General features: G+C 70.6%; 86 protein-coding genes and 1 riboswitch (1 of these 87 cut by a window edge). Of the genes, 40 read left to right on the top strand and 46 right to left on the bottom strand.

Annotated elements, in window-relative coordinates; all coding sequences use genetic code 11:
- The first annotated feature begins 39 nt into the window (after window positions 1-39).
- Window positions 40-279: a DoxX family protein gene (locus tag OG589_RS17640; RefSeq protein WP_405150382.1), complete on the top strand. Its 240-nt coding sequence runs from the start codon at window positions 40-42 to the stop codon at window positions 277-279.
- A gap of 114 nt (window positions 280-393) precedes the next feature.
- On the opposite strand, the gene OG589_RS17635 is transcribed toward OG589_RS17640, so the two are convergent.
- The 3 genes from OG589_RS17635 to OG589_RS17625 all read right to left on the bottom strand — a co-directional run bounded on the left by OG589_RS17635 (window position 394) and on the right by OG589_RS17625 (window position 6853).
- A complete protein-coding gene (locus OG589_RS17635; RefSeq protein WP_405150380.1) occupies window positions 394-3318 on the bottom strand; it encodes an ATP-binding protein in 2925 nt (974 codons plus the stop codon).
- Window positions 3319-3499: 181 nt separating this feature from the next.
- Window positions 3500-3757, bottom strand: a complete 258-nt coding sequence (locus OG589_RS17630; RefSeq protein ID WP_405150378.1) for a hypothetical protein — start codon at window positions 3755-3757, stop codon at window positions 3500-3502.
- Between the two features lie 90 nt (window positions 3758-3847).
- Window positions 3848-6853 (bottom strand): type 2 lanthipeptide synthetase LanM family protein, encoded by a 3006-nt coding sequence (locus tag OG589_RS17625; protein WP_405150376.1) that lies wholly within the window; start codon window positions 6851-6853, stop codon window positions 3848-3850.
- 285 nt (window positions 6854-7138) lie between these two features.
- Between OG589_RS17625 and OG589_RS17620 the strand changes: the two genes are divergently transcribed.
- Complete coding sequence (locus tag OG589_RS17620; protein ID WP_405150374.1) at window positions 7139-7765, top strand: response regulator transcription factor; 627 nt, start codon at window positions 7139-7141, stop codon at window positions 7763-7765.
- Window positions 7762-8388, top strand: a complete 627-nt coding sequence (locus tag OG589_RS17615) for a response regulator transcription factor (RefSeq protein ID WP_405150372.1) — start codon at window positions 7762-7764, stop codon at window positions 8386-8388. Before OG589_RS17620 ends, OG589_RS17615 begins: the two co-directional genes overlap by 4 nt.
- Here the strand turns inward: OG589_RS17615 and sbnB are convergent.
- On the bottom strand, window positions 8385-9398 hold the full coding sequence (gene sbnB / locus OG589_RS17610) for a 2,3-diaminopropionate biosynthesis protein SbnB (RefSeq protein ID WP_405150370.1): 1014 nt from the start codon (window positions 9396-9398) through the stop codon (window positions 8385-8387). The two genes, OG589_RS17615 and sbnB, sit on opposite strands and share 4 nt — an antisense overlap.
- Window positions 9392-9616, bottom strand: a complete 225-nt coding sequence (locus OG589_RS17605; RefSeq protein WP_405150368.1) for an MbtH family protein — start codon at window positions 9614-9616, stop codon at window positions 9392-9394. Before OG589_RS17605 ends, sbnB begins: the two co-directional genes overlap by 7 nt.
- 194 nt (window positions 9617-9810) lie before the next feature.
- On the opposite strand from OG589_RS17605, the gene OG589_RS17600 reads away from it, so the two are divergent.
- Both OG589_RS17600 and OG589_RS17595 read left to right on the top strand, forming a co-directional pair.
- A complete protein-coding gene (locus OG589_RS17600; protein WP_405150365.1) occupies window positions 9811-11148 on the top strand; it encodes an MFS transporter in 1338 nt (445 codons plus the stop codon).
- Between the two features lie 121 nt (window positions 11149-11269).
- Window positions 11270-12193: a LuxR C-terminal-related transcriptional regulator gene (locus tag OG589_RS17595; protein ID WP_405150363.1), complete on the top strand. Its 924-nt coding sequence runs from the start codon at window positions 11270-11272 to the stop codon at window positions 12191-12193.
- 125 nt (window positions 12194-12318) lie between these two features.
- Here the strand turns inward: OG589_RS17595 and sbnA are convergent, their stop codons facing one another.
- The 8 genes from sbnA to OG589_RS17555 form a co-directional block, all read right to left on the bottom strand.
- Window positions 12319-13278, bottom strand: a complete 960-nt coding sequence (gene sbnA / locus OG589_RS17590; RefSeq protein ID WP_405150361.1) for a 2,3-diaminopropionate biosynthesis protein SbnA — start codon at window positions 13276-13278, stop codon at window positions 12319-12321.
- A gap of 26 nt (window positions 13279-13304) precedes the next feature.
- On the bottom strand, window positions 13305-14603 hold the full coding sequence (locus OG589_RS17585; protein WP_405150359.1) for a glutamate synthase-related protein: 1299 nt from the start codon (window positions 14601-14603) through the stop codon (window positions 13305-13307).
- On the bottom strand, window positions 14600-15631 hold the full coding sequence (locus OG589_RS17580; protein WP_405150357.1) for an asparagine synthetase A: 1032 nt from the start codon (window positions 15629-15631) through the stop codon (window positions 14600-14602). The genes OG589_RS17585 and OG589_RS17580 overlap by 4 nt, the downstream gene beginning before the upstream one ends.
- Window positions 15632-15644: 13 nt before the next feature.
- Window positions 15645-16916: a methylaspartate mutase gene (locus OG589_RS17575; protein WP_405150355.1), complete on the bottom strand. Its 1272-nt coding sequence runs from the start codon at window positions 16914-16916 to the stop codon at window positions 15645-15647.
- The gene (locus OG589_RS17570; protein ID WP_405150353.1) at window positions 16913-17380 is read right to left on the bottom strand and encodes a cobalamin B12-binding domain-containing protein; all 468 of its coding nucleotides are present in this window, start codon (window positions 17378-17380) and stop codon (window positions 16913-16915) included. Before OG589_RS17570 ends, OG589_RS17575 begins: the two co-directional genes overlap by 4 nt.
- Before the next feature lie 100 nt (window positions 17381-17480).
- Window positions 17481-21473, bottom strand: coding sequence for an amino acid adenylation domain-containing protein (locus tag OG589_RS17565; RefSeq protein ID WP_405150351.1), 3993 nt, complete (start codon window positions 21471-21473; stop codon window positions 17481-17483).
- Entirely contained in the window at window positions 21470-28228 is a 6759-nt protein-coding gene (locus OG589_RS17560) for an amino acid adenylation domain-containing protein (RefSeq protein WP_405150349.1), read from the bottom strand. The genes OG589_RS17565 and OG589_RS17560 overlap by 4 nt, the downstream gene beginning before the upstream one ends.
- A gap of 2 nt (window positions 28229-28230) precedes the next feature.
- Window positions 28231-31713, bottom strand: a complete 3483-nt coding sequence (locus OG589_RS17555; RefSeq protein ID WP_405150347.1) for an amino acid adenylation domain-containing protein — start codon at window positions 31711-31713, stop codon at window positions 28231-28233.
- 242 nt (window positions 31714-31955) lie between these two features.
- Here OG589_RS17555 and OG589_RS17550 point away from each other — a divergent pair, with 242 nt between their 5' ends.
- The 3 genes from OG589_RS17550 to OG589_RS17540 all read left to right on the top strand — a co-directional run bounded on the left by OG589_RS17550 (window position 31956) and on the right by OG589_RS17540 (window position 36283).
- Window positions 31956-33506, top strand: coding sequence for an amino acid adenylation domain-containing protein (locus tag OG589_RS17550; protein WP_405150345.1), 1551 nt, complete (start codon window positions 31956-31958; stop codon window positions 33504-33506).
- Between the two features lie 86 nt (window positions 33507-33592).
- Window positions 33593-33880, top strand: a complete 288-nt coding sequence (locus OG589_RS17545; protein ID WP_405150343.1) for an acyl carrier protein — start codon at window positions 33593-33595, stop codon at window positions 33878-33880.
- A 15-nt stretch (window positions 33881-33895) separates the two neighbouring features.
- Window positions 33896-36283: a lantibiotic dehydratase gene (locus tag OG589_RS17540; RefSeq protein ID WP_405150341.1), complete on the top strand. Its 2388-nt coding sequence runs from the start codon at window positions 33896-33898 to the stop codon at window positions 36281-36283.
- Window positions 36284-36480: 197 nt separating this feature from the next.
- Here OG589_RS17540 and OG589_RS17535 read toward each other — a convergent pair whose 3' ends face one another.
- Both OG589_RS17535 and OG589_RS17530 read right to left on the bottom strand, forming a co-directional pair.
- Window positions 36481-37797, bottom strand: a complete 1317-nt coding sequence (locus OG589_RS17535; protein WP_405150339.1) for a dihydrolipoamide acetyltransferase family protein — start codon at window positions 37795-37797, stop codon at window positions 36481-36483.
- A gap of 23 nt (window positions 37798-37820) precedes the next feature.
- Window positions 37821-40043 (bottom strand): thiamine pyrophosphate-dependent enzyme, encoded by a 2223-nt coding sequence (locus OG589_RS17530; protein ID WP_405150337.1) that lies wholly within the window; start codon window positions 40041-40043, stop codon window positions 37821-37823.
- Window positions 40044-40379: 336 nt separating this feature from the next.
- Here OG589_RS17530 and OG589_RS17525 point away from each other — a divergent pair, with 336 nt between their 5' ends.
- From OG589_RS17525 to OG589_RS17455, 15 genes are all read left to right on the top strand, one after another.
- Entirely contained in the window at window positions 40380-40904 is a 525-nt protein-coding gene (locus OG589_RS17525; protein WP_405150335.1) for a VOC family protein, read from the top strand.
- Window positions 40904-41680 (top strand): GntR family transcriptional regulator, encoded by a 777-nt coding sequence (locus OG589_RS17520; protein WP_405150333.1) that lies wholly within the window; start codon window positions 40904-40906, stop codon window positions 41678-41680. Before OG589_RS17525 ends, OG589_RS17520 begins: the two co-directional genes overlap by 1 nt.
- 99 nt (window positions 41681-41779) lie before the next feature.
- Window positions 41780-42820: a sugar ABC transporter substrate-binding protein gene (locus OG589_RS17515; protein ID WP_405150331.1), complete on the top strand. Its 1041-nt coding sequence runs from the start codon at window positions 41780-41782 to the stop codon at window positions 42818-42820.
- A gap of 98 nt (window positions 42821-42918) precedes the next feature.
- Window positions 42919-44463, top strand: coding sequence for a sugar ABC transporter ATP-binding protein (locus OG589_RS17510; RefSeq protein WP_405150329.1), 1545 nt, complete (start codon window positions 42919-42921; stop codon window positions 44461-44463).
- A complete protein-coding gene (locus OG589_RS17505) occupies window positions 44460-45524 on the top strand; it encodes an ABC transporter permease (RefSeq protein WP_405150327.1) in 1065 nt (354 codons plus the stop codon). Before OG589_RS17510 ends, OG589_RS17505 begins: the two co-directional genes overlap by 4 nt.
- Window positions 45521-46618: a zinc-binding dehydrogenase gene (locus OG589_RS17500; protein WP_405150326.1), complete on the top strand. Its 1098-nt coding sequence runs from the start codon at window positions 45521-45523 to the stop codon at window positions 46616-46618. Before OG589_RS17505 ends, OG589_RS17500 begins: the two co-directional genes overlap by 4 nt.
- A complete protein-coding gene (locus OG589_RS17495; RefSeq protein WP_405150324.1) occupies window positions 46615-47535 on the top strand; it encodes an NAD(P)-dependent oxidoreductase in 921 nt (306 codons plus the stop codon). The genes OG589_RS17500 and OG589_RS17495 overlap by 4 nt, the downstream gene beginning before the upstream one ends.
- On the top strand, window positions 47532-48800 hold the full coding sequence (locus tag OG589_RS17490) for a M24 family metallopeptidase (RefSeq protein WP_405150322.1): 1269 nt from the start codon (window positions 47532-47534) through the stop codon (window positions 48798-48800). The genes OG589_RS17495 and OG589_RS17490 overlap by 4 nt, the downstream gene beginning before the upstream one ends.
- 38 nt (window positions 48801-48838) lie before the next feature.
- Window positions 48839-49723: a sugar phosphate isomerase/epimerase family protein gene (locus tag OG589_RS17485; RefSeq protein WP_405150320.1), complete on the top strand. Its 885-nt coding sequence runs from the start codon at window positions 48839-48841 to the stop codon at window positions 49721-49723.
- Between the two features lie 3 nt (window positions 49724-49726).
- A complete protein-coding gene (locus OG589_RS17480; protein WP_405150318.1) occupies window positions 49727-50446 on the top strand; it encodes an SDR family NAD(P)-dependent oxidoreductase in 720 nt (239 codons plus the stop codon).
- A 9-nt stretch (window positions 50447-50455) separates the two neighbouring features.
- Window positions 50456-50635 (top strand): hypothetical protein, encoded by a 180-nt coding sequence (locus OG589_RS17475; protein ID WP_405152269.1) that lies wholly within the window; start codon window positions 50456-50458, stop codon window positions 50633-50635.
- Window positions 50557-51495, top strand: a complete 939-nt coding sequence (locus OG589_RS17470) for a zinc-binding dehydrogenase (protein ID WP_405150316.1) — start codon at window positions 50557-50559, stop codon at window positions 51493-51495. Before OG589_RS17475 ends, OG589_RS17470 begins: the two co-directional genes overlap by 79 nt.
- On the top strand, window positions 51492-52598 hold the full coding sequence (locus OG589_RS17465; RefSeq protein ID WP_405150314.1) for an NADH:flavin oxidoreductase/NADH oxidase: 1107 nt from the start codon (window positions 51492-51494) through the stop codon (window positions 52596-52598). The genes OG589_RS17470 and OG589_RS17465 overlap by 4 nt, the downstream gene beginning before the upstream one ends.
- Entirely contained in the window at window positions 52595-54022 is a 1428-nt protein-coding gene (locus OG589_RS17460) for an NAD-dependent succinate-semialdehyde dehydrogenase (RefSeq protein ID WP_405150313.1), read from the top strand. Before OG589_RS17465 ends, OG589_RS17460 begins: the two co-directional genes overlap by 4 nt.
- A 33-nt stretch (window positions 54023-54055) precedes the next feature.
- The gene (locus OG589_RS17455; RefSeq protein WP_405150311.1) at window positions 54056-54859 is read left to right on the top strand and encodes an SDR family NAD(P)-dependent oxidoreductase; all 804 of its coding nucleotides are present in this window, start codon (window positions 54056-54058) and stop codon (window positions 54857-54859) included.
- A gap of 179 nt (window positions 54860-55038) precedes the next feature.
- On the opposite strand, the gene OG589_RS17450 is transcribed toward OG589_RS17455, so the two are convergent.
- Both OG589_RS17450 and OG589_RS17445 read right to left on the bottom strand, forming a co-directional pair.
- Window positions 55039-55335, bottom strand: a complete 297-nt coding sequence (locus OG589_RS17450) for an STAS domain-containing protein (RefSeq protein ID WP_405150309.1) — start codon at window positions 55333-55335, stop codon at window positions 55039-55041.
- Window positions 55332-59447 (bottom strand): SpoIIE family protein phosphatase, encoded by a 4116-nt coding sequence (locus OG589_RS17445; protein ID WP_405150307.1) that lies wholly within the window; start codon window positions 59445-59447, stop codon window positions 55332-55334. Before OG589_RS17445 ends, OG589_RS17450 begins: the two co-directional genes overlap by 4 nt.
- Window positions 59448-59882: 435 nt before the next feature.
- On the opposite strand from OG589_RS17445, the gene OG589_RS17440 reads away from it, so the two are divergent.
- Complete coding sequence (locus OG589_RS17440; RefSeq protein WP_405150305.1) at window positions 59883-60224, top strand: STAS domain-containing protein; 342 nt, start codon at window positions 59883-59885, stop codon at window positions 60222-60224.
- Window positions 60225-60380: 156 nt separating this feature from the next.
- On the opposite strand, the gene OG589_RS17435 is transcribed toward OG589_RS17440, so the two are convergent.
- The 4 genes from OG589_RS17435 to OG589_RS17420 all read right to left on the bottom strand — a co-directional run bounded on the left by OG589_RS17435 (window position 60381) and on the right by OG589_RS17420 (window position 66223).
- Window positions 60381-60929 (bottom strand): hypothetical protein, encoded by a 549-nt coding sequence (locus OG589_RS17435; protein ID WP_405150303.1) that lies wholly within the window; start codon window positions 60927-60929, stop codon window positions 60381-60383.
- Window positions 60930-61049: 120 nt separating this feature from the next.
- Complete coding sequence (locus OG589_RS17430; protein ID WP_405150301.1) at window positions 61050-62132, bottom strand: aldo/keto reductase; 1083 nt, start codon at window positions 62130-62132, stop codon at window positions 61050-61052.
- 235 nt (window positions 62133-62367) lie between these two features.
- Window positions 62368-63348, bottom strand: coding sequence for a class A beta-lactamase (bla, locus tag OG589_RS17425; protein ID WP_405150299.1), 981 nt, complete (start codon window positions 63346-63348; stop codon window positions 62368-62370).
- 307 nt (window positions 63349-63655) lie between these two features.
- Window positions 63656-66223: a LuxR C-terminal-related transcriptional regulator gene (locus tag OG589_RS17420; protein ID WP_405150297.1), complete on the bottom strand. Its 2568-nt coding sequence runs from the start codon at window positions 66221-66223 to the stop codon at window positions 63656-63658.
- Window positions 66224-66290: 67 nt separating this feature from the next.
- On the opposite strand from OG589_RS17420, the gene OG589_RS17415 reads away from it, so the two are divergent.
- Window positions 66291-67388, top strand: a complete 1098-nt coding sequence (locus OG589_RS17415; protein WP_405150296.1) for a phosphotransferase — start codon at window positions 66291-66293, stop codon at window positions 67386-67388.
- On the opposite strand, the gene tatA is transcribed toward OG589_RS17415, so the two are convergent.
- The 3 genes from tatA to OG589_RS17400 form a co-directional block, all read right to left on the bottom strand.
- Window positions 67385-67693: a Sec-independent protein translocase subunit TatA gene (gene tatA, locus OG589_RS17410; protein WP_405150294.1), complete on the bottom strand. Its 309-nt coding sequence runs from the start codon at window positions 67691-67693 to the stop codon at window positions 67385-67387. The two genes, OG589_RS17415 and tatA, sit on opposite strands and share 4 nt — an antisense overlap.
- Before the next feature lie 167 nt (window positions 67694-67860).
- Window positions 67861-67983 carry a hypothetical protein gene (locus OG589_RS17405; RefSeq protein ID WP_405150292.1) on the bottom strand — a complete coding sequence of 41 codons (123 nt, stop codon included), beginning with the start codon at window positions 67981-67983 and terminating at the stop codon, window positions 67861-67863.
- Window positions 67959-69308: an ATP-binding protein gene (locus OG589_RS17400; protein WP_405150290.1), complete on the bottom strand. Its 1350-nt coding sequence runs from the start codon at window positions 69306-69308 to the stop codon at window positions 67959-67961. Before OG589_RS17400 ends, OG589_RS17405 begins: the two co-directional genes overlap by 25 nt.
- 134 nt (window positions 69309-69442) lie before the next feature.
- Here OG589_RS17400 and OG589_RS17395 point away from each other — a divergent pair, with 134 nt between their 5' ends.
- Window positions 69443-70657 (top strand): cytochrome P450, encoded by a 1215-nt coding sequence (locus OG589_RS17395; RefSeq protein ID WP_405150288.1) that lies wholly within the window; start codon window positions 69443-69445, stop codon window positions 70655-70657.
- Between the two features lie 146 nt (window positions 70658-70803).
- On the opposite strand, the gene OG589_RS17390 is transcribed toward OG589_RS17395, so the two are convergent.
- The 6 genes from OG589_RS17390 to OG589_RS17365 all read right to left on the bottom strand — a co-directional run bounded on the left by OG589_RS17390 (window position 70804) and on the right by OG589_RS17365 (window position 78147).
- The gene (locus tag OG589_RS17390) at window positions 70804-73353 is read right to left on the bottom strand and encodes a discoidin domain-containing protein (RefSeq protein ID WP_405150286.1); all 2550 of its coding nucleotides are present in this window, start codon (window positions 73351-73353) and stop codon (window positions 70804-70806) included.
- 133 nt (window positions 73354-73486) lie between these two features.
- Window positions 73487-73798, bottom strand: a complete 312-nt coding sequence (locus OG589_RS17385; RefSeq protein ID WP_405150284.1) for a hypothetical protein — start codon at window positions 73796-73798, stop codon at window positions 73487-73489.
- 427 nt (window positions 73799-74225) lie between these two features.
- On the bottom strand, window positions 74226-75173 hold the full coding sequence (locus tag OG589_RS17380) for an alpha/beta fold hydrolase (RefSeq protein ID WP_405150283.1): 948 nt from the start codon (window positions 75171-75173) through the stop codon (window positions 74226-74228).
- Between the two features lie 223 nt (window positions 75174-75396).
- Complete coding sequence (locus tag OG589_RS17375; protein ID WP_405150281.1) at window positions 75397-76089, bottom strand: 3-oxoacid CoA-transferase subunit B; 693 nt, start codon at window positions 76087-76089, stop codon at window positions 75397-75399.
- Window positions 76086-76763, bottom strand: a complete 678-nt coding sequence (locus OG589_RS17370) for a 3-oxoacid CoA-transferase subunit A (protein ID WP_405150279.1) — start codon at window positions 76761-76763, stop codon at window positions 76086-76088. Before OG589_RS17370 ends, OG589_RS17375 begins: the two co-directional genes overlap by 4 nt.
- 250 nt (window positions 76764-77013) lie before the next feature.
- The gene (locus tag OG589_RS17365; RefSeq protein ID WP_405150278.1) at window positions 77014-78147 is read right to left on the bottom strand and encodes a winged helix DNA-binding domain-containing protein; all 1134 of its coding nucleotides are present in this window, start codon (window positions 78145-78147) and stop codon (window positions 77014-77016) included.
- A gap of 370 nt (window positions 78148-78517) precedes the next feature.
- On the opposite strand from OG589_RS17365, the gene OG589_RS17360 reads away from it, so the two are divergent.
- Window positions 78518-80350: a Xaa-Pro dipeptidyl-peptidase gene (locus OG589_RS17360; RefSeq protein ID WP_405150276.1), complete on the top strand. Its 1833-nt coding sequence runs from the start codon at window positions 78518-78520 to the stop codon at window positions 80348-80350.
- A gap of 157 nt (window positions 80351-80507) precedes the next feature.
- Window positions 80508-80679, top strand: a riboswitch (M-box (ykoK) riboswitch).
- A 261-nt stretch (window positions 80680-80940) separates the two neighbouring features.
- Window positions 80941-81126, top strand: a complete 186-nt coding sequence (locus OG589_RS17355) for a hypothetical protein (protein WP_405150274.1) — start codon at window positions 80941-80943, stop codon at window positions 81124-81126.
- A gap of 62 nt (window positions 81127-81188) precedes the next feature.
- Here the strand turns inward: OG589_RS17355 and OG589_RS17350 are convergent, their stop codons facing one another.
- The 3 genes from OG589_RS17350 to OG589_RS17340 are packed head-to-tail and all read right to left on the bottom strand — an operon-like array spanning window position 81189 to window position 84366.
- Window positions 81189-82085, bottom strand: coding sequence for a carbohydrate ABC transporter permease (locus OG589_RS17350; RefSeq protein WP_405150273.1), 897 nt, complete (start codon window positions 82083-82085; stop codon window positions 81189-81191).
- Between the two features lie 2 nt (window positions 82086-82087).
- The gene (locus OG589_RS17345) at window positions 82088-83008 is read right to left on the bottom strand and encodes a carbohydrate ABC transporter permease (protein ID WP_405152060.1); all 921 of its coding nucleotides are present in this window, start codon (window positions 83006-83008) and stop codon (window positions 82088-82090) included.
- Window positions 83009-83010: 2 nt separating this feature from the next.
- On the bottom strand, window positions 83011-84366 hold the full coding sequence (locus OG589_RS17340; RefSeq protein ID WP_405150272.1) for an extracellular solute-binding protein: 1356 nt from the start codon (window positions 84364-84366) through the stop codon (window positions 83011-83013).
- A gap of 356 nt (window positions 84367-84722) precedes the next feature.
- Between OG589_RS17340 and OG589_RS17335 the strand changes: the two genes are divergently transcribed.
- Window positions 84723-87179: a glycoside hydrolase family 3 N-terminal domain-containing protein gene (locus tag OG589_RS17335; protein WP_405150270.1), complete on the top strand. Its 2457-nt coding sequence runs from the start codon at window positions 84723-84725 to the stop codon at window positions 87177-87179.
- Window positions 87163-88200: a LacI family DNA-binding transcriptional regulator gene (locus tag OG589_RS17330; protein ID WP_405150268.1), complete on the top strand. Its 1038-nt coding sequence runs from the start codon at window positions 87163-87165 to the stop codon at window positions 88198-88200. The genes OG589_RS17335 and OG589_RS17330 overlap by 17 nt, the downstream gene beginning before the upstream one ends.
- A gap of 42 nt (window positions 88201-88242) precedes the next feature.
- Here the strand turns inward: OG589_RS17330 and OG589_RS17325 are convergent, their stop codons facing one another.
- Window positions 88243-91632, bottom strand: coding sequence for an LGFP repeat-containing protein (locus OG589_RS17325; RefSeq protein ID WP_405150266.1), 3390 nt, complete (start codon window positions 91630-91632; stop codon window positions 88243-88245).
- Between the two features lie 207 nt (window positions 91633-91839).
- On the opposite strand from OG589_RS17325, the gene OG589_RS17320 reads away from it, so the two are divergent.
- The 4 genes from OG589_RS17320 (at window position 91840) to OG589_RS17305 (ending at window position 95449) form a co-directional block, all read left to right on the top strand.
- The gene (locus OG589_RS17320) at window positions 91840-92367 is read left to right on the top strand and encodes a hypothetical protein (protein ID WP_405150264.1); all 528 of its coding nucleotides are present in this window, start codon (window positions 91840-91842) and stop codon (window positions 92365-92367) included.
- A gap of 166 nt (window positions 92368-92533) precedes the next feature.
- A complete protein-coding gene (locus OG589_RS17315) occupies window positions 92534-93091 on the top strand; it encodes a hypothetical protein (RefSeq protein WP_405150263.1) in 558 nt (185 codons plus the stop codon).
- Complete coding sequence (locus tag OG589_RS17310) at window positions 93088-94017, top strand: hypothetical protein (RefSeq protein WP_405150262.1); 930 nt, start codon at window positions 93088-93090, stop codon at window positions 94015-94017. Before OG589_RS17315 ends, OG589_RS17310 begins: the two co-directional genes overlap by 4 nt.
- Window positions 94018-94042: 25 nt before the next feature.
- Window positions 94043-95449: a hypothetical protein gene (locus OG589_RS17305; protein ID WP_405150261.1), complete on the top strand. Its 1407-nt coding sequence runs from the start codon at window positions 94043-94045 to the stop codon at window positions 95447-95449.
- Between the two features lie 145 nt (window positions 95450-95594).
- Here OG589_RS17305 and OG589_RS17300 read toward each other — a convergent pair whose 3' ends face one another.
- On the bottom strand, window positions 95595-97364 hold the full coding sequence (locus tag OG589_RS17300) for an ABC transporter ATP-binding protein (RefSeq protein ID WP_405150260.1): 1770 nt from the start codon (window positions 97362-97364) through the stop codon (window positions 95595-95597).
- Complete coding sequence (locus OG589_RS17295; protein ID WP_405150258.1) at window positions 97361-99061, bottom strand: ABC transporter ATP-binding protein; 1701 nt, start codon at window positions 99059-99061, stop codon at window positions 97361-97363. The genes OG589_RS17300 and OG589_RS17295 overlap by 4 nt, the downstream gene beginning before the upstream one ends.
- Window positions 99062-99278: 217 nt before the next feature.
- Here OG589_RS17295 and OG589_RS17290 point away from each other — a divergent pair, with 217 nt between their 5' ends.
- Window positions 99279-100142 (top strand): hypothetical protein, encoded by an 864-nt coding sequence (locus OG589_RS17290; protein ID WP_405150256.1) that lies wholly within the window; start codon window positions 99279-99281, stop codon window positions 100140-100142.
- A 54-nt stretch (window positions 100143-100196) separates the two neighbouring features.
- On the opposite strand, the gene OG589_RS17285 is transcribed toward OG589_RS17290, so the two are convergent.
- Window positions 100197-103457, bottom strand: a complete 3261-nt coding sequence (locus OG589_RS17285; RefSeq protein WP_405150254.1) for an amidase family protein — start codon at window positions 103455-103457, stop codon at window positions 100197-100199.
- A 205-nt stretch (window positions 103458-103662) separates the two neighbouring features.
- Window positions 103663-104703, bottom strand: coding sequence for a S66 peptidase family protein (locus tag OG589_RS17280; RefSeq protein ID WP_405150252.1), 1041 nt, complete (start codon window positions 104701-104703; stop codon window positions 103663-103665).
- A gap of 122 nt (window positions 104704-104825) precedes the next feature.
- On the opposite strand from OG589_RS17280, the gene OG589_RS17275 reads away from it, so the two are divergent.
- Window positions 104826-105515 (top strand): class I SAM-dependent methyltransferase, encoded by a 690-nt coding sequence (locus tag OG589_RS17275; protein WP_405150250.1) that lies wholly within the window; start codon window positions 104826-104828, stop codon window positions 105513-105515.
- Window positions 105516-105882: 367 nt separating this feature from the next.
- On the opposite strand, the gene OG589_RS17270 is transcribed toward OG589_RS17275, so the two are convergent.
- Both OG589_RS17270 and OG589_RS17265 read right to left on the bottom strand, forming a co-directional pair.
- The gene (locus OG589_RS17270) at window positions 105883-106050 is read right to left on the bottom strand and encodes a hypothetical protein (RefSeq protein WP_405150248.1); all 168 of its coding nucleotides are present in this window, start codon (window positions 106048-106050) and stop codon (window positions 105883-105885) included.
- A gap of 88 nt (window positions 106051-106138) precedes the next feature.
- A complete protein-coding gene (locus OG589_RS17265; protein ID WP_405150247.1) occupies window positions 106139-106663 on the bottom strand; it encodes an NUDIX domain-containing protein in 525 nt (174 codons plus the stop codon).
- A 325-nt stretch (window positions 106664-106988) separates the two neighbouring features.
- On the opposite strand from OG589_RS17265, the gene OG589_RS17260 reads away from it, so the two are divergent.
- Both OG589_RS17260 and OG589_RS17255 read left to right on the top strand, forming a co-directional pair.
- Window positions 106989-107378, top strand: coding sequence for a hypothetical protein (locus OG589_RS17260; protein ID WP_405150246.1), 390 nt, complete (start codon window positions 106989-106991; stop codon window positions 107376-107378).
- Between the two features lie 31 nt (window positions 107379-107409).
- On the top strand, window positions 107410-107865 hold the full coding sequence (locus tag OG589_RS17255) for a hypothetical protein (protein ID WP_405150244.1): 456 nt from the start codon (window positions 107410-107412) through the stop codon (window positions 107863-107865).
- Here OG589_RS17255 and OG589_RS17250 read toward each other — a convergent pair.
- Window positions 107832-108008 carry a hypothetical protein gene (locus tag OG589_RS17250; protein ID WP_405150242.1) on the bottom strand — a complete coding sequence of 59 codons (177 nt, stop codon included), beginning with the start codon at window positions 108006-108008 and terminating at the stop codon, window positions 107832-107834. The two genes, OG589_RS17255 and OG589_RS17250, sit on opposite strands and share 34 nt — an antisense overlap.
- A gap of 367 nt (window positions 108009-108375) precedes the next feature.
- Window positions 108376-108615 carry a hypothetical protein gene (locus OG589_RS17245; RefSeq protein ID WP_405150240.1) on the bottom strand — a complete coding sequence of 80 codons (240 nt, stop codon included), beginning with the start codon at window positions 108613-108615 and terminating at the stop codon, window positions 108376-108378.
- A gap of 1351 nt (window positions 108616-109966) precedes the next feature.
- Here OG589_RS17245 and OG589_RS17240 point away from each other — a divergent pair.
- Both OG589_RS17240 and OG589_RS17235 read left to right on the top strand, forming a co-directional pair.
- The gene (locus tag OG589_RS17240; protein ID WP_405150238.1) at window positions 109967-110368 is read left to right on the top strand and encodes a hypothetical protein; all 402 of its coding nucleotides are present in this window, start codon (window positions 109967-109969) and stop codon (window positions 110366-110368) included.
- 9 nt (window positions 110369-110377) lie between these two features.
- Entirely contained in the window at window positions 110378-111079 is a 702-nt protein-coding gene (locus OG589_RS17235) for a YoaK family protein (protein WP_405150236.1), read from the top strand.
- Window positions 111080-111100: 21 nt separating this feature from the next.
- Here OG589_RS17235 and OG589_RS17230 read toward each other — a convergent pair whose 3' ends face one another.
- The 4 genes in view from OG589_RS17230 to OG589_RS17215 are tightly spaced (at most 59 nt apart) and all read right to left on the bottom strand, a layout consistent with a single transcriptional unit that may run on beyond the window.
- Window positions 111101-112747 carry a PucR family transcriptional regulator gene (locus OG589_RS17230; RefSeq protein WP_405150235.1) on the bottom strand — a complete coding sequence of 549 codons (1647 nt, stop codon included), beginning with the start codon at window positions 112745-112747 and terminating at the stop codon, window positions 111101-111103.
- Between the two features lie 54 nt (window positions 112748-112801).
- Complete coding sequence (locus tag OG589_RS17225) at window positions 112802-113962, bottom strand: M20 family metallopeptidase (RefSeq protein ID WP_405150234.1); 1161 nt, start codon at window positions 113960-113962, stop codon at window positions 112802-112804.
- 59 nt (window positions 113963-114021) lie between these two features.
- Window positions 114022-114774: an SDR family NAD(P)-dependent oxidoreductase gene (locus tag OG589_RS17220; RefSeq protein WP_405150232.1), complete on the bottom strand. Its 753-nt coding sequence runs from the start codon at window positions 114772-114774 to the stop codon at window positions 114022-114024.
- Window positions 114771-115343, bottom strand: the 3' portion of a protein-coding gene (locus OG589_RS17215) for an alpha-ketoacid dehydrogenase subunit beta (RefSeq protein ID WP_405150231.1). The gene runs 444 nt beyond the window's last position; the window shows 573 of its 1017 coding nt (coding positions 445-1017); its start codon lies beyond the right edge, outside the window; it ends in the stop codon at window positions 114771-114773. The genes OG589_RS17220 and OG589_RS17215 overlap by 4 nt, the downstream gene beginning before the upstream one ends.

Below are 115343 nucleotides of genomic sequence, written 5' to 3'. Positions count from 1 at the left end.
GGGCTCAGGTGTCCAGGTCCGCGGGAGTGGGCTCGTCCGGTGCGTGACCACACGATCCTGGGAACCGCGAAGATCCTCGCCGCGGTGGTGCTGTCGGTACCCGGACTGCCACGGCTGAAGGAATGGGCCTACGCCGGCGTCGTGATCAACATGACCGGCGCGGCCGCCTCACAGGCCGCCATGAACCACCGATCCATCGGCGACCTCATCGCACCGGCCGCGTTCGCGGGGCTGGCGATCCTCTCCTGGGCGTTGCGTCCCCCCACCCGCCGGCTCTAGTACTGACGCAGGGGATGACATGTTCACCGCTCATCCGCTGCCAGGAGGTCGATGAGGTCGGCGGCCGCATGATCCGTGGCGACGGGCTTCCGGTCAGACGTCCCGCGGACCTCGTCAAGGTGCCGGCGTCGTCTCCGCCAGTTCGCTCAGGGCCGTCCGGTTGGGGAGGCCGGTCTTGGTGAGGAGGGACGCGACGTGTTTCTCGACGGTGCGCGGCGACAGGTGCAGGCGCGTCGCGATCTCCCGGTTTCCGAGGCGCCGGGCGAGCAACCGCAGGACCTCGTACTCGCGCACGGTGACGCCGGCGGCGCGCAGCGGAGAGGGGATGTTGTCGACGCCGGGGCGACGCTGGGTGACGCGCACTCCGGCCCGGCGCATCAGCGTCCGGCAGGCGCCGGCGACCGCGGTCACCCCGCCGGAGTGGAAGTACTCCTCGGAGCGGCGCAGCCACTCGACCGGGGTGCCCCAGCCGTCGGTGATCGCGGCCTCGGCCACCAGGCGTAGCCCGATATTGCGGCCGGTGCCGAACAACTCGCCGGCCCGTACCGCCTGGTCGACGGCGTCGGCGGCGTCGCGGCCGCGTCCCGCCCGGCCGTGCAGCACGGCGCTAGCGAACAGCGCGAACTGCCGGTCCCAGCGCAGCCGGCTGGCCGGCGCCGCGACCACCGCCTGGTATTCCGGCCAGTCCAGCTCACCGGCCAGCGACCGCAGGAGGAGATCCAGGCCGTAGCGGCCGGTCAGCGGGTAGACCGTCGGGTTCTGGTCCTCGGCGGCCAGCGCGCGGGACTGCTCCGCCATGGCCAGCGCCCGGTCCTCCTCAAGGAGCGCGCACCATGCCCGCGCCAGCCCATGCGCCCGCGGCGTGAGCTGCGCGTGCTCGGGCACCTGGTGGCGCAGTTCGGCGAACGCGGTCTCCATTTCCTGCCGCCGGCCCTGGTGGGCGGCGAGGATGGCCCGCTGCAGCAGCGCGTACCGGGCGGCCTCCAGGAGCCGCAGCCGCGAGGCCGACTCCAGCACCTGGTCGAGGATCTCCCCGGCGACGCCGAAATCGGCGCGTAAGATCGATTGGAAGGAGATGCAGGTCTCGGCCTGAAAGCGGGCCGTGACCGCGCCGACCCGCGACGCCTCCTGCCGGACATGCTCCAGCCGGCTGATGCCGCCGTCGCGCAGCGCCTCGTCGTTGCCGAGCCGGATCAGCGTGTGGATCTCCTCAATCGGCAGGTTGTACCGCACGGCGAGGCTGCGCGCGTGTTCAAGGCACGCCGTCGCCTCCTGCGGGTCGCGTGGGCGGTTCAGCGCCCCCAGTAACTGCCACGCCTGGCAGGCGACCATGGGAAGCCGGGCTCTCTCCGCCACTTCGGCGGCGCGCCGCGCGAGCTGTTCTGCCAGTCGTACCTGGTCCGGGCCCGGCAGGTCGAGCACGAGATGCGCGGCGACGACGTCGATCGGCGCGGTATCCCGGTCGGCGGCGTCCGGGCCCAGCAGCCGGCGCGCGATCTCCACCTGGGCGAGGCCGTCGGCGGACCGGCCGCCTACCGCGGCGGCCCAGGCCAGGCGGGTGTGCAATTTGGCGCGGGACCCGCGGCTGATCAGGCCGGTGAACTCGTCGAGCCGGCCGGCCGCGGTGACCGCTCGCTCCACCAGGCCGGCCTCGGCGAGCGCGAGTAGCAGCGCGGCGAGCGCGTCGGCCCGCGCCTGCACGTCGGTGCCGTGCCCGAGCAGGTCGAGGGCCTTCTCCAGCAGCCTGACCGCCGTGTTCGCCGCGCCTTGGGCCAGCGCCCTGCGGCCCGCCTCCGCGAGCAGCCGGCCGGCGACGGCGGGTTCGCCTGCCTGCAGCCGCAGGGTGGCCGACGTCTGGCACCATTCGTCGGGCAGTTCGGGGAACACGGCCTGTACCGCGTCGGCGGCGCGCCGCGCGAGCACACCGCGCTCGTCCGGGGTCAGCAGGGTGAGCAGCGCCTCTACGACGAGCGGGTGCTGGAAGGCGTACCAGTCGGGAGTCTCCTCGTCCGGGGCGACGAATTCGGCGGTCAGCTCGGCGTGCAACTGCCTGAGCAACTCGCGGTATCCGAGGCCGGTGGCCGCCTGCAGGACCGACACCGGGAAGCGCGGGCCGAGCACCGCCGCCACCGAGAGCAGATCCCTTCCCTGCGGGCCGAGCTTGTCGAGCCGCGTGGCCATGGTGCGGGTGAGCGAGCCGGTCACCCTGGTGTGCAGCCTGCCGGTGACCCGCCAGCGCCCGCCGTCGCGTTCACGTGCCACGAGCCCGCTGCGCAGCATCTCGCCGAGCATCTCCTCGACCATCAGCGGGACGCCGCCGCTGTCGGCCCACAACTGCTCGGCCAGCTCGTCGGGGACGTCGGGCGCGTCGCATTCCAGGTAGCCCCCGGCCAGCCGGCGCACCTCGTCGCCGTCGAGCCGCCGCAGTTCGAGCAGGCCGGCGGAGCCGCGCTGCGCCGCTGAGCGGGCCAGATCGAGGGCGGGGCACGGCTCGCTGGAGGCCGCGCCGAGCAGCATGGCGGGTTGCCCGGCGAGGTTCTCGACGAGGTAGTCGACCACGGCCAGGCTCTCGGCGTCGGAGTTCTGCAAGTCGTCGAGGATCATCAGGCAGCCGCGCTCCCGCCCGGCGAGCGCGGTCAGCCGCAGCACCGCCTCGGCGAGGATCACCAGCGATCCGCCCTCGTGCGCGGGCGCCGGGGTGCCCCAGTCGGGCACCAGCCTGGCGAGGACCGGCTGGTACGGGCCCAGTCGCGCGACATCGATGGGGGTGCCGGACCGCTGCAAGGACATCAGCGCCTCGGTCAGCAGCCGGAACGGGGCCATCGGGCCGATCGGGCTGGCCCTGCCGCGGAGCGTGCACATGTCGGCCGCCAGGCCGAGGTCGGCTGCCGCCGTGGACAGGCGTGACTTGCCGATCCCGCCTTCGCCGATCACGAACAGCGCGCCGCCCCGTCCGGACCGGGCGCTGGCCAACGCACGGTCGATCGTGCGGAGCTCTTCATCGCGGCATACCACGGCCGATACGGGGAACAGGGTCATTCGAGGTTAATAGCCAAATTGGGCGGGTTTACGCGGCCTGTCAGGTGGCAAAGCGGCACCCGGTGGAAAACCGTGCCCGGATGGGGTCACGGAGAAACCGGATGCCGCGCTGTGACGCTCACCGCAGGCGGTCAGACGGCCGGCGGAGATTGCCAGGCAGTGCCGCTTCGCCGGCGGGATATCACACGATTCTGCTGATGGATGTCTCGCCGCCGCAGCAGGTGGTGTCCGCCTGGCCGGCCAAGCTGTTGATCGGGCTGCCGAGCCCCGTCGTGGTACCGCCCGTCGTGGCGATGACGCCGGCGAGCACGGCGACCCGCAGGCCGAACTGCACTCCCGGCCGGCCCAGTCTGCTGACGCTTGTCGCGGGTGTGGATTCCCGTGCCTCGTCGCGGGAGTCGGTGCGTTGGGTGCGCGTGCTCGTCAACTCGAACCTCATTTTCCTCAGCCTTCCTCTCGAGTTCGTCGTGCGCGTGGGTCGTCTGTCGGTCGGGTGCCGCGGAGCCTCGGGCCGGGGTCGCGGCACTGGTCAGGGGGTGGGCTCAAGGAGTAGTACCGAAGGGACCGTCCGCGGGAAGCCGAGCCGTAGCAGCCCGTATCCGATGCCCGCGAGCCCGTGCAGCAGCCCGGGCGTGGCGATCCCGCCGGGCGTGGCGCAGGTCGGTCCGTGCCGGTGGACCGCGTCGAGGACGAGGTCGGCGCGGTGGTGCAGGGCCGGCGCGGCACCCTGGTCCGGTCTGATGGCGGTCAGCACGAGGAGCGCGTCGGCGATGCCGAGTTCGCCGTGGCACAGGCTCAGGTCGCCGAGCACGGGGCGCTCGGCCAGCGAGAGCAGAGCCGCCTCGGTTTCGGCCGTCGCGGCGTCCCCCGCCAGACACGCGCGTGCCATGAGCAGGCCGGCGGTCCCGCGGCACCAGCCGTGCCCCTCAGGCCCACCCGGGACGACCTGCTCGCCTGCCCGCCGCAGCGCGCGCCGGCCCGCGAGGGAATGGCGCGAATCCGGTGCGTGGACGGCGAACCGGGTGAGTGCCCAGCCGATCCCGGCGGCGCCGGCGGCGAAGCCCGGCGGCATGCCGTCCCCGTCCGGAACGCACCGCCCTGTGGTCCGCTCCACGAGGTCGGCGAGCCGGTCGGCGCACGTGACGGCCAGCCTCGCGGCCGCCCCGGAACCGATCTCACGGTGCACCGCGCTCATCGCGGCCAGGCATCCGGCGGTGCCGTCCGTCCACCCGGGTGGCTCAGGCGGCCCGCCCAGGCCGGCCGCGCGGTCCGCCAGCGCCACGCTCGTCTCGGCCCAGTCGCGCAGTTCGGGGTCGTCGAGCAGGGTGGCCAGCCGGGCCAGCGCGTAGCTCATGCCGCCGAGTCCCGCGCTGCTGCCGCAGGCGACCGCGCCGAGCAGGTCGGCCCGATCGGCGAGGGTGGCCAGCAGTTGGGGGATCGGGCCCACCGCCCGGCGCGCCGCCTGACCGTAGCGGGCGATGCCGGTCAACCGGGCGAGCTGGGCCAGGAACAGCGCCACCCCGAGGTAGCCGTCCGCCAGGCCGGCGCCCATCGGGAGCACCATCCAGCGCGTGTCGTCGACCAGTTGCAGTCCGAGCCAGTTGATCCGGCCCCGATCGTCCTCGTCACGCATGATCTTGCTGCGCGCGAGGATCTCGTCGGCCAGCCCGGCCGCGGCGGCGAGCAGCCTGCCGGGTTTGGCGCCCGCGGGTCTGCGCGCCATGGCCGGGAGGGTGCTGCGGTGGCCTTCGGCCGGCCGGCGGGCGGCCAGGCTGGCCCGGATCACCCACTCCTGCTCGCCCCGGTCGATCTCGCCCATCGCCGCGATCTTCTCCAGGGCGCATTCCAGGCCTGAGCGCTCCAGCAGGCCGGGCAGGTGCGCTCCGGCGCAGGTCCACAGGTCCCTGGCCGCGGGCCGGCTGGTGATCAGCGGGATGTCGCCGGCCCATAGCGCGGCGCGTTCGTACGGAGCCAGCCGCTGCCACAGGTGATGGCGAGCAGAGGCCTCGTCGAGCAGATCCAGGATCCTGTCCCGGTCGAGCGCGTCCCGCAGCAGGTCAGGGTGTGTGGACTCGTCCAGCAGGTGCGCGTAGCCGCGGCTCGGCCGGACGACGACGCGGGTCTGGACCTCGGAGAAGGATTCGACGAGCCGGGTGAACTCCGCTCGGCAGCGCACGACCTCGTCGTAGCCGAGCCGGAAACCGTCCAGTACGTCGGCCTGGTGGTCGGCCGGCTCGATCGTCCGCCCGCCGAAGCGGGGGCGGTTGCCGGCGCCGGCGTAGGGGACCGGCCGCCGGACGAGGCGCGATCCGGCGCCGGCCGGCGGATCCCAGTCCAGGACGCCTTCGGGACAGGTCGCACCCGGATCGCCGCCCATGCCGGACTGGTCGAGCAGGCCGTTCTCGCCGACGGTGACGTACGGCAGGAGCCCGGTGCGCTGCACCGAGCCGGCCAGCGCGTGGGCGGCGGGGTCGGCGATGGTGATGGTGTCCGGCATGGGCAGGTCAGGGTGGAAGATGGTCTCCACGTCGATCAGAACCGGCTGGTCACCGCACGCGATGACGTTCTCGCAGTGCATGTCGGTCGCGTGCACCGCGTGCAGGGCGGCGAGCAGCACTCCCGCGCGCCGGTAGAACCGCCGCGCGTCTTCGGGTCGCTTCAGCGGCCGGGCCTGGACGAATTCCATCCAGCCGTACCCCGGCCGGGCGACCGCCCGGGCGGTGCGCAGACCGCAGCCAGGTAGCCGCCGGTCGAGCCAGGCGACGACCTCGTTGAACCGCAGGTGCGCGGCGAGGCAGCGCGGCTTGTAGACGACGGTGCGGCCGTCGGCGAAGCGGACGAGGCTCACCGAGCGGCCCTGCTCGTGCGGGTCGCCGAGCCCGGGCTCGACCGCCGTGACCGGCCCCGGGTCCACACCGCCGAGGAGGGGCCCGACCAGGGCCGCGCGGTCGGCGCCGAGGCGGGCCAGCAGTTCGGCGCCCGCGTCGGCGGCCGACATGGCGGTCGTGCCCAGTTGCCGGGCCAGCACCGGGTACCGCGCGAAGAGCGCGGCGAGCCCGGCGGACGTGCACTGGCGGTGCAGGAAGTCCGCGAATCGTTCCCGGTCGTCCGCGCCGGTCAGCAGGCCACCGGCGTGCGCCGTGCCCAGCTCCGCCATCAGGGTGTACAGGGCGATGCGCGCCAGCCTCCTGGCCAGGACGTCGGTGAACGTCCGCGCGACGGAGCGGGCGTCGGACTCGCCGGGCGCGAGATGCCGCCCGGCCGCCTCGGTCAGCCGGTCGCGCACGAGGGCCAGGAATGGCCGGAACGGGACGGCGAACGCCTCGTGCCACTCGTCCGTGTCCGGCGGTTCGCCGGGAGGCAGGGCCGTGGCGACGGCCTGCTCCACGAAGTCGCACCAGGCCGGGCGGACGGCGGCGCCGTCGCCGGGCACGGCGGTCTCCGGCCGCTCATGCCGCGCCAGCGCCCGGGCCCACCAGTCGGTGCCAGGCAGCACGGCAGCGGTGCTCTCGCCTAGTGTCGCCGGTTGCGTCATAGCTTCGAAGCTGTCACAGCCCCGTCTCCCGGTGATGGGTAGAAGACCCCCATGTTTCTCCCGCGGCCACCCGCTCCGGGGGCGCCGGGTACGTAGACGGTCCGTAGCCCGGCGGCACGGCGCCACGGTGGTGCGGCGGCGCGGCGACGCACGCTGGGCATGAACGGTGACGCGGCGGACAGGGGGTCGCGTGGAGAATCTGGGGGTCGCGACCCCATGCGAGTGGGGCCGGTCCTGGCGGATGTTGGGGGCGAGAGATTCCTCATGTCTGGCCGAGGAGGTCCGATGGGTGACCCGGTCCGGGCCAACGTCGTCGCGTTGGACCCGATGCTGGAAGCGGGCGCCACGAGCGCTTTGCTCGGCTGTCCCGATGTCGCCGTGGTGCGGCCGCAGGAAGCGGCGGAGGTCACGGTGGTGGTCGTCGACCGAATACAGGACCAGGTGTTCGACCTGCTGCGCGCGCGGCGAGATCTGGCCGACCGGCCCGGGGTGGTGCTCGTCGCCGGCGACTTCGCGCCCTCTCAGGCGTTGCACGCGATCGCGGCGGGTGCGCGTGGCCTGGTGCGCCGCTGCGAGGCCGACGCGGGCCGCCTGGCGCGCGCGGTGCTCGCCGCGGCCTGTGGCGACTGCACCGTCCCGCCGGACATGCTCACGTGCCTGCTCGATCACGAGGCGGGCGCCGCCCCCGCGGGCGGGACACCTCGCGGGCCCTGGCGAGGCGCGGGCCTGAGCGAGCGGGAGCTGGCCGTGCTCACGCTCATCGCCGATGGCCGCGAGACCGATGAGATCGCGCGGGAACTGTGTTACTCGTCTCGCACCGTCGTCGGGGTGGTGCATGACATCACCCACCGCTTCCGGCTGCGCAACCGCGCTCATGCGGTGGCGTACGCGCTCCGGACGGGGCTGTTGTGACCGGGGCGGCCGCGGGCACGCTGGAGCGTCCCCGCGTGCATGTCAACGCCGCCGACGCGGCGGCGCGCAGCAAGGTGCTCTCGCTGCTCGGGCCGTGCGGGTTCCCGCTGGCCGCGGAACCCGACGGGTCCGCGGACACGGTGGTGATAGCCGTGGCGGCCACGGTGGACGAGGCGTTGGAAGCGTGGCCCGGAGCGAACCTGCCCGGCGAGCACGCGCTCCTGCTCGTCGCCGACACCTTCTCCCCGCCCGGCGTGCTGCGGGCCGTGCGGGCGGGGGTGCGCACCATGCTGCGGTCCGCCGACGCGACCTCGGTACGGCTGGGCGCGGCGGTGCGCTCGGCGCACCGCGGCGACGGCCGCCTGCCGCATGAGGTGCTGGTGCGGCTGCTCGGCGGCCCGGCCCCCGCGCCGCCGCCGTCGCGCCCGGTGCCGTCGCTGACGGCCCGGCAGAAGGCGGTGCTCGCGCTGATGGCGGACGGGCTGGGGAACGCCGCCATCGCCCAGGTGCTGTGCTGCTCGGAGCATACGGTCAAGAACGTCATCTACGACCTGACGGCCCGGTTGCAGGTGCGCAACCGGGCGCATGCGGTGGCGTGTGCGGTGCGGAGGGGGTTGGTCTAGCCGGTGTGGCCGGCCGGCGCGCGTCCGGGAAGGAAGTCCGGCAGGTCGACGCCGAGCCCGTCCCGCCGGGCGGCGCGCAGCACCATGTCCGCGACCGCGAGGTCGAGCACCCCCAGCCCGAACGGGGAGAACAGCGTCACCCGCCGCGGATCGCGACCGTGGTCGCCACCGCTGAGCAGGAGTTCCCCGATGGTGGCCTGGATGAACCCGCGGTGACCGACATGCTGCTCGGCCAGGTGCATGGAGGTCGCGGCGCGCAGGACGTGGTCACGGTCGTCGACGATGTTCACCGCGTCCAGCACCCCGCCGATGGTCACGTCCCGCAACGAGATGTGCAGGACGAGCGAGCCGGGACGGCAGGCGTGAAGATCGAGATGGGGGACGGTGGCCGTGGTCGCGAGACTGACCAGCGGGTGCGCGGCGAGTGCCTCGTCCGGGTGGCCGGCCACGGACGCCCTCACGTCCAGCTCCGCCGAGCAGCGCCGCGCGAACGCCTCGGCCCGGCCGGGGTCGAGGTCGAACACGGTGACCTCGCGCAGCTCCGGATGGACCACCGTGAGGAACCGCAGGATCTCGGCGTTGATGACGCCGCACCCGATCACCGAGACCCCGTCGGCGGGCTCCGCGCCCTGCAAGGTCGCCGACGCGAGGGCGGCGCTCGCGGCGGTGCGCCGCGCGGAGATCACCGAGCCCTCCATCACGCACAGCGGGTGGCCGGTGCTCGTCGAGTTCAGGATGATCGCGGCCGAGGCGCGGTCCATCCCGGCCGCCACGTTCCCCGGGAACGACGCTATCCACTTCACTCCGGCGACCGGCTCGTCGCCGCCCAGGTATGCAGGCAGCGCGATGATGCGGTCGCGGGCGCTGTGGGGGAAGCGCAGGAACACCGATTCGGGCACGGCCGTCTCGCCGCGGGCGTGTTCCACATACGCGTGCCGCACCGCGGTGAGCACCTCGACATCCTTGCCGTCCAGTACGTGCCGGACGTCCGCGGTGCCGAGGATCAGCATCGCTTGTCGCAGATGGTGCGGTCCATGTACCGGCGCAGGCTGGCCGGCCGCATGTCGGTCCAGATCACCCCGATGTAGTCGAGGCATTCGGGCTGGGTGCCCTGGGTGCCCTCGGCGTGCCAGCCGGGCGGTGGTTCCTGGTCGGCCGGCCAGACCGAGTACTGCTCCTCGTCGTTGCGCACGACGCGGTAGACGCCCTCATCCACGGAGTCGTTCATCGACGGTTCCCTTCTGTGCCGGCCGCCCCGGTGTGCGGCGGTCAGGCAACTGTGCCCGCCGCACGCGGTCCGGCGGCAGAGACGAACGCGCGACAGGAGCGGCGGTCGAGCGGTGCTGTTCCTTCCCTGGCGGGCGGCCGCCGCGGCGGGCGATGGTCGGATCGCCATACCCCGACGATCTGAGGAGACATCCCATGGACGATGGCGACGGCAGGGAGACCGGTGTGGCCCGAACGCGCTCGTTGCGCGGCCTCATCGGTGTGCTCGGCGCGGATTTCGCCGCCCTTTCGGCGAACCGCCTGCTGTCCATCGCGGTGCCGTGGCTCGTGCTCACCACGACCGGGAGCCCCGCCAAGACCGGTCTGGTCGCCTTCTGCCAGATCACCCCGTTCGTCATAGCGCAGGCGCTCGCCGGCCCGCTCATCGATCGCATCGGGCCCCGGCGTGTCGCCATCACCGGCGACCTGGTGTCGATGGCCGCCATGATCGTCGCTCCCCTGCTGTTCGCGGCCGGAGGGCTGAACCTGTGGGCGCTGATGGCGCTCATGGCCGTGGTGGGCGCCGCGGACGGCCCCGCCATCGCCGCCAAATCCGTCTTCGTCCCATCGGTCACCCGGGCGGCCCGCGCGCCCATCGAACGCGGCACCGGGCTCATCGCCGCTGTGGAACGCACCGCCACGGTGGCGGGGCCCGCCCTCGCCGGCGTCCTGGTGGCGACGTTCGGCGGTGCCCAGTCGCTCTGGCTCTCGGCGGCCCTGTTCGGCCTGGCGGCCGTGGTCACCACCGCCACGCTCGCCGATCCGGCGCCCGATCCCGCCGCGCCCACGACGGCCGAGGCGGGCGGATACGTCGCCCAGCTGCGGCAGGGTGCCGCGTTCCTCCGCCAGGACGGCCTGCTGCGCGCCATCGTCGGGATGCTGGTCGCGACCAACCTGCTCGACCAGGCCTTCATGGCGGTCCTGCTCCCGGTGTGGGCGCTGGAGTCGGGGTACGGAGCCGAGACGGTGGGCCTGGTGGTCAGCGTCTTCGCGGGCACGTCCATCCTGGCCGCGCTTCTCGCCGCCACGCTCGCCGCCCGGCTGCCCCGCCACGTCGTCTACATGGTCGGCTTCGTGATCGGCGGAGTTCCCCGCTTCCTGGCCATGGCCCTGAGCATCCCGCTGTGGGGCGTGCTCGCGGTCTTCGCCGTCGGCGGCCTCGGCTCCGGATTCGTCAACCCGATCATCGGCGCCGTGAGCTACGAGCGGATTCCGGCGCGGCTGCTCGGGCGGGTCCGGACGCTCACCAGCGCGCTTGCGTGGGCCGGCATCCCCTTCGGCGGCCCGTTCGCGGCGGCCGTTCTCGCGGTGTCGGGGCTGAACGGCGCTTTGCTGATCGTCGGCGGCTGCTACCTGGTCGCCATCGTCGTGCCCGGGCTGCGGCCCGAGTGGTCACAGATGCGCCGGGTCGCGCCGGCGATCGATATCTCCGCTGAGAGTGCTCTTACGGACGCAGAGCCAGAGAAAGGCGCCAAGAATGGTCGCGCTGCCTGAACTGTCGGTACGCCGGACGAGACCCGAGCCGTTCAACAGAGTGTCACCCGATTGGCGACAGGGGTTCGAGCTCGACACGACCGCGGAATCGGTCTACCAGAATGTCGTGGAGAATCCCAACGTGAGCACGGAGAAGCTCGCCGAGCTCATGGCGCTCAGTGAGGTGACCGTCCAGTTCGCCCTTGAGCATCTGGCCCGGTTGGAGCTGATCACGCGCGTGGCGGGATGCGACGGCTGGACGGCGATCGAGCCGGAGGTCGGCCTGGCCGCCCTGCTGGCCCGGCAGCAGGCCGAGCTGGCACGACATCAGCAGCAGGTGGAGGACAGCCGGCTGACGGTCGCCCGCCTGCTGGCGTCGTGCGGCCAGCGGAGCGCCCAGGACGCCGCCGGTGTCGAGTGGGTCATCGGCGGCTCCGCGGTACGGGCCCGCACGGCCCGGCTGGCCGCCGACTGCCGGGAGGAATACCTGTCGTTCCGGCTCGCCGGCCAGCCGTCGACCAGGGCTCTCGACAGCGCCCGCACGATCGATGAGGACATCCTGGCCCGTGGCGTCCCGTCGCGCTCGATCGTCCTGGACAGCGTGCGCAACGACAAGCCCACCATGGCCTACCTGCGATGGGAGATCGGGGCGGGCGCGGACGTGCGCACCCTGCCGACGTTGCCCGCCAGGGTGCGGATATTCGACCGGCGCCACGCGGTGGTCTCGGTCAGCAACCTCACCGGAATGGCCGGGGCGCTCACCGTCGGGTGCGACGCGGTCGTCGACTCGTTCGTCACGCTGTTCTCGAAGCTGTGGGCGGAGGCCGAGCCGCTGGGAGACTGCCGGCCGCGCCGCGGCGACAATTTGTCGTCGCAGGAGGTGCACATCCTGAAGTTGTGGGCGCAGGGGCACACCGATGCCTCGGCCGCCCGCCGGATGGAGGTGTCCTTGCGCACCGTGCGCCGGCTGTCGGACCGGCTGGCCGAACGCCTCGGGACGCGCAGCCGCTTTCAGCTCGGCGCGGTGGCCATCGCGAAGAGGCTCATCGACCCGGCAGAGCTCTGAACCGGCGTCATCCCGGATCCGTGGCCCCTCCGTCCGGCGGTGACCCGGAACCGATCACCTCGAACCCGGTGGTGATCGTTTCCGGTCGACCCCTGGCAGGGGTTCACGGCTCCGCGCGGTCCGCCTCACCCTGCCTCCGGAGCACCCACGAGGCCGAGCGTCCCGGCGGTGCGGACGCCGCCGAACCGGTCGTTCACCCAGTCGTCGTCGTACACGGTCTTCAGGTAACGGTCACCGAGGTCGGGCGAGATGGCCGCGACGCGCGGCCGGTCGCGGAATCCTTCTTCGCGCCCCGCGATCGCCGCGAGCACCGATCCGGTCGAGCCCCCGACCAGCAGCCCGGTGTTGCGCGCGACCCGGCGGCACTCCCGGATCGCGTCCTCCTCCGGCACGTGGACGACCTCGTCGGCCAGTTCCGGCCGGCACAGCTCGGGACGTCGGCTTGCACCGAGCCCGGGGATCCAGCGGCGGCCCGGCTCGGCGCCGAACGTCACCGATCCCAGCGAGTCCACGGCGATGATCCGGGTGTGCGGCGAGTGCTCGCGCAGGTAGCACGCGCAGCCGACGAAGGTTCCCGTCGAGCCGGTTCCCACGAACAGGTAGTCGATGTGCCGCAGCCCGGCGAGCAGGTTCCTGGCCGTCCGCTCGTAGTGCGCCCTCGGGTTGGCGGGATTGGCGTACTGGTTGAGCCACACCATCTCGGGCTGCCGCCGGAGCCGCTCGCGGACGTAGGTGATGCGCGAGTGCAGGTAACCGCCGTTGGCGTCGGTCTCCCGCACGGTCACGACCTCGGCGCCCAGCGCCCGCATGTGCGCGATGGCCGACTCCGAGGTGTTCGGATCCACCACGCAGGTGAACGGGTATCCCTTGGCCGCGCAGATGGAGCTCAGCGCGATGCCGAGATTTCCCGACGACGACTCGATCACCGGGACGCCCACGGACACGCTGCCGCTGCGTTCCGCGTCCTCGATCAGCCCGATGGCGGTCTTCAGCTTGATCGAGCCGGCCGGGTTGAACCCCTCGATCTTCAGGTAGACGTCGGCGCGCCGCGACAGGTAGGGCAGGGCGACGAACACGTCATCCATGACGGCGTCATAAGCGTTGGCGTATATCACGCGAAGACCTCTCGCTTGTCATGGCGGATCGGTGACTCGCCGGCCCCCCTGGGCGCGTCATGGCTCGCCGCGCCGCGGGACTCCGGCGGGCCCCACAGGTCCTCCGGGCCCGGCTCGCCGGCGGCGTACTTGCCAAGGGCGCTGATCAGCAGCCTCATCTCCAGGGCGAGGGACTCCATGAACCGGATCAGCCCGTGCTCAGGGTCCTCGTCGACGGCGACCAGCGCCGCCCGGCCGAAACCGACCGCCCGGGCGCCCAGTGCCAGGACCTTGACCGCCCGCGCGCCGTCGTACACGCGGCCGCTGGCGAGCAGCGTGCCCGCGGGCGCGCCCAGCCGCCGCAGGCATTCGTGCAGCGGCAGGCCGACGTGATCCAGGAAGGCGCCCGGCGCCCACCCTGTGCCCCCTTCGGCGCCGTCGACCGTGACCGCGTCCGCGCCCGCCCGCCACGCCACGGCCGCGGCTTCGGCCACGTCGCGCGCCGGTGGCAGCTTGACCCAGCACCGCGCCCGCGGATAGTTGTTGCGCATCAGATGGATCTGCTGGCGCAGGATCTCGTCGGTGAACGTGCCCGGGCTGCTGCAGCGCAGCACCGGCCCGCCGGCCAGGAGCCGCTCCATGGCGTACTGGCCGCTGAGACGCCGCGAGGTCTCCTCGTCCACCATGGTCAGGCCGCCCAGCCCCGGCTTGGCGCCCTGGCCGACCTTCAGCTCGAAGGCCAGCCGTCCCGAGTCCATCAACTCCCGCACCGAGGGGTCGGTGTAGACGTGGTTCCAGACCTCGGCGTTGGCGTCCTCGGTGCTCTGCTGGACGACCACTCCTCCGATGGCCTCGGGCACCGCCTCGGTGTAGGCGCTGATCCGTTCCAGCAGGGCGCGGTGCTTCCCGCCGGAACGGAATCCGCTCACCGGGGCCACGTTCTCGCCGATCACCATCGGCAGGCCGAGCCTGCCGGCCTGCCGGGCCAGGGCGCACCCGGCGGCCGCCACCCGCGTCGACCCCAAGGCGGTGAGGAAGAGCGGGAGCGGCGCGTCGAACCCGCCGAACGACGACTCCAGCGACACGTCCGCGTACAAGGGCTCCCTGCCCAGCTCGATCAGCTTCTCCAGCCGCCGTGGCATGAACACCGGCGGTACCAGGCGGTATGCGTCGATCTCGTCCTGCGGCACGGTGGCGCCCGCGCCGAAGACCGTCACGCCGTACTGCTCCATGGCCGGGAACACCGCCGCGCCGCCCTCGCGCGCCCGCCGCCGTACGTCCTGCTCCGGGAATCCCGGCGCTCGCAGTGCGCTCACGGGGACACCACCCCAGGAAGCTTCGGGTAGGCGCTCGCCTGCCAGACCGAGTCCAGCCCGGCCACCCAGCGGGTCAGCCGCTCCAGGCCGATGCCGAAGCCGGCGCTGCCCGGGATGCCCTGCCGCACGACGTCCAGGTACCAGCCGTACTTCGCGGGGTTCTCGCCGGTCTCCCGCATGCGGGTGACGATCTTGGCGTACTCGGACTCGCGTTCGCCGCCGCTGCAGATCTCCCCGCAGTACTCGGGCGCGATCAGGTCGAAACTCATCAGCGTGGACGGCCGCGCCGGATCCTCCTTGTCGTAGAACCCGCGCGAGCCCTTCGGGTAGTCGACGATGAAGAACGGCGCCTCGGCGTGGCCGGAGATGAGTTCCTCGGCCTCCCAGCCGATCTCCGTGCCCGGATCGTGCGGGTGGCCGAGCCGGTCGAGGACCTCGGCGTGGGTCAGCACCTCGAACGGCTGCTCGACGAGCGCCGACAGCTTCGCCGTGTCGCGGCCGACCAGCCGCAGCGCGTCCTCCTGGGTGGCCAGGGCCTTACGCACCGCCTGGCGCACCACCCTCTCGGCCAGGGCGATCGCGTCGTCGCGTGACGCGCCGGCGAACTCGACGTCGATCTGGTGGAACTCCGCCAGGTGCCGGTGGGTGGAGCTGGTCTCCAGCGGCTCCAGGCGTACGTTCGGCGCGATGAAGAACACCTTGTCGAACGCGACCAGGGAGGTCTGTTTGTAGAGGATGGCGCTGGCCATCAGCTTGTACTGGTGGCCGTAGTAGTCCACGTCCACCTGCTTCGCGCCGCGTGCCCCCGGATCGGTCACCGGGCCGATGAGCGGCTGGAACAGCTCGGCGGCGCCCTCCGATGACAGTAACTCGCGCGCACCTGCCACCAGTGCCTGCTGGATCTTGAGCACCGCCTGGGTCTTCGGCGATGTCAGATGTTCCCGGGGACCGGGCACGTCATCCGCAGTCAGCCCCGTGGCGCGCGCCGCGGGCGTGGGCATGGTGCGAAAGTCCTGCTGTGTGGTCATCGTTGAACCTCCCTTAGTGGTGGGCGAAAGCGCCGGTGTCGTAGCGATCCCTGACGTAGGACAGGGCGTGCAGCAGTTCCGCGGATGTCAGCCCGCCCACCTTCGGCCGGCCGCTCGCGTTCGTGATCGGCAGCGCACCGGTCGCCGCCCACTGCAGGCGGCCGTCGTCGGTGATGTAACTGCGGGTACGTCCGGCGTTGTCCGGGTGCAGGCAGTACGGGACGTCCAGGTATCCCAGGGCGAAGGCGGACGTGAGCGCTCTGCCGAGATCGGCGTGCAGGTCGAGCACCCGCTCGATGATCGAACGTGCCTCCGCCTCGATGCCGGTCGTCGCAGGGATGAGAAGGCTTCGCTCGGCCGCCCGCCCGGCCCGCGCGGCGACCCGCAAGGCCGTCACGTTGTCGGAGATGGACGGTATCCGGCTGGCCTCCGAGGCGGTCTTCACGATCAGGCGGGCCGCCCCGCTGCGCTTCGCCAGCCGTGCGGCGGCCGCCAGCAGACTCAGCGCTCCGTCGTGCGTGGCCGGGTACCGGCCCATGTAGGCGTAGATCACTACGTGCCAGGCGACCGAGGGCAGCAGGTCGGCCGCGATGTCGTGCAGCGCCCGGACGGCCTCCTCGTCCTGGCCGGGGTGCGTCTGCTGGGCGTAGCTCAACGAGACGCTCGGGATGCCCTGCTGGACGAAGAACATGCCTTCCAGGACGCTGATCGCGATCAGCAGCGAGGGCGGGCACAACTGCCCGAGCATGCATCCGCCGAAGCTCTCCAGGTGCGGCACGGCGCCTGTCTCCGCCAGGGCGGCGAACCGCCTGGCGGCCTCCCGCCAGGCCTGGACCGACCGGTTTATGGGCGTCCTGCTGTAGGGCAGGCAGTACGAGATCGGTCCCCCCTCGGTGGCGTCCAGCCCGGCCGCCATGAGCGCGCTGAAGATCGGGCCGGGCGACGCGGAGCCGTGGCGTACCTGTACCGGGAAACCGCTGTCGCGGACGCCGTCGAGCATGCCACTGGTGGCCTGCGGGCCCAGCGTCACGATCGGATAGCCGTTGAGCTCGTCAGCCGCGCGCAGCGCGCGCTCGGCCGCTGCGAAGTCGCCGACGCGGGTGTAGCTGTCGAGCGTCACGGTCCCCACGGTGGCGGCGTCCGCGTTCTTCGTGGCGATCAGCCCGGCGCGCATCCGCTCGACGGTGCCGAATCCCATGCGTGGCTGGACCACCAGCGTCCCCGTCCGCCGGGCGCGCTCCATGAACTCGTGGAACGTCCCGGCGGGCGCCGTCGCCCGCGTCATGCCCGCCGCCTCGCGTGCTGTCCCGGCGTGGCCGCCGCCTTGGCCAGCAGGGACCGGAACGCCGGCACGGCGGCGTCGCCGACCAGCACCGCGTCGTAGCCGGCGGCGGCCAGCTCGTCCACGACGGCGCGTTCCCGGTCCTCGCTGACGCAGAGCTTGCCGCCGAGGGCGACCGGCACCCGGGACAGGGAGGGCTCGGCGCGCAACGCCGCGATCACCTGCCGGGCCTCCTGGGCGCCGTGACCGTTCACCGTGCTGATCACGATCAGGTCGGGTACGCGGCGCAGCGATTCGTCCAGGAGCATCGCGACGGGCACACAGGCACCGAGGTTCGCGACCGACCAGCCGATTTCTTCCATCAACAGCTGGACGAACAGCAGATTCCAGGTGTGTGAATCCGATGGAGTGCTGCTGAGCACCGCATACGGCTTCGGTCGCTTCTCGGCGATACAGCTTGGGGACATTCCAGCCACTGGCCTTTCTTGAGAATTGCTATTGCCGTCCGGACCGGGGGTACCGATGCATTGATTATTTCTCGATCCGGATCCGGCCATTACTGGATAGTTATGTCCCCGAATTCGCGGGCATTTCCGGCCGCCGGCCGGTGCTGAGCGCCGAGGCTATTTCCAACACCGATTCCCTGGCGCTGATCATGTCGTGATGGCCGCCGGCGAGATCAATGATCCGCAGCCCGCGGGGGTAGAGCCGCTTCCAGTGGGCCACGTACCGCGCGCGGTCCCCGGTCTGCATCAGTTCCTGTCCCGCCCGGTGGATCTCGTCGCTCACGACGAGAGTGGCCCTGGCCCGCGAGGTGGCGGCGCGATGATCGGCCAGCGCGCGCGATTCCGCGCGAAGGACGTTGTACGGCAGCCATTCGTCGAGATCGACCGCGTCCTCGTCGATGTTCATCGGACCGGCCAGGAGCTTCAGCGCCTGTCGCGTCCGCTCCCGCGCCTGGCCGGTCTCGGCCTGCCCGCGGCGCCACAGCGACTCGGCGCGCCCGAAGATCTCCGCCAGCCCGTCGAACCGTTCCCTTCGATTCGGCCCGGTGACGGCGGGCTCCAGCAGGAAAGCCGAGCCGACCTCATCGGGGCGCATGGCGGCCATCTCATGCAGGATCACCGCACCGGCCGACCAGCCGAGGAGCCGGTAGGGGCCCTCGGGCTGCAGGTTCGCGATCTCCTTCCAGTAGCGCTCGGCCATGGCACGGATGTCATCGAGCGGCGCCTCGCCGTCGGCGAGGCCGGCGGCCTGCACGCCGAGGACACGGAACTCCCCGCGCAGCTCGTCGGCCAGTGCCTGGTAGGAGTGGATCTGGCCGCCCCCGGGATGGATGCAGAAGAGATTGGGCCGCTCTGTGGCCGCCGGCCGTCCCGGCCGCACCTCGGCGATCAGCCCGCTCTGCACAGGCACGGCCTCGCTGAGCGCCTGCGCCAGTTCGTGGATGGTGGGATGCGCCATGACCTGCTGCAATGTCGCCGGACAGCCGGCGCGGCGTAGGCGGGTGATGACCTTGAAGGCGAGGAGCGAGTGGCCGCCGAGGTCGAAGAAGCTGTCGTGGATACCGGGGTCGGGGGTGCCGAGGACGTCCTGCCAGATGGTGGCGATGAGGTGCTGGGTGGGGGTCGTGGGTGGAGTGCGGGTGGTGTGGTGGGTGGTGGCCGGGGCGGGGAGGGCTTTGCGGTCGATCTTGCCGTTGGGGGTGAGGGGGAGCGCGGGCAGGGCGATGTAGGTGGCGGGGATCATGTAGGGGGGGAGCGTGCGGGCGGTGTGGGTTTTGAGCTCGTGGGGTGTGGGCGGGGTGGCGTTGGGAGCGGTGACCAGGTAGGCGGTGAGTCGCTGGACGCCGGGGGTGTCCTCGCGGAGGGTGACCGCGGCGGAGGTGATGGCGGGGTGGTCGGTGAGAGTGGTTTCGATTTCGCCGAGTTCGATGCGATATCCGCGGAGTTTGACCTGGGTGTCGATGCGGCCGATGAATTCGAGCTGTCCGTCGGGGAGCCAGCGGCACAGGTCGCCGGTGTGGTAAAGGCGCTGGGAGTGTCCGGTGAGGTGGTGATGGGTGAATTTCTTGTCGGTGAGCTCGGGCTGGTTGAGATATCCACGGGCGACGCAGATGCCGCCGAGGAGGCATTCTCCGGGGACGCCGATCGGTACGGGCCGGCCGTCGGGGTCGACGACGTAGGCCTGGGTGTTGGTGATGGGGGTGCCGACGGAGACCGGTCCGGTGGCGTCGTCGCCGACGTGGTGGGTGGCGGACATGACGTTGGCGACGGAGCATTCTGTGGCGCCGTATTCGTTGTAGATGACGGTGCCGGGTTGGCAGACGGCGAGTATCCGGCGGGCGAGGTCGGTGGTGAGTTCCTCGCCGCCGAGCACCATGGTGCGCACGGCGAGTTCGGCGCCGGCCGCTTCGGCTGTGGAGACCAGGAGTTCGGCGTGCGAGGGGGTCATCTTGAGAAAGCTGACCGGTGTGCCGGACAGGAGTTGTTCGGTTGCGGCGGCGAACGCTGATTCTCCTGGCTGGGGTACCGGTATGGCGATCGGCAGCCCTTGCATGAGGGGGAGGAACAGGGCGGTCACGGTGAGGTCGAAGGCGACGGGTGAGTAGAGCAGTGTGCCCAGCTCACCGGTGGGCGGGTAGGCCTGGGCGCACCAGTGGAGGTAGTTGACCACGCCCTGGTGCTCGATCATCACGCCTTTGGGTTTTCCGGTGGAGCCGGAGGTGTAGATGACGTAGGCGAGGTTGTGTGGTCCGGCAAGTGGTTCGGGGTCGGTGGTGGGGTGGGTTTCCACTTGGGGCCAGTGGGTGTCGATGAGCAGGTGGGTGGCGTGGCCGGGGAGTCGCTGGGCGAGGCTGTGTTGGGTGATGACCAGGGGTGCGGCGGTGTCGTGGAGCATGTAGGTGAGGCGTTCGGTGGGGTATTCGGGGTCGAGGGGGACGTAGGCGGCGCCGGCTTTGAGGATGGCCAGGAGGGTGATGATGAGGTCGGGGGTGCGGTCGAGGTATACGGCGATGAGGTCTTCGGGGCCGATTCCGTGTGAGCGCAGGTGGTGGGCGAGTTGGTTGGCGCGGGCGTTGAGTTGCCTGTGGGTGAGTACCTGGTGCCCGTGGATGACGGCGGGGTCGTCGGGGCGGGTGGCGGCTTGTTCGGCCACCAGTTCGTGGATGGTCCGCTCGGCGGGGAACGGTCCTGCGGTGTCGTTCCACTCGACCAGCATCTGCCGCCGCTCGGCGTCGGTGAGCATGCTGATCTGGGACAGCGGGGACTGCGGGGCCGAGACGAATCCGGTCACCAGGGCCTGGAAGTGGCCCGCGAGGCGTTCGATCGTCTCCGTGTCGAACAGGGCACGGTCGTAGGCGAACTTGACGTCCACGACCTCGTCGGCCGAGACGACCACGGTGAGCGGATAGCCGGTGCGCTCCACGCAGTGCACGGGCCGGTAATCGACCCCGTCCGGCAGGCTGTCGGAGCCGCGCAGATCCGGATAGTTCTCGAACACGAGGATGGACTGGAACAGCGGCTTGCCCCGCGGGACATCGCTGCACTCCTGCACGTCCACGAGGTGGCAGTGCTCCCACTGCCGGAGCTCGATCTGCTGCTCCTGCAGTTCCCGCAGCCATGCGGCGACCGTGGCCTGGCGGTCGACCCGGGCGCGCACCGGCAGGGTGTTGATGAACAGTCCCACCATCGACTCGATGCCGGCCAGCGATACGGACCGGCCGGAGGTCGTGGCGCCGAACAGCACGTCGTCGTGACCGCTGTAGCGGGAAAGCAGGGCCGACCACACGCCCTGGATCACGGTGTTGACCGTGATCCGCTGCTCCCTGGCGAACCGGCGTACCGCGCCCGACAGCTCCGCGCTGAGGGAGATCTCGAATTCGGCCACCCCGGACCCCGCGCCGGGGCGGCTCGCGACCAGCTCGGTGGGCGCGCTCATGCCCTGTAGGTAGCCGCGCCAGAACTCCCGCGCGCGGGACGAGGGCTGTTCGTGCAGCCACTTCGCGTACCGGACATAGGGGATGGCCGGCGGCAGGCCGGGCTCGCTGCCTTCGACTGCGGCCCGGTAGATCGCGAACAGCTCCTTCTTGAGGAGCTGGATGCTCCACCCGTCCAGCAGGATGTGGTGGAACGACCACATGACCAGGCGGCATTCGTCGGCGGTCCTGATGACCCGCACCCGCAGCAGCGGCGGCCGGGACAGGTCGAAGCCCTGGTTCCAGTCGTCGGCCGCCAGCCGCTTCAGGCGCGCGTCCTGCTCGGCCGGATCGCAGTCACGCCAGTCGAGCGTCTCGCGCGGCAGTTCGGCCGTACGCTGCACGACCTGCACGGGCGTCGACACGTCCTGCCAGACGAACGCGCTGCGCAGGATGGAGTGCCGGTCGACGACGTGCTGCCAGGCGTCCAGGAAGCGCTCGTCGTCGAGCGGCCCGACGATCTTCTCGATCATCTGCACCTGGTACGGGTTGATGCCGTGGCTGTCCTGCACCGAATGGAACAGCATGCCGAACTGCATGGGCGACAGGCCGTAGATGTCTTCCACGTTGGGGGTGCTCATGCGCCGAACTTCCTCATGATCGCGGCCATCTCATCCTCGTTGAGTTCCGCCAGTGGGAGATGCGCCGGGGCGGCGCCGATTCCTTCGCTCTGCTCGGCGGCGATGCCGAGCAACGCGCGAAGGTTGTGGACGATGTTCTCGGCGAAGCGCTCGACCGTGGTCACGTCGTGGATCGCCGTGGAGTAGGAGATCTCGATGCTCAGCCGGCCGTTCTCCACGGCCGCCAGGATGTCCAGGAGATGACGGCGCATCCCGGCCGCGCCGATGGAACGGCCCCTCGGCTCGCGGGGGTCGGCGTACCGGCCGAGGCCCGTGACGCCGGCGGCGAACTGCCCCAGATAGTTGAAGTTGATCTCCGGAGAGGGGTGCGCCAGGGACCGCCGCGCGTGCTCGTCGCCCAGGTACCGCAGGATGCCGTAGCCGACGCCCCGGCGGGGTATCTCCCCGAGCTGCTCGCTGACGTGCTTGAGGAGGATGGCCGGGTCGGTCTCCGACATGCCGTGCAGGTTGATGGGGAAGACGCTGGTGAACCATCCCACCGTCCGCGACGTGTCCACGTCGGGGAACAGGTCCTCCCGTCCGTGGCCCTCCAGGCTGACGCAGGCGGCATCGTCCCCGGTCCAGGCGTGCACCGCGGCGCCCACCGCGCTCAGCAGCGCGTCGTTGATCTGGGTGTGGAAGGCCCGCGGCACGTCCTGCAGCAGGGAGGCCGTCTCGCTCTCGCTCAGCGCGACCGTGACGGCGGCCGAGGAACGCGTGGTGTTGGGCCCGTCATGGTCACGAGGGAGCGTCCGCCGCGTGCCCTGCGACGTCCAGTAGCCGAGTTCGGCGAGCGCGCCGGCCGACCTCGCGTACGTCCCGAGCTTCTCCGCCCAGGTCCGCACGGACGTCGTCTTGGCCGGCAGCAGTGGGTCCCGCCCTTCGGCCGCCTGCCGGTAGGCGGTGCCGAGATCCTCCAGCAGGATCCGCCAGGAGACGCCGTCGACCGCCAGGTGGTGGATCGCGATGAGCAGCCGCTGGCCCCGGCCGGGGCCCAGCTCCATCAGGGCGGCACGGATCACCGGCCCGCCGTCCAGGTCCATCCCGCGCTGCGCCTCGTCGGCGATTCGCGCGATCCGCGGCCACAGCCCGTCGTCGTCCAGCGCCGACAGGTCGTGGCAGGCGAGGATGCCGGGGCCGGCGTCGTCGTCGATGTACTGGCGCCACCGGTCGCCGTCCTTCCTCATCCGCAGGCGCAGCGCGTCGTGGTGGTCGACGAGGGTCAGCAGCGCACGCCGCAGGACCGCGCCGTCCAGGCCGTTGGTCTCCAGCAGCTCGGCCTGGTTGAAGTGGGCCGGGTCGGGCAGCTTCAGCCCGAAGAACCAGTGCTGGATCGGCGTGAGCGGCACCTCTCCCACGAGCTTGGCCTGGTCGGCCAGGATGGGGCTGGTGGACCGGGCGTTCGCGGCGATGGCCGCGACCGTCTGATGCTGGAAGAACATCCTCGGCGTGAGCTGGATGCCGAACTTCTTCGCCCGCGCGATCACCTGCAGGCTGATGATCGAGTCTCCGCCGAGCGCGAAGAAGTTGTCGGTCACGCCGACGTGGGAGACGCCCAGGACCTCCCGCCAGATACCGGCGATGACCTTCTCGGCCGCGCTGTGCGGTGCCGGCGCCGGTCGCGCGTCGGGCGCCGGCAGGGCCTGGCGGTCGACGGTGCCCGCCGCCGTGCGCGGCAGCCGGGGCAGTACGACATAGGCCGACGGCACCTTGAAGGCCGGCAGTCGCTCGCTGAGGAACTGCCGCAGCTCCCGCGCCTCCGGCGGCGCCGGGCCGGCCGGCACCACATAGCCGACCAGTTCCCCGTCGCGCACGGCGGCCGCGGCGTCCGCCACGGCGTCGTGGGCGGCCAGCGCCGTCCCGATCTCGCCCAGCGCGACGCGGTCCCCGCGCACGGTCACCTGGTCTTCGCCGCGGCCCAGGAACCGCAGCTCGCCCGACGGCGACCAGCTCACCAGGTCACCGGTGCGGTACGGGTTCTCGCCGCCGAGCAGCAGCTCTCCGGGTACGCCGACCGGCACCGGCCGCTCGTGCCGGTCGACGACACGGACGACGGCGGGCGGGTCCGGGACGCCGCGGACCTCCGGGGGGATCGTGGCCGTGGCCCCCCAGGCCGCGAGGGCGTCGTGCTCGGCGTCGGTGAGCATGCTGATCTGGGAGAGGGGGGTTGTGGGGTGGTCGGTGAGTCGTTGTAGCAGGGTCGTGTAGTGGCCGGCCATCCGCTCGATGGTGGTTCTGTCGTACAGGTCGGTGGGGTAGTCGATGTGTGCGGTGAGGCCGTCGTCGACCTCATACAGGGTGAGGTTGAGGTCGAATTTGGCGAGGCCGCCGGTGATGGGGGCGGGGTGGACTTCTATGCCGGGGAGGTTCCAGGTTTGGGTTTCTGTGGTGGTTTGCAGGACGAGCATGGTCTGGAAGAGGGGGTTGCGGGTGAGGTCGCGTTGGGGTGCGAGTTCTTCGACGATGCGTTCGAAGGGGAGGTCTTGGTGGTCGTAGGCGGTGAGGGCGGTGTTTTTGACCTGGTGGAGGAGTTCGGTGAAGGTGGGGTCGCCGGTGAGGTCGGTGCGTAGGACGAGGCTGTTGACGAACAGGCCGATGAGGTTTTCGGTTTCGGTGTGGGTGCGGCCGGCGGCGGGGGTGCCGACGGCGATGTCGTTCTGGCCGGTGTAGCGGGAGAGCATGGTCTGGAATCCGGCCAGTAGAGCCATGAAGAGGCTGGCCTGTGCTTGGGCGGCGATGTGGCGCAGGGCGGTGGTCGTGGTGGTGGGGATGGTGAAAGTGACCGCGTCGCCGTGTCCGCTGCGGGTTGGGCGGCGGGGCCGGTCGGTGGGGAGGTTGAGGGGTTGGAGGTCGGCGAGTTGGGTGCGCCAGTAGTCGAGTTGGGTGTGCTGGCGGTCGGTGGTGAGTTGGTGGTGTTGCCAGGTGGCGTAGTCGGCGTACTGGATGGGCGTTGCGGGCAGGCTGGCGGGGGTGTGGGTGGTGGCGGCGGTGTAGAGCTCGCGTAGTTCGCGGGCGAGGATGGCTTCGGACCAGCCGTCGAAGATGATGTGGTGCAGGCAGATCACCAGAACGGCCTCGTCTAGTGCGGTGCGGAGCAGTGTGGTGCGCAGCAGCGGGCCGGTGGCCAGGTCGAACGGGGTGGCGGCGACGGCGTTGACCTGGGTGGTGACGCTGGTCTGGTCGTGGCCGGTCAGGTTGGTGACCGTCACCACGACCGGTGCCGGGGGGTCGATGACCTGGTAGGGCTGGCCGGTGTCGTCGGCGGCGAACCGGGTGCGGAGCGCTTCGTGCCGGGCGACGAGTTGTGTGAGTGCTTCTTGCAGTGCCGCCATGTCGATCGTCCCGGTCAGGTGCAGGGCGATCGGGACCACGTAGTCGGCTCGGCCGGGTTCCAGTTGGTCCAGGAACCACAGTCCCCGCTGGGCGGAGGACAACGGGACCGGCTTCGAACGATCCCGCGGCACCGGCCGCGACTCCTCCTGGCCGGCGGCGCGCATGCCCGGCAGCAGGGCACTCAGCCCGGCGATGGTGGGGGCTTGGAACAGCGCCCGTAGGGGGACTTCCACGTCCAGTTCGCGGCGCAGGCGGGCGATGACCTTGAAGGCGAGCAGCGAGTGGCCGCCGAGGTCGAAGAAGTTGTCGTGGACGCCCGGGTCGGTAGTGCCGAGGACATCGCGCCAGATGCCGGCGATGAGCTGCTCGGTGGCTGTGCGGGGTTGGGCGCGGGTGGTGTCGTGCATGGTGGCCGGGGCGGGCAGGGCTTTGTGGTCGGTTTTGCCGTTGGGGGTCAGCGGCAGTGCGGAAAGGGTCATGAACCCGGTGGGGATCATGTACGGGGGCAGGGTGCGGGCGGTGTGGGCCTTGAGGTCGTGAGGGCTGGGCGGAGTGGCGCCGGGAGCCGGCACAAGGTAGGCGATCAGCCGCTGGACGCCGGGGGAGTCTTCGCGGACGGTGACCGCGGCGGCGGTGACGGCGGGGTGGCTGATCAGGGTGGCTTCGATCTCGCCGAGCTCGATCCGGTATCCGCGGAGTTTGACCTGGGTGTCGATGCGGCCGATGAATTCGAGCTGTCCGTCGGGGAGCCAGCGGCACAGGTCGCCGGTGCGGTACAGGCGTCGCTGATGTCCGCCGAGATGGTGCTCGACGAACCTCTCCTCGGTCAGCTGGGGCCGGTTGAGGTAGCCTCGCGCCACGCATATGCCGCCCAGCAGGCATTCTCCGGCCACTCCGACCGGTACCGGCCGGCCGTCGGGGTCCACCACGTAGGCCTGGGTGTTGGTGATGGGTGCGCCGACCGGGATCGCGCCGGCGGTGTCGTCGTCATCGACCTGGCGGGTCAGTGACATCACGTTGGCCACAGAGCATTCGGTGGCGCCGTACTCGTTGTAGATGACGGTGCCGGGCTCGCACACCGCCAGGATTCGCCGGGCCAGGTCGGTGGTGAGTTCCTCACCGCCCAGGACCATCGTGCGTACGGCGAGTTTCGCTTCGGCCGCCTGGGCCGAGGTGACCAGCAACTCGGCATGGGAGGGGGTCATCTTCAGGAAGCTGACCGACGCTCCCGACAGCAGCTGCTCCACCGCGGCGGCGAACGCTGATTCTCCTGGCTGGGGTACCGGTATGGCGATCGGCAGCCCTTGCATGAGGGGGAGGAACAGGGCGGTCACGGTGAGGTCGAAGGCGACGGGTGAGTAGAGCAGTGTGCCCAGCTCACCGGTGGGCGGGTAGGCCTGGGCGCACCAGTGGAGGTAGTTGACCACGCCCTCGTGCTCGATCATCACGCCTTTGGGCTTGCCGGTGGAGCCGGAGGTGTAGATGACGTAGGCCAGGTTCCGCGGCCCTGCCAGCGGCGGGGGGTCGGTGGCCGGGCAGGCTTCCACTTGGGGCCACTGGGTGTCGATGAGCAGGCGGGCGGCGTGGCCGGGGAGCTGCACGGCGAGGCTGTCCTGGGTGATGACCAGCGGCGCGGCGGCGTCGTCCAGCATGAAGGTCAGCCGCTCGGTGGGGTATTCGGGGTCCAGGGGGAGGTAGGCGCCACCGGCCTTCAAAATCGCCAGCAGTGCGACGATCAGGTCCGGGCCACGCTCCAGGAACACCCCCACCAGGACCTCCGGGCCGACTCCGTGTGAGCGCAGGTGGTGCGCCAGTTGGTTGGCGCGGGCGTTGAGTTGCCCGTGGGTGAGTACCTGGTCCCCGTGGATGACGGCGGGTTCGTCGGGGCGGGCCGTGGCCTGTGCGGCGACCAGTTGGTGGATGGTCTGGTCGGCGGGGAACGGGCCTGCGGTGTCGTTCCACTCGACCAGCATCCGCCGCTGCTCGGCCTCGGTGAGCATGCTGATCTGGGACAGCGGGGTCGTCGGGTGGTCGGCGAGTCCCTGGAGCAAGGTCTGGTAGTGGCCGGCCATCCGCTCGATGGTGGACTTGTCGTACAGGTCGGTCGGGTAGTCGAAGTGCCCGGACAGGCCGTCGTCGACCTCATACAGGGTGAGGTTGAGGTCGAATTTGGCGAGGCCGCCGGTGATGGGGGCGGGGTGGACTTCTATGCCGGGGAGGTTCCAGGTCTGGGTTTCTGTGGTGGTCTGCAGGACGAGCATGGTCTGGAAGAGTGGGTTGCGGGTGAGGTCGCGTTGGGGGGCGAGTTCTTCGACGATGCGTTCGAAGGGGAGGTCTTGGTGGTCGTAGGCGGCGAGGGCGGTGTTTTTGACCTGGTGGAGGAGGTCGGTGAAGGTGGGGTCGCCGGTGAGGTCGGTGCGTAGGACGAGGCTGTTGACGAACAGGCCGATGAGGTTCTCGGTTTCGGTGTGGGTGCGTCCTGCGGTGGGGGTGCCGACGGCGATGTCGTTCTGGCCGGTGTAGCGGGAGAGCATGATCTGGAATCCGGCCAGTAGAGCCATGAAGAGGCTGGCCTGTGCTTGGGCGGCGAGGCCGCGCAGGGCGGTGACCGTTCGGGTGGGGATGGTGAATTTGACCGCGTCGCCATGACCGCTGCGGGTGGGGCGGCGGGGTCGGTCGGTGGGGAGGTGGAGGGGTTGGAGGCCGGCCAGGTGGGTGCGCCAGTAGTTGAGTTGGGTGCCAAGCCGGTCGGTGGTGAGTTGCTGGTGTTGCCAAGCCGCGTAGTCGGCGTACTGGATGGGCGTTGCGGGCAGGCTGGCGGGGGTGTGGGTGGTGGCGGCGGTGTAGAGGTGGCGTAGTTCGCGGGCGAGGATGGCTTCGGACCAGCCGTCGAAGATGATGTGGTGCAGGCAGATCACCAGAACGGCCTCGTCTAGTGCGGTGCGCAGCAGTGTGGTGCGCAGCAGCGGGCCGGTGGCCAGGTCGAACGGGGTGGCGGCGGCGGCGTTCACGTGGGCGGTGATGGTGCTCTGGTCGTGGCCGGTCAGGTCGGTGACGGTCACCGCGACCGGTGCGGGGGGGTCGATGATCTGGTAGGGCTGGCCGGTGTCGTCGGCGGCGAACCGGGTGCGCAGCGCTTCGTGCCGGGCCACCAGTTGTGTCAGTGCCTGTTCGAGCGCCGTCACGTCGACGGGTCCGGTGAGGTGCAGGGCGATCGGGACGACGTAGTCGGATCGGCCGGGTTCCAGTTGGTCCAGGAACCACAGTCCCCGCTGCGCGGACGACAACGGCACCGGCTTCGAACGATCCCGCACAGGCAGGTGACGGGCCTGCTGGTGCCGGATACGGGAGAGCAGACGCGCCTGCGTCGAGCTGTTTTCCATGACTATTCCTCACCTTGGGCGTCGATCAGCTCAAGCAACTGGGACTTGATGCCGGCGATCGACGGCGAAAGAAACAGGCCCCTGAGGCTGATGCGGATGCCGGTCAGCCGCTCCACCTGGTTGACCAGCTGGACCGCCCGGAGCGAGTGGCCGCCGACCTCGAAGAAGCTGTCGTGGACGCCGACGCGGTCCACGCCCAGCAGATCGGCCCACACCTCGGCGAGCGCCTGCTCGATCTCGTCTCGTGGGGCCACGTGGGCCGCGCTGGGCGCGAGGTCCGCGGCGTCGGGCGCGGGCAGCCTCTTGCGGTCCACCTTGCTGTTGGCGGACAGGGGTAGTGCCGGCAGCATCATGAACACGGCCGGGACCATGGCCGGCGGCAGCGCCTCCCGGCACAGAGCGCGGAGTCCGGCGACGTCCGGCTCACCGGCGGCCGGAACGCAGTACGCGACCAGGTGCTTGTCGCCGGTGCCGTCCTCCCACGCCACGACGGCACAGGCCGCGACATCGCGGTGCGACAGCAGAACCGCCTCGATCTCACCCGGCTCGATGCGCACGCCGCGCAGCTTGACCTGGCTGTCGATGCGACCCAGGAGGTCGAGTTCACCGTCGGCGGTGAACCGGCCGAGGTCCCCGGTCTTGTACATGCGGGCGCCGGGATCGCCGGTGAAGGGGTCGGCGGGAAAGCGTTCGGCGGTCAGCCCGGGCCGGCGCAGGTAGCCGCGCCCGACGGACCGCCCGCCGAGATAGACCTCCCCCACCGCGCCGACGGGCACCGGCCGCAGCGAACCGTCCAGCACGTACACCGTCTGGTTCATCATCGGGCGTCCGGCGAGGACGGGGGAGTCCGGCGAGGCGCGCCAGTAGGTCGTGTCCACCGACACCTCGGTGGCGCCGTAGAGGTTGATCAGATCGCCGTCGAACCGGTCGGCGAACCGCCGCACCAGCACCTCCGGCAGTGCTTCGCCGCTGCAGAACGCGTACCGCAGTCCGGTGCAGTCCGCCGGGTCGGCCTGAGCGACGAACATGTCCATCAGGCTGGGGACGAAATGCAGTCCGACGATGCGGTGACGGCGCATGAGCGATCCCACGTGCGCCATGTCCAGGCGAGAGGCCCCCGGCACCAGGACGACCGTGCCCCCCTGCCAGAGCGGCCAAAGGATCTCGTACGCCGAGACGTCGAAGGTCACCGGCGTGGCCTGCAGGAAGCTCTCGCCCGGGTGAATCGGGAACGCGTCCTGCATGCCCGCCATGTAGCTCACGACGCCCTGGTGTTCGATCATCACGCCTTTGGGCTTTCCGGTGGAGCCGGAGGTGTAGATGACGTAGGCGAGGTTGTGTGGTCCGGCCAGTGGTTCGGGGTCGGTGGTGGGGTGGGTTTCCACTTGGGGCCAGTGGGTGTCGATGAGCAGGTGGGTGGCGTGGCCGGGGAGTCGCTGGGCGAGGCTGTGTTGGGTGATGACCAGGGGTGCGGCGGTGTCGTGGAGCATGTAGGTGAGGCGTTCGGTGGGGTATTCGGGGTCGAGGGGGACGTAGGCGGCGCCGGCTTTGAGGATGGCCAGGAGGGTGATGATGAGGTCGGGGGTGCGGTCGAGGTATACGGCGATGAGGTCTTCGGGGCCGATTCCGTGTGAGCGCAGGTGGTGGGCGAGTTGGTTGGCGCGGGCGTTGAGTTGCCCGTGGGTGAGTACCTGGTCCCCGTGGATGACGGCGGGGTCGTCGGGGCGGGTGGCGGCTTGTTCGGCCACCAGTTCGTGGATGGTCCGCTCGGCGGGTAACGGTCCTGCGGTGTCGTTCCACTCCACCAGCATCTGCCGCCGCTCGGCCTCGGTGAGCATGCTGATCTGGGACAACCGGGTCGTCGGGTGGTCGGCGAGTCGTTGTAGCAGGGTCGTGTAGTGGCCGGCCATCCGCTCGATGGTGGTCCTGTCGAACAGATCGCTGCTGAAGTAGATGAAGCCTTTGGCGCTGTGGTCGTCCTGCAGGGTGAGGTCGAAGGTGAGGTCCAGCTGGGAGTCGGTGGCCTGGAGCGGGACGTGGCGAACCTCGATGCCGGGCAGCGTCCAGATCTTGCGGCCTGAGGTGGTTTGCAGGACGAGCATGGTCTGGAAGAGGGGGTTGCGGGTGAGGTCGCGTTGGGGGGCGAGTTCTTCGACGATGCGTTCGAAGGGGAGGTGTTGGTGGTCGTAGGCGGTGAGGGCGGTGTTTTTGACGCGGTGGAGGAGTTCGGTGAAGGTGGGGTCGCCGGTGAGGTCGGTGCGTAGGACGAGGCTGTTGACGAACAGGCCGATGAGGTTTTCGGTTTCGGTGTGGGTGCGTCCTGCGGTGGGGGTGCCGACGGCGATGTCGTTTTGGCCGGTGTAGCGGGAGAGCATGGTCTGGAATCCGGCGAGCAGGGTCATGAAGAGGCTGGCGTGCGCCTGGGCGGCGTTGCGGCGCAGGGCGGTGAGGGTGGCGGCGGGGATGGTGAAGGTGACCGCGTCGCCGTGGCGGTTTGTGGTGGGGCGGCGGGGCCGGTCGGTGGGCAGGTTGAGGGGCTGCAAATCGGCGAGTTGGGTGCGCCAGTAGTCGAGTTGGGTGTGCTGGCGGTCGGTGGTGAGTTGCTGGTGCTGCCAGGTGGCGTAGTCGGCGTACTGGACGGGCAGTGCGGGCAGCGCGGTGGAGGTGCGACCGGTGGCGGCGGCGTAGAGCTCGCGTAGTTCGCGGGCGAGGATGGCTTCTGACCAGCCGTCGAAGATGATGTGGTGCAGGCAGATGACCAGGATGGCTTGGTCGGGTGCGGTGTGCAGCAGTGTGGTGCGCAGGAGGGGGCCGTCGGCGAGGTCGAAGGGGGTCGCGGCGGCGGTGTTGACGTGGGTGGTGACGCTGGCCTGGTCGTGGCCGGTGAGGTCGGTGACCGTCACCACGACCGGTGCCGGGGGGTCGATGACCTGGTAGGGCCGGCCGGTGTCGTCGGCCGCGAACCGGGTGCGGAGCACCTCGTGCCGGGCGACCAGTTGTGTCAGTGCTTCTTGCAGTGCCGGCACGTCGACCGTTCCGGTCAGGTGCAGGGCGACCCGGATCAGATACTCGTTGCCGCCGGGCTCCAGCTGGTCCAGGAACCACAGGCGCCGCTGGGCGGACGACAACGGGACCCGGCCGTCCCGCGGCAGCGGCCGAGGCCCCTGCCCGCCGGCGGTGCGGTTCACCTGCCGGAGCGGCCCCCGGGCGCCGCCGGCCGCCGGAGGCGACGTCCGCCGGGCGCGTGCCACGGCCAGCTCACCCACATGGGCGCTCAGCAGCCGCGCCGTGGGGTTCTCATAAATGGCCTCCGGCGAAATGGCGACGCCGAACTCCTCGGCGATCGCCTTTGTAATCCGCGAGGCGGTCTCGTCGCCGCCGCCCAGCGTGCCGAATTCGCTGTCTCCCTCGATCAGATCCATGGCGAAGACGTCTCGCCAGATGCGAAGGATTCGCGCTTCATCCGCGTACTTGACATTCGTCATCGGGCCCTACCCATCATCTCCACAGGGTGCGGCTTTCATATCGACCATTCGCCAGCCTGTCAGCCCGTACGCCCCCTGCCACCTGGGCGGTTCCAACCGCCCGGCCCAGGGGCACTTCTGTCCAGTGAATGCGCCGGACCGTGGATGACCTCGATGAACACGCCGCACAGGAATGCGGCGGCCGTCATTTCCCGCCATCGGGCGATTGCGTTAATCGCCATTGCCGACTTACGTTCGGCGGCATGAAAAGGCTCCTTTCGGCGCACCAGGCCACTCAGGGAACCATCGTCGATGACATCCGCGGTCACGCCGCCCGTGAACCGCACGCACCCGCGATCGTGACGCCGCAGGCCGTCATCGGCTACCGGGACCTCGCCGACCGGATCGAGCACCTGGCCCGGGCGCTGGCCGCCGCCGGAGTCGGCGCCGAGAGCCGCTGCGCCGTCGTCGCCGAGGACGGTGTCCACACCGTGATCGCGATGGCCGCCGTGATGCGCGCCGGCGGAGCGTTCCTCACCCTCGACCCCGGGCAGCCGGTCCAGCGCCTGCACGCGATGGTCCGCAGCGTGGACGCCCGTTTCCAGATCACCACCGCCGCGCTCGCCGGACGGTTCGCTCTGCCCGTCGGCGGCCCCACCATCATGATCGACCGCCTGAACGACGTGGCGGGGGACGCGCTCCCGGCTCACGTCGCGCCGCGTTCCCTCGCCTACATCAGCCACACCTCGGGGTCGACGGGCACCCCCAACCCCGTCATGATCGAGTACGGCGGGCTGGGCGCCTACCTACGCTTCATCGTCACCGCCGGCGGGCTGGGCCCGCACACCGTGGCGCTGCAGCTCGCGCCGTTCGGCTATGACGCCTCGATCCGGGGCGTCTTCGCGCCGCTGGCCGCGGGGGGCCGCCTGGTCCTGCTGCCCCGATCCACCCTGCTGCGTCCCGCCGCCCTGGCCGACGCGGTGCGGGACTTCGGCGCCAACGCCATCTTGAGCAGCACCCCGACATTGCTGACCGCCCTGGCCCAGGACGAAGATGTCGCCGCACGGCTGCGCGGCCTCGACCTGATCCTCTGCAGTGGCGAGTCGCTGCGCCCCTTCCTGACGGCCGGGGGCAGGCGGCTGGCCGCGGGCCGGCTGGTCAACCACTACGGGCCGACCGAATGCACGATCACCTCGACCTGCTACGAGGTTCCCGATCAACCGGACACCGAGGCCGACCTGATCGGCACGCCGATCGACGGTGTGACGGTCCGCCTGCTCGACCAGAGCATGCGCGCCGTGCCCGACGGCGCGGTCGGCGAGATCTACATCGGTGGCGCGGGCGTGGCACGCGGCTACGGCGGCCGACCGGCCCTGACCGCCCACCGGTTCGTCCCGGATCCCTGCGGTCCACCCGGCGCACGCTTGTACCGGACCGGTGACCTGGCTCGGCGCGGACCCACCGGCATCCTGGAATTCCTCGGCCGCAACGACAGGCAGGTCAAGATCCGGGGCTACCGCGTGGAGCCGGCCGAGGTCGAAGGCGCCCTGCTCAGCCATCCTGCCGTGATCGGGGCGGTGGTCACCTCCGCCGCCGACGAGCGCGGCCGGGTTCACCTCGTCGCCCACGTCACAGGCGCGCCGGCCGAGATCACGGACGCCGCGCTGCGCGCGTACCTGGCGGAGACCCTGCCGCCCCACCTGATGCCGCGGCGGTTCCACCGCGTCGAAAGCATCCCCACCACGCACAGCGGCAAGACCGACCGGGCCGCCCTCGTGGCGCACGCCCCGGCCCACGGCGGCCCGGGCGCCTGACCCGCGGCCGTCCTCCCGAACAGGACGTCCAGCTCCACCAGCTCACCTCCCCGTCTCAGCTCGCCGGCCTTGGAAGGGCGAAACCCATGACGACAACGAACGACGACCGGACGTACACCGCCGACCTGACCGAGCTGGTCGTGGCCGTGTACCGGGAAACGCTGCGCCACGACGGCCTCGGACCTGACAGCGACTTCTACGAGGAGGGCGGGGACTCCATGACCGCCTTCCAGATCATCGCGCGGCTGCGTGCCGCACTCGACGTCGAGATCCCCGTCGCGCTGGTGTTCGCCTGTCCCACGCCCATCGACCTCGCCGCCGCCGTCGCCGACCTCGCCGACGGCCAGGCGGGCGACGCCGCCGGCCTCAACTGAACGGAGAGTCCCGACATGAAGGACGCATCGGCGCCGCACGTCGGCCAGTGGCGGTTGTGGACCCAGCTCTCAGTGCGGGGACCGGGCTTCCCGGCATCGGGGGTGCTGCGCCTGGCACCGGAAGGCCTGGCGGCCGCCGCGGACAAGTTCGGCGCGGGGGAGGAACTGGCGGGGGCCCAGTGGGACGATTTCGAAAAGCGGTTCGGGGCCACGGCGCTGTCGGTGTCGGGGGCGCTGCAGGAGATCGCCGGGCTGCCGTTGTTCCAGTCGGCGGTGGCGTGGCAGAACCGTACGGTCCTGGCATCGGGGATCGGCCCGTTCCTGCGGTGGACGCCGGAGGCGGGCAAGCGGCCGAGCATGGCGCGGCAGCGCGAGGAACTGGTGGCGCACTACTGGCAGCGGTTCTGCGTGAAGAACGACACGATCGGGTTCTTCGGCCCGGTGGGCTGGGGCACGTGGGACCGGTCGGTGCGGGGTGTGGCGGTCGAGCCGGGGGTGGGGCTGGTCGCCGAGTCGGGCGTGTACTTCTCAAGCTGGGCGGTCGACGCGCTGGCACGCTGTGTCAGCGAGGACGCGGCCGTCCGGGAATGGCTGGCGCCACGGCGGATGCCGTTCGTGCGGATGGCCGGCACCGAGGTGAGCGTTCCGGGCCTGCCCCCGGTGCGGGTCGGCCCGGTCGAGCGGGAGGTGCTCCGGCTCTGCGACGGCACCCGGCCGGCCCGCGCCATCCAGCGGGAACTCGGCGCCCACGTCGACGTGCGCGGCGTGCTCGAGACGCTGGTCAGACGCCGCTGGATCGTGTGGCGGCTCGACGTGCCCGCGGACACCTATCCGGAACGCCGGCTGCGTGAGCTCCTCGGCCAGATCGGCGACCCCGGCGTCCGGGATCGGGCCCTGGCCAAGCTGCGGGTCCTCGAACGCGGCCGGGACCGGGTCCGTGACGCGGCCGGCGATCCCGAGGCGCTCGTGGCCGCCCTCGAGGCGCTCGAAACCGAGTTCACCGATCTGACCCAGGTCGCCGCGCAGCGCCAGAAGGGCGGGGGCGCCGCTCCGTGCCGGGCGCTGATCTACTCCGACAGCATGCGCGCCGCCCGGGTCCGGGTCGGCACCGAGCTGCTCGACGCCCTGGCCCCGCTGGACCTGCTGCTGTCCGGGGGAGCCTGGCTGACCTCCACCCTGGCGCAGCGGGTCATGACCCGCGCCCGCCAGGTTCACGCCGAGCAGACCAAAGGCCGCGGCGAGGCCCCACTCGACCTGGCCACCTTCTGGTTCGCGTGCATCCCCCTTCTGCACAGCGGCGCCGTCGCCGACGCGGCGGACCTCAAGCGGGAGTTCGCGAAGTGCTGGGAGGACATCCTGCGTCTGCCGCCCGGCGCGCGACACGTGCGGCTGACCCGCGCCGACATCGCCGACCGGGTCCGCGAGGCCTTCGGCGAGCCCGCCGAGGGGTGGGCCACAGCCCGGTACGCCTGCCCGGATGTGCTGGTCGTGGCGGACGACGCGGACGCGGTGAACCGCGGGGAGTTCGAACTCGCTCTCGGGGAGCTGCACCTGGCCATCAACACGCTGGGCGCGTCGCTCTTCGTCAACCAGCATCCCGACCGCGAGGAGCTGATCGAGCTCACCGACCTCGATCATCCTGGGCCACGCCTGATGCCGCTGCAGCCCAAGGAGCACCGCGCGCGGCTGTCCGCCCGCACCAGATACTCGCTCATCCGGGACCAGGACTACTGCGTCGCGCTGGCGGACTCCAGCGCCGATCCGCGCCGCCCGCGCACGATTCCGAGCGCCGACGTCCTCGTGCGGGACCACGACGGCCGGCTCGTCGCCGTGCTGCCCGACGGGGGCGAGTTCGACCTCGTGGACATCTTCTCGCAGGCCCTGACCATGCTGGTGCTCGACATGTTCCGGATCGTGCCGGAGGACGCCGACCACTTCCCGCGGGTGACGATCGACCGGATGATGGTGGCGCGGGAGACCTGGCGGTTCGATCCGGCGACGATGGAGTTCGCGAACGAGAAGAACGAGGCGAAGCGGTTCGTGCGGGCCGGCCAGTGGCGCGCGGCGCGGGAACTCCCGCGCTTCGTGTTCGTGGTGTCGCCCACCGAGCCGCGGCCGTTCTACGTGGACTTCCACAGCCCTGTGTACGTGAACATCTTCGCCAAGGCGGTGCGCCGGCTGCTGCGCGATGACCCGCAGGGCCGGATCACCATCAGCGAGATGCAGCCCACTCCCGAACAGACCTGGCTGACCGATGACCGGGGCAACCGCTACACGTCGGAGCTGCGCTTCGTGGCCGTCGACGACACCCGGGCCAGGGCCGGCGGCTCGCGTGAGCACCGCTCCAGGCCGCTGCCGCAGCACACGGTCGCCGATCAGGATGCGCTGGTGCGGATTCCCTGAACCGCGGGCCCGCCTCAAGACCGAGTTCGGTAAGGAACGCTACTTATCGGACTCCCCGCCCGGCTTTCAGTATCCAGAACTTTCCACTGAAAGCCGGGGGGATGTCTCTTGACGGCGGGTCTGTCCGTCGAGCTCCTGGGCCTGACCTGGGGGAGCGGCGGGCCCGAGGTCGGCCTCCGCCTCCGCCTGGCCGCGATCTAGGCGAAGATGCGCACCGGGTTCTCGATCAGTGCCACGAACTCGGACATCCATCGCGCGGCCACCGTCCCGTCGATCGGCCGGTGGTCGACCGACAGCACGAAGCGGACGGTCGTGCCCGCGACCACGGCGCCGTCGGTGACCACGGGTTCCGCCCTGGCGGTACCGACCGCGAGGATCGACGACTGGGGCGGGTTGATGATGGCCGCGAACTCCTCGACGCCGAACATGCCGAGGTTGGTGACGGTGATGGTGCCGCCCTCCAGCTCGTTCTGGCGCAGCCTGCCCTCGCGCGCCGCCGCCGCGTACCGCCGCGTCGTCTCGGCGACGGCCGCGATCGGCATGGTGTCGACCTCGCGCAGCACCGGTGTGAGCAGGCCGGTGCCGGTCGCGATGGCGACCGAGACGTCCACGTGCGCGTGGCGGCGGACGGCGTCCGGCGTCCACACCACGTTCATTTCGGGCACGAGCAGGTGCGCGCGGGCGACGGCCTTGACCACCATGTCGTTCACGGACACCTTGGGCGCCCCGTCCCGGTTGAGCTGCGCCCGCGCGGCCAGCAGCGCCTCCACGCGGGCGGTTCCCCGGACGTAGAAGTGGGGGGCGGTCTGCTTGCTCTCCACCAGCCGGGCGGCGATCGCCCTGCGGATACGGCTGTGCGGGATCTCGTCGTGGGTGGCGGAGGGGGACGGCGCGGGCGCCGTGTACGGGGGTGGCGCGGCGACGACCGGCGCGGCCGGGGGACCTGCCGGCGAGGGCGGGGTGGCGGATGTGGACGTGGATGACCGCCGGGCCAGGGCCGCCTCGGCCGCCGCCTCGACATCGCGCCTGACGATCCTGCCTCCAGGCCCTGTCCCCGGGATCTGGTCGATCGTCAGGCCCGCCTCGCGGGCGAGCCGGCGGGCGAGCGGGCTGGCGAAGACGCGTCCCCGGGCCGGGTCCCCGTTCGGCGGTGGGTCCGCCTCGACGGCGCCGGGCGGAGCGCCGGTGTCCTGGGACGGGGCGCCCGCGTCCTGAGGTGGGGTGCTCTGGGGTGGGCCGGAGGGGGCGGCGCCGAGCTCGGCGAGCAGCGAGTCGATGTCCCCGGCCTGTTCGCCGGGCGACCCGAGCAGCGCGATCGGGGCGCCGACGTCCACCTCGGTGCCGGCGGGGACGAGCGCCCTGAGGATGATCCCCTCGGACTCCGCCTCGATCTCGATGATCGCCTTGTCGGTCTCGATGACGGCGATGGCGGCGTTGACGGGGAAGGGGGTGTGCTCGGCGATCGGCCATTCGGACACGGTGGCACTGGTGGCGCCGGCCGCCGGCTCTGGCATGCGAAGGAGTGTGGCCATGTTCGTCAGTCCTGGTCCAGGGATCGGCGCTCGGACGCGAGCGGGCCGTCGGCGGTCATGTCCAGAAGCTTGGTGACTACTTCCTCGGTGCGGGCGATGGCGGCGCGTTCGAGGACCTTGCTGATGCTCGGCGACGCCTCGCCGCCGGTCACGCGCTGGACGGGCTGGTCGAGCCAGTCGAAGTAGCGGCGCTGGATCTCGTCGGCGAGCCAGCCTCCGTAGGAGGTGCCGATCGCCCCCTGCTCGACGATGAGGACGTTGTTGGTCTTCCTGACGCTGGCGCCGATCGTGTCCCAGTCGATGCTGGCGCGGTCGAGCCACCGCAGGTCGATGATCTCGGGGTCGAGCCCTTCGAGCTGCTCGGCCGCCTCCAGGCAGTGGGCGACCATCGACAGGTAGGACAGCACGGTGACGTCGGAGCCCGGCCTGCGCACGGCCGCCTTGCCGACCGGGATGTGGTAGTCGAGGTCGTCGGCCGGACCGTCGCCGACGCTCGCGTAGAGGTCGACGTGCTCGATGACCACCACCGGGTCGTCGCACCGCAGGGCGGTGTTGAGCAGGCCCACGTAGTCGAAGGGCGTGCTCGGCGCGACGATGCGCCATCCGGGGGCGGTGGCGAAGATCCCGGCGGGGTCCATCGAGTGCTGGGAGCCGTACCCGGTGCCGGTGCCGACCTTGCTGCGCAGCACGAGAGGCACCGCGTTGTCGCCGCCGAACATGTGCCGCGCCTTGCCGATCTGGTTGAAGAGCTGGTCGGCGGCCACCCAGAGGAAGTCGGCGTACATGAACTCGACGACCGGCCGGTAGCGCAGATCGAGCGCCATGCCCCCGGCGAGGCCCGCGAAGGCGTTCTCGCTGATCGGCGTGCCGAGCACCCGGTCGGGGTAGGCGTCCGCGAGGCCCTTGGTCGCGCCGTTGGTCCCGCCCCTGAGGCGATGGACGTCCTCACCCATCACGACGATGGAGGTGTCGGTGGACATGCGCCGTGCCATCACCTCCGAGACGACGTCGATGAACCTGCGCTGGGCCATGGTCCCGGAGAAGGTGTCCGCCTCCTCGTAGCGGACGCCGGTGCCGAGCTCCGAGAGGTCGCCTCGCACTCCGACGTCGCTGAAGGTGGGCTCCGGCCATTCCTCCGGCCTGATGCGGCGCTGCCCGGGCTTGCCGGCGGGGTCGGGTTCGAGAAGGCCGTCGCCGATGCTCCGCATCGCGGTGTCGGCCCGCTCGGTGGCCCGCTCGACCTCGTCGGAGCTCAGGATGCCACGGCGCGCGAGGCGCTCGGTCATCAGCGTGATGGGGTCGCGCTCCCGCCACCGCTTCTCCTCCTCCTTGGAGCGGTACCCGAAGGCGCTGCCCGGGAAGGGGCCGTTCTGGTGGAAGTACCGGTAAAGGTCGGCCTCGATGACCGTCGGGCCGTTGCCGGCGCGCATGTGCGCCAGGGCCTCCTGCGTGGCCAGGTGGACCGCGAGCGGGTCCATGCCGTCCACGCGCCAGCTCGGGATGGCGAAGCCGAGGCCGCGCACCGAGAGGCGCGGCTCGGCGGTCACCTCGCTGACGTGCGTGGACACCGCGTACTGGTTGTTCTCGATGAAGAAGCACACCGGGAGCGACCAGGCGGCGGCCAGGTTGAGCGTCTCGAGGACGGAACCGATGTTCGCCGCCCCGTCGCCGAAGTAGGCGACCGACACGGCGTCGGTGCGGGCGTGGCGGTGCGCCCAGGCGAACCCGGCGGCCTGCGGAACGCCGCCGCCGACGATGGCGTTGGTCCCCATGGCGCCGGCCTCGCGCCACTGAAGGTGCATCGAGCCGCCACGGCCTCTGCAGAAACCGCGTGACAGCCCGCAGATCTCGGCCAGGGTGCGCGTCAGCACGTCCGTGACGCCCGCCGGCAGTTCCTCGCGTGGATCCCATCCCGCGGGAACGGCGTGCCCGAGCGCCTTGGCGAGGAACTGGTGGTGGCCCCGGTGCGAGCCGGTGATGGTGTCCGAGGACGTCAGGGAGACGATCGATCCGACCGCGCCCGCCTCCTGGCCGATGCTCGAATGCGCCGGGCCGTGCACGAGGCCGGCCGAGGCCAGTTCGAGCACGTACTGCTCGAAGGATCGGATCAGCACGAGCTGGCCGAGCATCGTGCGCAGGAGGCCGGGGTCGGCCGCGTCCCAGTCCGCTTCGGTGGTGGTGAGCTCCACCCAGGGAGAGGGAGCGGCGAGGTCCTGGTGTGAGGTCATGAGGTCTCTCTAGGTAGACAGGCCGTGGCCGGGCGGTTCCGGCTGCGAGAGCGCGAGGGGGGGGTGGCCGAGGACCAGGGTGACGACCGGTCTGCGCGCCCTTCGCCGCTTCTGCGGCTGGTTACAGACCATGACACAAAATGGATCCGATCTCATATGGGCGTTATCTGTTTGTAACGCAGGATTGGGTACTTACCATTGACTTCGTCCACTTTGCGCGACCAAGCTACCGATCCAACGGAGCCGATTGGATCCATAAGACGGATTAGGGCTTCGGATGCGACAGGGTCCGTAACTTCGACGAAACGGGCCCGCAACAGAGTGGAGGTGGATGGGATGGCTGAGCCGGGTACCGCGGGACTTCCGGGGCTCGTCGGCCTGGACCACGTCGGCCTGACCGTGCCCGACCTCGACCAGGCCACCTCTTTCCTCGTCGACGTGCTCGGATGCGAGTACCTCTACTCGCTTGCCCCGCTGTCCGACGACGCCGACTGGATGACCGCTCACCTGAACGTGGACGCTCGCGCCGAAGTGCGCAAGCTGCGGTTCTTCCGCTGCGGCACCCAGCCGGTCTTCGAGGTGTTCGAGTACACGGCCCCCGACCAGAGGCGCACGCCGCCTCGCAACAGCGACGTCGGCGGGCACCACTTCGCCCTCTACGTCCACGACATCGACGCGGCGGTGGCCTACCTGCGGGCACGCGGAGTGACCGTGCTCGGCGAGCCGACGGCGAGCAGCGGGCCGCACAAGGGCCAGCGCTGGGTCTACTTCCTGGCGCCGTGGGGCGCCCAGTTCGAGCTTGTGACCTATCCGCACGGCCGGGCCTGGTACCTGGAACACGAAGGCGAGGAAGTGACCTGATGACAGACGACGCGTCATCGTCCCCCGGCACCGAGCCGGCGCCTGAGGCGGAGGCGGGCGTGGCCAGCCACCGGATCGCCGAGCACCTGCGCGAGCGCATCCTGTCCGGCGCGCTCGGGCCCGGCGCGCGGATCCGGCAGGAGGAGGTCGCCCGCGAGTTCGGCGCGAGCCGGCTGCCCGTACGCGAGGCGCTGCGGATACTGCACTCCCAGGGCCTGGTCACCCTGAAGGCCAACAGCGGCGCGTGGGTCTCGCAGATGGACATGGAGGAGTGCGAGCTCACCTACAAGATCCGCGAGCGTCTTGAACCGCTCGCCCTGGCCGAGAGCATCCCCCACCTGTCCGCCGCCGTGATCGACCGGCTCGACGAGATCCAGGACGAGATCGAGGCGAACAGAAGCATCGACCGTTTTCTGCAACTCGACCGTGAGCTGCACCTTCTGTCCTACTCCGGTAATCCGTACCGGGAGCTCCGGGACATGGTGGAGCGGCTGTGGAACATCACCCAGCCCTACCGGCGCGCCTATGTCGAACGGGCGGGCCACCAGCGGGACTGGGTCATCAACGCCGAGCATCGGTTACTCATCGATGCCATCCGGCGTGCCGACACCACCGACGCCGAGCGGGTGCTGGCCGGCCACATACGCCGTACCCGCATGGCGCTCGTACCGGTCATCGAACCGGGCCCCACGACCGGTGTGTCTGAACCGCCCGGACGAGCGAACGGCGGCGGATCCGCCCCGTCCTTTCGGCCCGGGTCCGTCCGCGACAACTGATCGCAAGGATCACAAGTCCCCCCAGTGCACAGGCAGCGGCGAACCAACGCGCGACCGGCACCCGAACAATGATCTCTTCGAGCAACAGAGCAGGATGAAATGTCACACCACAGCAAGCAGGCCGGTCGTGTGCTGGCCCTTTTCGCGGCGGCCGTCAGCGTAACGGTGACCTCGTGTTCCAGCGGTTCGGCGTCGGGGGGCGCGACCGGGGACACCAAGGCGCAGGTCGGGTACTCCGAGTCCTTCCTGACCGACGCGTTCCAGGTTCAGCTCGTCAAGCAGCTCGGTGACCAGGCCAAGGCGCAGGGTGTCGACCTGCTCCCGGCCGTCAACGCCGACGGCGCGGCGGCCAAGCAGAACGCCGACATCTCGACCCTGCTCGGCCGGGGCGTCAAGGGGCTCATCGTGGTTCCCGTCGACAGCAAGGCCATCGTGCCGGCGATCCAGCGGGCCAACAGCAAGAACGTGCCGGTCGTCTCCGTCGACCTCGGGTCGGACAGCGGCAAGATCACGATGATCGTCCGCGCCGACAACGTCTACATGGGCAAGGCCGCCTGCGAGTACATGGGCAAGCAGCTCGGCGGCGAGGGCAGCGTGCTGAACCTCCAGGGCGACCTCGCCACCCAGAACGGCCAGGACCGCAGCAAGGGCTTCACCGACTGCATGGCCGAGCAGTACCCCAAGGTCAAGGTCGTCTCCAAGCCGATGAACTGGAAGCCCGACGAGTGCGCGACCCAGGCGCAGACGGTCCTGAGCACCCAGAAGATCACCGGCCTGTTCATGGGCAGCGAGTCGGTCTGCCTCGCCGGCGTGCAGAAGGTGCTGCAGAACCAGGGCAAGCTCACCAAGGCCGGCGACGCCGGCCACATCGTGAGCGTGGGCATCGACGGGTCGAAGGCCGCCCTGGACGCCGTTCGGGCCGGCACGCTCGACGCCGTCATCTCCCAGCCGCTGGACCTCTACGCGAAGTACGGCATCCAGTACATCAAGGACGCCATGGCCGGCAAGACGTTCCAGCCGGGCCCGACCGACCACGACAGCACCATCGTCCAGCTTGGCGACTCCCTGCAGGACCTGCTCCCCTCGCCCACGGTCACCAAGGACAACGCCGACGACGCGGCCCTGTGGGGCAACGGCTGATCCCGGCCCGGCACGGGCGTGCCCGCAGCGGGGAGTGGCACGCCTTCGCCGGACGACCGGCGAACCCCTGGAACCCGCGGAAGGAAGGCGCGTAAGCCATGCCACAGGCCATCGTGGTCGACAACGTCTCCAAGGCGTTCGGCCCCACGCAGGCGTTGTCGCAGGTGTCCCTCACCGTCGATCAGGGCGAGTCCCGCGCCCTGATCGGCAAGAACGGGGCCGGCAAGTCGACGCTCATGTCGATCCTCACCGGCCTCACCCAGCCCGACACCGGTTCGATCAAGGTGCTGGCCGGGGACGCGATCGGTGACGCCTCGACGATCGGCTGCGTGTACCAGCGGAGCACGTTGATCCCCGCGGCGACGGCGGCGGAGAACATCGCGCTCATGCGGTACCCGCGCTCGGCGGGCGGGCTCATCCGCTGGCCGGAGGTCATGCGGCGGGCCGTCGCGCTGCTGGACGAGTGGGAGTGCGGGCATCTCGCGGGCACTCCGGTCGAGCAGCTGGAGCCGCTCGAACGCAAGGTCGTCGAGATCTGCCGGGTCCTGTCCCTCGGCCCGAAGGTGCTGCTCCTCGACGAGCCGACCGCGGGCCTGGACCGGGGCGCCTCGCAACGCCTGTTCAACCACATCGAGAGGGCCCGCGCCCGGGGCGTCACCATCATCTACGTCTCCCACCACCTGCACGAGATCTTCGAGGTCTGCGACTCCGTCACCGTCCTGCGGGACGGCGCGGTCGTCGTCACCGGGCGGCTCGACCGGATGACCATGCCCGACCTGGTCGAGGCGATGGTGGGGGAGGCGGCCGTCCCCGGCGCCGTCCCGGGCGCGGTGCGGCGCGACGAGGCCGGGCCGGTGGACGACGGCCGTCCGCCCGTGCTCGTCGCCTCCGGCGTGAGCGTCGCCCCCAAGATCAAGCAGGTCGACCTCGAACTGCGGCCGGGCGAGTGCGTGGGGCTCACCGGGCTCGACGGGGCCGGCCACATGCAGCTCGCCGAGGTCCTCACCGGGCAGCGCCGCGTCGACGCCGGCACCGTCACCCTGGACGGCAGGCCGCTGCCCCTCGGCGACATCCGAGGCTGCATCCTCGCCGGGGTCGGGTTCACCCCGGAGGACCGGCACATCAGCGGCTACGTGCCCGCGATGAGCGTGGCCGAGAACGCGACGCTCGGGATCATGCCGAGGTTCGTCAACCGCTTCCGGCTGATCAGCTCCAAGCGGCGGGACGCGTTCTACCGCCGGCTCGCGGACGAGTGGAGCATCAAGGCCCACGGAGCGTCGCAGGCCACCGAGGAGCTCAGCGGCGGCAACCAGCAGAAGGTCGTGCTGGCCCGTTCGGTCGCCGCCGAGCCGAGGGTCCTGGTCCTCACCAACCCCACGGCGGGCGTCGACGTGTCCGCCAAGAAGTCGATCTACACGACGATCGACGAGCTGAAGCGCAAGGGACAGGCCGTGCTGATCGTGACCTCCGACGACGGTGACCTGGAGGTCTGCGACCGCGTCGTCGCCATGCTCCAGGGAGAGGTGTCCGCCGAACTGCGCCCGCCGTTCAACGAGAGCATGATCGCCGCCGCCGTCCAGGGCAGCGGCACGGCCGCCGAGGCGGACCGACGTCTCTCCTCCGGAGAAGGAGATCAACAGTGAGTACACCGGCACCGAAGAAGCTGCTCCAGGAGAGAGCGCCCGTCCGCGCCGAACCGGCCGAGCGACCACGGACGGCAGCACGGCGCACCCGCCGGGCCGTCGACCCGGTGGTGCTCGCGCTCATCCCCATCATCGTCGTCGCGATGATCGTGGGCACGGTCGTGAGCCCCGCGTTCCTCACAACCACCAACATCATCGACAACATCATCACGACGTCCGCCGTGCTCGGCGTGCTCGTCATCGCCGAGAGCCTGATCCTGATCAGCGGCTACTTCGACCTGTCGCTGCAGTCGACCGTGGGCTTCGCGCCGATGCTGCTCGCCGTCCTGGTCTCCAGCACCGCCGACAACGGCCTCGGCCTGCCGTTCGCGGTGGCGATCCTCATCGCGATCCCCGCCGTGCTGCTGATCGGGCTGGCCAACGGGTTCATGATCGCCAAGCTGAAGCTCAACGCGTTCATCGTGACGCTGGCGATGCTGATCCTGCTGCAGGGCCTGACCATCGGGCTGTCCGGCGGGCAGACCTACGCGGTGCTTCCCCGGGCCATGACCTACCTCGGCGACGGCGTCATCCTCGGCCTTCCCGTCCAGGCATGGATCTTCGTGCTCGCCTTCGCCGCCGCGTTCGTGTTCATGGAGTACACCCCGACCGGCCGCAGCCTGTACGCCATGGGCGGCAACCACGAGGCGGCCCGCGCCGCCGGCATCCGCACCACCCGGCTGACGATCGGCGTCGTGCTGGCCGGCAGCATCCTCGCGGCGGTCGCGGGGCTGATGCTGACCGGCCGCATCGCGTCGGTCACGGCCAACCAGGGCGACAACCTGATCTTCACGGTGTTCGCCGCGGCGGTCATCGGCGGCATCAGCCTCAACGGCGGCCGGGGCAACCTGATCGGCGCAGGGCTCGGCGTGATCCTGCTCGGCATCATCCAGAACATCCTCACGCTGTCGAACGTCCCGTCGTTCTGGATCAACGCCGCCTACGGCGCGATCATCCTCGCGGCGCTGCTCATCGGCTGGCTGTCCTCGCACCGCTTCTCCGGCCCGAGGCGTGCCGGATGAGCGCCACGGCCCCGAACGGCGACTGGCCGACCGGCGTGATGTCGGCCCTGGTGTTCAGCGCGCCGGGCATCCTCACGGTCGAGGGCGTGCCGGTGCCGGCCCCGGCCGAGGGGCAGGTCCTGGTACGCGTCCAGTACCTCGGGATCTGCGGCACCGACGTCCACCTGCTCGACGGCACCAGCGCGTATGTGGTCGGCGGCCTCACCAGCTTCCCGATCCGCTTCGGCCACGAGTGGGCCGGCGAGGTCGTGGCGGCCGGGCCGTCCGTCCCGTCCGACCTGGTCGGCCGGCGGGTGGTCGGCGAGCCGTTCCTCTCGTGCGGGCAGTGCCTGACCTGCCGGGGCGGCCACTACAACCTCTGCCCGAACCGGTACGAGCTCGGCGTGCGGGGCGGCGTGCCCGGCGCGGCGGCGCACTTCCTGCGCATCCCCGCGGCGAACGTCCACGTCATCCCGCCGGAGGTCGAGACCGCGCACGCGCTCCTCGGCGAGCCGCTGGTGACGGTGCTCAACGCCTACGAGCGGGCCGCCGTACAGCCGGGGGAGGCCGTCGCCGTGCTCGGCACGGGCACCCTCGGCCTGCTCGCGGTGCAGGTCGGCGCGGCGATGAACTGCCCGGTCGACGTCATCGGCATCGACCCCGAAGGGCTCGCCGCCGCGCGCGAGTTCGGCGCCCGCGCCGTCATGACGCCGGACCAGGCTCCCGGTGACGCCTATCCGGTGGTGATCGAGGCGACCGGCGCGGCGAGCATCGGCCCGCTGCTGACGCGGATCGCCGGGATCGCCGGCCGCATCCTGCAGGTCGGGATCCCCGGCCGGCCGGTGGACGGCGTCGACCTCGCGGCCTTCGTCAGCAAGGGACTCCAGCTCTCCGGCGTCCTCGGCGGGGTCCACCTGATGCCCCGGGCGCTGCACATGATCGCCACCGGGGCGGTACGCCCGGCGGCGCTCATCGAGCAGGTGCTACCCGTCGCGGAAGCGCGGCACGCCTTCGACCGCATGCGCGAGCCCGGACGGCCCCGGCCCAAGCTCGTCGTCGACCTGTCGGACCTGCGCGCGTCGACCTCCCCCACTGAGGAACCGGCGGCGTCATGAGCATCGGATGGATCGGAACAGGCCGGATGGGCGGCGCCATGGTGCGGCGGCTCCTGCAGGCCGGGCACCACGTGACGGTCTGGAACCGCACACCGGAACGGGCCGAGCCGCTGCGGGCCGCCGGCGCGGACGTCGCCGCCGACCCCAGGGACCTGGCCGGACGCGACGTGGTCATCACGAGCCTCGCGGCCTCCGCCGACCTGGAAGAGGTCGCCGAGCGGATCCTCGCCGGCCCGTCGCGCCCGCCCCTTCTGGTCGACACCTCCACGGTCTCGCTGGAGGCATCACGCCGGGTACGGGAGGCGGCGGCGCCGGCCGGCGTGCCGTTCCTGTCCGCCCCCGTCAGCGGCAACCCCTCCGCCGTCGAGGCGGGCACGGCGTCGTTCGTGTGCTCCGGCTCCCGCGAGGCCTTCGAACGGGCGCGGGGCGTGCTGGAGACCATCGGCCGCAAGGCCACCTACGTCGGCGGGCAGGACGAGGCGCGGCTGCTGAAGATCTGCCACAACCTGCTGCTCGGCGTGACGACGCAGGGCCTCGCCGAGGTCGTCGTGCTGTGCGAGAGCCTCGGCGTCGACCGGGACGTCTTCATGGAGTTCATCAACGACAGCGTCGTGGGCTCGACCTTCACCCGCTACAAGACCGACGCCATCAGCCGCCTGGACATGACGCCGACGTTCACCTCCCGCCTTCTGCTGAAGGACCTCGACCTCGGCCTGCACGAGGCGTCGTCCCGGCAGGTGCCCATGCCGGTCATCGGCCTGGTCCGCACGCTGCTGCTGTCAGCCATCGCCCAGGGATACGGCGAGCTGGACTTCCTGTCGCTGCTCACCGTCCAGGCCCGGGCCGCGGGCCTCGAACCGTCCGAGGGACGCCGGCCCGCCACAGGTCCGACCGATCAGATCGAGGAGCCTTCATGACAACGACGACGAACCCCCACACGATCGACCCGCGTGCCATCGGCGCGCCCGGTCACATGTCGGTGGACTTCGAGACACGCGTCGACTTCACCCGGCTGCGCGACTACCGCCTCGCACGCGCCCGCGCCGCCCTGGAGAACTCCGACCTCGGCGCCATGCTCGTCTTCGACGTGAACAACATCCGCTACCTGACCGGCTCGGTCATCGGCGAGTGGTCGCGCGACAAGATGACCCGCTACGCGCTGCTGGTACGCGGGCGCGAGCCGGTGCTGTGGGACTTCGGCTCGGCCGCCAAGCACCACAGGCTCTACGCTCCGTGGCTGCTGCCCGAGAACTGCCGCGCCGGCATGGTGGGCCTGCGCGGCGCGGTGGCCCCCGAGGTCGGCCTGTTCACCCGGGCCGTGCAGGAGATCCGTGACCTGCTCGTCGAGGCCGGGCAGCAGGACGCCCCCGTCGGCGTCGACATCGCCGAGCCGCCGATGATGCTGGCCATGCAGCAGGCGGGCCTCACCGTGGCCGACGGCCAGCAGGTGATGCTGGAGGCCCGGCAGATCAAGAGCATGGACGAGATCCTGCTGCTGTCGCAGGCCGCCGCGATGGTCGACGGCGTCTACCAGCGGATCTCGGACGCGCTCAAGCCGGGCATCCGGGAGAACGACCTGGTGGCCCTCGCCAACGCCTACCTCTACGAGATGGGCTCCGACGACGTCGAGGCGATCAACGCGGTGTCGGGGGAGCGGTGCAACCCGCACCCGCACAACTTCACCGACCGCATCATCCGCCCGGGCGACACCTGCTTCTTCGACATCATCCAGTCCTACAACGGCTACCGGACCTGCTACTACCGCACGCTGAACGTCGGCTCGTCGACCCCCTCGCAGCGCGACGCGTACACCAAGGCCCGCGAGTGGATCGATGCCGCGATCGAACTGGTCAAGCCGGGCACCTGGACCGACGAGATCGCCAAGGCGTGGCCCACCGCCCAGGAGTTCGGCTTCGCCTCCGAGATGGAGGCGTTCGGGCTCCAGTTCGGCCACGGGCTCGGGCTCGGCCTGCACGAGCGGCCGATCATCTCGCGCCTCAACTCGATCGAGCACCCGGTCAGGATCGAGGAGGGGATGGTCTTCGCACTGGAGACCTACTGCCCGGCCTCCGACGGCGCGTCCGCGGCGCGCATCGAGGAGGAGGTCGTCGTGACCTCGCAGGGGGCCAAGGTCATCACGCTGTTCCCCGCGCAGGAACTGTTCGTCGCGAACCCGTACTGACACCGGGCCGCCACACCCTTCCCGAGGAGCCAACCCCGATGACGCACCATGACCTGCTGGCCACCTGCTGGACGACGGCCGGCGACGCCGTCCCCCTGCCCGGCCGGGACGCCAGCCCGCTACCGCTGCCCGCCCGCGTCGAGCAGGCGGCCCGAGCGGGGTTCACCGGCTTCGGGCTGATGCACGTCGACCTTGAGGCCTTCCTTCGCACGTCGGACCTGCCGACGCTGCGTAAGGTACTCGACGACAACGGCATCACGACGCTCGAGCTGGAGTTCCTCACCGACTGGTGGAAGGACGAGCCCGAACGCCACGAGTCCGACCGCACGCTGAAACTCCTGGTGGAGGCCTCGGAGGCACTGTCCCCGCACCACGTCAAGGTCGGGCCGGACATCACGGGCGGCCCGTTCGAGCGCGACCGCTGGGCGGCGGGATTCCACCGGGTCTGCGAGGCGTTCGCGGCGGCCGGGACCACCGTCGCGCTGGAGTTCATGCCGTTCTCCAACATCGACACCCTCGCGCGGGGCCTCGACCTGGTGAGGACCGCCGGCCACCCGGCGGGCGGCCTGATGGTCGACCTGTGGCACGTCGAGCGCGGCGGCGCGACCCTGGAGGAGCTCGCCCAGGTGCCGCTCGCGCTCATCAAGGGCGTGGAGCTCGACGACGGCGACGCCCAGCAGGTCGGGGACGGCTACACCGACACCGTCCTGCGGCGGCGGCTGTGCGGCCAGGGCTCCTTCCGGGTCGCCGAGTTCATCAACGTCATGCGCGACATCGGGTGGACCGGGCCCTGGGGCGTCGAGATCCTCTCCGAAACCTACCGGACGCGCCCCCTGGAATCCGCCGTCGCCGAGGCGTACGCCACGGCGGCCGGGCGGTTCGACGCCGCCGACGCGGCACGCGAGACCAACGGAAAGGAATAGGCAATGCGGCTGGCGGACAAGATCTGCATCGTCACCGGCGCCGCGAGCGGCATCGGCAGGGCCACGGCGGAACGATTCGCGCGGGAGGGGGCCCTGGTCTACGCCGCCGACATCGCGGCCGGCCCCCGCGACGAGGACCGCGTCTTCCACAGGAAGCTCGACGTCTCCGACCTTCCCGCCTGGGCGGGCCTGGTCGAGGAGATCGACGGCAGGCACGGGCGCGTCGACGTGCTGTTCAACTGCGCCGGCTTCGTCGGCTCCTACGACTCGCTGACCGAGATCCCCCTGGACGTCTGGCACCGCATCGTCGCCACCAACCAGACCGGCGTCTTCTACGGCATGCGCTCGGTCATCCCCGTCATGCGGCGGGCCGGAGCGGGGGCGATCGTCAACATGTCCTCCGCGTGGGGCCTCATCGGCTCGGCCGGCGTCGCGGCGTACCAGGCGTCCAAGGGCGCCGTGACGGTCATGACCAAGAACGCGGCGATCTCCTACGCGGCCGACGGCATCCGGGTCAACTCGGTGCACCCTGGCCTGATCACCACGCCGATGACCGACGCCCAGGACCCGGAGATCTCGGCGGAGCTGGTGCGGCAGACCCCGCTCGGCCGGGCCGGCAGCGCCGCCGAGGTCGCCAACGCCGTGCTGTTCCTCGCCTCGGACGAGGCGTCCTTCATCACCGGGGCGCAACTCGTTGTCGACGGCGGCCTGATCGTCCACTGAGGAGGGCTGATGACGACGACCTACGACGCGGGCGCCGCGCGCCGGGCCGTGGTGGTCCACCAGGGCGCGGGCGGCATCACGGTCAGCTGCGACCTGCTGCCGACGCCACCGTGGCCGCCGACGCCGTGCGCGTCCGGCCCGACTATGTCGGCATCTGCGGATCGGACCTGGAACAGATTTTCGGAGTGATGGACCCGGGCTTCGAGGTGGAGTTCCCGCACGTGCTCGGCCACGAGTGGTCCGGCGTGGTCGTCGAGGCCGGCGCGCGCGTCTCCCGGTTTCGCCCCGGCGACCGCGTGATCGGCCACGGCTCGCTCGGCGGCAACATCTGGTTCGGCGTGTCCACCGACGGCGCCATGGCGGACACCTTCACCGTGCCAGAGGCGATGTGCTTCGCGGTGCCACCCGCGGTCTCGTCGCTGCGCGCCGCCCTGGTCGAACCGCTCGCCTGCTGCCTGCAGGGGCTGCGCACCGCCGGGGGAGCCGACGCCGGGCACACCGTCGCGGTCCTCGGATGCGGCGCGATCGGGCTGTCCATGGTCGGCCTGGTCCGGAGCCTGGGCGCGCGGGTCGTCGCCGTCGATCCCAGCGGCGAGCGGCTCAGGATCGCCGATGCGCTCGGCGCGGACCACTGTGTCCAGGTCTCCGAGGGGGAGGACACCGCGGCGCGCGTCCTGCGGGCCCTCGGCGGGCGGGGCGCGGACCTGGTCGTCGAGGCGTCGGGCGCGCCCTCGGCGCAGGCCGCGGCCTTCGACGTCACCGCGCGGGACGCCCGGCTGCTGTTCATGGGCCTGTCACACCGGTGCTCGGCCCAGGTCTCCCTGCACCAGATCCAGAACCACAATCTGCGAGTGCTCTCGTCCACCGGAGCCCCGCCGCACATCTGGGAGCCGGCGCTGCGGCTGCTCGACCGCACCGGGCTCGACCTCGAACCGCTGGTGTCCGACGTGTTCGCGTTCGAGGACTGCGCCGCCGCCCTTTCGGCCGCGCGGGACTCGGCCGGGCACGCCAAGGTGATGCTCAGCCCGGACGGCGGGCGGCGTCCGTGAGCACCTCGCACCTGTTCACGCCGCTGACCGTCCGGGGCGCGACCTTCCGCAACCGTGCCTGGGTGTCGCCGATGTGCCAGTACTCGGCCGTGGACGGCGTCGTGGGGGACTGGCACCTCGTGCACCTGGGATCGCTCGCGAGCGGCGGCGCCGGCCTGATCGTCGCGGAGTCGACCGGCGTCACCCCGGCGGGCCGGATCAGCCCCCACTGCGCCGGACTGTGGTCCGACGAGCAGGCCGAGGCGTGGGCGCGTGTCGTGCGGTACGCGCACAGCCAGAAGACGCCGCTGGGTATCCAGCTCTCCCACGCCGGGCGCAAGGGGTCGACCTCGACGCCGTGGACGGGCGAGGTGTGGGTGCCGCCCGCGGAGGGCGGCTGGCCCACGCTGGCGCCCTCCGCAGTTCCCTACGGCGACCTGCCCGCGCCGGCGGCCATGACCCTCGGCGACATCGACGCCACCCGGCGGGCCTTCGCCACCGCCGCCGTACGGGCCCTGCACGCGGGGTTCGACGTCGTGGAGCTGCACGCCGCCCACGGATACCTGCTGCACGAGTTCCTCTCCCCGTTGAGCAACCGGCGGCAGGACCGGTACGGCGGGTCCTACGAGAACCGGATGCGGTTCCCCCTCGAAGTCGCCGCCGCGGTGCGCGAGGAATGGCCCGCGGACCGCCCGCTGTTCGTCCGCGTCTCGGTCACCGACTGGGTGCCGGGCGGGTGGGACCTGGAGTCGTCGATCGGATTCGCCCGCAGGCTGGCCGGCCTGGGCGTCGACCTCGTCGACTGCTCCTCGGGCGGGCTGGTGCCCGACGCCGAGATCCCCGCCGACGGGGCGTACCAGAGCGACCTGGCCCACGCGGTGCGCGAGGGCGCGGGGGTGCGTACGGCGGCCGTCGGCAGGATCACCGAGCCGGAACAGGCGGAGGAGATCATCGGCTCGGCCAAGGCCGACGCGGTCCTGCTCGGCAGGGCCATGCTCCGCGACCCCCGCTGGGCCTTGCGGGCCGCGAGCGCGGTGGGGGCCGCCGTGCCGTGGCCCGTGCAGTACGAGCGTGCCAAGCCGGGGCACCGGCGCATCGATTCACAAGAGCTGGAGGCGTCGTGAAGTACAGGTCCGAGCTGTTCATCGGTGGCGAATGGGTCGAGGGGACCTCGACCATACCTGTGAGAGACCCGGCGCTCGACGAGACCATCGCCGAGGTGGCCGTCGCGGGCGAGAAGGAGTGCGCCCAGGCGGTCGACGCCGCCTCCTCGGCGCTCGGGCCCTGGGCCGCGCGTGCCCCGAGGGAACGAGCCGAGATCCTTCGGCGGGCCTTCGAGCTGATGACCGCGGAGGCCGGTCAGATCGCCGAGCTCATCGTCCGCGAGAACGGCAAGGTGCTCGCCGACGCCAAGGCCGAGGTGACCTACGCCGCCGAGTTCTTCCGCTGGTTCGCCGAGGAGGCCGTCCGGATCCAGGGCGACTACCGCCTCGCGCCGGGAGGCGACAAGCGCATCATCGTCACCCACCAGCCGGTCGGCGTCTCGCTGCTCATCACCCCGTGGAACTTCCCCGCCGCGATGGCCACCCGCAAGATCGGGCCGGCGCTCGCGGCCGGATGCTCGGTCGTGCTCAAGCCCGCCACCGAGACCCCCCTCACCGCGTTGGCGATCGCCGACGTCCTGCGGCGCGCGGGGGTCCCCGACGGCGTGGTCAACGTCGTCGTCGCCGCCCCGACCGCCCAGCGCGTCCGCGAGATGCTGCACGACCCGCGCGTCACCAACCTGTCGTTCACGGGATCGACCGAGGTGGGGAGGGTCCTGCTGCACGAGGCGGCCGACCAGGTCGTGCGGACGTCGATGGAGCTCGGCGGCAACGCGCCGTTCCTGGTGCTGGCCGGGGCGGACGTCACCGCCGCCGTTCAGGGCGCGATGGTGGCCAAGCTGCGCAACGGCGGCGCGGCCTGCACGGCGGCCAACCGCTTCTATGTCCACCGTTCCGTCGCGAAGGAGTTCACCTCGGCCCTCGCGCACGCGATGGCGGGGCTGAAGGTCGGACCCGGGCTCGACCCGTCCAGCGAGATCGGCTCGCTGGTGTCCACCGCCGAGCGCGGGAAGGTCGCCGAGCTGGTCGACCGTGCCACCGGAGCGGGCGCGCGGCCCGTGGCCGGCGGCTCGGTCCCGGCCGGGCCGGGCGCGTTCTACCCTCCGACGGTCCTCGCGGACGTCGCGCCGGACGCGGACATCCTCGACGTCGAGATCTTCGGGCCGGTCGCCCCGATCGTGACGTTCGACGACGACGAGGAGGCGGTGGCCCGCGCCAACGGCACCCCCTTCGGGCTCATCAGCTACGTCTACTCCGGCGACCTGCGCCGAGGGCTTCAGGTCGCCGACAGGCTCGAATCCGGCATGGTCGCCGTCAACCGGGGCGTGCTGTCCGACCCGGCCGCCCCGTTCGGCGGATACAAGCAGAGCGGCCTCGGACGCGAGGGCGGATTCGACGGCATCCACGAGTTCCTGGAGACCAAGTACATCGCCGCCGATGTGTGACGCACGACCCCATAACACCCGAATGGAGCGACAATGCAGGTGAACCTCGAAGGACGCAAGGTCCTCGTGACCGGAGGCGCCTCCGGCATCGGCGCGGCCGTCGTCCGCGCCATGCTCGCCGAAGGCGCCGACGTGGTCGCCGCCGACCATGACGAGAAGCTGCTGGCCGAGCTGGCGAGCGAGACAGAGGCGCTCGGCGGCGCCTTCAGCCCGGCCCATGCCGACCTGTCCACCCTGACCGGCTGCGAGACGGCCGTCGGAGTCGCGCTCGACATCCTCGGCGGCCTCGACATCCTGGTCAACAATGTCGGCTCCGGCGCGGTCCGGACCTTCGACCAGCTCACCGATGACGAGTGGCTGCACACCATGAACCTCAACTTCATGAGCTACGTGCGAGTCAGCCGGGCCGCGCTGCCGCACCTGCGCGCCTCGCGGAACTCCCCGACGATCATCAACAACGCCTCCGACCTGGCCCGGCAGCCCGAGACCCAGCCCATCGACTACGCCGCTTCCAAGGCCGCAGTCCTCGCGGTCACCAAGGGACTGGCCCGCGCCGAGGGCCCGCACATCCGCGTCAACGCCGTGGCCCCCGGGCCCATCTGGACGCCGTTCTGGACCAAGCCGGGAGGCTTCGCCGACACCCTGTCCGAGCTGCACGGCCTGGAGCCGATGGCGGCCGTCGAGCACGAGATGCGGCTACGGCAGCTCCCCCTCCACCGGCTCGGCACGCCCGAGGAGGTGGCCAACGTGATGGTGTTCCTGGCCAGCCCGCTGTCGTCGTTCGTGACCGGATCGGTGTGGGGCGTCGACGGCGGCAGCGTCCGCGCCCTCTACTGAGCACCGGCTTCGCGGCACCTTCTGTCAGTCCTTCTGCGGGCGGGAAGGGGCGATCGGAGTGCTGGTCCACCATGTCCGCATGCGACCGGCGCCGCTTTCAGAAACGTGCCGCGATCAGGCTTCGCTGTGTTCATGAGGTGTGAGGGCGCGCCGGGTTCCGGCCTCAATCTGGGCTGGGTTCAGAGTCCGTGGACCGTGGTGACGTCCGCGAGCCCGGAGATGGACAGCACGGGGGCCAAGAGAGAGTTGGCGACGAGTTCGATGCCAGAGGCATGGGCGAACAGCACGGTCAGACCGGCGCTGTCGAGGTACTCGACGGCGCTCAGGTCGACGAGGAGCGGAGCGTCACCGTTGGCGGCTCGGGTGATGGCGGCGTCGAATTCGCCGGCGTTGCTCATGTCGATCTCACCGCGGACGACCAGGACCGGGGTGCCGTCCGGGCGTCGTGAGGTGGCCAGAGTCAGGGATGTGGTCATGGGGTGATCCTCGCGTGCATGTGGACGGTGGTGCCGGCAGTGCCGGGCTGGATGGTGACCTGCTGCATCAGGGCGTGCATCAGGGCGATTCCCCGGCCGCGGTGGGTGTTGGCCTCGGGGTGCGGGGTCTTCCAGCGGCCACTGTCGGACACGGTGAGATGCAGGTCGGCCGACGTGGCGACCGCCCGCAGGCGAACCGTATGGCCCACGGCGTCGCGGTGGCCGTGCTCGATCGCGTTGGCGCAGGCCTCGCCCACCGCCACCAAGACGTTCTGGATGACCGAGGGGCTGAGCTCGCAACGGCTCAGCCAGTCGCGCAGAGCCATACGTACGGGGGCAAGCTGGCTGGATTCGGCGGGGAAGGCCACCTCGAGCGGCGCGGGCTGCCGGTAGAGCAGTAGAGCGACGTCGTCGCTGTAGCCGTTGTCCGGCGTCATCCGGTTCATGACCTGGGTGGCCAGGTCCTCGATCGGAGTGGCGCGGCCGTCCTGGACCGCCGCGCCGGCCTCGTCGATGCCGGCCGTCAGCGGACGCCGGCGGCGCTCGACCAGGCCGTCGGTGTACAGCAGCAGCGTGGACCTGGCCGGCATGGTGTACTCGGCGTCCGGCCTGGCCGGGTCCGGCTTGACCGCCAGCGGGGTGGAGCGCCCCCCGTCCAGGAGCCGGGTGGTCCCGTCGGCGTGGACCAGGATGCCGGGAGGATGGCCGGCGCTCGAGTAGACGAGGTGGCCGCTCGTGGTGTTCAAGACGCCGCAGAAGACGGTGGTGCACTTGGCGCCGGGGACCAGGGCGGCGAACCGGTCGAGTGCCGTCAGCACCTGCGCGGGGCCGGCCTCCTGGAGTAGCAGGGCGCGGCAGGCGCTGCGCAACTGTCCCATGACGGCCGCGGCTTCCAGCCCTCGGCCCACGCAGTCGCCGACCACGATGCCGACGCGGTCGCCGGACAGCGGCACGATGTCGTACCAGTCGCCGCCGACCTCAAGGGGTCGGGTGGCCGGCTCGTAGCGTACGGCGAAGCCGGCGGGCAGCCGCGACGGGCCGAGGATGGCGCGCTGCAGGGCCACGGCGGCCTCGCGCTGCTGGTCAAGCTGGTGTGCCCGGTGCAGCCCCTGCCCGAGGTGTCCGGTCAGCAGCGCCAGCAGGGTCTGGTCCTCGGTGGTGAAGGGCCGGTTCTGGCCCAGGTCGATCCAGAGAACCAGCAGCCCGCCGGGGTGCTCCAGGGTGATGCCGGCGCCGTCCGCCTGGTTCGCGATCGGACGCAGTGGCGGGCACTCCCGCAGTGCCTCGAGCCGCTCGCGGATGTCCTCCGGCACGTCCTGCCACCCGGCCCCTGGGTCCGTGGAGGTCAGCCCGGGTTCCCCGGCGCCGCTCCACAGGGCGGCCAGGACCTGCCTGGCGTGCCAGACCTCCCGCAGGGACGCGAGCGCCTCTGCCAGGGTCTCGGAAAGGGTGCCCGCCTCGGACATCCGCATGCTGAGGGCGGCCAGGGCCGTCTCGCGCTGCACGAGGTAGTGCTCGGCGGTGACGTCACGCAGCGTGCCCACGATCCTTCGCCCGCCGGTGCCGGGGTCCGTGACGTCGTTGAAGGTGGCCGTCACCCAGATCTGGTGCCCTTCGCCATGGGTGACGGGCACCACGCAACTGCCCCTGCCTTCGCTCACCAGCCGGGCGAACGCCTCGGCGACCATGCGGTGCGCCTGCGGGTCGTCGGCCTCGCTCGGCCACCAGGGATGCAGCGGGGTGTACGGCAGGCCCTCGGGGCCGTAGCCCAGGATGTCGGTGAACGCCGCGTTGATCTCGATGACCGCACCGGTCTCGTCGGTGACGAAGAACGCCTCCTGCAGGGAGTCGATCATCGCGGTGCGCCATCGGGCGTGGTGGGTGCGCATCCGCGCCAGCTCCACGTTCGCCCGTACGCGCGCGAGCAGTTCGGCGGAGGAGAACGGTTTGACCAGGTAGTCGTCCGCGCCCGCCTCAAGGCCCTCGATCGAGGCCTCCTGCCCGGCCCGGGCCGACAGCAGCAGCACCGGGACATCGGCGGTGCGCGGGTCGGCCCGTAACGCGGCCACCAGTTGAAGGCCGTCCAGGCGCGGCATCATCACGTCGCTGATGAGCAGGTCGGGAGCGTCGGCGCGGACCGCCTCAAGGGCGGACCGGCCGTCCGTGACCACGCTGACCTGGTAAGCCGGCCGCAGCAGGCGCGTGAGGTAGTCGCGCATGTCGGCGTTGTCGTCGGCGACCACCACCCGGGGCAGGGCAGCCTCGGGGGACCCGTGCGGGTGCGCCGCGCCGGAGGCCGTGGCGGCGGCCGGCACCGCCCCCCGCGGGTCGTCATCGCCGGGCAGCCAGCGCAGGGCCTCTTCGACGAACGGATCGGCGGTGGCCGACACCCCGTCCGCCGCGCCGGCTGGGACCAGGCTGTCGGCGGGCAGGTGCTCGTGGCCGAAGGGCACGCGGATGGTGAAGGTGGTTCCCTCACCCTCGGCGCTGCCGGCGGTGATGCTGCCGCCGTGCAGGCCGACCAGCTCCCTCACCAGCGCGAGCCCGATGCCGCTGCCCTCGTTGGAGCGCGATCTCGCGCTCTCGATGCGATGGAAACGCTCGAACAGCCGCGGCAGCTCGTGCTCGGGCACGCCGATGCCGGTGTCGGCGACCGTGACGACCGCGTGCCCATCCTCGGCGCGCAGCGCGACCCGGATGGACCCTTCGAAGGTGAACTTCAGCGCGTTGCTGAGCAGGTTGAGTACGACCTTCTCCCACATGCTCCGGTCGATGTACACCGGCTCGGGCAGCGGCGGGCAGTCGACATCGAAGGCGAGCCCGGCCTTCTCGATCGCGGACCGGAAGACGCTGGCGAGCTCGGCGGTGACGGAGTCCAGGTCCGCCGGCTCGTAACGGGCCTGCATCCGCCCGGCCTCGATGCGGGAGAAGTCCAGCAGGGTGTTGACGAGCTTGCCCAGGCGCAGGCCGTTGCGGTGGACGACCTCCAGGTCCTCGCGTACCTTCGGGCCGGCGCCGGCCAGCTCGCCCCGCAGTTCCTGCACCGGTCCCATGATCAGAGTCAGCGGGGTGCGGAACTCGTGGCTGATGTTGGAGAAGAACGCGGTCTTCGCCCGGTCGAGCTCGGCCAGCTCCTCGGCGCGGCGCTGCTGGAGCTGGTAGGCCACGGCAGCGTTGACCAGCGCGGCGGACTGGCGGGCCACCAGCCCGAGGAACGACTCGTACGCCTCGTCAAGAGCCCGGCCGGCGCAGGCCGCGAGCATGATCACCCCGACCGTCTGACCCCCGGTCTCGCCGGCCAGCGGCAGCACCATGGCCTGCGTCGGCGGCGTCTGCCAGCCCCCCGCGGGCAGGTGCCCGAACCGCTCTACCACGTCCGTCAGCACCACCGGCTGCTCGGTGCGCAGCACCTGCTCCGCCGGCCAGCCGCCCGGGCCGTCCGCCAGCGGGGTGAGGGCCGCACCTTGCGGGCTCGTGGCGGTGAGTACCAGGTCGTCGCTGCCGGGGCGGCGCAGGTAGATGGCCGAGAACGGCACGTCCCGTCCCGCTCGCTCCAGGACCTCGCCCACCAGCTGGCACGCCTCGGCGACGCTGCGGGCTCGGCCTGCCTGGGCGCCAAGGTCCTGCAGCACCGCCAGGCGGCGCTCACCGATGACCCGTTCGGTGGTGTCGCTGACCGCCGTGAAGACTCCCCGCACGGTGCCGTCGTCGTCGTGCAGCGGGCTGTAGGAGTACGTCCAGTACGTCTCCTCCCAGTAGCCGTGCCGGTTCATCGGCAGCAGCAGGTCCTCCGACCAGGTCGCCTCGCCCGAGGCCATCACCGATCGCAGCATCGGGCCGATGGTGTGCCAGATCTCCGTCCACACCTCGTCGCCGGGCTTCGCCAGGGCGGGGTGCTTGGAACCCAGCAGCGGCAGGTAGGCGTCGTTGTAGAGGAACCGAAGCTCCTCCCCCCACCACACGATCATGGGGAACCGCGAGGTCAGGCAGATCCGGCAGGCGGTGCGCAGGCTCGTCGGCCAGGTCTCCGGCTCGCCCATGGAGGTGCCGGACCACGGGTAGGCGCGCATCCGCCGGGCCATCTCGCTGGCGCCGGGGAACATCAGGTCCATGGACCGGCCGCCCTCTGAAGACATCGGTTCCGCTGCCCGCCCATCGCTTCGCGTTCTTCCCCTCTGAGTGGCCGGGGGCACCGGCTCGCCGATCGCAGAGGAACACTCCAACGGTTTCGTAGGATAAGGCAAATCGCTCACAGGACACCGCTCCGTCCCTCAGGGGTGCGGAGCGCAATGCGCGGAAGGAGCCCGAGGTCAACACCGTCGATGAAGCGCCGGCGCCACACCGCACCGCGGTCCCCGGTGTCCTGCGGCCCGACGACGGGTTCACCGTCATCCCCGCCACCGCCGACGGCCTTCTCACCACGGTGCACAACCTGATCGCCGCCCTCGGTGAGAGGGTCTCGGACGACACCGCGGTCCTCGCCCCATCCGCGTCGCCCAGTCGACCGCCGTACTCCTCCAGGAGCCTTGGTGCAGCATGATCACGGTTTGACCGTCGCACTCCAGAGCCATCCCGCCGGTCCCCGCTTGGTGGTCGTCGGCGGTGACCTCGACCACCACACCACCCCGCGCCTGCGTGCCGCCCTGGACGAGCTCTCTTTCGGTCCCGGCCCGGGGCTGGTCATCGACCTGTCGGCCCTGAAGTTCTGCGACTCCACCGGCATCGCCGCGCTGGTGGCCGCCCACCAGCGCGCCGAGGGCTCTGGAATGGCTCTGGTCCTGGCCGGGCTCGATCCCGACATCGCCCACATCTTCTACATCATGGGCCTGGACCGGCTGTTCTCTTTCTCCGACACCGTGGAAGAGGCCGTGACCAGCCTGTCCTCCTGACCCGCGCCACCGCGCCCACGCGACCCCGTACCGCAGGTCCCGGCCGCGTTACACCGGCGCGGACGAGCCGCGCGGTGAGGGCGTGCACCGACGCGGGAGCGATGTCGGCGGTGATCACGGCCCCGGCTGGTCGGCCAGCGGCGAGGCGCCCGGTCGTCAGGGGGTGAAGATCTCCTGGAACTTCACGATCTTGCCCTTGTACACGGTGATGAGCGCCGGACGCCGACCGGACCTCAGGCGGGAGGTGACCACCTTGCTCGAACAGCGCTTGTCGCCCAAGCCCTTGTGGTCCACGGTCACCTCCGTGCCCTTGCACCCGGTGGCGCTGTAGTACGCGAGCTTCGCCGAGACGGGGGAGGCGTAGGCGGTGACGTCGCCCTCGGGCGGGCCGGTGAACCATCCTTCGGTGTTGCCGGTCTTGTCCTTCACCCACTTGATCGGCGTGTACTCGGCCACCCCGGCCTTGTAGTGCGTGACCCAGCCGCGCAGGATGCCGTCGTGCCGCGTGCTGATCCGCCTGGTGAAGTCGTGGTGCGGATCGGTCTGGAAGGACGTCCCGAATATCTTGGGCTGCTTGAACTTCGGGATGGTGGCGGCGTCGGCGGCGACCGCCCCGGCGACCAGCGTGGCGGCGACCGTGGCGGCGACCGTCGTGGTCCGGAAGAGAACGCTGAGAGACGCCGAGGGCTTCGCGGAAGGCTTCATGACAGATGAGACTGTCAGAGCTGGCATTTGGTTGGCGCATCCGGTGATCGTTCGAAATCCGCGTGGGGGAGGCAAGGCCGCGACTCCCGACAAGAGCTGCACCGTCTGCGGCGCGGACGCTCAGTAGCGGACGGAGCTCTGCGCCAGCGGGGGATAGACGGTCGACGGGTCTCCGTCCACCGTGGCTCCGGCGAACTGCAACATCGCGCGCGACGCGCCGTGCATCGGTGCCGGGTAGTTCAGGGTCGGGGCCGACACCTCGTCCAGTACCCGGAGGTGCTCCGGGCTGAGGGGCACTTCCAGGGCGGTGAGGTTGTCCTTGAGATGTTCCATGCGCCTGGCGCCGAGGATGGGCACGACGGTGCCTTCACGGGCGCGCAGCCAGGCCAGCGCCACCGCCGCGGACGTGGTCCCGAGTTCGCCGGCGATCGCGGCGACGGCGTCGATGACCGCGAACTCCTCCTCGCTGGGGCCGCCGACGAAGGCCGTGCGGGCGGAGTCGGTGACCTGTGCACCGCGCCGGTACTTGCCCGACAGGAAACCGTTCTTCAGCGGGCTCCAGGGAACCAGCGCCATGCCCTGGTCGAGCGCGAGCGGCGCGAGTTCGCCCTCGACGGTGCGGGCCAACAGCGAGTACTCGACCTGCAGCGCGATCAGCGGCGTCCAGCCCTTCAGCAGTGCCGTCGTCTGGGCCTGTGCGGTGACCCAGCCCGGGGTGTTGGAGAACCCGATGTAGCGGATCTTTCCGGCTCGGACGAGGTCGTCGAGGGTGCGCAACGTTTCCTCGATCGGAGTGTGCCGGTCCCAGTTGTGCAGCCAATACAGGTCCAAGTAATCGGTGCGCATCCGGCGCAGGGTCTCGTCGAGCTGGGCAATGATCGACGAGCGGCCCGCACCGCCACCGTTTGGGTCACCGGGGAAGAGGTTGCCGAAGAATTTCGACGCCAGCACCACACGCTCACGCCGGCCGGGGTGGGCGGCGAACCAGTCCCCGAGGATCTTCTCGGAGTGGCCGTTGGTGTAGAAGTTCGCGGTGTCGATGAAGTTCCCTCCCAGATCGAGGTAGGTCGCCAAGATCTTCTCTGACTCCTCGACGCTGCACCCGGCGGCCCCCGGATCCTCTCCGAAGGTCATGGCTCCGAGCGCGAACGGGCTGACCCGCAGCCCCGACCTGCCGAGGGTGACGTAGTGATCGAGCGGCATGAACGCTCCTCCTTGTGTGTCGGAATGTCCCCACCATGCAAGCGCGATCCGCGTGGTGCGCGGTAGACCGATCCGCGCCGGAGCTTGCACAATCCTCTCGATTTCGCCTGGATCGGGCTTGCCGCAGCGAGGTCGCGGATGCTTCCGCGACCGGGCCCCCGGGCCGGGATCGCGATCCCGGCCACGAGTACCGGCGCCCGACGAGACGTACGATCTTCGTCCCCCCGGCTGGGCCTCAGAGCTTGCCGAGCCCGCGGGCCAGGATGGTGGCGGTCTTCGCGATGGCCTTGTTGTCGGTGGCGAGGCCCGCGGAGCGGTTGGTGTAGATCGCCATGATGATGGGAGCGGCGCCCTTCTCGGGCCAGATGGCGGCGATGTCGTTCCCACCGCCGAACCCCGAGGAGTTGGTGCCGGTCTTGTCGCCGATCGTCCAGGTCTTGGGCAGGCCGGCGCGGATGCGCTCGTCGCCGGTCTTGTTCGCGATCAGCCAGGCGTTGAGCTGCTCCCGGTCCTTGGTGTGCAGCGCCTTCCCGGTCGTGAGCACGCGCAGGTCGCGGCCGATGGCCGCGGGCGTGGTGGTGTCGCGCTTCTCCTTGGGGGTCCAGTCGTTGAGTTCGGGGTGCCGGCGGTCCATACGGGAGATCGGGTCCTTCAGCGTACGGAAGTACTTCGTCAGGCCGGCGGGCCCGCCGATCTGCTTGAGCAGCAGGTTGGACGCGGTGCCGTCGCTCATCGTGACGGCAGCCTCGCACAACTGGGCGACGCTCAGGCCGTCCTCGACGTGCTTCTCGGTGATCGGCGAGTTGGGCTTCAGGTCGGCGGCCGTCCACTTGACGACCTTGCTCATCAGGCCGGGCTCGGAGGTGCGCGCCTTGTGCAGCACGGCCGCGCAGAGGGGCGCCTTGAAGGTGGACAGCAACGGGAAGCGCTCGCCCGCCCGATACGTCACCGTCTTGCCGGTGGCCGTGTCGATGGCGTACGCGCCGATGCGGCCCTTGAAGGACACCTCCAGCTTGCGCAGGTCCTTCCTGATCTGGGCCTCTCCCGAAACCGCCGCCGGCGCCGTTGCCGCCGCCGCCGGGGCCGCAGGCGCCGTTGCTGCCGCCGGCGCGGCCGAGGCTGTTTCCGCGCCGGGGCCGCAACCGGACAGGAGGGAGATCGCCAAGGCGGTCGCGGGCAGCGCGGCCGCGAGCCGGCGGGCGCGGAAGTATCGCATGTCAAATCCTTTGCTGGCCGTATGTCAGAGAGCAGGAGCAAAGCAGATGTGATCAGGAGATGTCTAATATCGGTCTTAGAAAGCAATCGATATCGATTTCCATATCGCCAACACCGGCCGCGCGTTCATCGTCGCAAAGTCCGCGGTTCCCGGTCTTCCACGCCAAATGATCACCCGGTCCCTGCGAATGTTGATCTACAATGTAAAGGACGTCGAAACGGTCCGGAGGCTTACGACCCGCGTCGGCACACCGCCCTGACCTTTCGTACGCCTTCTTGATCACACGTCAGTAGCGAGTCATGAGATGTCAGCGCCGGTCGAGGCGTCCGAGGATTTGGCCGAGGGCCTCGCGGTCGCCCACGCCGAGCCGGTCGTAGACCGCCGCGAGGTGGTTCGCGACCGTGCGGATCGAAAGGACGAGGCGCTCGGCGATCTGCCGGTTGGTCATGCCCGTGGCGGCCAGCGAAGCGATCTCGCGCTGCCGCTCGGTGAGATCGGGAAGGGCCAGGCGCACCAGGGCGGGGGTGCGCACGCCCTGGCAGCGGTCGGCGAGGGGCCAGGCCCGGGTCCGCGCGGCCTTGGCGGCGCGGGGACGGCCCGCCTCGTCGTGGAGGACCGCCGCCTGGACGGCCGCCTCCGCGGCGTGCACCGGCAGGTGCAGCGAATCGAACTCGGCGGACACCGCGTCAAGGGCTTCGCCGTCCTTCACTACGCAGGCCGCGGCATGCCGGGAGAACAGCATGGCGAGAGGGCCGTCGACCTCCCCGGCCAGCTCGGCCAGTCGCGGCGCGGCAAGATGAGCGGCGCCAAGGCGTACGAGGTCGTGCAAGGCGGTGAGCTCATAGGCTCGCAGCCGTCGCCCGGCCGCCTCGGCGGCGGTGCGCTGAGCCTGCTGTATCGCTCCAGGCACGTCACCGTCGGCGGCGAGCGCCCAGGTGCGGGCGAGCCAGAGCGGGTACATGACGAGATGGCCGGTCGATATGATCGCGTCCTCTGCCGCGCGCAAGGCGTCATGAGCGGCGGCCGCGTCGCCGCGCAACGCCAGCACATGGGCCAGCTGCCCGAGGCACTCGCCCGCGTACACGCTCCGTCGTGGCAGCCTCGCCGTCGCCTCCCGGCACAGCCGCAGGGCTTCGTCGAGCTCACCCCTGAGCCGGCACACGTGGGCCCGGTCGGCGCCGAAGCCGACGAGCGCGCGAGTCCACGCGCCGTACTCCTCTCCCAGCCGGTACCCCTCGATGGCGTACCTCTCGGCCGACGGCAGGTCGCCCATCACGATGGCGGCGGTGACCCCGTATTCGAGCAAGGAGGCGAGATAGCTCGGAAAGGTGTCCGAACGGCCTTCCTCGACGATCGCGACCGCCTTCCGTGCCCGCCCGTCGAAGGCGTACAGCCCCGCCAGCAACGGCTGGACCGACTGGAGGGTCCGCTCGTCGAGGGAGCCCATCGCCATCACCCGATCGAGCTCGGCCTCGGCCTCGGCGAGATCTCCGGCGAACGAGTCGATCAGGGCCTTGAGGACATGCCCGGCCTGGCGCGACACTTCGTCCGTCCCGGCCATCTCGTGCAGCAAGGCACGCGCCTCGCGCTCGCGGCCGAGACCCCAGTAGAGGTTGAGCGCGCGGGCCGCGGTGTACTCGATTCGCTGGCCGGCGTCAGTGAGTGTCACGTCCCACAGCACCTCCTCGGCCTCCTCGTACCGGTCGAGGTAGTGCAGGATCCGCGACAGGTTGAGGTTCGCCTCGGCGCCGCCACCCGCGGCCAGGGCGGCCCGGGCCAGCCGCTCGGCGAGCGCCAGATCGCGGGCGAGCCGCGCCATGCGGCAGGCCTCCATCAGCAGGCGAGGGGACGCGGTGGTGCCGCTGTCCAGTCGCCAGATCGCCGCACGTACCGCGTCCTCGCGCCGTCTCAGCCCGGCCGCCTCCACGGCCTCCGCGAGCCGCCGCAGCACCCGCCGCGCGCGGAGCTTGCCGCACCTGGCCCGCACGGCCTGCCCGTACAGGGGATGGGCCATGCGCGCCAGCAGCCTGCGGCCCTCCTGCGAGATCGTGACGAGCTGGCGGTCCTCCAGCCGTTCCAGCACGTCGGCCGGCCCGAGCCGGGCCACCAGCTCGGCGCCGATCGGCTCGCCGTACGCCACGAACTCCAGGACCTCCCGCTCGGCGTCGGTGACCGCGCCGATGCGCCGGTCGACCAGCTCTCGCAGCCGGGTCGTGACGGCGAGCTCACCGGTCCACCTCCACAACGCGCCGCCGGCCGCGAGCGCCCCTGTGGCCCGCCCCGCGAGAACCAGCTCGCGCAAGAACAGGGGGTTTCCCTGGCTCACCTGCCAGAGACGGTGCACGGTCTGGCCCTCGACCTGCCCGCCGAGCGCCCCTGACAGCGCCTCCCCGGTCTCCTCCGGTGACAGCGGCGCCAGCTCCAGCCGCTGGACCAGGTCTTCCTTCCACAGGCTGATCACCGCGTCCGGTGCGGGCGCGCCGCTGCGTACGGTCGCGATCAGCCGCGCCTCGCCGTGGTGGACCAGGTGGTGGACGAGGGCGGCGGACGCGGCGTCGAGCAGGTGGGCGTCGTCGACGGCGAGCAGCAGACGGCCCGCGCGCAGCTCTTTCGCGGCCCACCGCAGCGGGTTGATCTGGTGTTCCGGCGGGGTGGGCAGGAGGTGGGCGAAGGCGCCGAACGGCAGCTCGGCCGCCGCCTCGGTGGCGCGGATCGATGCCAGGGTGAAACCCTCGGCGTGGCCGACGGCCTGCGCGGCGAGCCGGCTCTTGCCGACTCCGGCGGCCCCCGCGATGACGACGCCGCCCGCTTCGACGGCCTGCCTGATCGCGGCGAGCTGCGCCGCACGGCCGGCGAAGGGCCAAGGGGTCCGCACGGCGTCGAGCGTAGTTGAGTAGGCCATACTCATGCGAGACCTCGCGTCACCGGAGCAGGCTCGGCCCATGACGGAAATCGACGGCCTGGTGAAGCCGGCCATCATGACCCAGGTGGTGCGGGAGGTCGTCGGACGCGCGGACGCCGAACTCGGCGACTGGCATGTCGAGGCCGTCGACTACCACTCGCCCTCCCCAAGCACAATGTCGCTGTCACGGGTTAAGGGCACGACGACATGGGGCGAGACCTGGTCGTTGTTCGTCAAGTCCATCGGCTCGCCCCGGTACTGGCCGTTGATCACGGTGGTGCCGGAAGAGATGCGGGAGGACTTCATCGTGTCCTTCCCGTGGCGGGCCGAGCTGGAGGCGCACACCTGTGGCCTGCCGCTTCCCGACGGCCTCAGGTTGCCCCGCCTGTTCCACGCCGACGCTCTCGGAGACGACCGCGTGGTCCTGTGGATGGAGGACGTACGGATGGGGCCGCAGGACTGGAGCCTCCCGCGATATCGAACGGCCGCCCGGCTGCTGGGAAGACTCGCGGCGATGCGACCGGCGGCAGGGGCCTCGTCCACACCCGGCCCGGGACTGCGTCCCTACTGCGCGGGCAGGGTCGCGCACGAGCTGCTCCCGGTGCTGAGGGACCCGGCGACCTGGGAGCACCCGCTGGTCGCCAGGCACGCGGACGCGTCGCTCCGCGACGACCTGCTGGCCTTGGCGGAGCGGATCCCCGCCTTCCTCGACGCACTGGACATGCTGCCCCAGACGCTCGTCCACGGTGACGCCTGCCCGCAGAACCTGTTGATCCCGGCCGACGGCTCGGCGGAGTTCGTGGCGATCGACTGGAGCTGGCCGGGCGCGTACCCGGTCGGCTTCGATCTCGCGCAGCTCCTGGCCGGGCTGGCCTTCGCCGGCGTCACAGAACCCGGCGACCTGCCCGCGATCCACGCCGAGATCATGACGGCGTACACCGAGGGTTCCGGTGGCGACCCCGGTGAGGTCGCCTTCGGCTATGTGGGGACCTCGCTGCTGCGCTGCGGCTTCAGCGCGCTGCCCGGCGAGCTGCTTGACCAGGAGCCGACGCCGGCGCTGGACGAGCTTTTCCGCAAGCGAATGAGGCTCGCCAGGTTCATCGCCGATCTCGGCCTGCGATTCTCAGCGGGTTTTTAGTTGTGTAGATCTCGCGGAGTGCCCGCCTGCGCGCGCAGTGCGGCGGCCCGCTCCTCCAGGAGCCGGGCTTGCTCCTCCAGAGATGGTTCTGGTGCGGCCGTGATCTGCTCGGCCGACGGTGAGGACCCGGCCGGTCCCTGGGCCGGGCCGGCGGGATTCTCCTCGTTCATCTTGGCGGTCTCCGACTTGAAGATCCGCAGCGACTGTCCCAGGGCGCGAGCGGTGTCGGGCAGTTTCTTCGCGCCGAACAGGACCACGAACGCCAACGCCACGATCACCCAATGCACCGGGCTAAGCGAACCCATGGCACCGGCTCCCTTCTTGTTGTTCCTCGTTGGACAACAGCGTACGGTGCCCCCCATTCGCTTACGTCGCCGCACTGCTGCTTGTCGTCCCGGTCTGCTTTCCTGAGCGTAAGCACCTGCGCTCAGGACTCCCCGAACCCGGAGAAGGAGATGCTGGAGGAGGCGCCTCAGGGGAAGCCGTGGCGGGGCTCGTCGAAGCCTGGCGGCCCGTCGTACTCCTCATCGTTCTCATGGACCTGCTCGCCGGAGCGGAGCAGAGATCTGGTCAGCGCCTCGCGCTCGCCGAGCATGTCCTGCAGCGCCCCGCCCAGGTGCTGGTCGGTGAGCGTCGGCACGGTGTCGCCGTTCCGCAGCGCTGCGAGCACCGCGCGGCGCAGCAGCTCCTTGAAGAACGACGCCGTGGCGCCCTCGGTCTTGGCCACGATCGGCTCGATGTCGGCCTCCAGCCGCAGGTCGCGGGCATAGAGCCGGAGCAGCGCGGCCCGGCGGCATCCGGTTTGGGGATCTCCACGGCCAGATCGACCCGGCCGGGACGGTCGGCGAGCGCCCGCTCCAGCACGTCCGCCCGGTTGGTGGTGAGGACGAACGTGACGTCGGCGTCGGCGCCGACCCCGTCCATCGCGTCGAGCAGCGCGAACAGCAGCGGGTTGCCGTCCTCGGTGTAGGAGCGGTCGCGGGCGACCAGGTCGACGTCCTCCAGGATGACGATCGCCGGCTGCAGCCGCCGGGCGAGCCCCGCGGCCTGGGTGACGTATCGGATCGCCGAGCCGGTCATCACGATCACCGTGCAGTCGCGCATCCGGCCCATGAGGTAGCGGACACTGTGGGTCTTGCCGGTGCCAGGCGGGCCGTGCAGCAGCAGGCCGCGCTTGAGGTGCTGGCCGTGCTCCCGCAGCCGCACCGCGTGCTCGGCGATCCCCACGATGTGCCGCTCGATGGTGGCCAGTACGCCGTCGGGGAGGATCACCTGGTCGGCGGTCAGCTCCGGACGCGGGAGAAACGTCACCAGGTCGTTGCCGCGGTGCTCGCTCCACACGAACGACAGGATCTGACCCTGGTAGACGTCGTGCTCGCGCATCAGGCGCTCGATCTCGTCGCGGGTGCGCTTGGCGCCGTGCCGGTCCGGGGCCAGCACGACCACCTGACAGTGCGGCATGTGCTCGTGCCCCGCCCGCACCCCGACCACCACCGGAGTGCCGTCGGGAGAGCGGGTCAGGACCAGGCCGAGGGAGATCACTTCGGTGGTCTGGTCGGGGCCGGTCGCGGCTGTGGCGTAGTCGACCGCGCCGGGCTCGAACCGCTCCCAGCCGCGGTCCGCGCTGGCCAGCATGTTGACGAAGTCGTTGTGCTCGCGCCCGTGTCCGGCGATCCCGAACCACTCGGCCCCGGAGCTGTGCGCGGCCAGGTAGGCGTCCACGCCGCGCTGCAGGTTGACGTGCTCCCAGGCGGGGAAGGTCTCGACCACGTTGACGACGTTCTTCAGATCGCATCCGAGGTGCCCGGTCACCCGCGCCACCAGCTCGGGCTTCTCCCGTGCCGCGTCCAGCTGTTGATGCGCGTCTTTCAGAATCTCGCTCAGAGCCTGGGCCAGCCCTTGGGCGTCACTGAGGTCCATGCGTCCACATTGGCAGACTTCCCCGACAGTTCCGCCCCGATGCGACGGCGGGCCGAAGCTGTTGACGGGTGGCACGGCGTTTCGTACGTTCCACGAGGGGCCGTCTCCTGTCTCCCAGGCTGGAAGGGGTTGCGATGACCGCCGAGCCGGATCCGAACGGGAGTTGGCCGGACATCGTCCCGGGGCCGCTCGCCACGCCGCCGCCGGAGTTCGCCCACAGGCGCGAGTCGGGGCCGCTGGAGCCGGCGGCCATGCCCAGCGGAGACCGCGTCCCGCTGGCCGTCAGGTACGAGGACGTCCGCGCTCTGCTGGCCTCGCCCACGTGCAGCCGCAACCTGCGCATACCAGGGCTGCCGCGGCTGGTGAGCGGCATAGGCATCGACGACGACCCGGACGCGCTGATCAATCAGGACCCGCCTGAGCACACCCGCTACCGCCGGATCATGCAGGGCACCTTCACTCCGCGCCAGATCGAACCGTGGCGCCCCCGCATCGCGAACATCGCCAGAGAACTCCTCGACGCGCTGGGCGACGACTTCGACCTGGTCCAGGGATACGCGCTGCGGCTACCGGGCCATGTCATCTGCGAGATGCTCGGCGTGCCGATGGACCACTACGAGCAGTTCGTCCGGTGGACGGACATGTTCCTGACCACCTCCACGGCCAACGAGCAGGCACGTTACGAGGGCTACACCGAATTCATGGCCTATGCCGCCGACCTGGTCGCCCAGCATCGGGCCAGGCCCGGCGATGACCTTGTCGACCTGCTCATCCAGGCCAGGGACGAGGACGACCGGCTGTCGGAAGGTGAGCTGGTCAACACCGTCTTCTCTCTCATCACGGCCGGTCACGAGACGACGGCCTCAATGATCGCCCGCGGTGTCTTCAGGTTGCTCCTCCACCCCGGCCAGTGGGCCGAGCTGGTAGCGGACCCGGCCCTCACTGCCACCGCGGTCGAGGAGATCCTCCGCTTTGACGGGCCGCCCGCCAGCGCCTTCATGCGCCGGGTCACCGAAGACATCGACCTTCCCAGTGGCTCGCTGGGCGCCGGGACGGTCGTCATGCCGAACCTGAACGCCGCCAACCACGATCCGCAGGCGTTTCCCGAGCCGGGCCGGTTCGACATCCACCGCTTCGTCCACCACCCCCCGAACCCGCATGTGGCATTCGGTTACGGCCCGCATCGCTGCCTGGCTGCCAGCCTCGCCAGGGTCGAGCTCACCGAGGCGATCAGAGCCTTGGTCACCCGGCGGCCCGCCCTCCGCCTGACCGCGTCACCCGAATCGGTGACCTGGACCGATGGCCTGGTCTACCGGCCCGTCGCCATGCACGTGACCACGGGCGGATGACCTCATCCGTGTGAGCCGCTCGTTCGTGATCAGAAATGCGCCGAGGCCGTGTGCGATGTTTCCGCAACGCCACCGGCGCCCCCCGGTCAGAGTCGATCGGGGGGCGCCGGCCGTGTGTCACCGCTGGGACGGAGCGGCTGTGTGGATCACGGGTAGGAGGTGACGGTGGACGGGACGGTGGCGGTGCCGGACGCCGGGGCGCCGGTGTCGTTGATGACGTGGTTGTACTTGCCCATGCCGCCGAGGGAGACGACGAGCACGCTGTGGAACTTCACGTTCGGCTTCACCGGAACCTCGAAGCCGTGGTCGGCCTCGATGGCGGGGTCGCTGGTGAAGTTGCAGTAGCTGCCCAGGCCCCAGCCCTCGTGGGTGGTGACCGCGTTGTCCACCTTGTAGGCGGCCCAGCCCTTGATGCCGCCGTTCATGTACGAGGCCTGGTTCGGCGGGTCGTAGGGGAGCTCGTTCTGGAAGAAGATGGTGCGGCCACGCTCGCCGAGCCACTCCACGTTGTACTTCTGGTAGTGCTCGACGAAAAGGCCCGTGGCGAGCACGTCGTCGCCGTACACCCGCAGTCCGTAGTCGGCGGTGTTGACGGTCCAGCCGACGCCGCTGCCGTGGTCGGCACGCCAGAGCCAGGTGTGGTCGATGATCACGTCATCGCTGTAGACGGCCACGCTGGTCGTCGCCTTGCCGGCGAACTGCCCGCCGATGCGGACGAACACGTCCTGCATCGACGTCGGGTTGGCGGAGTGGTCGGTGTGGACGCCCTGCCGCCCGATCTCCAGCAGCGTGGGCGAGTTGACCGTGCCGGCGTCGATCAGGAAGCCGTTGAGCTTCACCCCGTCCACGTCGGCGACCTTGATCGCGGTGACGCCGTTGTCGGGGACCAGCGTCGCGAGTCCCAGACCCATGACGATGGTGTCCGCCCTGTTCACGTTGAGCGTCTGGCTCAGGTGGTAGATGCCCGGAGTGAACAGCAGGTGCAGCCCCTGGGTGAGCGCCTGGTTGAGGGTCGCGGCGGTGACGCCCGGCTTGGCGACGTAGAACTGGTCGAGCCCGATGGACGTGCCCGGGGTCGCGCCGCCCGCCCAGGTGGTGCCACGCGCGTTGACGCGCTTGCTGGGGACGAACACCTTGTAGGTGTTGCCCTCCAGGTACAGGTACGGCTTCTCGCGGCTGACCGGCGTGTTGTTCAGCGTCGTGTACCGCGGCTCGGGGAAGGCGTTGGCCGGAGCGCCCTCGACGCCGGAGAAGACCATGTTCCAGACGCCGTTGGTCCAGCCGCCGATGGTGCTCTCGCGGGTGTACCACTGCTGCTGCGAGTACGGCCCGACGGTGCCGTCGATCTTGCTGTCGGCGATGTAGCCGCCGCTGGCCCAGCCGTAGCCCGACGGGGCCAGGTTCAGCCCGCCCTTGATGTGCATGCGGCGGAACGGCGCGGCCTGGGCGACCGCCCATCGGTTGGTGCCGTCGTAGGGGGCGACGGACAGGTTCTCGGTCGACCGCCAGAAGTTCTGGGTGGCGTTGCCGTTGAACCAGCCCGCGTCGACGCTGACACCCTTCACCGTGACGTCGTCGGGGTTGCGCCCGAGGCCGTAGACCGAGGTGTAGAAGCCGGTGTTGACGTTGACGTCGTAGCTTCCCGGCTTGAACATCAGCGCGTACCGTCCGTTGCCGAACTGCGCCGCCTCCTGCTGGGTGAAGATCTGGTTGATCTGCGACTGGATGGTGGCGGCCGACATGGAGGAGTCGAAGACCTTCACGTTCGGGCCGAGGTCACCGCCACCCGGCAGCTGCGGCCCGCCGCCCCCGGTCGTGTGGACGGCGACCTCCCACAGGGAGTAGCCGTAGCCGGTCCCGCGGGCGGTGCCGTAGATGCGGACGTACCGGCCCGAGCCCGTCACGTCGTAGGACGCGACGCCACCGGTGGCGCCGGTGACCTTCTTCAGGTCGGTCCAGGTCGTGCCGTCGGCGGATGCCTGGATCGCGAAGTCCTTGCCGTACGCGGCCTCCCAGTTCAGGTCGATCTTGCAGATGTCCTGAGCCGAGCCGAGGTCGACCTGCACCCACTGCGGGTCGCTGGACAGGCTGGACCAGCGGGTGCCGGTGTTCCCGTCGAAGGCGTACTTCGCGGCGAGGTCGGCGCCCTGTTGTGAGGACGCGCTCGCGGGCTTGTTCAGCGCGGCGTTGCCGGCGTCGCACGGGCCGGTGGTGCCGCCGCCGGTGTCGCCGTACACCTGGAACTCCCACAGGGAGTATCCGTAGCCGGTGGCACGGGTGCTGCCGAGCATCCGGACGTAACGGCCGTTGCCCGTCACCGTCAGGGTGTCGATGCCACCGTCACCGCCGGTGACCGTCTGCAGGTCGGTCCAGGTCGTGCCGTTCAGCGAGGACTGGATCTTGTACCCGGTGGCGTAGGCGGCTTCCCAGTTCAGCACGACCTTGCTGATGGGGGCCGCGGCGCCCAGGTCCACCTGGAGCCACTGCGGGTCGCTGGCGGCACTGGACCAGCGGGTGGCGGTGTTGCCGTCCACCGCGTAGGCCGCGGGGGTGCCGGCGTTCTCCGTCGACGAGGCCGTCGCGGTTTTCCCCTGCGAGAGCAGGGTCTCGGCGGCGTGCGCCGGGGCGACGACCGCGGGTACGGCGAGCAGGCCGCCCAGGACCGCGAGTGCGGCCCCGATGGGTCTCAGTCTCATGTCATTCCGTTTCCACTTTTCGAAGGTACGGGGGGGGTACGGGGGCGCCTCCCGCCCACGGATGCGCTCGGTGCTCGGCCATGGCCGGTGGATCGAGCACCGCTCGCGAGGGCGGGTTGTCCGGCACCTAGCACTAGATGCCGGAATCGTGAAGCGAGTGGCCGTAGGAGTTGCCGCGCGGGGTGAGTGCGAGCCGGGGTTCGGGGAGGTCGAGGTCGTCGGACCCTCGGTCGCCGGTCGTGGTGGCCTGGGCGCTGGTCCAGGCGGGGCCGTTGGTGGAGGTCGGGATCTCGTACGCGTTGCGGAGCTCATCCCCGTCGAGGTCGTCGGCGGCGGACCTGCCGGCGGCGGGTGCCGCGGTCCGCGAGCCGACCATCATGGCGGTGATCGGACCGCGTTCCAGCTCGCCGAATCGGAACCGGCCCGGACGTCGACCTGGATACACGATCTCTCCTCGTGAAAGGGGATGCCTGTCGCACGGGGCGACAAGAATGTGGGAGAGCGCTCTCCGACATGAGAGTGCCCTTGGCGAGTGATCGGTGTCAAGGCTCATCTTTCAACACGGAAGAAACGTGCTGCTTACCCGCCGGAAACCTGACCGCCCGAATCTCGTCCCCTTCGGGCGCCGCGGTCGCATGATGTCCGGGTCGCAGGTTTCCGCCCAGGTGGCCGCGGGGGTCGGCGAACCTCCCTCGCCAAAGGCATTGACCGTCGGATCTGATTAGGCGCGCTTCGGCCCTTGACAACCCGTGACAGCGCGGACCACTCTCATGGAGAGCGCTCTCCTCTCCAACGACGCCACGGCTCCCCCCTCGAACCGAGGAAGAAGCCGTGTACTCATCCGGAAGGCAGCCGAGCCGTATGCCAGGAGGTCAAATGGGCAAGGAGGCGAGCCAGGCGGTCAGGATGTCGTTGACCTCCTCGGGGCGCTCCTGCTGAATCCAGTGGCCGCAGCCGTCGAGCAGGTGGGAGGAGACCAGGCCGGGCAGGGTGGCCGGGTATGCCTCGATGGCGTCGGCCATCCAGGTGGTCGAGGCGTCCAGCGTGCCGCCGATGAACAAGGACGGCCGGGTGATGGGGGAGCCGTCGAAGCCGGCGAGGTCTTCCCAGTCCCGGTCCATGTTCCGGTAGCGGTTGAGCGCCCCTCTCATGCCGGTCCGCTCGAACTCCGCGGCGTAGACGTCGAGGTCGTCCTCACTGAGCCAGGCGGGGAGCCGCCCGGCGGGGAACCGGTCGCGCAGCGTCCCGCCTCGGGAGGCGAAGTGCGGGTCCGGGGCGCCGGCGGCCGGCATGGTGTCGGCGGACAGGGCGGCGTAGAAGCCGGCGAGCCAGCCGCGGACGTCTGGTTCGATCTCGGCTTCGGCCCGGCCGGGCTCCTGGAAGTAGCTGACATAGAACTCCTCCTCTCCGCCCATCCGCGCGAACACCTCGCTGGGCCGCGGCCCGCCGCGCGGGGCGTACGGCACGCTCAGCAGCCCGACCGCGCGGAACACGTCGGGCCTGACGAGAGCGGAGTTGGCGGCGATGGTCGCGCCCCAGTCGTGGCCCACGACCACAGCCGTCCGCTCGCCCAGGGCTTCCACCACGGCGACGTTGTCCTCGACCAGGTCGAGCATCCGGTACGCGGCCGTGTCCTCAGGCTTGGAGGATCGGCCGTAGCCGCGGACGTCGACGGCCACGGCCCGGTAGCCGGCCGAGGCCAGTACCGGCATCTGGCGACGCCAGGAGTACCAGAACTCCGGAAACCCGTGCACCAGCAGCACAAGCGGCCCGGATCCCTGCTCCACCAGATGGATACGGCCCGCCGGCGAAGAGACCATACGATGCGTGATCTCCGTGGCCGTAAGATATTGCGACATCAATCCTCCCCACTCGCGATCCTCGTGTGCCGGGATCACGTCACCGGCGGTCCGCCAGGCGTCCAGCGGCCGTTGCCCTCATCGTGCCGCGGACGGCGAGGCCGTAGCGAATCACGTTGCCGCTCCGGCAAACCGGCCCGGGATGTGATTCAGCCTCCGTAGAGATCGAAGCCGTCATGGGCATCTAGCGGTCGCCGAGGGCGCGCACGGTGACGTCCAGCCGGGAGGCGAGCTCTCTCACGGTCGTGCCGTACGTCTCGGCCACGGTCACACCGTCCGCACCGATGTGGAAGACCGCCTGATCGGTGTAGAGGCGGCTCACGCAGGCCAGGCCCGTGAGCGGGTAGGTGCACCGGGGGACGAGCTTGGGCGTGCCGTCCTTGGCGAACAGCGTCATCATGACGAACACGTCCTTGGCACCGGTGGCCAGGTCCATGGCGCCGCCGACGGCGGGGATCGCGTCCGGGGCGCCGGTGTGCCAGTTGGCGAGGTCGCCGCGTTCGGAGACCTGGTAGGCGCCGAGCACGCAGACGTCGAGGTGGCCGCCGCGCATCATCGCGAAGGAGTCGGCGTGGTGGAAGTAAGACGCGCCGGGCAGCTCGGTGACCGGGATCTTGCCGGCGTTGATGAGGTCGGGGTCGATCTCGTCGCCGTGCGCGGCGGGCCCCATGCCGAGCATGCCGTTCTCGGTGTGCAGGACGACCCCCGAATCGGAGGGGAGGTGGTCGGCGACCATCGTCGGCTGGCCGATGCCAAGGTTCATGAACGAGCCGGCCGGGATGTCGCGGGCGACGAGGGCGGCGAGCTCGTCACGGCCGAGCGGGCCGCGGTCGAGGTGCTCGACCGTACGGCCGGCGGGGTGCGAGAAGCCGGTCATGAGGCTGCCTCCGCTGCGCTCAGGTCCAGGATCCGGTCGACGTAGACGCAGGGGGTGACCACGGCCTCGGGGTCGAGCTCGCCGGTCTCGACGACCATGCTCACCTGCGCGATCGTCACGGTCGCGGCGGTCGCCATGACGGGCCCGAAGTTGCGGGCGGTCTTGCGGTAGACGAGGTTGCCCATCCGGTCGCCGGCATGGGCGCCGATGAGCGCGACATCGCCCTTGATGGGGTATTCCAGCACGTAGTCACGCCCGTCGATGGTGCGCGTCTCCTTGCCCTCGGCCAGCGGCGTGCCGACGCTCGTGGGACAGTAGAAGCCGCCGATCCCCGCCCCGGCCGCGCGCATGCGCTCGGCGAGGGTGCCCTGCGGGACGACCTCCAGCTCGATCCTCCCCTGCCGGTAGAGGCCGTCGAACACCCAGGAGTCGCTCTGGCGCGGGAACGAGCAGATCATCTTGCGTACGCGCCCGGCGGCGAGCAGCGCCGCCAGGCCGGTGTCGCCGTTGCCCGCGTTGTTGCTGACCACGGTCAGGCCCGTGGCGCCCTGCCGGATCAGCGCGTCGATGAGCGTGACCGGCATGCCGGCCATCCCGAAGCCCCCGATCAGGACGGTGGAGCCGTCCTCGATCCCCGTGACGGCCTCGTCGGGGTCGCCGACGATGGCGGTCATGACGCGCTCACGTTCTCGAGGACGTCGGCCAGGCCCTGGCCGACGCCGATGCAGATGGCGGCGACGCCCCACCGCTCGCGCCGCTCGCGCAGGACGTGGGCGAACCCATGGCGTCCCCTCCTTCCACGCGACTGTTCGTTCTGCGAACTCGCGTTCTCCTTACGAACAGGACGACCCTATTCCATAGCCGATCGGCACAACAGGCAGGCGGCGGCCGACCTACAGCCGGTCCCAGCCCTCGGCTCCTCGTCTAGCCAGGCAGCACGCGGACCTCGGCGCTGGGCAGGGTGGCCCACCAGCGGTCGTAGCGGCGGTAGGCCCGCGGTTCGCGGTCGGTCAGGAGCGCCACGAGCGACCTGGCTTCGGCGGCGAGCCCATCCCATGCCTCACCGGAAAGCCGGTGGAACGCGGTGGCCTCGATTCCTCCCTCGACCGGGCGCCACACCCCGGCGACGTAGCCGTCGACGAGCAGCGTCGGCAGCACGTCGCCGTTCGACCGGGCGACCAGCTTTCGGTAGTCGGGCGGGATGACCCGGCTCCGGTCGGCGTAGGCGAGCAGGATGCTGTCCCACATGGCCAGCAGCCTTGGCGGGGCCGGCGTGTCTTCATGGGGGCGCGGTGCGCCGGAGACGTCGAAGAGCTCGGTGCCGTCGGGCCCTTCCAGCCGCTCCAGCGCGCCGGAGACGGCATGCACGGCGTCCCGTGCTCTGGAACGCTGAACCAGGGCGAACTGCGCGACGTCCGCCACCGATGCGGGGCCGAACCCCTCCAGATAGCGCTGAACCAATGCCCGCAGGCACTCGTCAGGCGTGCCTTCAGGCGTGGGCGGCGTCCCGGCCGTGACGTACGACGGCCGGGAACCGAACGACCACGGCGCGCCGGTGGGGGCGTGCAGCAGCGGCGCGAACGACCGCAGCGCCCACCACACGCCCTTCGGGAGGACCGCGAGCCGCGTGTGAAGCCAATCCTCCACCTCGGCCGCCGTACGGGGCCGGCCCGCGAACTCCAGCAGGTGCGGGACCAGCATGTCGGCGTCGGCGGCGGAGAGCCCGCTCGCCGTGAAGCGACGGTCGCCGAGCCTGGCGCCGCGTAGCGTCGGCCGCATGGCCGTGTGCATGGCCGGATGGTCGTCCGCGTGCACGACGTGCAAGGTGATCCGCATCAAGGTCGCCTTCACGAGCGTACGGTCGCCGAAGGCGGCGTCGAGGTCGACCGGGTCGAAGTCGGTGAGCCGGTTCCAGAGCGCGACGTAGGGCGAGGCGGGCTGCTGCGCCTGCAGGGCGACCACGCGGCGCACCGCGTCGCCGACCTTGAGTGCCTCCCGGCGCAGGAGCAACTGCCGGCCGAGCGTGGCCCGGTTGAGCTCTCGTGTAGTCATACGCATGCCGAAGAGTGTCTCGCGACAGCTTCCGTAGCGCCGAACCCGTCGGATGACCTGCCGCGCATCGGCAACCGGGTCCAGATGGAAATGAACCCGGGCGGAGCGCCGGAAAGCCTGTCGGAAATACCGTGATCGAGACGAAATCGAGACAAAACAGCCATCGTAAGACATTGCGCGACCGTAGATCATTCGTGGGAACGCCTTTCCGGTCCATTGACCTGCTAGGCGGCGTTTTTCCGCTCCTAAGGTGATCGTTCGGGAAGGTTTGCCGATGTCTTTGCCGCGCCAGGGGACGGGCCATGTGCCCCCAACCGCTTTCCGTAGTCCGGGATCAGTACGCCGCGGCGCCGCGGCCCTGGGTCTCGCCGCCACCATGACCCTCGCGGGGGTCGCCACGAACTCGGCCACCGCCGACGCGGCGGCCTCCGTCGGACCGGTCATCCAGGACGGCATGGCCCAGCCGGTGTTCTCGGCCAACCGCAACGACTGGATCCGCGAGGAGGTGTGGATCGAGACCCCGGTCGACAGTGACGGCGACGGACGGAACGACCGGGTGCACGCCGAGGTCACCCGCCTTCGGGAGACCGAGACGGCCGGCCTGAAGTCGCCCGTCGTGTACGAGGTCAGCCCCTACTACGCCGGCGGCAACCCGATCACGAACCACAACGTCGACCACGACCTCAACGAGGCGGTCCGCCCGGGCAAGGGCTGGCAGAACCGCGGTGGTTCGGTGCGGAACCCGGCGACCGACGAGCGGCTGGCCGTCGCGGCCGACGCCGACGAGGCCGTGGCCGGTGCCGGCCCGCAGCCCGCCATCAGCACCAGCCACGAGTCCAACTGGCTGCCTCGTGGTTTCGCGGTGGTCCACGCCGAGTCGCTGGGCAGCGGCAAGTCCGACGGCTGCCCGACCACCGGTGGGCGCAACGAGACCATCGGCGCGAAGTCCGTCGTGGACTGGCTGAACGGCCGCGCGAAGGCTTACAACGCCACCGGCGGGGAGGTCAAGGCGCCCTGGACGACCGGCAAGGTCGGCATGATCGGCACCTCCTACAACGGCACCCTGCCCAACGCGGTCGCGAGCACCGGCGTCGACGGCCTGGAGGCCATCGTGCCGATCTCGGCGATCTCCAGCTGGTACGACTACTACCGCGCGAACGGCGCCGTGGTCGCACCCGGCGGCTACCAGGGCGAGGACACCGACGTGCTCGCGGAGTACGTCTACACCCGCGCGGACAGGCAGGTCTGCCGGAGCGTCATCGAGGAGCTCGCGAAGGCGCAGGACCGGGTCACCGGCGACTACAACGCCTTCTGGGACGAGCGCAACTACATGAACGACGTCGGCAAGGTCCACGCCGCGGTGCTGGTCGCGCACGGGCTCAACGACTGGAACGTCAAGACCAAGCACGCCGCGCAGTGGTACGAGGCGCTCAAGGCGCGCGGAGTGCCGCACAAGATCTATCTGCACCAGGGCGGGCACGGCGGCTCGCCCAGCGTCAACGTGCTCAACCGCTGGTTCACCCGCTACCTCTGGGGTTACCAGAACGGGGTGGAGAACGACCCGCGTGCGCTGATCCAGCGCGAGGACAGGACGCTGGTGGAGTACCCGGAGTGGCCGGAACCGGCCGCGGCGGCCGCGGAGCTCAACCTGGCGCCCAGCACGGACGGGACCCCCGGTGTGCTCACCGGCGACAAGACGCGTCAGGGCAAGCCGGTGACCGAGACGATCGTCGACGACGCGTCCAAGCGGGCGCAGGCCCTCGCCGACGCCGTGACCTCCCCGAACCGCCTTGCCTACAAGTCCGGGGCGCTGACCGGCGCGGTACGGCTCAGCGGCACGCCGCAGGTGTCGCTGCGGATGAGCTTCGGACGGCCGGCCGCGAACGTCACGGCGCTGCTCGTCGACTACGACCAGAACGGCAAGGCGAAGATCATCACCCGGGGCTGGGCGGATCCGCAGAACCGCAAGTCGATCTCGGAGACCGAGCCGGTCAAGCCGGGCAGCCCGTACCGCCTCGACTTCGACATGCAGCCGCATGACTACGTGTTCCAGGCGGGACACCGCGTCGGCATCGTGGTGCTGTCGAGCGACTACGAGTACACCATCCGGCCCACCCCCGGCACGACGCTGTACCTCGACACGACGAAGAGCACGGTCACGCTGCCGCTCGTCGGCGGGGCGGCCGCGTTCACCGCGGCGAACGGCTGACCAGGGGTCCCGACCGGCTGAGCGGGCCGCCAGGCGGCGGCCCGCTCAGCCTTTTGCTGCCGGTTTCCGGCGACTCGGACCCCCTTACCCCGCTGAGCAGGGAGATCTTTGGCAGCCCGGCTTGACGGGGCGGACGGCAGGGGGTGTCCTGGAGGGGACGGCACCTCGTTCGGTGAGGCGTCTGCGCGGACACAGGCCACTGACCCCACGACATCGAGAGATGCCCAGGGTCAGGACAGGTCTCCCCGGCTTAAGGGGTGACCCCAAGTGGCTTCCCGGGTTCGGGATCAAGCCGCGCAGTGCCAAAGCTCTTACATGAGGGGTGCCGGCGATCGAGGTGACCATCCGCCCTTGGACGGCGAGTGCTACGGCGCTCGCGCACGCGTCGTGGGCGGCGAAGGTAAGGAGGTGGGCGCGTTGGACGGTGATTGCCATAGTCACTGGTCCCGTTCCATGACACCCCGCACCCGCCACCGGCGGCACCGCGGACGGCGCGGCCTCTAGGGCGCCGAGCCCCGGCTTCCGTCCGCCTTCGCGCCGAAACGGTGCCCTTGCGGGGCGTCCTCTCGCGTAGGTGGAGGAGGTCCGCCATGACCATCACGATCAAACTGCTACCGAGCGGTGACCTGGGCCGGGCGCTGCGCGCGCTGTGGCCTCTGGCCCTCATCGCGCTGCCCGTGGTCGCGGAAGCCGCAGGCGTGTCCCTGCTCGTGCGCCTGATGCTGGAGGTCTCCATGCGGATGGCCGACCGCGCCGTACGCCCCGAGCGGGCATAGGCGCCCTGGTGAGGTGACCGACGGCCGGCCCGGGGGAGTGGCTCCGGCGGGCCGGCCGTCGGTCACTTGCCGAAACCGGCGGTCAGGCCGCTGAGCAGCTGGCGGCGGCCGATCACGTAAAGGATCAGGATGGGGAGCGTGGTCAGCACGACGGAGGCGAGCACGGCGGGCACGTTCACGCTGTACTGCCCCTGGAAGCTCCACAGCGCGAGTGGCAGCGTGCGCTTGTCGGGGCTCTGGGTGAGGATCAGCGGCAGCAGGAATCCGTTCCAGATCGTCAGCGCGTTGTAGATCGTCACCGTCACCACGGCCGGCCGGGTGAGCGGGAAGGCAAGGCGCCAGAGCGTCATGATCTCGCCCGCGCCGTCCAGCCGCATCGACTCGAACAGCTCCTTGGGCACGTCGCGGATGAAGTTGGCGAGGACCAGCACCGACAGCGGGATCGCGAAGGCGATCGACGGGAGGATCAGCGCCGTCAGTGAGTCGTAGAGGCGCAGCCGGATGATGATCAGGTAGATCGGGATGATGGTCGCCTGCAACGGGATGGCGAGGCCCATGAGGAAGAGCGAGTTCACCCCGCGCAGGAAGCGACCGGTGCCGCCCCGGACGATCGCGTACGCCGCCATGAACGCGAACGCGACCGCCGGGACGACCGCGCCGATGGTGACGATGAGGCTGTTGAGGAAGTACAGCGGGAAGTCCGATTCGATGACCATCTTGTAGTTGGCCAGGGTCGGCTCTCCGGGCGGCGCCAGCGGGTTGGTCGCGTAGTAGGTGCTCTGCGACTTGAAGCTGGTGACGACGATCCAGTAGATCGGCACGATCACGACCGCCAGCCACAGCCAGCCAACCGCCCCGCCCAGCCAGTTGGGGCGCTCGCCGGTCGTGCCCGGCCGCCGCCGCGTGCGCGTTCCGGGCGCGGTGGCCCGCTCGACTCCCGTCGTGTGGGTCATGCCCATGGTCAGGCCCCTTCCAGCTGGCTGGCGTTGGCGTTGCCGCCGCCGAGCCGGCGCAGGAACAGCGCCAGGGCGAGGCCCACGAGGACGAGGATGACGGCGATCGCGCTGGCCGGTCCCATGAGGTTGGCCTGGAACCCGCGCTTGTACATGTCCAGGGCGAGCACCCGGGTGGCGTCGCCGGGGCCGCCCGCGGTCAGCACGAAGATCAGGTCGAAGAAGGTCAGGGAGCCGACGACCATGAGGGTGGAGGAGGTGAGGATCGTGTACTTGAGCTGCGGCAGCGTGATGCTGAAGAACTTGCGGATCCGGCCCGCGCCGTCCAGTTCGGCGGCCTCGTACATGGAGCGCGGGATCTGCCGCACGCCGCCCTGGTAGATCAGCGAGTGGAACGGGATGAACTGCCACGACACCACGAAGATCACGACGCTGAAGGCGAGGACGGGCTCGCCGAGCCAGTCCTGCGTGAGCAGCCCGATGTGCAGCCCGGCGCCGAGCCCGAAGTTCGGGTCCAGCAGCGCCTTGTACGTGATGGCGATGGCGGCCGAGCTGAGCAGCAGCGGGATGAAGTACAGCACCGCCAGCACCGCGCGGTAGCGCTGGTGCCCGGCCAGGAACACCCCGATCAGGATGCTGGCCGGCGTCTGGACCGCCCAGGAGGCGGCCATCACCAGGAACGTCACCCACAGCGCGTGCGGCAGGCCGGGGTCACTGAGCACGGCCCGCCAGCTCGTGAGCCCGGACATCTGTATCTCGCCGAGCCCGTCCCAGGAGGTGAAGCTGAGCAGCAGGACCCCGATGAGCGGGATGATCCCGAAGGCGAGGAAGACCGCGAGGGCCGGCACGGCCAGCCACGGGAGGACGCCGCCGCGGGCCCCTCGCGTGGCGGCCGGCGGCGTCTCTCTCCGGGCGGGGGTGGCGAACACGCTCAACTGCCGATGACCGCGTTCATGTTCGACACGAACTGCTGCGGCGTGATCGAGAGCTGGAACAGCTTGGCGATGTTGTCCAGCAGCACCTCGGCCGCGGTGGGGCTGAGCGCCTGGTCCCAGGACTGGGCGAACGTCTTGGCCTGGCTGGCGACGCCGTAGACGAACTTCAGCCAGTCGGCGTCCTTGGAGGAGGCGAACGAGCTGTCAGCGCCCTTGACGATCGGCACGGAGCCGATGCCCACCCATTCCTTGGCTTCCTGGTCGCTGAGCACGCCGGTGGCGAAGAACTTCTTGGCGATCTCCTTCTGCTCGGCGGTGGCCTTGGAGGAGATCGACAGGTACTGGCCGGGGTTGCCGACGGTGTTGCTCGGGTCGCCCTTGCCCCCCTCGACCGGAGGGAAGTTCATGTAGCCGAGGTTGCCGCCGGAGACAAAGTCGCCGCCGTCGGTCGACATGCTGCCGTACGTCCAGCTGCCGTGCAGCATCATCGCGGCCTTGCCGGTGTACAGCAGCGCCTGGTCGGCGTTGGAGTCGGCCGTGATCGAGGAGAAGCCCTTGATGAACCCGTCGGCCTTGATGAGCTCCTGCATCTTGGTCAGGGCTTCGAGGGCGGCGGGGTGGGACCAGGCGTCCTTCTTGGCGTCGAACACGGCCTGGAACACCTCGGGGCCGCCGATGCGGTCGAAGAGGAACTCCAGCCACATCATGTTCGTCCAGCGGGACTGGCCGCCGAGGGAGAACGGGGCGATGCCGGCGGCGTTGAACTTGGGGACCAGGTCCATGATGTCGCCCCACGACTCCGGCGGCTTCGCGCCGATCTTGTCGAAGAGCTTCTTGTTGTAGAACAGGACGATGGGCTGCACGGTCTCGCACGGCATCGCGTAGATCTTGCCGTCGATCGTCGCGGCCCCGAAGGAGGAGGGGAACAGCCGGTCCTTCACGGCGGCGTTCTGGTCGAAGAACGAGGTGAGGTCCTCCACCTGGCCGGCCTGCACATAGGTGCGCAGCGTCCCGCCGCCCCAGCCCCAGATGATGGTGGGCGCCTGGCCCGCGCCGATCGCCGTCTTGATCTTCGTCTTGTACGCGTCGTTCTGGAAGACCGTCCCCGTGATCTGGCCGTTGGGGTTGGCCTTGTTGAACTGCTCCACGGCCCTGGTGCGCACACCTTCCTGCGGCTGGACCGACAGGTACCAGTAGGTGGCCTTGCTCCCGCCGCCACCCCCACTACTGGCCCCGCCACCGGCGCCGGCCCCGGTCGGGCCGGAGGTGCCGCAGGCCGCTAACGCGGCCCCGAGGGGGAGCCCCATGGAGAGGATGAGGAAGTTGCGGCGAGATGTTGTCCTGGAATCCACGCTGATCTCCGTACGTCGAATGCCTGGGCGGGGGCGCGGCTCCATGCGAAACATCAGATGCGGTGGCCGGCGGTCGTGGATCAGCACCTCCGGTGCCACGCGTCCGCTCCTCCTTGATCAGCTTGTCGAAACATTTTCGAAACAGGCCGCGTGGCACGCCAATTTAGATTTCCGCTACTTGCCTGTCAAGGGTGATCCCACACCCTCGCCAGCGCCCGATGAGGCGTGTGTAAGGTACTCTCGCACGGGTGTTCACCTGGTGATCTCCCGTGAACCACGTATTCGGGCGGAGCTGTCACGGAGTGTCGAAAAGTTTCGGACAGTTGCGGGAACAAGTTCTTTCTTGAGGAGAGCAGATGACGGCGCTAGATCGGGCTTCTGCGGCGGACCAGATCCTCCGGCCATGGCAGGACCCGTCACTCCCCGTCGCCGACCGGGTCGACGCCCTCCTCGAGGAGCTGACCCTGGAGGAGAAGGTCGGCCAGCTCGGCAGCCGGTGGATCGGCAACGACATGCAGCTCGACCAGGGCGGGGAGCCCGAGGACGATGCCGCGGGCCCGCTGAACGTGGCCCCGATGCAGGACGTCTTCACGGCCTCGGGAACCGTGCCCTTCGAGGAGGCGATCCGCCACGGGCTCGGCCACCTGACGCGGGTGTTCGGCAGCGCTCCGGTGACCGCGGCGGAGGGCGCCGCCGAGGTGGTGCGGCTGCAGCGCGAGGTGGTGGAGAGCTCCCGGCTCGGCATCCCGGCACTGGTCCACGAGGAGTGCCTGACCGGTTTCACCACCTACGGCGCGACGGTCTACCCGGCGGCCATCGCCTGGGGCGCGACGTTCGACCCGGACCTGGTCGAGCGGATGGCCGCCGCCATCGGGCGGGACATGCGCGCCGTGGGCGTCCACCAGGGGCTGTCGCCGGTGCTGGACGTGGTGCGCGACTACCGCTGGGGCCGGGTCGAGGAGACCATGGGCGAGGACCCGTACCTCGTCGCGATGCTCGGCGCGGCCTACGTGCGCGGCCTGGAGAGCGCCGGGATCATCGCCACGCTCAAGCACTTCGCCGGATACTCCGCCGCCCGGGCGGCCCGCAACCACGGCCCGGTGCCGATGGGCCGGCGCGAGCTGATGGACATGATCCTGCCGACGTTCGAGACCGCCATCGTCGAGGGCGGCGCGCGTTCGGTCATGAACTCCTACTGCGACGTGGACGGCGTTCCCGCCGCGGCCGACTCGTGGCTGCTGACCGACCTGCTGCGGGGCGAGTGGGGGTTCACGGGGACGGTCGTGTCGGACTACTGGGCGGTCCCGTTCCTCGCGACGACGCACCAGGTCGCCGCGGACACCGACGAGGCCGGGGTGCAGGCGCTGACCGCGGGCATCGACGTCGAGCTGCCCGACACGCTCGGCTACGGCCAGCACCTGACCGAGCGGGTGCGGCGGGGCGAGCTGCCGGAGTCCCTGGTGGACCGGGCCGCCCGCCGCCTGCTCACGCAGAAGGTGGAGCTCGGGCTGCTGGACCCCGGCTGGACGCCGGAGAAGTCGGTGGCCGGGGCGGAGGCCGTGGACCTGGACTCGCCGGCCAACCGCACTCTGGCCCGTGAACTGGCCGAGCGGTCGATCGTGCTGCTCGACGCGGGCACCGCGCTGCCACTGCTCGGCGAGGGGCGTCCGGAGCCGCGCCGGGTCGCCGTGGTCGGGCCCTGCGCCGACGACCCGCGCACGTTCATGGGCTGCTACGCCTTCCCCAACCACGTGCTGCCCCGTCATCCGGGGCTCGGGCTCGGCGTGGACGCGCCCAGCCTGATCGACGCGCTGCGCGCCGAACTGCCGGGCGCCGAGCTGGTCCACGAGCGAGGCTGCGACGTGCGGAGCGAGGATCGGTCCGGCTTCGCCGCCGCGCTGCAGGCGGCCCGCGAGTCCGACCTGTGCGTGGCCGTCGTCGGCGACCTGGCCGGGCTGTTCGGGCAGGGAACCTCGGGCGAGGGCTGCGACGCCGAGGACCTGCGGCTGCCCGGGGTGCAGGAGGACCTGCTGGTCGAGCTGGCCGCCACCGGCACGCCGGTCGTGGTGGTCGTGGTGTCCGGCCGCCCGTACGCGCTGGGTGCGGTGTCCGGCACGGCCGCCGCGCTCGTCCAGGCGTTCATGCCGGGCGAGGAGGGCGGGGCGGCCATCGCGGGCGTCCTGTCCGGCCGGGTGCAGCCCGGCGGGAAGCTGCCGGTGCAGATCCCGCGGAGCCCGGGCGGGCAGCCGGGCACCTACCTGCAGCCGCCGCTGGGCTCCAACAGCCACGGCATCAGCAACCTCGACCCCACCCCGCTGTTCCCGTTCGGCTACGGCGCCTCGTACACCACCTTCGAGATCGACGACCTGCGGATCAGCGACGCCGAGGTGCCCACCGGCGGCGAGTTCACCGCGTCCGTGCGCGTGCGCAACACCGGAGAGCGGGCGGGCGAGGAGGTCGTCCAGCTCTATCTGCACGACGTGATCGCCCAGGTCACCCGGCCGGTGCTGCAGCTCGCCGGGTTCGCCCGGGTTCGCCTGGAGCCGGGCGCGAGCGCGCGGGCGACCTTCACCGTGAGCGCCGACCGCACCGCCTTCACCGGGCGCGACCTGCGGCGCGTCGTCGAGCCCGGCGACATCGAGGTCTTCGCGGGCGCGTCGGCCTCCGACCTGCCCTGCCGGGGCCGCGTACGGTTGACCGGCCCACCGCGTCACGTCGGCCGCGGCCGCCGCCTGGTCACGCCCGTGGACGTCGAGCCGGCACCGGGCTCCGGCGCCGCACTACAGGGGGGAACAGATGCCGGCCAGTCGTAGACGGGCCACGCTGGCCACGGTCGCGGCCTCGGCGGGCGTGTCGGTCGCGACCGTGTCGAAGGTGCTCAACGGCCGCAGCGACGTCGCCCCGGCGACCCGCTCGCTCGTGCAGTCGTTGCTGGAGCAGCACGACTACGTCGCGCTGCCGCAGCGACGGGGCGAGACGGCCGTGCTCGACACGATCGAGGTGGAGTTCGACACCGATCTCAACGCGTACTCGACCGAGATCGTCCAGGGCGCGGTGGAGGCCGGGGCGGAGCTCGACGTGGCGATCGTGGTGAGCATCCGGACCAACGCCGACCGCACCGGAACGTGGGCGCGCGACCTGGCCGCGACCGGGCGGCGGGCGCTGATCGCCGTCACCAGCGAGCTGACCACCGGGCAGCTCGCCGCCCTGTCCCGCGCGCAGTTGCCACTGGTCGTGATCGACCCGCTGAACCTGCCGCAGACCGAGGTGACCAGCGTCGGCTCGACGAACTTCGCCGGGGGCCTGGCCGCGACGCAGCACCTGCTCGGGCTCGGGCACCGTCGCATCGCCTACCTCGGCGGCCCGGCCACCGCCGCCTGCAACCAGGCCCGGCTGCACGGCTACCGCGCCGCCATGGAGGCGGCGGGCGCTCCTGTTCCGCCGAGTTACGTGCGGACGAGGCACTTCCACTACCAGGACGGCGTGGCGGGCGGCGCGGCCCTGTTCGACCTGATCGAGGCCCCCACGGCCATCTTCGCCGGCTGCGACGAGATCGCGCTCGGCGTGCTGGAGGCCGCCAGGGCGCGGGGGTTGCGAGTGCCCGAGGACCTCAGCATCGTGGGCTTCGACGACACCCAGATCGCCCGGATGGGCTCGCCGCCGCTGACCACCGTGCGCCAGCCGCTGCGGGAGATGGGCGGCGTCGCGGTGCGCACGGCGCTGCGCCTGGCGGCCGGGGAACGCGTCGACTCCCACCACGTCGAACTCGCCACCGAACTCGTGGTACGCGGCTCCACCGCCCCCGCCTCCCCAACAGCGCCCGGCCACGCATAACCGTTCAGGCGGTGCCAGGTTTCGGGGGAGCGCCGCCGGGTGTCAGCCGCCGAAGGGGGGCAGGGTCTTGCGGGCCGCCTCCAGGTCGGCCGCGGAGCCGGCCCCGCCGTCCGCGGCGAGTCGCTCGTACAGGCGGACGCGGTTGCGCATGCAGCGGAGTCCTTCGATCTGCTTGCCGTCATCCCAGTACGCGTAGGCGAGGAAGTAGAAGGCGCCGGCGAGCTGGGGCCAGTAGGCGTTCGGGGTCAGGCCGGACAGGTCGGGATAGCCTGGCACGGCGGGGACCCCGGCGAGCTCCTGGTAGATGGCGACGGCCCGCTCACCGGCCCGCTGGGCGCCGGGCAGGTCCGGCGTGCGGAACATCGTCTCCTCGACCAGCACCTGGGCCAGCATGGCCTTGTACCCACCCGGGTCCGAGGCGGCCAGCTCGTCCAAGATCTGCACTCTCTCTCGCATGGTCTTCAGTCCATCCTCGTGTCGGTTCGCGTTCCATAGGTCCCAGGCGAGCTCGTAGAGCGCCTGAGCGCGGTCAAGCAGCGGCCGCGGGCACCGGACATCGTTGTCGTGGCGCACGGGGTTCAGCGGGTCGCGGAAATCCAGCACCAGCGGGGTGTCGCACCCCGTGGTGCGGATCTCGACGTACCCGTCATGGCCGTGCGGCGCCTTCAGGTACGGGCCGTCGACCAGCGGCAGGCCGCGGAAGTCCTCCACGACGGGCTGCCCGTCCATGTGGTGCACGATCGGCAGGTACGCCACCCCCGCGGGCCAGAGGCGGTACGTGAAGCTGTGGTCGTCGGCCGAGTTGAACACGTAGTGGTCGCCGATGGCGAGGCTGGCCGGCAGCGTGGAATTGCGGTCCCTGGTCCGCTTCGCGAACTCGTCGAAGCCCATCGGCGAGGCTTCCATCGCGTAGAAGAACCCGACGTTCTCGGGAGCGGTGACCAGTGAACCGGGGTTCGCGGCCGGCGTCCGGTACGCGGCCACCCAGAAACCCAGCCGTCCGTAGCCCGGCAGGTCCTGGTCGAGGTTCAGGATCACCCAGGGGCCGTCCTTGGGCGTGTGGGTGAGCTCGCACCACTTGTCCAGCCCGCGCAGATTGGCGCCGCAGGCGAAGCCGCGATGCACGCCGTAGTTGGTGGCCCCCCGGTTGCCGGGGTAGACGTCCAGCCGGATCACGTCCTCGAACCGCACGTCGGCGCGCGTGGGCAGCAGCGTGGTCGACTGCACGGCGCCGACGTTCTTGAACGACATCAGCTCGTCGTGTCCGTAGCCGCTGTTGACGAACATGCCGCCGGCCGTCAGCAGGAACGAGGGGGAGCTGTAGTAGATCTCGATGCCACCGGCGGGCGGTTCCGGTGACGCGAGCAGCGGCGTGCCGCCGAAGCCGCGGACCGCCGGTCGTTCCCCGTGGTAGAGCCAGTGCTGCACGGCCTCGGTCTTGGTCAGGGCGTGCACGTACGCCGCGGCGGGCGGGCGGTAGGACGACAGGCCGGCGATCAGCCCTTCGGTGGACCACTGGAACTGGATCCACTCGCCTCCGGTCCCGTCCGGGTTGACCGGGCCGGTGTAGGCGAGGAAGAAACCGAACTGCGGGTCGGCGGAGAGCACGAGGTCGTTGTGCGGGGCACCGGGACCGTTGACGTCCGACACAAGTCTCCTGAACGGTCCCATCCGGCGGAGCCTGTTGCTCGACACGGCGAACTTCACCGTCGTGTAGTCGAGCACGATCCGCGCCGCCGTCCTCACCCGTGGGTCGGAGGAGAACTCGAACAGGTTGATCAGCGCGTTCAGTGAGTAGCGCTGGTAGGGCCGGGCGTTGTACTCGTGGAAGTCGTGCTTGGCGATGGTGTGCAGGTAGCCGAGCAGCCAGTTCGCCAGCCCGTTCGCCTGGTTGTCGTACCTCGGGTCCTGTGTCCGCGAGAACAGGAACTGGTTGGTGAGGTACCGGCTCGACTCGATCAGGAGGATGTGGTTCTCCGACTCGGGCGGGTCGAGGCATTCGAGGAGGCTGAGCGGGGGAGGCAGCAGCGACTCGAAGTCGCAGCACACCTCCTTGGTCTCGATGCCCACGTCATGGCCCCCGCTGAGCGTGAGAAGCTCGTGCGTCACGTGCTCGTCCACCTCCGGCGTGAGCAGGTCGCCGTACCGATGGACGATGGTGATGAGACCCTTCAGGAAGGTGTCGTACTCACCCTTCGTCTTGCAGACCCACACTCCGACGAACTCCGTGGCGTCGGTGCCCACCTGTCCAGGCGTCAGGTCTTTCAGCACCTCGTTCACGAGGACGTAGCTGGGCAGTTCCCCGGGGGTGCGGTGGCCGGCGTCCAGGCTCAGGGCGTGGCAGCGGGCGATCAGGGCCGTGGCGAGGTCCTCTCCGGCCTTGGTGTCGCCCGGGACCAGCGTGCGCGAGGTGGCCGTGTAGTTCACCAGCGCGTTGACGCGGGCCTTGTGCGTCGCGAAGGCCCGCCCGGGCGTCCCGCCCCTTTCGAGCGGCTCCAGGTGGAGGTCCCGCAGGATGACATTGACGTGGACACCGAACTTGCGGCCGACGAAGTCGGTGACGCGCACCATGTACGAGCCTGCCTGCCCGGGCGTGTAGCGGATCTGTCCCGAGCTGGCGCTCTGCCGGGCGCACTCCAGCGTCGCGAAGGCCGACAGGGGCACCCGCTCGGTGTACACCGGCTGGGGGTCGCCCCCGTCGAGGTAGAACACCTCGACGATGGACTCCGCCGAGATGGCGCCTTCGATGAACCCCCAGTTGATCACGAGGGTCCGGCCCTGCTGGTAGGCCAGTACCGTCATGTGCGGCCCGAACTCCGGGTACGCCGCGACGGTGCCGCGCTCGAAGCGCTGGATGTGGTAGTCGCCCCCGCCTACCTCCTCCTCGGCGAGAGGATGGCCGAGGGCTCCGGCCCCGGCGCCCAGCTCGCTCCAGCGCTCCGCGATCACCCCTTGGACGGGGAAGGGCTCACCGGCGGACGACTCCGGGGCGAGCCGGATCCGTACCGGGACCGTCCATCCTTGGATGCTCTCCTCCGGCCCGGAGTCGTCGCAGCCCTTGACGGTGAAGGCGTACTCCCCGTAGCCCTGCAGCCGGATCCTGCGCCTCCCGCGATCCGGCCGCCCGTGGATCGCGAAGTTCGCCTGACCCTGGCCCCGCCCGTCGAAGGCGACATCCATCCGGAAGTAGTCGTAGGTGTACTGCTCGGCGATCACCCAGTCGAAGACCGCGTCCTTCCACAACCGGTACGCCATGACGACGGCCTTCTGGTGCTCGGACCAGCAGATCTCACCGTGCTCGAAGGTCTGGCGCCGCCCGCGCCCCTCCGCGTCCGTCTCCGGGCCGGTCGCGCGCCCGAGAGGCCCTCTCTCCGCGCCCGTCGCCCGCCAGCGGTCACCGATCCTCCCGCTCACCACGAACTCGTCGGCCATGACGGCGCTCTCCTCCAAGCCGCCCCGGGAACCCGCCGGCGTCGGGGGCGCGCGCCGGTGGCCGGCGGAGGTGCCCGCGCCGGATCACTCCCGAAGCTAGGGCCGGTGAACGCGAGGCACATGAGTATCCCCCTACCTACGTCCCGGCGCCTGGACGCCGAAGGCGGGCTGACCAGAGACGGAGCGGGGCAGGAGAACCGAGCGGGCATGGGATACGTCTATACGGACGTGCGTCGCAGCGTCATGATCTCCGTCCTCGCCGTTGTCGCCTGCCTGGCGGGATGCGGCGGCATCGTGCCTTCCACGAACGTCTGCACCCAGATCGGCATGCCGGTCGGGCTGGCCCTGCGCGTCGAGGCGCCGCTGGCCGCCAAGGTGAAGCGGGCCACGATGCGGGTCTGCTGGGACGGGTCCTGCCGCGATGCCGGGCTCGTGCTCACCCCCTCGACCACGAGCGTCCCCGCGCGGAAGACCTGCGGGCCCGGCCCCGAAGACACCTGCGGCGCGGTCGCTACGCCCGATGGCGAGCTGGTCGCCTTCAACGACCTTCCCGGCCTCCCCAAGAAGGCGGTGCGGGTCGGCGTGGCGCTGTTCGACGGCGAGGGCGCGTCCGTACTCGACCGGGAGATCGAGGTGACCCCCAAGGGCGCCTTCCCGAACGGCCCCGACTGCGGCGAGGCCGGCCCGCAGGCCGGCGTCGTCGCCGGCGAGACCGGCCTGCGCGAACGCGCCTGAGCGCCACCGCGCCGCGCGCTTGTCCTATCCGGCGGCACGGTCATGGCGTCGTAAATCGGGCTGATCACGGGCGTGGCACTCATTGCTATAAGTGCTTACAGGGTTACTTTGTGTACGCATTCTGCCGAGGCGTGAATTTCAATCCACTCGACATTGGAAGAAGGACATGTACACCACCCGCCTGCTCGGGCCATTTGCCATGCTCGCATCAGCATTGGCCATCGCCGCCGCGTTCGCGTTCGCCCCTGGGGAGGCGACGCCCGCCGCTTCCGCCAGTCAGGGCATCGAGACCCCGGCTTCGAATCCGACCCCGAGTACTTCCTCGACCGTTCCTCCGGAGGAGGAGCCCTGTCCCGGTGGTGAGCCCAAGCCGTGCGGCGCGCCGGCGAAGGAGCGCGAGAGCGTCGAGTCCGGTCGTGAGGAGGTCGGCAAGGAAGTCGCCGAGGCCAAGAAGGACATCGCCACGGCCAAGGAGAAGGCCGAGCAGTGCCCCCCGGAGTCCAAGCAGTGCATGGAGAAGCTCGCCGGTGACGGTGCCGAGCAGCGTCAGGGCATGGAGGAGGTCAAGCAGGCGCTGCAGAACTTCCAGCCCGCGCCGTCGGACAACGCCGCCTCGGTCCTGGACGGGACGTGCGCCGCGTTCGCCGCGGATCTGCCCTCCGTGCTCACCGCCTCGGGCGGCCTGGCACAGCTGACCGGTGTCTGCGAGCTGATGAAGCCATGATCGCCCTCAACTCCCGGTGCGGCCGGATGTCGCTGCTTCCGGCGGCCGCCCTTCTCGCCCTGGTGCCGATGGCCGCGTTCGCCTCTTCTCAGCCCGAGGTGCCCACCGCGCAGGCGTTCGACGGCGACAAGCCGCTGTCGTCGGTGCGACAGGCGACCGAGCGTTGCGCCGCCGAGCCCGGCGACTGCCGCTTCCACATCGACAGGCGTCTGTCGATGGAGTACCACACGACCGTCAAGTCCTTGGGCAACGCGGCGATCAACTGCACCAAGGACGCGATCCAGGTTGTCCGCCAGATCACTCTGAAGACCGGCAGTACCGACAACCTCGGCGGGGAGATCACCGGCAACATCACGGCGGAGGGGAACATCAGCGCCTCAGGTGAGGTGTCCGCCGGAGTGAACGGCGAAGCCGGCGGGACGTTCACGATGCCCAACATGCAGCAGGGCCCCTCGGCGTCGGTCACGGCCAAGGCCGGCGCCACCGGCAACGGCAAGGTGACGGGCTCGCTCGGGGTCAAGGGCGCCTTCCAGGGGGCCTTCAAACTCCAGTACTCGCGCAACTGGACCACCGAGCAGACCGAGTCCACCAGCTACACCACCACTGTGCGCCCTGGTGACGCCCTGGTGTTCGGTGCCAGTTCCGCCATGCAGCGGGTGGCGGGGAAGATCACCGTCGGTGGGGGACTGTCGGTGCGCAACGTCGTCGTCGACGGCCCCTCCAGCGTCAACACCAGCACCTTCATAGCCGACACCTATACCGTGCCCGGCACCGCCTGCGAGCGGCTGCGCCCCGGAGGCAAGACCGCCGTGGACGACACCGGCAGTCGCCTGGCCGGTGGCACCGATCCGCTGACCGCCGTCCCTGCGCTGCCGCCGGGCGCACGGCTGACCCACCGCACCGTGCTCGCCGCCGAGCGTTCCTGACCGACCTGTTCCCGTGGAGATCATCGTGAAGACACCGCACACCCGCGACCGGACCGGTGCGGTCCGGTCCGCTGGCACCACGGCCATCTTGTGCCTGGTCATGTCCGCGGCCGCGCAACCCTCATATGCCGGACGGGCCGCCCCCCAGCCGGTCGCCGTCATCAACGGCGACTTCGCCCTTCCCGCCTTCACCGGCTCCGACGTCAACTGGTCGGCCATCCGGGGCTGGTCGGTGGGCTCGACCAACGGAGCCGGCACGGCGTCCGGCGTCGGGCGCTACTCGGGTACCGCCTCGGGGCATCCGGAGGGGAAGGCGGCCGTCATGCTCCGTATACCGGCTCCCGCCTACGCCTTCAAGCAGCGGCTGCGCGGTGTGCGCGCCGGCGCGCAGGTCACCGTGACCTTTGACGACAGCCCCAGCGTCGCCACCGTCTGCACCCCGGCAAGCCTCGCAACGGGCCAGCCCTACACCGTGGAGGGTGCCGGCGGCCCGGTCGGCGATCGGACCACCGCTCCCGACCCGGACAAGAAGGCCGGCGTCCTCGGCAAGGGCGTCTGGCGTCTCGGACAGACCTACACCTTCACCGCCGCCGAGAACGAGCCGCTGGTCACCTTCACCTCCCAGGTTCCGCAGACCGGCGCCAACGCCGGCGCGGCCTGCGGTCCCTTGATCGCTGATGTGCGGGCGGTCCAGATCCCGCCACCGGTGGACAAGACCATTCCCAAGACCGCCCTGCCGCCGTCGGAGGCCTTCTACGGCAACGACCGCAGGCCGGTGGCCGACATGGTGAACTACTGCGCCGGCGCGCTGGGAAGGTGCCTCTTCACCCCGGACAAGGCCTACTCCTACGCCTACTACGAGCCTGCCCAGCTCAACAGCGACACCTACATCAACTGCACGCGCAACACCCTGAACCGCACCCGCCCGGTCGACTTCAGCGGGCGCTCCTACGGCGACCTGCCCGCCAACGCCGGGCTGCCCGGCAGCGGGACCACGGTCAGCGTCATGGCCCAGCAGTTCACCGCCGGGACCGGCAGGGCCCCTGACTGGGCTCCCTCCACGACCCGCACGGTCACCGAGATCGTCCAGCCCGCCGAGGCGTCCTGGATCGAGACCCAGGCCGGCCGCCGCCGCACCGAGGGCTGGTTCACCATGAACCCGGCTCCGGCCGACCCCAACGCCGAATGGCGCCTGTACACCGTCCTGGACTACCCCACCACCGAACTGTCCGACCGCGTCTACCAGCGCACCGGACCGATGACCCCGTCAGAAAAGCAACGCTGCCAGTCCGACCGTCCCGCCGCGCCCGCCCCGGTCGGAGCCGGTACCCCCGCGGTCGGCCTGCGGCTCTCCCGCCCGTCCATCACGCCGGCTCCCTTCGACGACCTCGGCCCGGTCTTCGGGACCGCGGAGGAGCGGACCGTCGGATAGGTCGAGCAACGCGCTGAAGGCTCCGATAGCCGCAGCACAACGCCCCGGCTCCCACCCGCGCGGATGCCGGGGCGTCGCCGTCCCGCCGTACGGCCCGGCCGGGTCATCTCCGTGTGTCGCCCGGACGTCGAGCCGGCCGTGATGCTCAGCCGGGATTCGCTCGAAGCCGCCCGGTAGCGCCCGCCGGAATCCCAGGGGCCGGTCCCGGCTCGTCCAGCGGACTGAGCGACCACAGGCGCCGCATCTCCGGGCAGGACTCCAGCAGCTCGTTCAGCCGCCCCACGCCGACCAGCCGGCCCCGGTCGAGGACGAGGATCTGGTCGGCCCGCGCCAGTACGGCGGGCCGGTGGGAGACGACCAGGAGCGTGGTGACGCCGGTGATCCGCTCCCACAACTGCTGTTCGGTCTCCACGTCCAACGCCGAGGACAGGTCGTCCACCACGAGCAGGTCCGGCGAGCGGACCAGGGCCCGCGCGGCGGTCACCCGCTGCGCCTGCCCGCCCGACAGCCGCACACCCCGGGAGCCGACCTCCGTGTCCAGGCCCTCGGGCATCCCGCCCAGATCACGGTCGAACGCCGCCAGCTCCACCGCCCGGTCCAGTTGGTCGGAAGGCCAGCCGAGCAGCAGGTTCTCCCGCAGGGTGGCGGAGAACAGCCTCGGCACCTGCCCGACGTAGGCGACCCGGCCGGGCACCAGGAAGCGGCCGGGATCGGCCACCGGCCCGTCGTTCCAGCGGATCGTGCCGGCGTCCAGCGGTTCCAGCCCGAGCAGGGCACGTACCAGCGTCGTCTTGCCCGCGCCGACCGCGCCGGTGACGACCGTGAACGATCCCCGCCTGACCTCAAGGTCCACCCCGTGCAAGCCGTACCCGACGGTGAGGTTCCGCGCCCGCAGCACCTCCAGCGGGTCGCTGTGAGCAGGGCGAACCGCGGCGGGGTACTCCCGGCGGAACCAGACACCGGTGTCGCGCGACGGCTCCTCTCCCGCGCCCATCATCTGGGTGAGCCGCTCGGTGGAGACGCTCGCCTGGGGCATCCGCGAGAGGATCACACCGATGGCGCGCGGCAACGCGGTGAGCCAGCCGACATAGGTGGTGAACAGCACCAGGTCGCCCACCGTGAAGTCGCCACGGCGCATGGCGGGGGCGGCCAGCAGCAGCACCAGGCCGATACTGATCTCGACGGTCGCGCCGGTCGCGGTGCTCAGCAGGTCGGTCGCCAGCCGGTCCTTCACCGCGGCCTCGCGACGCAGGCGGTTGTGCTGACGCAGACGCTCCAGCGCCGCCTCCTCGGCACCGGCGGTCTTGATCGCCAGCACTCCGCCGAAGATCTCGCCCAGGTAGCCGGTGACGGCCGCGCCGAGCACGCGGGCCCGCTGGTGCAGCCGCCTGATCAGCCCGTTCATCAGACGGCTCAGCAACGCGATCGCGACCGTCGGAACGACCAGGACCAGCGTGATGACCGGGTCGATGGACGCCATGATCGCCAGCGCGGCGGTGCTGAAGAGCGTGGCGCCGGCCAGCGGCACGGACTCGTCCACGAACTCCACCACGTCGCTCACGTCGTCACGCAGCCGGGCGAGCGCCTCGCCGGAGGAGTGCGGCACCCGTCCCCGGCCGGTCAGGATCGAGCGCAGCACGTTGGCTCGCAGCAGGGTCGCCGCCGCGATCCACCAGTAGTCCCCGTAGGTCCAGGCGACGGTGATCATGAGGCCGCGGACCACCTCCACCCCGACGAACGCCGCGCACAGCAACAGCGGAAGCCGGCGAACGGTGAGGTCGTCGAACAGCTGCCGCAGGATCAGCCCGCTGCCCAGCGGCAGGACGCTGACCGGCAGCCACAGCAGGCCGCCGATGAGGTAGCGGCGCAGGTCGAAGCGGGCCAGCGCGGTTGCCACCACCATGACGGGCTTCACCGGCCCACCCCGGAGAGCATGCGCGCGAACCGGCTGGCCGGGTCGGCGAGGAGATCCCGCCGCCTGCCGTACTCGACGATCTCGCCGCCGGACACGACGGCGATCTGGTCCACCTGGGACAGCGACGCGAGCCGGTGGGCGATCAGCACGCCGGTCCTGCCGGACAGCAGCCGCGTCATGCTGCCTTCGATGCGGCCTTCGGTGGCCGGGTCGAGCCGGCTGGACGCCTCGTCGAGCACCACGAGCCCGGGGTCGGCGAGGAAGGCCCGTGCGAAGGCCAGTAGCTGCGCCTGCCCTGCCGAGACCTTGCCGAGCTGGGCGTCGAGGTCCCAGTCGGGGAGCCCGACTTCGGAAAGGATGGCCCGCAGGCGCTCGTCGTCGGCACAAGGCCGGAACAGGGTGAGATTGTCCCGGACGCTGGCGGCGAACAGCTGCACGTCCTGGGTGACCACTCCGATCCTCCTGCGGACCGACGCGGCGTCCACCTCACGCAGGTCCAGGCCGCCGACCCGGACGACACCCGCCGTCGGGTCGTACAGGCGCGCCACCAGGCGGGCGATGGTGGTCTTGCCGCTGCCGGTGCGGCCCACCAGGCCGAGCGTCTCGCCTGGCGCCAGGCTGAGCGCGACGCCCTTGAGCACCGGCTCGTCGTCGTAGGCGAAGTCGACGGCGTCGAACTCCAGGCGCAGCGCTCCGGTCTCGGGAAGGCTCTTGACCGTGGCGGGCACGGGCAGCGTGCGCCGTTCGGCGAGCAGGTCGCCGATGCGTCCCAGTCCGGCAAGGGCCGTCTGGTACTGGCGAAGCTGGTCGAGCAGCCGCTCGAACGGCGTGCGAACCATGAGCGTGTACTGGAACAGCAGCACCGCGGTGCCGACGCTGAGCGTGCCCGACAGAGCCAGCATGAGCGCCGTGCCCGTCGCGAACGCCACGCTCGTCCCGGCCAGGATGCCGCTGCCCACCGCGTCCCTGCGCCGCTCGGTCCGCCACAGCGCGGCGCTGACCTGATAGAGGCGGCGCACAGCGTGCTCGCCCGCGCCGTTGGCGCGCAGATCGTCCGCCCCCGCCAGCCGCTCCTCCAGGTAGCCGAGCAGGGCGGCGCCCTCCGCCCGCGCACGCGTGGCGGAGGGCACGGCGAGGCGCTGCGCACGGATCATCCCCAAGCCGATCAATACGCAGTAGGCCAGCAGCACCATGCCGATGCCGGGATCGATGGTGAACACCACCACGATCACCCCGCACAGCAGCAGAACGCTGACCACCACGTCCAGCAGGAGTGCCACGACGAAGTCGGCGACGGCGACCACGTCGCCGTCCACCCGTTCGATCATCTCGCCGGGTGTGTGCCTGCCGTGGAACGCCATGTCCAGGCTGAGCGCGTGCTCGGCCAGCCGTTCGCGCAGCCGGTTGGTCCCGTCCCAGGCCACCCGGCTGCCCAGCCAGGCGGTGACCATCCGGGCGGCCTGCCCGGCGACCGACAGGCCGAGATAGCTCAGCGCGATGAGGACGAGCGGGTAGATGCCCGCGCCGCCGACCGCGTCATCGACGAACCGGCGGGTGAACTGCGGCGCCGCGAGCGGCAGAGCCGTCGCGGCCGTGACGGCGAGAACCAGGAGTACGGCGGAGCCGGGCCCGGGCAGGAGTGAACGGAGAACCCGGCTACCGTGGGCCGCACTCCCCGAGGTCAACGAGGTCGACAAGCGTCATGTCCTTTGTATGGGTGACTGTGGCGTTCTGGATGGACATGAACGCGTGCCTCATTTCGCCTCCTCGGGTGACGGGTCCGTCGATCGCGAGTACAGCAGGCGGCGCACCCGGCGGGCAACGGGTTATTCGACGGGGCTTACCCCCGCATTCGTCATCTGGGATGATCACCGCTTACATATCCTCATATTCCTTGAAAAGGACGAAGAGCCTATGAGGCGATGGTTCACCATGCCGGCCGTCGTGCTGATCGCGTTCGTGCCCGTCGCCGCCGCTCCGGCGGCCGCCCAGGCCGGTCCCACCGACCCGGCGCTCATGGTCAAGCGGCAGCTCCGGGCCGGACGCGGCGTCGAGATCGCCGAGATCAGTCGTCTGACCTTCGACAAGACCACGGTCAGATCACGGAAGAACAGCAGACTGCAGTTGAGTCCCTCTGGACCGGTCGCCTTCGACACCACCTGGCAGGAGATTCCCGACCCGGAACTCAAGAACGAACTGGAAAGCAGGGGCGACGACCCGTCTTCCGACCAGTTCGACCCGTACTACCTGACCTACGTCAAGGGACGTCTCTACATCTCCGGTGGCTCCTATGACCGCCTGCTTCCCGAGGGGAAGACCTGGATGGGCATGGCGTTGAAGGAGATCCCGGTCGACGCAGTCACCGAGCAGACCCTCGACGTGTTCCAGCCGGCCGTCCTCCGGGCCGTGCTGAAGGACTCGAAGGGCAAGCCCGTCTCCGGCGGGTTCTTCTACCAGGGGACGGTGACGTACGCGGAGCTGTACAAGGCGTCCAAGAGCACCTACGCCCGGGAGTTCCGCGGTCTGCCCGTCAGCGAGTTCGGCAAGCGCAAGATCGGGTGGCGGCTCTGGACCGACGGCGAAGGCCTGATCAAGCGGCTGATGACCAAGGACACCCTGGGCAGGCGCGTCATGACCACGCAGCTCGACACCCGCTACACCGGCTGGGGACTTCGCGTCGTCGTGACCGCCCCGCCGGCCGACGAGGTCATCGACAGAAAGGACCTGCCCAAGGACACCCCGGGCCCCGGCCGGTGGCCGGCGTCGCGCACGCGTTAGCGCGACAACGGGAGGGCCCGCGCCGGGTGACGGCGCGGGCCCCGGGGTCGAAGGTCAGTGGTGGGGGCGGGTCGTGAGGAGGCGGTCGCCGGGGTTGCACAGCTCCCCGGTGAAGAACGTGCTGCCGGGCACGCACCGCCACATGCTCGGGTTGGTGTAGCTCGGGGCGAGGCGGACGTGCGTCGCCTGTTCGAGGGCGTAGCCGCCGGCCAGGAGGTTCGCCTCGCTGAAGGCCGTGCCGACGAAGGTGACGCCGATCGGGTTGTGGCCCGCGGAGCTGGCGGTGGCGCCGTACCCCGCGGGGAGCGTCAGCGCCGGGTAGCCCGCGCGGTCGGCGTAACCGACGAGCGCGCTGCCGCTCGGCACCATGACGGCGTCGAAGTCGTCGGACTTGTCGCCGGGCGTCCCGTTGGTGAGGATGCCGTCGATCAGCGCGCGGTTGGACGCCTTGCCCGCCTCCAGGTCGGCCTGGTACGCCGCGCCGGTGGCGGGGTCGGACAGGTCGACGGCCTGGGCGGCGAGGAGCTGGCCCTGCTGGTACTTCAGTCCCTCCACGGGGTTGGCGTCGTTGTAGTCGATGATGGCCTGCAGTGACCGGGCTCCGGGGCCGCGCCGTACGCCGGACAGGTAGGTGTTCAGGTCGCGCTTGAACTCGCGCGGCACGACGCTCGCCGGGTCGGGGCTCGGCGTGCCCGGTGTCACCTGGGTCGTCGTGGCCCCGAGCGACTGCAGGGCCGTCACCATCGCGGGGTACGGCGCGGCCGTGCTCGCCACGACGGCGATCTTCTTGCCCTTGAGGGCGGTCGGGGACAGCCCCGCGGTGTAGTCCTTGACCGGCGAGTCGGCCGTCGCCGGGTCGGACCGGTCGGGTCCGGCGATCGCCGTGAGCGCGCTCGCGGCGTCGTACACCGTGCGGGTGATCGGCCCGGGCGCGTCCTGCGACCGGGCGACCGGCAGGACGCCGGTACGGCTGACCAGCCCGACCGTCGGCTTCAGGCCGACGACGCCCGCCGCGTCGGCGGGGGCCACCAGCTGGGCCGAGTCGGTCGACGTCTCCATCCCGATGGTGAACGCGGCGAGCCCGGACGCCGTCGCCGCCGCGGAACCGCCGGACGAACCCGCCGGGGTCTTGTCGGTGTCGGACGGCAGGAGCACCTGACCGGCGAGCGAGGAGTACCCCTTCGGCATGTTCGAGTCGAAGACGCCGTTCAGCTCGGAGACGTTCGTCTTGCCGAGGATGATCGCCCCGGCGGCCTTGAGCTTGGCCGCCACCGTCGAGTCGCCGGCCGGCCGGAGGTCCTGCAGGGCGATCGAGCCGCCCGTCGTGGCCAGCGAGTCCACGTCGAACCCGTCGTTGAGCAGCACGGGAAGGCCGTACAGCGGACCGCGTGGCGGCTTGTGACCCTTCTTATCCTTCTTGTCCTTGTCGCGCTCCCGGTCGAGCTCCCGGGCCTCCTTGATGGCGTCGGTGTTGATCGAGCGGACCGCCTGCGTGGCCGGTCCCTCGGCGTTGGTCAGCGCGATCCGGTAGAGGTACGCCTTGACGAGCTCCTCCGAGGTGAGCGTGCCCGCGGCGAGCCGGGCGCCAAGGCTCTGCGCCGACTCGGTCTCCAGCGAGACCCGCAGCGGCTGGGGCGCGCGGCCGAGCAGGTCCATGATCGTGTCGTAGTCGGGGTTGCAGTGCCCGCGCTTGGCGAAGGGCGGCGCCGGGACGGTGTGCGCGCAGCGGTACATGCTCGGGTTCACCGATGCGGCCGTCTGGCGCAGGCGGGTGGCCTGCTCGATGACGTACCCGACGCCGATCAGGTTGTACTCGTCGTACGCGTTGCCGTGGACCTGCACGTTGACCGCGCGGCGGGTCGTGGCGGCGTACCCCATGGGGATCGTCATCGTGGGGTACCCGGCCTGCGGCCCGTTCGGGACGCTGCCGAGGATCGCGATCACCGGGTCGGCGGGCTGGGCCGGGTCGGAGTTGGTGTAGCCCATCATGTCGTCGATGGCCTTGTGCCAGGCGGCCTTGCGGATGGGCAGGTTCGTCCGGTACGCGGTCTCGTTGGCCCCGCCGGGGGTGATGTCGGCGAGCGACGCGTTGAGGTGGCTGTTGTTGCCGAACTTCAGCGCCTGCTGCTCGTTGGCCTGGTTGTCGGCCACCTCCTGCACCAGCGACTGGATCGGCGCCTTCGAGCCGAGGCGCTTGTAGTACTCGTCGATGGTCTTGTGCTGCTCGTAGCCGCTGGGCAGGTTCGGCAGCGTCCCGATGGTCGCCGCCGGCCGCGGCACCATGATCGCGCCCGCGGCGGTCAGCGCGTCGTACGCGATCTTGAGCGGGCTGCCGTCGGTGAGCGTGCCGTTGTAGCCGACCTTCTTGCCCTTGACGAAGCCGACGTCCAGGGCCGCCATGTAGTCCGGCAGCTTCGCGGGCGGGGTGGGGATGACGCCGGTGGCGAGGTAGTCGGGTCCGAAGATCGCGCTGTACTCCGCGTCGCTGTCCGGGTCGGGCCCGGCGATCGAGGCGAGCGTCATCGCCGCGTCCGACACGCTGCGCACCATCGGCCCCGCGGTGTCCTGCGAGGCGCTGATGGGCGCGATGCCGTACCCCGGCACGAGCCCGACGGTCGGCCGCAGCCCGACGAGGCTCTGCGTGCTCGACGGGCTGATGATCGACCCCGACGTCTCCGTGCCGATCCCGAGCGTGGACAGCGCCGCCGCCATGGCCGTGCCGGTTCCGGACGAGGAGCCGCTGGGGTTCTGGTCGGCGTCGATGCCGTTGATGACCTGCCCGGTGAGGTTGCTGAAACCGGACGGCTGGTTGCCGAAGCTGTTGGCGAACTCCGAGAGCCCGAGCTTGCCGAGGATCACGACCCCGCGCTCGCGCAGCTTCTTGGTGATGCCCGCGTCCGTCGCCGGGTACGACTTGCGCAGCGAGTAGTTGCCGGCCGAGGTGTACATGCCGGTGACGTCGATGAGGTCTTTCAGGAGGATCGGCAGCCCGTGCGCGGGCCCGAGGACCTGGCCCGCCTTCCGCTGGCGGTCGGCCAGCGCCGCCTGCTTCAGCGCGTCCGCGTTGATCTGGGTCACGGCGTTCAGCCCCGGACCGCGCTTGTTCAGCGCCGCGATGCGGTCGAGATAGGCCTGGGTGAGCTCGACGGAGGTGAGCTGTCCCTTGGCCATCATGGCCTCGGCCTGGGCGCCGGTGAGCGTCTCCAGGTCGAGTGCGCGCGGCCGGTGGTCCTTGGCCATCGCGGCCGCCGGTGTGAGCGTAAGGGTGAGCGAGAGGGTGAGGAGAGTTGTGAGGGTGAAGCGGATTCTGGGCACCACACGCTCCTTGAGGAACCTGGTAATGCCCGTGACCGTATAGACGATCAGTTACGGCTAAATGTCCGGAATGTTCCCGAGCCGAAACCAAGTAACAGGAGTCCGATTCGCTGGTGAGAGTGCGGACTCAGGTCGCAAGGTGACGGCCGGGTCGTGAAGGGCACGATATGCGCGATGATCTGCATCTCCCCACAGACCACCCAGGTCAACGTGGCGCACCGCCCAGGGTTTGCGTGAGCTCATTGCGGTTCGCGGTGTACACCACCCGGCCGTGCGCGCCGTTGACGATGGGCAGGTACGGCGGCACGTGACCGCAGTCGACATCGGCGATGACCGGCACGCCGAGGCCGCCGAGGGCGTCGAGCACCGCTTCGTGCTGGGTGAGGGAACCGGTGCCCGGGGCCTGTGTACGCCCGACGAGCACCGCGTTGGCTCCGGTGAAGAACCCGGCGAGCCGCATCCCGTGCAGGTTCCCGCAGATGGTGGCCGCGTCGTGGCCGGCGGCCTCGACGTAGACGAGCAGCCCTTCGGGCGCCGCCGCCCGCGCGAAGGCCGCCATGTCGCCGTAGGGCGTGCCGGTGAGGTTGCACAGGGTCTCGACGCAGCCTCCGATCAGCCGCCCCTCGGCCCGCACGTCACCGTCACCGTCCAGCCGCGTCCACCGCCCCGGGGTGTCGAGCGTGAACTCGCTCACCTCGGGAGAGGTCTGGTAATCGTCCCACCCCCGCGCCCGGTGGCGATTCGGCGGAGTCTGGGTGAACGTCGCGCCCGGCTCCATCGTCACGATGTCCAGCCAGGTGAGCAGCCCTTCGGGCGCGCGGTACGGCGTGTCCATCAGGTTGTTGCCGTGCACGGTCGCGACCCCGGTCAGCATCGTCAACGGCGTGATGATCGTCGACATGTCGGAGAAGCCCACGACCCACGTCGGGTCGGCCGCACGAAGCGCGTCCCAGTCGAGCAGCGGCAACAGGTCGATCGCGGTCTCCCCGCCCCACGGCGGCACGACGGCCCTGATGCCCGGATCGGTGAGCATCTTCATCAGCTCGCGCGCCCGCTTCGCCGCTGGGGCGCTGACGTGCGCGGAGCCGTACATGCACTCCCCGACGACCACCTCGTACCCGCGCTCCTCCACCGTGCGGATCGCCACCTGAAGGCGTTCGCGCAACTGCTCACCGACTCCGCTGGAAGGGGCGGTGACACCGACACGGTCACCGGGACGTAACGGGGCGGGGTATCGAATCCTCATGCCCATGATCCTTCCGCGACCACCGGCTCCTTGGGAAACCGATTTCGTAGATGGGTTCGTACGAGGGGCTCCGGCTCAGCTGATCCGCCTCGCGGAGTGAAGTCCTATGTAGTCTCGTTCGCATGAGCGCAGAGACAAGCCGGGGCACCGGTCCCGGCGTCATCACCCCCGATGGCTCGCCCGTGGAGTTCTACGCGTTGCTCGAAGCAGGTGACGAACCGGAGATCATCCGAGCGGTGGTCCCCGAGTCGGGTTCCATCCTGGAACTCGGCTCCGGCAGCGGCCGGGTCACCCATCCTCTCGTCGGCCTCGGCTACCACGTCGTGGCCGTCGACGAGTCGCCCGAGATGCTGGCGCGGGTCCACGGCGCCGAGACGGTCTGCTCGTCCATCCAGGACCTGCGGCTCGATCGGCGCTTCGACGCCGTCCTGCTGGCCTCGTATTTCGTCAACCTCCCCGACGACGCCCTGCGAGGCGAGCTCCTCGCCGCCTGCCGTCGCCACGTCCGCGACGACGGTTCCGTACTCATCCAGTGGCAGCCCCCGGAAGCGCACGACGCGTGGCGTGTGGGCGGCGGCCGTACCTTCGAGGGGGGCTCCATCACCCTGGCCGAGCTCAGCCGGCCCGCTCCGGACGTCTTCTCGGGGACCACGCGATACGAGCTGGACGGCAAGGTCTGGACCCAGTCGTTCACCTCGCGCCGGATGACGAACGAGGAACTGGCGGCGGAACTGGCCTCGGCCGGCCTCGCCTTCGCCGAGTTCCTCACCGGCGACCACGCCTGGATCCGCGCCACTCCCCGCACGCCATGACCGGCGCTCATCGTGACTTCACCGGATCTTCGTGAGGTAGATGATCACGCCAGGCATGCTCATCATGGCGTCACCTCAAACCAGACCGTTCGGCTCGTCGTGTCCTGTCCCCACCCCCAGGCTGAGGACAGCTCCCGGACGAGCCACAGCCCACGGCCGCTCTCGCTAAGCGGGTCAACCTTCGCCGGGATCTGCGGAATGCTGTTGGCCGAACCCTCATCGACCACATCGACACGCACGGTAGATCAACCGCCGCGCGTAGACCCCGCTTGTTCAGGTTCCACGCAAGCCGGACCAGGTGAAAGTACTGCTGCTCCCTCACCGTCCGAGGAACCCGCCGGGCGTTTGCCGGTGCGCGGCCATCCCGCTAAGAGCGATCGCGCACGAGACCTTGGTCTGTCATTCGGACTCCATCCGCGCTGATCACATGGGTGGAGTCGGTGCGCTGCTTGCCGCCCGCCTTGAGCAGACCCCGCTCGATGAGGGCGGTCACCGGCAGGTCCAGGGCCAGTTCCTCCAGCCCGTGTGCGACCACGCGGGAGCGGAACTCACTGAGCAGCCCAATCGCACAAAGCCGCCCTCGGACAGGAAGCCTTGAACGCGCGAACCGCCGACGAGACGCGTCATGCCATGGGGTCGTGTGCGGAGTACCGCTCGCCGTGCCACGGCAGGGTGACCGGCGATCGGGGGATGTCACCGCCGAGCAGGCGCTCCATCAGGTCCGCGAGGTGGAACGGCGTGACCCGGTCACGGGTGGCGCGCAGCTCAGGCAGCGTCCACCAGCGATGTGACGTCAGCAGGGCGAGTTCGGTCTCCTCCTGCCCCGAGGTGTCCACCTCCAACGTTTCCACGCGGAGGAAGAAGAACGAGTCCGTCGCGAGGTACAGGGTCTTGTCGCCCTGCCAGTGACCGGTGGTGACGGCCACCACCGGCCCCATCTCCTCGGAAGGGACGAGCAGCCCGGTCTCCTCCCGCAGTTCCCGGGAGGCCGCGACGGGAAGAGACTCCCCCGCCTTCACGCCCCCTCCCGGCGTGAACCATGCCTCCTGGTTGCGCCGCTCGCCCTCACCCCTGCCCTGGAACAGCAGCAGGCGGTCGAGCGCATCGGCGAGAAGGATCCGAGCGGTCGGCCGAGAAGTCGCGTTCACCACCCTTGTGATCTTAGGCGGCACCCGCGGGTCTCAGGGCGTCCGACGGCCTGCCGGTGGGCAGCCCCGCGCCCGGTTCCCGATATGCCGATCAAACAAACGAGCTTTCGCATGTTTCGTCCTATTTACGGCCTTGGGAGGGTTTAAGGAGGTGACGGGCAGCGGTGGCGCTCTGGAACCGGACGGCGCCCGTCCGCCGATTGCCGGTCAGACTCCGGACAGGAGTCGTGTAAAGGGCGTGCAAGGTAGGGCCCGTTTGTTTTACGCCCTTTCGAGAAGGATATGGTTTTTGTCTACATTTAGACCAGCATCGCTGGGAGTTGGGTTGCTGGCGGTCGCGCTGGCCGGCGGTCTCCTGGCGGTGCCGGCCCAAGCGCTCTCACCCCAGCAGGACACCGTCACCGAGATGCCGGACCGGCACTCGGCGCTGGAGGCGGCCCAGCGTCAAGGAGAGCGCGTGGAGATCTGGTCGCTGCGCGATGATCGCAGCACCACCTACGCCAATCCCGACGGGTCGTTGCGGACGGAGTTCTTTTCCGGCCCGATCCGCGCCGAACAGGACGGCTCCCTGAAGCCGATCGACACCACGCTGGTGGAACAGGACGGAGTGCTGCGGCCCCGGGTCGCCCAAGCCGACGTCGAGTTCTCCAACGGCGGCAGTGCGCCTCTGGTGAAGCTGGGCAAGGGGCGAGTCGTTCGGCGTGCGGTGGGGTAAGCCACTGCCCAGGCCCGTCGTGCAGGGGAACGTGGCGACCTATCGCGATGTGGTGCCTGACGGCGACCTGGTCGCCACTGCTCTGCCCACAGGAATGACACACGATGTGGTGCTGAGGAAACGGCCCAGCGGCCCTCTCGAAGTACGCATGCCCTTGGCCTTGGCCGGGTTGCGGTTCGCCAAGGACACATCCGGACGCCTCCGGCTCACTGATACCTCCGGCCGGCTGGTCGCAGGCGCGCCCGAGCCGCAGATGTGGGACGCCGCCGCGGATTCGCCGGACGCGGGCCGTCGCGCCGCTGTGGCCACCAGCATCGAGAACGGCAAAGCCGGCCCGGTGTTGGTGCTCAGGCCCGATTCGGGCTTCCTGGCCGATCTGAGCGTCCAGTACCCGGTGACCATCGACCCGTGGACGACACTGGCGCTGCAGACGGACACCTTCGTCTCCACCGACTACACCAGTGCACCGCCGCTCTGTCCTTGGTAGATGCGTCCTGACTTGTCGGTGGCACCGTCGATGACGGCCGCGCACCAGATACCGTGCTCGTCGCCGATCACCACCAGCCGGTCCTCGCCACGGCCGGTGCTCTTGGGTACCTGCGCCTGTTCGGCGATCATCCATCGGCTCACCGCTCTCCTGCCCCGGCCGAGCCAGTCGGGGGAAGTGCCCGCCGGTGCCCACCAAGCTGTGCCGAAGCTCGCGGGGCGCCCAACCTCGGCAATCCCTACCGACGAACAAAAACCGTCCGGGGCTCCACTCCCTGCTCCGTGAGGTGGCTCCGGGAGAATGGCTACTGGGGTCACACAGATCGGCGACGTTGTATCTGTTCGATAACTCGCTCAAGGCGGCAGCGGCCGAGCCGGCGTTTCAGCGATACGGCCGGACGAGCACGTCCGGCCGTATCCGGGAGCATCGGCTCCAGTACCTGCCGCTCTTCATCGGTCAGATCCCCGCGTACGCCGCGATCATCCCGACGAGAAGCAACACAGGATCAACTTATGCATGCGCCAGGGCCCAATACTTGGTGCCGGCGATCGTGGTCGTGGTGCAGTAGTAGCCGGGGCCGGCCGCGTTGGCGTCAGAGTGGCACTGCGTCGCGCCCTTCGTGGTGTACGAGTAAATCCGGCTGATCGTCTGGGCGGAGGCCACGCCCGACAGCAGAGTGACGGCCACGGTGGTGGTTGCGACAACGGTGGCCATCCCTGCGGACAGGCGCTTGAGGGTGGTGGTCTTCATAGGTTGGTCCCCCTTTTGAGCGGTAGCTGTATCAAGATCCCCTGAAACGGGTGCCGGGCACCCACAGGGACAATCTTCGCGAAGCGCTTAGAGCGCAACAAGATCGTCGCCAGGGAGCATACAGGCTTATCAACTACGCGTCAGTAGGGTTCGACAGGAATCGAACAACCCGAACCCACCTTTTCTCTGACAGACTGGCGTAAAACGGGATTAAACGGTCTTAAAGCTGCACGAGTAGGACAAGAACGAGATCTTCTTCGCAGTGACCTTGAGGGTGACCGCGGCTTCGGCGGTCATTCCAGCGGCGAGGATGAGCATCGTTCGACGGTCCACGGATGAGTCCAGCCTTCCCGCAATTCAGGCCATGGCCAGGACATCGATATCCCAGGGGTCGGCGTTCTGGACTGGCCAATGGAAACGGTGTTCTCCAGGCGGCCATCCCCGCGCCCACCATGCCCCGCAGTCCACTCAGATCTTGGGAGACGGTCATCCACCACGCTGCGCTGATCCACCGAAGCGGCGGTCTCCGGCCGGACTCCGCATGCCGATCAAGGAGCATCACTACCTCAGGGACGCAAGCAACGCACCCCTCGACTCTTGTTGATCTTGCGTGGTAAACAGGGAGTCCAGTGAAAGCGCGGTAGCTGGCTGCACAACGGGGCGGGTCCGGGGGTGGCGTGGAGTCCGACGCGGGCGATGAGTGACGCTGATCGGTGAACATGGAGCGGCGGGCAGCAGCACGCTGGCCACGGTGCTGAAGCACTGCCGCGAATCGCCGGCCGTGGAGTTCACCGGCGCCGGACAGCTGCGGCGGCGGGTGCTGCTGAGGGGGCGTTCCGCCGTGGTGGGCGCCCGAGCAGAGGACGCGGATGGTGCGATCCGGCCGTTGGGGGAGCGGACATGGCCCAAGGGGTGGCCGATGGCTGAGGGAGTAGCCGTCCATGCCCTCGGCCTCTGAACTGGGTGAGCTGACACGGCGGCGGCTGCGCCGGATGCTCGCGATCGCCGTCGCGGTGATCGCGGTGCTGGTGGTGTTGGTCATCGTGTTGCTAACCCGACGAGGCGATTTAGGCGCGGCCCCGCTCGGCCCACCGCCGCAGTCGTCGGTGGGCGTGCCCTCGACGGGCGGCCCGGTGGCGGTGCACCGTACAACTGCCCTGCCCAAGCCTGCGGACTACTTCAAAGGCCAGTACCCGGTGCGGTTTCCGCACACCCCGCAGGGTGCGGTGGCGGCTGCGGCGGCGATGTACCAGTACGTCTACACCCTGGACCCCGCCAACGCGCAGAAGGTCGCGAGCAGCAGTGGCTGTTCTTCACGCTCCTCAGCCAGCCCGAGTTCAGCTTCGCCGGCGTGCTCAACATCTCCCCGAAGCGGCTCGCGAACTGCGCCAGCGACTTCGACATGGACCAGGCCTGGCGGACGCCCAACGTCCTGCTGAGCATCGTGCGGGACGTCGAGGAGATCCGGTCGGTACGGGTCCGCGCAGTGCTCGCCGACGAACTAGGCCGGCTAGACGTGGACAGCCGGTCCGGGAAGAAGGCCGACGAGATGCGTGCCCAACTGGCGCGGATCGAGCCCCCACCGTTTACATTCTCCGCACAGCCCCGATCCGCTCGGTATGAAACACGCCGGCACGCGGGCCGCGTCGCGCACGCGGTGACAGATCGTCAATGCAAGGCGCGCGATACCGGACATATCGACACCTCCTTAGTCATTTGGGGCGCGGGTAACCTCATGCCTCAAATCCCCTAGGAGTCTCCTTTGTCTGGTGCTTCCCGCAAGCGTGACCTGCTGGTCGTGCTGCTCTCCCTGAACAGTGGCGCGACCGACGCCATCGGCCTGCTTCTCCTGGGCGGCGCCTTCACCAGCGTGATGACCGGGAACATGGTGCTCCTCGGCGTGTCGGGCGCTCAAGGGAACGGAGCGCTCGCCCTGCACGCCGGTGCGGCGATCATCTGCTTCGTGATCGGCTGCGCGGTGGGCCATCGGCTGGCCGGGAGCGCCCGCTCCGACGACCCCGTCTGGCCAGCCCAGATCAGCCGGGCGCTCACCGTCGAGTTCGCCGTGCTCATGGTCTACGCCGCGTTCTGGATGGTCGCGGGCGGCAAGGTGTCGGAGACGGGGGCGCTCGGCCTGCTGGCGCTCAACGCGTGCGCGCTCGGCATCCAGAGCAGCAGTGTGCAGCGGTTCGGGGTGCCGGGACTCTCCACGACGTACCTCACCGGCACGCTGACCACGCTGGTGATGCGGTTGACGGCGGGTAAGCCGCTGCGGGACGTCCAGCTCAGCGCGCTGCTGCTGCTCGGACTGATCGGCGGTGCGGCCCTTGGCGGGCTGCTTGCCCTGCGCGCGCCGGTCGTGGCCCCGCTGCTCCAGCTCGCGTGCGTCGGCGCCGTCCTTCTCGCCTCGCGCTTCCTCACGCCCACGCGCACGACAGCCGCCGCCGCTGAGGTCTCCGGCTGACCCGGGCGGGACGCGGGAACGTCAGCTGCGGATGGCGTCCAGGGCCATCAGGGCGACCTCCAGGGAGACGCAAACCTCCTCGGACTCCAGATCGGCGCCGAGGATGCGGCTGATCCGGGTGAGCCGCTCGTACATCCAGGCCCGCGAGACGTGCGCGGCCTCTGCAGCGGCGGTCTTGTTCCTGCCGGACTCCAGGTAGGCGCGCAGCAGCGCGATCAGCGAGGTGCCGTGCTTCTCGTCGTAGAGCAGCAGCGGGCGCAGCTCGCGCTCGGCGAAGGTCTGGAGCCGGGCGTCGTCGCGCATCAGCTGGAGCAGGCCGCGCAGCCGCAGGTCGGGCAGGCGGTAGTACGAGCGCCGCTCGGGCATCCGGATCGCCGCGTCGGCCACCTGGATGGTCTCGAGAAGTACCCGTCGTACCTCGGCGACCGAGGACACGGGGTCGCCGACGGCCATGACGTACCGGCCGTCGGGGTAACCGCGCCGGATCCGGGCGGCGAGGCGTTCGACCGCGGCGTGGCCGTCCTCGCGCGGGCCGAGCGAGACCAGCATGCCGATCACGGCGTCCTCGACCGGGCCGACCAGGGCGAGCAGGCCCGCCTCGCGTACGGCGCCGGTCGCCACCCCGGCCACGGCGCGCAGTACGGCCTGCCTGTCGTAGGCGTTGGAGGGCAGGGTCTCGCGGGTGCGTAGCACGACGGCGACCAGCTGGCGGCCGTCCAGTGGGACGCCGACGGCGCGGGCCTCCAGGGCGATCTCCGCGCTGGTCTGCTTGGGCGAGAGCAGCCCGGACAGCAGGGTGCGGTGCGTTTGGAGCGCCAGCGTCTCCAGGTCGCGGGTGACCAGGCGGCCGAGGGCGAGTGTGGATGCGGCCCGCTCGACCAGCATGGTCAGCCGGTGCGAGGGGCCGGGGACCGAGACGAGCGCGAGCCGGCCCCAGTCCTCGCCGCGCGCTCCTACGGTGGTGACCAGCCAGCCGGTGTGCTGGTCGTAGGAGGTGCGGGCACCGGTCTGCACGCTGCGCGAGCGGGCCTCCCACTGTTCCAGCACGTTCTCGGCCGGCTGCCCCGCGGTGTCGAAGGCCAGGACCTGGTGGGCGAGGTTCTCCAGTACGGCGGGCCGTCCGGACATCCGTGCGACCTGGCGCAGCACGTCGCCGGGCTCGGCGCCCTCGACCGTCAGCTCGTTGAACGCCTCGTGGATGCGCTCGGAGGCTCGCAGCTCCTCGATCTGCTTCTCCAGGATGCGCGAGTGGACGTTCTCGGTGATCCCCACGAAGGGCGTGGTGCGCAGCAGCAGCACGAGCGGCAGCCGGTGCCGCTCGGCGCTGGAGCGCATCGCCTGCGGCACCGAGTCGAGGAATCTCGGCCCGAGCCCGACCACGACCCCGGCGGCGCCGACCCCGGCCAGTTCGCCGATGAACCGGGCCAGGGAGGCGTCGTCGGAGGCCAGCGCGATGCCGGTGGTGAGGATCAGTTCGCCGCCGCGCAGCATCGGCGCGATGGTGGGCAGCTCGCTCACGTGTACCCAGCGCACGGGCGCGTCCAGCCCGGCCGCGCCGGCCACGACCTGGGGACGGCCCTGCTGTAGCGAAGGGAATTCCAGCACCTGGGCGACCGTGGGCAGGGCCTCGACAGCGTCGGAACCCCAGTGAGGCTCGTCGCCCGTCATGTCCCTCCCTGAAACGCCGCTAGACCTCCCGAATGTCGGGAAAAGACCGATATATCACCAATTTTCCACCAATGTCCAGAGTATGTGGGCTCCGAGGTCGAGGTCGGCCAGCGGGACGTACTCGTCGGCGGTGTGCGCCTGGTCCGTCGCGCCCGGGCCGAAGACCGTGCACGAGGTGCTCCCGGTGAGCGCGGCGACCATCGAGGCGTCCGTGTACGCCTCGTGCCCGTCGGCGCCGCCGACCGGGACCGGCTGTCCGGTGTGCGTCTGGTAGGCGGTCCGGATGCCGCGCACGATCGGCGCGTCGTCGGCCGCGCGGACCGGCGGTCGCTCGGCGCCGAGCGGTTCGATCTCGTAGCGCGCGCCCGGGTGCTCGGCCACCACGCCCGCGGCGACCCGCTCGACCAGGGCCTGAGCCTGCTTCGGCGTCATCGGCGGCACGATCCGCACGTCCAGACGCGCCTCGCAGGAGGGGGGCACCACGTTGGTGGCCACCCCGCCCCTGAAGACGCCGCAGGTGAAGCGCGGCCGCCCCAGCACCGGGTCCTCGTACGGCAGGGCCGCGAAGACCGTTTTGAGCCGGTCGACCACCTTGGCCGTCAGGTGGTTGGCGTCGATGCCGAGATGGGCGCGCCCCGCGTGGGCCATGCGGCCGTGCACCCGCAAGGTCAGCCAGCGCAGGCCCATCTGCGCGATGCGCAGCCGCATACCGGTGGGCTCCAGCGCAAGCACCTGGTCGTCGGGGCGCAGGAAGCCGCTCTCGACGAGGCGGTGCGCGCCTGCCATGTCCGGGGCCTCCTCGTCCACCGTGGCCACCAGCACGACGTCCCCTCGCGGGGGGCGGCCCCCGGTGGTCAGGGCGTCCAGCAGGTTGATCGCCAGGGCGAGTCCGGCCTTCATGTCGCAGGCGCCCCTGCCGTACAGGCGGCCGTCGGCGATGGCGGCGCCGAACGGCGGGTGGGTCCAGCCCTCGCCGACCGGGACGGTGTCCATGTGGCCGAGCAACACCAGGCGAGGTGCGGCCGGGTCGCCGGGCACCCGCGCGACGACGTTGTCACGGCCCTCGGCCACCGGCATGCGCGCAGGGGAGAGGCCCGCGTCGGTGAGCCGGTTGCCGACCCATTCGGCGCACTTGCCCTCGAGCGGTCCGGGGTTCTGGCTGTCGATGCCGATCAGGGCGGAGGTGTCGGCGATGACGCTGTCCAGCGAGATCATTGCGTTCCTGTGGTTGGTTACGGCTGAGCCGCGGGATGGGCGGATGGATGTCGATGAGGTCAGCCGGAGGGGGGCGGGCCGTCGACGACCACGGTCTGGCCGCTGACCCCGGAGGACTCGGGCGAGACGAGCCAGGCGCAGACCCGTCCCACCTCGGCCGGGTCGAGCAGGCGGCGGAACGCGGAGGCGTCCGCGAACCGGGCGAGCACCTCGGCCTCGGTCGCGCCCTCGCGCTCGGCCACCTGGGCAGCCAGGCGCCGCAGCATCGGGCTGTCCACGTTTCCGGGACATACCGCGTTGGCCCGCCCGCCGTGTCCGGCGATCTCGGCGGCGAAGCTCTGCACGAAGCCGATCAGGCCGAACTTGGACGCGCAGTAGACCGAACCGCCGGCCTCGCCGCGCAGTCCCGCCGTGGAGGCAAGGAAGACGGTGCCGAAGGGGTGCGGGTCGGCCGCGAGCACCCGGGCCACGGCCTGCCCAGTGTGGAACGCGCCTCGCAGGTTGACCGCCATCAGCCGGTCGTACTCGGCCCAGTCGGTGGTGGCCACCGGGCCCGTGTAGTTGACGCCTGCGGCGTATACCAGACCGTCGAGCCGTCCGCCCGCGCCGGCGTCGGCCAGCAGCCGGTCGACCGACTCCTGGTCGGTCACGTCCACGAGGCTCGACCGGTGACCGTCCCCGCCGGGCAGGGCGGCGGAGGGATCGACCGCGTCGGCCGCCCACACGGTGTGGCCGCGACCTGCGAGAGCGTCGCACGCGGCGCGGCCCAGCGCACCGGCAGCGCCGACCACAACGACGATCGAGGAGCTCACGAGGCCGCTCCCATCGCGCGTACGGCCTGCGCGATCGAGGCGCGGCGCGGGACCACGGCCTGCTCCAGGCTGATCGCGGCGGGCACCGGCACGTCGGGGGTGCCGTGCCGCGCGACCTGGCGCAGTGCCTGGGGGCCGAGCCGTTCGATCACGCCGGTGACGACCTCGCCGCTGAGCCCGAAGCCGAGGTAGTCCTCGTCGACCACGAGCAGCCGCCCGGTGCGCGCCACCGAGGCGGCGACCGTGTCCAGGTCGAGCGGCACCACGCTGCGCAGGTCCACCACCTCGACGTCCACTCCCTCGGCGGCCAGCTCTCCGGCCGCGGCCAGGCTCTCGCCGACGGTGGCGCTGAGCGTGACGAGGGTCAGGTCGGTGCCCTGCCGCACGACGGCGGCCTTGCCGAGCGGCACGGTGTAGCGGTCGCGGGGCACCTCGGCGCCATGCGCGAACGAGCCGGCCTTCTGCAGCAGCAGGCCCTTGTGCTCGATGAACACCACCGGGTCGTCACTCTCCACCGCCGCCGCCATCAGCCCCTTGCTGTCGTACGGCGAGGACGGCGCGACCACCTT

Source organism: Sphaerisporangium sp. NBC_01403 (assembly GCF_045040145.1).
Lineage (GTDB): Bacteria > Actinomycetota > Actinomycetes > Streptosporangiales > Streptosporangiaceae > Sphaerisporangium > Sphaerisporangium viridialbum.
This window is presented reverse-complemented; position numbering and strand designations above follow the sequence as displayed.

Coding starts and splice junctions, on each gene's coding strand:
- OG589_RS17635 (WP_405150380.1), bottom strand. CDS start 3,318: ATGACCCTGTTCCCCGTATCGGCCGTGGTATGCCGCGATGAAGAGCTC.
- OG589_RS17630 (WP_405150378.1), bottom strand. CDS start 3,757: ATGAGGTTCGAGTTGACGAGCACGCGCACCCAACGCACCGACTCCCGC.
- OG589_RS17625 (WP_405150376.1), bottom strand. CDS start 6,853: ATGACGCAACCGGCGACACTAGGCGAGAGCACCGCTGCCGTGCTGCCT.
- OG589_RS17620 (WP_405150374.1), top strand. CDS start 7,139: ATGGGTGACCCGGTCCGGGCCAACGTCGTCGCGTTGGACCCGATGCTG.
- sbnB (WP_405150370.1), bottom strand. CDS start 9,398: ATGCTGATCCTCGGCACCGCGGACGTCCGGCACGTACTGGACGGCAAG.
- OG589_RS17605 (WP_405150368.1), bottom strand. CDS start 9,616: ATGAACGACTCCGTGGATGAGGGCGTCTACCGCGTCGTGCGCAACGAC.
- OG589_RS17600 (WP_405150365.1), top strand. CDS start 9,811: ATGGACGATGGCGACGGCAGGGAGACCGGTGTGGCCCGAACGCGCTCG.
- sbnA (WP_405150361.1), bottom strand. CDS start 13,278: ATGGATGACGTGTTCGTCGCCCTGCCCTACCTGTCGCGGCGCGCCGAC.
- OG589_RS17580 (WP_405150357.1), bottom strand. CDS start 15,631: ATGACCACACAGCAGGACTTTCGCACCATGCCCACGCCCGCGGCGCGC.
- OG589_RS17575 (WP_405150355.1), bottom strand. CDS start 16,916: ATGACGCGGGCGACGGCGCCCGCCGGGACGTTCCACGAGTTCATGGAG.
- OG589_RS17570 (WP_405150353.1), bottom strand. CDS start 17,380: ATGTCCCCAAGCTGTATCGCCGAGAAGCGACCGAAGCCGTATGCGGTG.
- OG589_RS17565 (WP_405150351.1), bottom strand. CDS start 21,473: ATGAGCACCCCCAACGTGGAAGACATCTACGGCCTGTCGCCCATGCAG.
- OG589_RS17560 (WP_405150349.1), bottom strand. CDS start 28,228: ATGGAAAACAGCTCGACGCAGGCGCGTCTGCTCTCCCGTATCCGGCAC.
- OG589_RS17555 (WP_405150347.1), bottom strand. CDS start 31,713: ATGACGAATGTCAAGTACGCGGATGAAGCGCGAATCCTTCGCATCTGG.
- OG589_RS17550 (WP_405150345.1), top strand. CDS start 31,956: ATGAAAAGGCTCCTTTCGGCGCACCAGGCCACTCAGGGAACCATCGTC.
- OG589_RS17545 (WP_405150343.1), top strand. CDS start 33,593: ATGACGACAACGAACGACGACCGGACGTACACCGCCGACCTGACCGAG.
- OG589_RS17540 (WP_405150341.1), top strand. CDS start 33,896: ATGAAGGACGCATCGGCGCCGCACGTCGGCCAGTGGCGGTTGTGGACC.
- OG589_RS17535 (WP_405150339.1), bottom strand. CDS start 37,797: ATGCCAGAGCCGGCGGCCGGCGCCACCAGTGCCACCGTGTCCGAATGG.
- OG589_RS17530 (WP_405150337.1), bottom strand. CDS start 40,043: ATGACCTCACACCAGGACCTCGCCGCTCCCTCTCCCTGGGTGGAGCTC.
- OG589_RS17525 (WP_405150335.1), top strand. CDS start 40,380: ATGGCTGAGCCGGGTACCGCGGGACTTCCGGGGCTCGTCGGCCTGGAC.
- OG589_RS17520 (WP_405150333.1), top strand. CDS start 40,904: ATGACAGACGACGCGTCATCGTCCCCCGGCACCGAGCCGGCGCCTGAG.
- OG589_RS17515 (WP_405150331.1), top strand. CDS start 41,780: ATGTCACACCACAGCAAGCAGGCCGGTCGTGTGCTGGCCCTTTTCGCG.
- OG589_RS17510 (WP_405150329.1), top strand. CDS start 42,919: ATGCCACAGGCCATCGTGGTCGACAACGTCTCCAAGGCGTTCGGCCCC.
- OG589_RS17500 (WP_405150326.1), top strand. CDS start 45,521: ATGAGCGCCACGGCCCCGAACGGCGACTGGCCGACCGGCGTGATGTCG.
- OG589_RS17495 (WP_405150324.1), top strand. CDS start 46,615: ATGAGCATCGGATGGATCGGAACAGGCCGGATGGGCGGCGCCATGGTG.
- OG589_RS17490 (WP_405150322.1), top strand. CDS start 47,532: ATGACAACGACGACGAACCCCCACACGATCGACCCGCGTGCCATCGGC.
- OG589_RS17485 (WP_405150320.1), top strand. CDS start 48,839: ATGACGCACCATGACCTGCTGGCCACCTGCTGGACGACGGCCGGCGAC.
- OG589_RS17480 (WP_405150318.1), top strand. CDS start 49,727: ATGCGGCTGGCGGACAAGATCTGCATCGTCACCGGCGCCGCGAGCGGC.
- OG589_RS17475 (WP_405152269.1), top strand. CDS start 50,456: ATGACGACGACCTACGACGCGGGCGCCGCGCGCCGGGCCGTGGTGGTC.
- OG589_RS17455 (WP_405150311.1), top strand. CDS start 54,056: ATGCAGGTGAACCTCGAAGGACGCAAGGTCCTCGTGACCGGAGGCGCC.
- OG589_RS17450 (WP_405150309.1), bottom strand. CDS start 55,335: ATGACCACATCCCTGACTCTGGCCACCTCACGACGCCCGGACGGCACC.
- OG589_RS17445 (WP_405150307.1), bottom strand. CDS start 59,447: ATGGACCTGATGTTCCCCGGCGCCAGCGAGATGGCCCGGCGGATGCGC.
- OG589_RS17435 (WP_405150303.1), bottom strand. CDS start 60,929: ATGAAGCCTTCCGCGAAGCCCTCGGCGTCTCTCAGCGTTCTCTTCCGG.
- OG589_RS17430 (WP_405150301.1), bottom strand. CDS start 62,132: ATGCCGCTCGATCACTACGTCACCCTCGGCAGGTCGGGGCTGCGGGTC.
- bla (WP_405150299.1), bottom strand. CDS start 63,348: ATGCGATACTTCCGCGCCCGCCGGCTCGCGGCCGCGCTGCCCGCGACC.
- OG589_RS17415 (WP_405150296.1), top strand. CDS start 66,291: ATGACGGAAATCGACGGCCTGGTGAAGCCGGCCATCATGACCCAGGTG.
- tatA (WP_405150294.1), bottom strand. CDS start 67,693: ATGGGTTCGCTTAGCCCGGTGCATTGGGTGATCGTGGCGTTGGCGTTC.
- OG589_RS17405 (WP_405150292.1), bottom strand. CDS start 67,983: ATGCTCGGCGAGCGCGAGGCGCTGACCAGATCTCTGCTCCGCTCCGGC.
- OG589_RS17400 (WP_405150290.1), bottom strand. CDS start 69,308: ATGGACCTCAGTGACGCCCAAGGGCTGGCCCAGGCTCTGAGCGAGATT.
- OG589_RS17395 (WP_405150288.1), top strand. CDS start 69,443: ATGACCGCCGAGCCGGATCCGAACGGGAGTTGGCCGGACATCGTCCCG.
- OG589_RS17390 (WP_405150286.1), bottom strand. CDS start 73,353: ATGAGACTGAGACCCATCGGGGCCGCACTCGCGGTCCTGGGCGGCCTG.
- OG589_RS17380 (WP_405150283.1), bottom strand. CDS start 75,173: ATGGTCTCTTCGCCGGCGGGCCGTATCCATCTGGTGGAGCAGGGATCC.
- OG589_RS17375 (WP_405150281.1), bottom strand. CDS start 76,089: ATGACCGGCTTCTCGCACCCCGCCGGCCGTACGGTCGAGCACCTCGAC.
- OG589_RS17370 (WP_405150279.1), bottom strand. CDS start 76,763: ATGACCGCCATCGTCGGCGACCCCGACGAGGCCGTCACGGGGATCGAG.
- OG589_RS17365 (WP_405150278.1), bottom strand. CDS start 78,147: ATGCGTATGACTACACGAGAGCTCAACCGGGCCACGCTCGGCCGGCAG.
- OG589_RS17360 (WP_405150276.1), top strand. CDS start 78,518: ATGACCCTCGCGGGGGTCGCCACGAACTCGGCCACCGCCGACGCGGCG.
- OG589_RS17355 (WP_405150274.1), top strand. CDS start 80,941: ATGACCATCACGATCAAACTGCTACCGAGCGGTGACCTGGGCCGGGCG.
- OG589_RS17350 (WP_405150273.1), bottom strand. CDS start 82,085: ATGGGCATGACCCACACGACGGGAGTCGAGCGGGCCACCGCGCCCGGA.
- OG589_RS17335 (WP_405150270.1), top strand. CDS start 84,723: ATGACGGCGCTAGATCGGGCTTCTGCGGCGGACCAGATCCTCCGGCCA.
- OG589_RS17330 (WP_405150268.1), top strand. CDS start 87,163: ATGCCGGCCAGTCGTAGACGGGCCACGCTGGCCACGGTCGCGGCCTCG.
- OG589_RS17325 (WP_405150266.1), bottom strand. CDS start 91,632: ATGGCCGACGAGTTCGTGGTGAGCGGGAGGATCGGTGACCGCTGGCGG.
- OG589_RS17320 (WP_405150264.1), top strand. CDS start 91,840: ATGGGATACGTCTATACGGACGTGCGTCGCAGCGTCATGATCTCCGTC.
- OG589_RS17315 (WP_405150263.1), top strand. CDS start 92,534: ATGTACACCACCCGCCTGCTCGGGCCATTTGCCATGCTCGCATCAGCA.
- OG589_RS17310 (WP_405150262.1), top strand. CDS start 93,088: ATGATCGCCCTCAACTCCCGGTGCGGCCGGATGTCGCTGCTTCCGGCG.
- OG589_RS17290 (WP_405150256.1), top strand. CDS start 99,279: ATGAGGCGATGGTTCACCATGCCGGCCGTCGTGCTGATCGCGTTCGTG.
- OG589_RS17280 (WP_405150252.1), bottom strand. CDS start 104,703: ATGAGGATTCGATACCCCGCCCCGTTACGTCCCGGTGACCGTGTCGGT.
- OG589_RS17275 (WP_405150250.1), top strand. CDS start 104,826: ATGAGCGCAGAGACAAGCCGGGGCACCGGTCCCGGCGTCATCACCCCC.
- OG589_RS17245 (WP_405150240.1), bottom strand. CDS start 108,615: ATGAAGACCACCACCCTCAAGCGCCTGTCCGCAGGGATGGCCACCGTT.
- OG589_RS17230 (WP_405150235.1), bottom strand. CDS start 112,747: ATGACGGGCGACGAGCCTCACTGGGGTTCCGACGCTGTCGAGGCCCTG.
- OG589_RS17225 (WP_405150234.1), bottom strand. CDS start 113,962: ATGATCTCGCTGGACAGCGTCATCGCCGACACCTCCGCCCTGATCGGC.